The sequence below is a fragment of the Paenibacillus sp. J2TS4 genome, from assembly GCF_018403245.1.
Lineage (GTDB): Bacteria > Bacillota > Bacilli > Paenibacillales > NBRC-103111 > Paenibacillus_L.
Genome location: NZ_BOSH01000001.1, coordinates 57,672 through 173,014 on the forward strand (window position 1 = coordinate 57,672; position 115,343 = coordinate 173,014).

The 115,343-nt window shown below is 44.6% G+C and carries 115 protein-coding genes and 2 pseudogenes (2 of these 117 cut by a window edge); 32 read left to right on the plus strand and 85 right to left on the minus strand.

Going from position 1 to position 115,343, the window contains the following annotated elements:
- Positions 1-84, minus strand: the 5' portion of a protein-coding gene (locus KJS69_RS00215; protein ID WP_213581061.1) for an ATP-binding protein. The gene continues 1,959 nt to the left of window position 1, outside the view; the window shows 84 of its 2,043 coding nt (coding positions 1-84); the start codon lies at positions 82-84; its stop codon lies off the left edge, out of view.
- Positions 85-690: 606 nt separating this feature from the next.
- On the opposite strand from KJS69_RS00215, the gene KJS69_RS00220 reads away from it, so the two are divergent.
- From KJS69_RS00220 to KJS69_RS00250, 7 genes are all read left to right on the plus strand, one after another.
- Positions 691-5,610 carry a leucine-rich repeat protein gene (locus tag KJS69_RS00220; protein ID WP_213581062.1) on the plus strand — a complete coding sequence of 1,640 codons (4,920 nt, stop codon included), beginning with the start codon at positions 691-693 and terminating at the stop codon, positions 5,608-5,610.
- A gap of 942 nt (positions 5,611-6,552) precedes the next feature.
- Positions 6,553-13,074 carry a leucine-rich repeat protein gene (locus tag KJS69_RS00225; RefSeq protein ID WP_213581063.1) on the plus strand — a complete coding sequence of 2,174 codons (6,522 nt, stop codon included), beginning with the start codon at positions 6,553-6,555 and terminating at the stop codon, positions 13,072-13,074.
- 425 nt (positions 13,075-13,499) lie between these two features.
- The gene (locus KJS69_RS00230) at positions 13,500-16,913 is read left to right on the plus strand and encodes an S-layer homology domain-containing protein (protein WP_213581064.1); all 3,414 of its coding nucleotides are present in this window, start codon (positions 13,500-13,502) and stop codon (positions 16,911-16,913) included.
- A 171-nt stretch (positions 16,914-17,084) separates the two neighbouring features.
- Positions 17,085-18,776: a methyl-accepting chemotaxis protein gene (locus tag KJS69_RS00235; protein WP_213581065.1), complete on the plus strand. Its 1,692-nt coding sequence runs from the start codon at positions 17,085-17,087 to the stop codon at positions 18,774-18,776.
- Between the two features lie 470 nt (positions 18,777-19,246).
- Positions 19,247-19,747 (plus strand): hypothetical protein, encoded by a 501-nt coding sequence (locus KJS69_RS00240; RefSeq protein WP_213581066.1) that lies wholly within the window; start codon positions 19,247-19,249, stop codon positions 19,745-19,747.
- A 48-nt stretch (positions 19,748-19,795) separates the two neighbouring features.
- Complete coding sequence (locus KJS69_RS00245) at positions 19,796-20,206, plus strand: helix-turn-helix domain-containing protein (RefSeq protein ID WP_213581067.1); 411 nt, start codon at positions 19,796-19,798, stop codon at positions 20,204-20,206.
- Positions 20,207-20,213: 7 nt separating this feature from the next.
- Positions 20,214-22,100 carry a hypothetical protein gene (locus tag KJS69_RS00250; protein ID WP_213581068.1) on the plus strand — a complete coding sequence of 629 codons (1,887 nt, stop codon included), beginning with the start codon at positions 20,214-20,216 and terminating at the stop codon, positions 22,098-22,100.
- 52 nt (positions 22,101-22,152) lie between these two features.
- Here the strand turns inward: KJS69_RS00250 and KJS69_RS00255 are convergent, their stop codons facing one another.
- The 32 genes from KJS69_RS00255 to KJS69_RS00410 form a co-directional block, all read right to left on the minus strand.
- Complete coding sequence (locus KJS69_RS00255; RefSeq protein ID WP_213581069.1) at positions 22,153-22,464, minus strand: acyl-CoA thioester hydrolase/BAAT C-terminal domain-containing protein; 312 nt, start codon at positions 22,462-22,464, stop codon at positions 22,153-22,155.
- On the minus strand, positions 22,389-22,745 hold the full coding sequence (locus KJS69_RS00260; protein WP_213581904.1) for a hypothetical protein: 357 nt from the start codon (positions 22,743-22,745) through the stop codon (positions 22,389-22,391). Before KJS69_RS00260 ends, KJS69_RS00255 begins: the two co-directional genes overlap by 76 nt.
- A gap of 23 nt (positions 22,746-22,768) precedes the next feature.
- Entirely contained in the window at positions 22,769-23,779 is a 1,011-nt protein-coding gene (locus KJS69_RS29505; RefSeq protein ID WP_249730280.1) for a hypothetical protein, read from the minus strand.
- A 95-nt stretch (positions 23,780-23,874) separates the two neighbouring features.
- Positions 23,875-25,695, minus strand: a complete 1,821-nt coding sequence (locus KJS69_RS00270) for a VirB4 family type IV secretion system protein (protein ID WP_213581070.1) — start codon at positions 25,693-25,695, stop codon at positions 23,875-23,877.
- The gene (locus KJS69_RS00275) at positions 25,696-26,541 is read right to left on the minus strand and encodes a C39 family peptidase (protein ID WP_024982798.1); all 846 of its coding nucleotides are present in this window, start codon (positions 26,539-26,541) and stop codon (positions 25,696-25,698) included. It abuts the gene before it with no gap.
- The gene (locus KJS69_RS00280) at positions 26,531-27,223 is read right to left on the minus strand and encodes a TraC-like domain-containing protein (RefSeq protein ID WP_213581071.1); all 693 of its coding nucleotides are present in this window, start codon (positions 27,221-27,223) and stop codon (positions 26,531-26,533) included. The genes KJS69_RS00275 and KJS69_RS00280 overlap by 11 nt, the downstream gene beginning before the upstream one ends.
- A gap of 26 nt (positions 27,224-27,249) precedes the next feature.
- Positions 27,250-28,983 (minus strand): DUF8193 domain-containing protein, encoded by a 1,734-nt coding sequence (locus KJS69_RS00285; protein WP_244862487.1) that lies wholly within the window; start codon positions 28,981-28,983, stop codon positions 27,250-27,252.
- A 73-nt stretch (positions 28,984-29,056) separates the two neighbouring features.
- The gene (locus KJS69_RS00290) at positions 29,057-29,662 is read right to left on the minus strand and encodes a DUF6550 family protein (RefSeq protein ID WP_213581072.1); all 606 of its coding nucleotides are present in this window, start codon (positions 29,660-29,662) and stop codon (positions 29,057-29,059) included.
- A gap of 113 nt (positions 29,663-29,775) precedes the next feature.
- Positions 29,776-30,312, minus strand: coding sequence for a hypothetical protein (locus tag KJS69_RS00295; RefSeq protein WP_213581073.1), 537 nt, complete (start codon positions 30,310-30,312; stop codon positions 29,776-29,778).
- Complete coding sequence (locus KJS69_RS00300; RefSeq protein WP_213581074.1) at positions 30,309-30,704, minus strand: DUF4320 family protein; 396 nt, start codon at positions 30,702-30,704, stop codon at positions 30,309-30,311. Before KJS69_RS00300 ends, KJS69_RS00295 begins: the two co-directional genes overlap by 4 nt.
- Positions 30,705-30,719: 15 nt before the next feature.
- Positions 30,720-31,592 carry a secretion protein F gene (locus KJS69_RS00305; RefSeq protein ID WP_213581075.1) on the minus strand — a complete coding sequence of 291 codons (873 nt, stop codon included), beginning with the start codon at positions 31,590-31,592 and terminating at the stop codon, positions 30,720-30,722.
- A gap of 13 nt (positions 31,593-31,605) precedes the next feature.
- Positions 31,606-32,370: a JAB domain-containing protein gene (locus KJS69_RS00310; RefSeq protein ID WP_024982805.1), complete on the minus strand. Its 765-nt coding sequence runs from the start codon at positions 32,368-32,370 to the stop codon at positions 31,606-31,608.
- Positions 32,354-32,653, minus strand: coding sequence for a hypothetical protein (locus KJS69_RS00315; protein WP_213581076.1), 300 nt, complete (start codon positions 32,651-32,653; stop codon positions 32,354-32,356). The genes KJS69_RS00310 and KJS69_RS00315 overlap by 17 nt, the downstream gene beginning before the upstream one ends.
- Positions 32,654-32,678: 25 nt before the next feature.
- Positions 32,679-33,611: a hypothetical protein gene (locus tag KJS69_RS00320; protein WP_213581077.1), complete on the minus strand. Its 933-nt coding sequence runs from the start codon at positions 33,609-33,611 to the stop codon at positions 32,679-32,681.
- On the minus strand, positions 33,608-34,954 hold the full coding sequence (locus KJS69_RS00325; protein ID WP_213581078.1) for a CpaF/VirB11 family protein: 1,347 nt from the start codon (positions 34,952-34,954) through the stop codon (positions 33,608-33,610). Before KJS69_RS00325 ends, KJS69_RS00320 begins: the two co-directional genes overlap by 4 nt.
- Complete coding sequence (locus tag KJS69_RS00330) at positions 34,951-35,760, minus strand: hypothetical protein (protein WP_205510428.1); 810 nt, start codon at positions 35,758-35,760, stop codon at positions 34,951-34,953. The genes KJS69_RS00325 and KJS69_RS00330 overlap by 4 nt, the downstream gene beginning before the upstream one ends.
- Positions 35,753-36,508, minus strand: coding sequence for a Flp pilus assembly protein CpaB (cpaB, locus tag KJS69_RS00335; protein WP_213581079.1), 756 nt, complete (start codon positions 36,506-36,508; stop codon positions 35,753-35,755). Before cpaB (KJS69_RS00335) ends, KJS69_RS00330 begins: the two co-directional genes overlap by 8 nt.
- 12 nt (positions 36,509-36,520) lie before the next feature.
- Positions 36,521-36,946, minus strand: coding sequence for a prepilin peptidase (locus tag KJS69_RS00340; protein ID WP_213581080.1), 426 nt, complete (start codon positions 36,944-36,946; stop codon positions 36,521-36,523).
- A 13-nt stretch (positions 36,947-36,959) separates the two neighbouring features.
- Positions 36,960-37,289 (minus strand): hypothetical protein, encoded by a 330-nt coding sequence (locus tag KJS69_RS00345; RefSeq protein ID WP_163859530.1) that lies wholly within the window; start codon positions 37,287-37,289, stop codon positions 36,960-36,962.
- 75 nt (positions 37,290-37,364) lie between these two features.
- On the minus strand, positions 37,365-37,565 hold the full coding sequence (locus tag KJS69_RS00350) for a mercury transporter (protein WP_231504263.1): 201 nt from the start codon (positions 37,563-37,565) through the stop codon (positions 37,365-37,367).
- A gap of 15 nt (positions 37,566-37,580) precedes the next feature.
- Complete coding sequence (locus tag KJS69_RS00355) at positions 37,581-38,429, minus strand: conjugal transfer protein TrbL family protein (RefSeq protein ID WP_249730281.1); 849 nt, start codon at positions 38,427-38,429, stop codon at positions 37,581-37,583.
- Between the two features lie 57 nt (positions 38,430-38,486).
- On the minus strand, positions 38,487-38,717 hold the full coding sequence (locus tag KJS69_RS00360; protein WP_213581081.1) for a DUF6133 family protein: 231 nt from the start codon (positions 38,715-38,717) through the stop codon (positions 38,487-38,489).
- 64 nt (positions 38,718-38,781) lie between these two features.
- Complete coding sequence (locus tag KJS69_RS00365; protein WP_024982816.1) at positions 38,782-39,123, minus strand: Mbov_0395 family pilin-like conjugal transfer protein; 342 nt, start codon at positions 39,121-39,123, stop codon at positions 38,782-38,784.
- A 15-nt stretch (positions 39,124-39,138) separates the two neighbouring features.
- Entirely contained in the window at positions 39,139-40,731 is a 1,593-nt protein-coding gene (locus KJS69_RS00370) for a VirD4-like conjugal transfer protein, CD1115 family (protein WP_213581082.1), read from the minus strand.
- A complete protein-coding gene (locus KJS69_RS00375; RefSeq protein WP_213581083.1) occupies positions 40,700-41,194 on the minus strand; it encodes a hypothetical protein in 495 nt (164 codons plus the stop codon). Before KJS69_RS00375 ends, KJS69_RS00370 begins: the two co-directional genes overlap by 32 nt.
- Positions 41,191-42,033, minus strand: coding sequence for a hypothetical protein (locus KJS69_RS00380; RefSeq protein ID WP_213581084.1), 843 nt, complete (start codon positions 42,031-42,033; stop codon positions 41,191-41,193). The genes KJS69_RS00375 and KJS69_RS00380 overlap by 4 nt, the downstream gene beginning before the upstream one ends.
- A 54-nt stretch (positions 42,034-42,087) precedes the next feature.
- The gene (locus KJS69_RS00385) at positions 42,088-42,786 is read right to left on the minus strand and encodes a hypothetical protein (protein ID WP_213581085.1); all 699 of its coding nucleotides are present in this window, start codon (positions 42,784-42,786) and stop codon (positions 42,088-42,090) included.
- Positions 42,787-42,818: 32 nt separating this feature from the next.
- Positions 42,819-43,469, minus strand: coding sequence for a hypothetical protein (locus KJS69_RS00390; RefSeq protein WP_213581086.1), 651 nt, complete (start codon positions 43,467-43,469; stop codon positions 42,819-42,821).
- Between the two features lie 263 nt (positions 43,470-43,732).
- Positions 43,733-44,968 carry a MobP3 family relaxase gene (gene mobP3 / locus KJS69_RS00395; RefSeq protein WP_213581087.1) on the minus strand — a complete coding sequence of 412 codons (1,236 nt, stop codon included), beginning with the start codon at positions 44,966-44,968 and terminating at the stop codon, positions 43,733-43,735.
- Entirely contained in the window at positions 44,949-45,431 is a 483-nt protein-coding gene (locus KJS69_RS00400) for a hypothetical protein (RefSeq protein WP_213581088.1), read from the minus strand. The genes mobP3 and KJS69_RS00400 overlap by 20 nt, the downstream gene beginning before the upstream one ends.
- A gap of 305 nt (positions 45,432-45,736) precedes the next feature.
- The gene (locus KJS69_RS00405) at positions 45,737-45,904 is read right to left on the minus strand and encodes a ribonuclease HepT family protein (RefSeq protein WP_213581089.1); all 168 of its coding nucleotides are present in this window, start codon (positions 45,902-45,904) and stop codon (positions 45,737-45,739) included.
- Between the two features lie 26 nt (positions 45,905-45,930).
- The gene (locus KJS69_RS00410) at positions 45,931-46,128 is read right to left on the minus strand and encodes a hypothetical protein (protein ID WP_024982824.1); all 198 of its coding nucleotides are present in this window, start codon (positions 46,126-46,128) and stop codon (positions 45,931-45,933) included.
- Positions 46,129-46,290: 162 nt separating this feature from the next.
- Between KJS69_RS00410 and KJS69_RS00415 the strand changes: the two genes are divergently transcribed.
- Both KJS69_RS00415 and KJS69_RS00420 read left to right on the plus strand, forming a co-directional pair.
- A complete protein-coding gene (locus KJS69_RS00415) occupies positions 46,291-48,300 on the plus strand; it encodes an ATP-dependent nuclease (RefSeq protein ID WP_024982825.1) in 2,010 nt (669 codons plus the stop codon).
- Between the two features lie 4 nt (positions 48,301-48,304).
- Positions 48,305-50,236, plus strand: a complete 1,932-nt coding sequence (locus tag KJS69_RS00420) for a UvrD-helicase domain-containing protein (RefSeq protein ID WP_024982826.1) — start codon at positions 48,305-48,307, stop codon at positions 50,234-50,236.
- A 129-nt stretch (positions 50,237-50,365) separates the two neighbouring features.
- Here the strand turns inward: KJS69_RS00420 and KJS69_RS00425 are convergent, their stop codons facing one another.
- The 4 genes from KJS69_RS00425 to KJS69_RS00440 all read right to left on the minus strand — a co-directional run bounded on the left by KJS69_RS00425 (position 50,366) and on the right by KJS69_RS00440 (position 55,446).
- Positions 50,366-52,342, minus strand: coding sequence for a DUF3732 domain-containing protein (locus KJS69_RS00425; protein ID WP_024982827.1), 1,977 nt, complete (start codon positions 52,340-52,342; stop codon positions 50,366-50,368).
- Between the two features lies 1 nt (position 52,343).
- The gene (locus KJS69_RS00430) at positions 52,344-52,841 is read right to left on the minus strand and encodes a three component ABC system middle component (RefSeq protein WP_024982828.1); all 498 of its coding nucleotides are present in this window, start codon (positions 52,839-52,841) and stop codon (positions 52,344-52,346) included.
- Complete coding sequence (locus KJS69_RS00435; protein ID WP_213581090.1) at positions 52,825-54,069, minus strand: ABC-three component system protein; 1,245 nt, start codon at positions 54,067-54,069, stop codon at positions 52,825-52,827. Before KJS69_RS00435 ends, KJS69_RS00430 begins: the two co-directional genes overlap by 17 nt.
- 381 nt (positions 54,070-54,450) lie before the next feature.
- A complete protein-coding gene (locus tag KJS69_RS00440) occupies positions 54,451-55,446 on the minus strand; it encodes a DUF3991 and TOPRIM domain-containing protein (RefSeq protein ID WP_213581091.1) in 996 nt (331 codons plus the stop codon).
- A gap of 63 nt (positions 55,447-55,509) precedes the next feature.
- Here KJS69_RS00440 and KJS69_RS00445 point away from each other — a divergent pair, with 63 nt between their 5' ends.
- A complete protein-coding gene (locus tag KJS69_RS00445) occupies positions 55,510-56,442 on the plus strand; it encodes an Rpn family recombination-promoting nuclease/putative transposase (protein WP_024982831.1) in 933 nt (310 codons plus the stop codon).
- A gap of 220 nt (positions 56,443-56,662) precedes the next feature.
- Here KJS69_RS00445 and KJS69_RS00450 read toward each other — a convergent pair whose 3' ends face one another.
- Complete coding sequence (locus tag KJS69_RS00450) at positions 56,663-57,007, minus strand: helix-turn-helix domain-containing protein (protein ID WP_024982832.1); 345 nt, start codon at positions 57,005-57,007, stop codon at positions 56,663-56,665.
- 94 nt (positions 57,008-57,101) lie between these two features.
- On the opposite strand from KJS69_RS00450, the gene KJS69_RS00455 reads away from it, so the two are divergent.
- Positions 57,102-57,557, plus strand: coding sequence for an aspartyl-phosphate phosphatase Spo0E family protein (locus KJS69_RS00455; protein ID WP_249730282.1), 456 nt, complete (start codon positions 57,102-57,104; stop codon positions 57,555-57,557).
- On the opposite strand, the gene KJS69_RS30080 is transcribed toward KJS69_RS00455, so the two are convergent.
- The 10 genes from KJS69_RS30080 to KJS69_RS00515 all read right to left on the minus strand — a co-directional run bounded on the left by KJS69_RS30080 (position 57,518) and on the right by KJS69_RS00515 (position 71,658).
- The gene (locus KJS69_RS30080) at positions 57,518-64,087 is read right to left on the minus strand and encodes an SNF2-related protein (protein WP_024982834.1); all 6,570 of its coding nucleotides are present in this window, start codon (positions 64,085-64,087) and stop codon (positions 57,518-57,520) included. The genes KJS69_RS00455 and KJS69_RS30080 overlap by 40 nt on opposite strands.
- 38 nt (positions 64,088-64,125) lie before the next feature.
- Positions 64,126-64,566, minus strand: coding sequence for a DUF6075 family protein (locus tag KJS69_RS00470; RefSeq protein ID WP_051567318.1), 441 nt, complete (start codon positions 64,564-64,566; stop codon positions 64,126-64,128).
- The gene (locus KJS69_RS00475; protein ID WP_024982836.1) at positions 64,563-65,597 is read right to left on the minus strand and encodes a ParB N-terminal domain-containing protein; all 1,035 of its coding nucleotides are present in this window, start codon (positions 65,595-65,597) and stop codon (positions 64,563-64,565) included. The genes KJS69_RS00470 and KJS69_RS00475 overlap by 4 nt, the downstream gene beginning before the upstream one ends.
- Positions 65,587-66,378: a ParA family protein gene (locus tag KJS69_RS00480; RefSeq protein WP_213581092.1), complete on the minus strand. Its 792-nt coding sequence runs from the start codon at positions 66,376-66,378 to the stop codon at positions 65,587-65,589. The genes KJS69_RS00475 and KJS69_RS00480 overlap by 11 nt, the downstream gene beginning before the upstream one ends.
- A 356-nt stretch (positions 66,379-66,734) precedes the next feature.
- A complete protein-coding gene (locus KJS69_RS00485) occupies positions 66,735-67,958 on the minus strand; it encodes a site-specific integrase (RefSeq protein ID WP_249730283.1) in 1,224 nt (407 codons plus the stop codon).
- A gap of 605 nt (positions 67,959-68,563) precedes the next feature.
- Positions 68,564-68,701, minus strand: coding sequence for a hypothetical protein (locus KJS69_RS00495; protein ID WP_179014649.1), 138 nt, complete (start codon positions 68,699-68,701; stop codon positions 68,564-68,566).
- Positions 68,702-69,142: 441 nt separating this feature from the next.
- Positions 69,143-69,568 (minus strand): RNA polymerase sigma factor, encoded by a 426-nt coding sequence (locus KJS69_RS00500; RefSeq protein ID WP_179014647.1) that lies wholly within the window; start codon positions 69,566-69,568, stop codon positions 69,143-69,145.
- Between the two features lie 558 nt (positions 69,569-70,126).
- Entirely contained in the window at positions 70,127-70,315 is a 189-nt protein-coding gene (locus KJS69_RS00505) for a cysteine-rich KTR domain-containing protein (protein WP_179014646.1), read from the minus strand.
- A 155-nt stretch (positions 70,316-70,470) separates the two neighbouring features.
- Positions 70,471-71,022, minus strand: coding sequence for a GNAT family N-acetyltransferase (locus KJS69_RS00510; RefSeq protein ID WP_179014696.1), 552 nt, complete (start codon positions 71,020-71,022; stop codon positions 70,471-70,473).
- Positions 71,023-71,034: 12 nt separating this feature from the next.
- On the minus strand, positions 71,035-71,658 hold the full coding sequence (locus tag KJS69_RS00515) for a TetR/AcrR family transcriptional regulator (protein ID WP_213581093.1): 624 nt from the start codon (positions 71,656-71,658) through the stop codon (positions 71,035-71,037).
- A 162-nt stretch (positions 71,659-71,820) separates the two neighbouring features.
- Between KJS69_RS00515 and KJS69_RS00520 the strand changes: the two genes are divergently transcribed.
- The 5 genes from KJS69_RS00520 (at position 71,821) to KJS69_RS00540 (ending at position 75,202) form a co-directional block, all read left to right on the plus strand.
- The gene (locus tag KJS69_RS00520; protein WP_179014643.1) at positions 71,821-72,000 is read left to right on the plus strand and encodes a hypothetical protein; all 180 of its coding nucleotides are present in this window, start codon (positions 71,821-71,823) and stop codon (positions 71,998-72,000) included.
- A gap of 290 nt (positions 72,001-72,290) precedes the next feature.
- Positions 72,291-72,533 (plus strand): helix-turn-helix domain-containing protein, encoded by a 243-nt coding sequence (locus KJS69_RS00525; protein WP_179014642.1) that lies wholly within the window; start codon positions 72,291-72,293, stop codon positions 72,531-72,533.
- A 2-nt stretch (positions 72,534-72,535) separates the two neighbouring features.
- Complete coding sequence (def, locus tag KJS69_RS00530) at positions 72,536-73,060, plus strand: peptide deformylase (protein WP_179014640.1); 525 nt, start codon at positions 72,536-72,538, stop codon at positions 73,058-73,060.
- 421 nt (positions 73,061-73,481) lie between these two features.
- Complete coding sequence (locus tag KJS69_RS00535; RefSeq protein WP_179014639.1) at positions 73,482-74,573, plus strand: DUF3626 domain-containing protein; 1,092 nt, start codon at positions 73,482-73,484, stop codon at positions 74,571-74,573.
- 98 nt (positions 74,574-74,671) lie between these two features.
- Positions 74,672-75,202 (plus strand): P-loop nucleotide/nucleoside kinase family protein, encoded by a 531-nt coding sequence (locus tag KJS69_RS00540; RefSeq protein ID WP_306434383.1) that lies wholly within the window; start codon positions 74,672-74,674, stop codon positions 75,200-75,202.
- Positions 75,203-75,513: 311 nt separating this feature from the next.
- Here KJS69_RS00540 and KJS69_RS00545 read toward each other — a convergent pair whose 3' ends face one another.
- From KJS69_RS00545 to KJS69_RS00570, 7 genes are all read right to left on the minus strand, one after another.
- Entirely contained in the window at positions 75,514-76,140 is a 627-nt protein-coding gene (locus tag KJS69_RS00545; RefSeq protein ID WP_179014637.1) for a LysE family translocator, read from the minus strand.
- 803 nt (positions 76,141-76,943) lie between these two features.
- Complete coding sequence (locus tag KJS69_RS00550) at positions 76,944-77,429, minus strand: anthrone oxygenase family protein (protein ID WP_179014636.1); 486 nt, start codon at positions 77,427-77,429, stop codon at positions 76,944-76,946.
- Positions 77,426-77,818, minus strand: a complete 393-nt coding sequence (locus KJS69_RS00555; RefSeq protein WP_179014634.1) for a PH domain-containing protein — start codon at positions 77,816-77,818, stop codon at positions 77,426-77,428. The genes KJS69_RS00550 and KJS69_RS00555 overlap by 4 nt, the downstream gene beginning before the upstream one ends.
- Before the next feature lie 150 nt (positions 77,819-77,968).
- Entirely contained in the window at positions 77,969-79,150 is a 1,182-nt protein-coding gene (locus KJS69_RS00560; RefSeq protein ID WP_249730284.1) for an MFS transporter, read from the minus strand.
- A 257-nt stretch (positions 79,151-79,407) separates the two neighbouring features.
- Positions 79,408-79,536 (minus strand): GNAT family N-acetyltransferase, encoded by a 129-nt coding sequence (locus KJS69_RS29520; protein ID WP_249730343.1) that lies wholly within the window; start codon positions 79,534-79,536, stop codon positions 79,408-79,410.
- Positions 79,537-79,618: 82 nt separating this feature from the next.
- Complete coding sequence (locus tag KJS69_RS29890; RefSeq protein WP_256872314.1) at positions 79,619-79,750, minus strand: hypothetical protein; 132 nt, start codon at positions 79,748-79,750, stop codon at positions 79,619-79,621.
- 407 nt (positions 79,751-80,157) lie between these two features.
- Positions 80,158-80,739: a sensor domain-containing protein gene (locus KJS69_RS00570; RefSeq protein ID WP_179014633.1), complete on the minus strand. Its 582-nt coding sequence runs from the start codon at positions 80,737-80,739 to the stop codon at positions 80,158-80,160.
- A gap of 191 nt (positions 80,740-80,930) precedes the next feature.
- On the opposite strand from KJS69_RS00570, the gene KJS69_RS00575 reads away from it, so the two are divergent.
- From KJS69_RS00575 to KJS69_RS30155, 5 genes are all read left to right on the plus strand, one after another.
- The gene (locus tag KJS69_RS00575) at positions 80,931-82,745 is read left to right on the plus strand and encodes a helix-turn-helix transcriptional regulator (protein WP_213581094.1); all 1,815 of its coding nucleotides are present in this window, start codon (positions 80,931-80,933) and stop codon (positions 82,743-82,745) included.
- Positions 82,746-82,874: 129 nt separating this feature from the next.
- Complete coding sequence (locus KJS69_RS00580; protein WP_306434384.1) at positions 82,875-83,546, plus strand: response regulator transcription factor; 672 nt, start codon at positions 82,875-82,877, stop codon at positions 83,544-83,546.
- A 37-nt stretch (positions 83,547-83,583) separates the two neighbouring features.
- Positions 83,584-83,835: a hypothetical protein gene (locus KJS69_RS30145; protein WP_374706601.1), complete on the plus strand. Its 252-nt coding sequence runs from the start codon at positions 83,584-83,586 to the stop codon at positions 83,833-83,835.
- A gap of 226 nt (positions 83,836-84,061) precedes the next feature.
- Positions 84,062-84,286: a hypothetical protein gene (locus KJS69_RS30150; protein ID WP_374706602.1), complete on the plus strand. Its 225-nt coding sequence runs from the start codon at positions 84,062-84,064 to the stop codon at positions 84,284-84,286.
- A gap of 295 nt (positions 84,287-84,581) precedes the next feature.
- A complete protein-coding gene (locus tag KJS69_RS30155; RefSeq protein WP_372775682.1) occupies positions 84,582-84,791 on the plus strand; it encodes a DUF6431 domain-containing protein in 210 nt (69 codons plus the stop codon).
- A gap of 249 nt (positions 84,792-85,040) precedes the next feature.
- On the opposite strand, the gene KJS69_RS30160 is transcribed toward KJS69_RS30155, so the two are convergent.
- Positions 85,041-85,217 carry a hypothetical protein gene (locus tag KJS69_RS30160; protein ID WP_374706596.1) on the minus strand — a complete coding sequence of 59 codons (177 nt, stop codon included), beginning with the start codon at positions 85,215-85,217 and terminating at the stop codon, positions 85,041-85,043.
- 80 nt (positions 85,218-85,297) lie between these two features.
- Positions 85,298-85,906 carry a nucleotidyltransferase domain-containing protein gene (locus tag KJS69_RS00600; protein WP_179014628.1) on the minus strand — a complete coding sequence of 203 codons (609 nt, stop codon included), beginning with the start codon at positions 85,904-85,906 and terminating at the stop codon, positions 85,298-85,300.
- A 305-nt stretch (positions 85,907-86,211) separates the two neighbouring features.
- On the opposite strand from KJS69_RS00600, the pseudogene KJS69_RS00605 reads away from it, so the two are divergent.
- Positions 86,212-86,364, plus strand: a pseudogene (locus KJS69_RS00605) (S-layer homology domain-containing protein); the annotation flags it as partial.
- A 333-nt stretch (positions 86,365-86,697) separates the two neighbouring features.
- Here KJS69_RS00605 and KJS69_RS00610 read toward each other — a convergent pair.
- From KJS69_RS00610 to KJS69_RS00650, 9 genes are all read right to left on the minus strand, one after another.
- Complete coding sequence (locus tag KJS69_RS00610) at positions 86,698-87,333, minus strand: LysE family translocator (protein WP_179014626.1); 636 nt, start codon at positions 87,331-87,333, stop codon at positions 86,698-86,700.
- 23 nt (positions 87,334-87,356) lie between these two features.
- A complete protein-coding gene (locus KJS69_RS00615) occupies positions 87,357-87,956 on the minus strand; it encodes a hypothetical protein (RefSeq protein WP_213581096.1) in 600 nt (199 codons plus the stop codon).
- A gap of 23 nt (positions 87,957-87,979) precedes the next feature.
- A complete protein-coding gene (locus KJS69_RS00620; protein ID WP_179014623.1) occupies positions 87,980-88,549 on the minus strand; it encodes a hypothetical protein in 570 nt (189 codons plus the stop codon).
- 15 nt (positions 88,550-88,564) lie between these two features.
- Positions 88,565-90,346: a multicopper oxidase family protein gene (locus KJS69_RS00625; RefSeq protein WP_249730344.1), complete on the minus strand. Its 1,782-nt coding sequence runs from the start codon at positions 90,344-90,346 to the stop codon at positions 88,565-88,567.
- A gap of 368 nt (positions 90,347-90,714) precedes the next feature.
- Positions 90,715-91,140, minus strand: coding sequence for an SRPBCC family protein (locus tag KJS69_RS00630; protein ID WP_179014620.1), 426 nt, complete (start codon positions 91,138-91,140; stop codon positions 90,715-90,717).
- A gap of 32 nt (positions 91,141-91,172) precedes the next feature.
- Positions 91,173-91,709, minus strand: coding sequence for an aromatic-ring hydroxylase C-terminal domain-containing protein (locus KJS69_RS00635; RefSeq protein ID WP_213581098.1), 537 nt, complete (start codon positions 91,707-91,709; stop codon positions 91,173-91,175).
- 33 nt (positions 91,710-91,742) lie between these two features.
- A complete protein-coding gene (locus KJS69_RS00640) occupies positions 91,743-92,102 on the minus strand; it encodes an FAD-dependent monooxygenase (protein WP_213581099.1) in 360 nt (119 codons plus the stop codon).
- Positions 91,991-92,806: an FAD-dependent monooxygenase gene (locus tag KJS69_RS00645; RefSeq protein WP_213581100.1), complete on the minus strand. Its 816-nt coding sequence runs from the start codon at positions 92,804-92,806 to the stop codon at positions 91,991-91,993. The genes KJS69_RS00640 and KJS69_RS00645 overlap by 112 nt, the downstream gene beginning before the upstream one ends.
- 33 nt (positions 92,807-92,839) lie before the next feature.
- Positions 92,840-93,460, minus strand: coding sequence for a PadR family transcriptional regulator (locus tag KJS69_RS00650; RefSeq protein WP_249730287.1), 621 nt, complete (start codon positions 93,458-93,460; stop codon positions 92,840-92,842).
- 366 nt (positions 93,461-93,826) lie between these two features.
- On the opposite strand from KJS69_RS00650, the gene KJS69_RS00655 reads away from it, so the two are divergent.
- From KJS69_RS00655 to KJS69_RS00695, 9 genes and pseudogenes are all read left to right on the plus strand, one after another.
- Positions 93,827-94,180 carry a VOC family protein gene (locus tag KJS69_RS00655; RefSeq protein WP_179014614.1) on the plus strand — a complete coding sequence of 118 codons (354 nt, stop codon included), beginning with the start codon at positions 93,827-93,829 and terminating at the stop codon, positions 94,178-94,180.
- A gap of 42 nt (positions 94,181-94,222) precedes the next feature.
- The gene (locus KJS69_RS00660) at positions 94,223-95,617 is read left to right on the plus strand and encodes an MDR family MFS transporter (RefSeq protein WP_179014612.1); all 1,395 of its coding nucleotides are present in this window, start codon (positions 94,223-94,225) and stop codon (positions 95,615-95,617) included.
- A gap of 173 nt (positions 95,618-95,790) precedes the next feature.
- On the plus strand, positions 95,791-96,357 hold the full coding sequence (locus KJS69_RS00665; protein ID WP_179014611.1) for a PadR family transcriptional regulator: 567 nt from the start codon (positions 95,791-95,793) through the stop codon (positions 96,355-96,357).
- Positions 96,358-96,549: 192 nt separating this feature from the next.
- Positions 96,550-97,073 (plus strand): annotated as a pseudogene (locus tag KJS69_RS30165) (transposase).
- A 139-nt stretch (positions 97,074-97,212) separates the two neighbouring features.
- Positions 97,213-97,377 carry a phosphotransferase gene (locus KJS69_RS30170; RefSeq protein ID WP_179014609.1) on the plus strand — a complete coding sequence of 55 codons (165 nt, stop codon included), beginning with the start codon at positions 97,213-97,215 and terminating at the stop codon, positions 97,375-97,377.
- A 308-nt stretch (positions 97,378-97,685) separates the two neighbouring features.
- On the plus strand, positions 97,686-98,117 hold the full coding sequence (locus KJS69_RS00680; protein WP_213581101.1) for a GNAT family N-acetyltransferase: 432 nt from the start codon (positions 97,686-97,688) through the stop codon (positions 98,115-98,117).
- 67 nt (positions 98,118-98,184) lie between these two features.
- A complete protein-coding gene (locus KJS69_RS00685) occupies positions 98,185-98,397 on the plus strand; it encodes a hypothetical protein (RefSeq protein ID WP_213581102.1) in 213 nt (70 codons plus the stop codon).
- 138 nt (positions 98,398-98,535) lie between these two features.
- Positions 98,536-98,769, plus strand: coding sequence for a hypothetical protein (locus tag KJS69_RS00690; RefSeq protein ID WP_213581103.1), 234 nt, complete (start codon positions 98,536-98,538; stop codon positions 98,767-98,769).
- A gap of 9 nt (positions 98,770-98,778) precedes the next feature.
- Positions 98,779-99,213 (plus strand): phosphotransferase, encoded by a 435-nt coding sequence (locus KJS69_RS00695; RefSeq protein ID WP_179014603.1) that lies wholly within the window; start codon positions 98,779-98,781, stop codon positions 99,211-99,213.
- Positions 99,214-99,423: 210 nt separating this feature from the next.
- Here the strand turns inward: KJS69_RS00695 and KJS69_RS29525 are convergent, their stop codons facing one another.
- From KJS69_RS29525 to KJS69_RS00780, 17 genes are all read right to left on the minus strand, one after another.
- Positions 99,424-100,434, minus strand: coding sequence for a hypothetical protein (locus KJS69_RS29525; RefSeq protein WP_249730288.1), 1,011 nt, complete (start codon positions 100,432-100,434; stop codon positions 99,424-99,426).
- Positions 100,435-100,529: 95 nt separating this feature from the next.
- A complete protein-coding gene (locus KJS69_RS00705; protein WP_213581104.1) occupies positions 100,530-102,341 on the minus strand; it encodes a VirB4 family type IV secretion system protein in 1,812 nt (603 codons plus the stop codon).
- Positions 102,342-102,358: 17 nt separating this feature from the next.
- Positions 102,359-103,183: a C39 family peptidase gene (locus KJS69_RS00710; RefSeq protein WP_249730289.1), complete on the minus strand. Its 825-nt coding sequence runs from the start codon at positions 103,181-103,183 to the stop codon at positions 102,359-102,361.
- A 3-nt stretch (positions 103,184-103,186) separates the two neighbouring features.
- On the minus strand, positions 103,187-103,867 hold the full coding sequence (locus KJS69_RS00715) for a hypothetical protein (RefSeq protein WP_213581105.1): 681 nt from the start codon (positions 103,865-103,867) through the stop codon (positions 103,187-103,189).
- A 21-nt stretch (positions 103,868-103,888) separates the two neighbouring features.
- Positions 103,889-105,619: a DUF8193 domain-containing protein gene (locus KJS69_RS00720; RefSeq protein ID WP_213581106.1), complete on the minus strand. Its 1,731-nt coding sequence runs from the start codon at positions 105,617-105,619 to the stop codon at positions 103,889-103,891.
- 63 nt (positions 105,620-105,682) lie between these two features.
- On the minus strand, positions 105,683-106,285 hold the full coding sequence (locus KJS69_RS00725) for a DUF6550 family protein (RefSeq protein ID WP_213581107.1): 603 nt from the start codon (positions 106,283-106,285) through the stop codon (positions 105,683-105,685).
- Positions 106,286-106,408: 123 nt separating this feature from the next.
- Complete coding sequence (locus tag KJS69_RS00730) at positions 106,409-106,945, minus strand: hypothetical protein (RefSeq protein ID WP_213581108.1); 537 nt, start codon at positions 106,943-106,945, stop codon at positions 106,409-106,411.
- Positions 106,942-107,337, minus strand: a complete 396-nt coding sequence (locus KJS69_RS00735) for a DUF4320 family protein (protein ID WP_249730290.1) — start codon at positions 107,335-107,337, stop codon at positions 106,942-106,944. The genes KJS69_RS00730 and KJS69_RS00735 overlap by 4 nt, the downstream gene beginning before the upstream one ends.
- 24 nt (positions 107,338-107,361) lie before the next feature.
- Positions 107,362-108,234 (minus strand): secretion protein F, encoded by an 873-nt coding sequence (locus KJS69_RS00740; protein WP_213581109.1) that lies wholly within the window; start codon positions 108,232-108,234, stop codon positions 107,362-107,364.
- Positions 108,235-108,253: 19 nt separating this feature from the next.
- Positions 108,254-108,988, minus strand: coding sequence for a JAB domain-containing protein (locus KJS69_RS00745; RefSeq protein WP_213581110.1), 735 nt, complete (start codon positions 108,986-108,988; stop codon positions 108,254-108,256).
- The gene (locus tag KJS69_RS00750) at positions 108,966-109,217 is read right to left on the minus strand and encodes a hypothetical protein (protein ID WP_213581111.1); all 252 of its coding nucleotides are present in this window, start codon (positions 109,215-109,217) and stop codon (positions 108,966-108,968) included. The genes KJS69_RS00745 and KJS69_RS00750 overlap by 23 nt, the downstream gene beginning before the upstream one ends.
- Positions 109,218-109,228: 11 nt before the next feature.
- The gene (locus KJS69_RS00755; protein WP_213581112.1) at positions 109,229-110,167 is read right to left on the minus strand and encodes a hypothetical protein; all 939 of its coding nucleotides are present in this window, start codon (positions 110,165-110,167) and stop codon (positions 109,229-109,231) included.
- The gene (locus KJS69_RS00760) at positions 110,164-111,504 is read right to left on the minus strand and encodes a CpaF/VirB11 family protein (RefSeq protein ID WP_213581113.1); all 1,341 of its coding nucleotides are present in this window, start codon (positions 111,502-111,504) and stop codon (positions 110,164-110,166) included. The genes KJS69_RS00755 and KJS69_RS00760 overlap by 4 nt, the downstream gene beginning before the upstream one ends.
- Positions 111,501-112,349 carry a hypothetical protein gene (locus KJS69_RS00765; protein ID WP_213581114.1) on the minus strand — a complete coding sequence of 283 codons (849 nt, stop codon included), beginning with the start codon at positions 112,347-112,349 and terminating at the stop codon, positions 111,501-111,503. Before KJS69_RS00765 ends, KJS69_RS00760 begins: the two co-directional genes overlap by 4 nt.
- On the minus strand, positions 112,342-113,082 hold the full coding sequence (gene cpaB, locus KJS69_RS00770) for a Flp pilus assembly protein CpaB (RefSeq protein WP_213581115.1): 741 nt from the start codon (positions 113,080-113,082) through the stop codon (positions 112,342-112,344). The genes KJS69_RS00765 and cpaB (KJS69_RS00770) overlap by 8 nt, the downstream gene beginning before the upstream one ends.
- A 25-nt stretch (positions 113,083-113,107) precedes the next feature.
- Positions 113,108-113,548: a prepilin peptidase gene (locus KJS69_RS00775; RefSeq protein WP_213581116.1), complete on the minus strand. Its 441-nt coding sequence runs from the start codon at positions 113,546-113,548 to the stop codon at positions 113,108-113,110.
- Entirely contained in the window at positions 113,545-113,880 is a 336-nt protein-coding gene (locus tag KJS69_RS00780; protein ID WP_213581117.1) for a hypothetical protein, read from the minus strand. The genes KJS69_RS00775 and KJS69_RS00780 overlap by 4 nt, the downstream gene beginning before the upstream one ends.
- A 188-nt stretch (positions 113,881-114,068) precedes the next feature.
- Between KJS69_RS00780 and KJS69_RS00785 the strand changes: the two genes are divergently transcribed.
- The gene (locus KJS69_RS00785; RefSeq protein WP_213581779.1) at positions 114,069-114,641 is read left to right on the plus strand and encodes a GrpB family protein; all 573 of its coding nucleotides are present in this window, start codon (positions 114,069-114,071) and stop codon (positions 114,639-114,641) included.
- A gap of 62 nt (positions 114,642-114,703) precedes the next feature.
- On the opposite strand, the gene KJS69_RS00790 is transcribed toward KJS69_RS00785, so the two are convergent.
- Positions 114,704-114,913 (minus strand): mercury transporter, encoded by a 210-nt coding sequence (locus tag KJS69_RS00790; protein WP_213581118.1) that lies wholly within the window; start codon positions 114,911-114,913, stop codon positions 114,704-114,706.
- Between the two features lie 4 nt (positions 114,914-114,917).
- Positions 114,918-115,343, minus strand: the 3' portion of a protein-coding gene (locus KJS69_RS00795; protein ID WP_179014572.1) for a conjugal transfer protein TrbL family protein. It continues 411 nt past the right edge of the window; only the last 426 of its 837 coding nucleotides appear in the window; its start codon lies off the right edge, out of view; the stop codon is at positions 114,918-114,920.

The window sequence follows — 115,343 nt, forward strand, 5'->3', positions numbered from 1 at the left end:
GTTGGTAAGATCACTCAATTCTTTTTGCCGTCCAATGAAAGGTTTTGTACGATCAAACCTTTGTGCATGTAGTATGTGATTCATTTTTACTCCTGGGTTATGCAACAATTTATTGATTGAACATTCTATAAGTAATACTACCACAAAATGAGACAAACTTGGGACTCGTATTCCATTATTATTGATATATTTAGATTTTAGGATAGATTTTATTAAAGATTAGGGTCCAATGACCAGTGATGTAATATCAAACCCCTGATTTGTAGGAATTGAAGATTTTTTCGGCATGAACACCTTAAGTGAGGTAAACCTTTGGGAAGTCGGCAGCCTCCATGTTTGTGATCTCATCGGTTTAAACTTCTCCGAGAGCATTTCCATAGTTTTTATTGTACTGGAAGTAGGTCATAATGGTCGTGCTTTTGCTGTGGGGTGCAGGGTGGCCGGGGGCAACGAAGCAAAGGCGAGCAGCGGAAGTATCATTTATGTAAAACAAAATCCACTGGTAATGTATTGAGCTGCGGCAATGCGCTCGCAGATTTCACACAGCACACTTTATACACAGTTAGGTGACCAGGTGTGGGCTGCAGCAGAAACGTATAGCTAACAGGCAATGGAATCGGAACTTTCTGGGTCAGGAATTATTAACACACGCATTTATGAAAAATAAAATGTAATAAGGAGATTTTTTAAATGAAAAAGAGAAATTTAAGTTTACTACTAACCATTATTTTATTGATCAGTACATTTCCCCCTGGAATATTTGCAGAGGAAATACAGCCAGAGGCTATTGTAGCTATAGAGGAGGATTTTTCAGAAGATGAATTTAATATTATGCAAACGAATGAAGATTTATTCCAATTCAATGAAAGCACAGGTACTGTCGAATATTATTTTGGCACTTATCATAACATAGCGATTCCCGAAACCATCCGAGGAGTAAAAGTGGTAAAAGTAAAAAATTACGGTTTTTCAGATCTAAACCTGAAAAACGTTATTATGCCAGATAGTATAACCGATATTGGTGAAGGTGCATTTTCTAGAAATCAACTTAAAAATGTTGTTATATCTGATAATGTTGTAAATATTGGAACAGCTGCTTTTAAAGATAACCAACTAACAAGTATTAACATTCCAAAGGGTGTAACTGAGATCAGTGAGAGTGCATTTTTTAATAATCAACTAAAAAATGTGACTATATCCGGGAATGTTACAAGCATTGGTAGATCCGCTTTTACAGCTAATCAACTAACCAGTATTGATATTCCAGAAAGTGTGACTAGAATTGAACATTTTGCTTTCGAGAGTAATAAACTAACAAATGTGGTTATTCCCGATGGTGTTACTATTATTGAGAATTATGTTTTTGCTGATAATCAGCTTACAGATGTTTTTATACCTAATGGCGTTACTAGTATTGGAAGTGGAGCATTTCAGGGAAATCAACTAACAGATGTCATTATACCGGATAGCGTTACTGAGATTGGTTATAGAGCTTTTTATAATAATCCTTTGAGATATATTTCAATACCTGGGAATACGACTGAGATTTTTAATTCGGACGATACGATTCCATCCTCAGCCGTCATAATAACAGAAGAAGGCAGTGCAGCACATACATGGGCAGCAGGTAAAGGCAGATCCGTACAATTAGTTGGTAAAACCATAACTTTCGACTTAAAAGGCGGACAAGGTTACTTTCCTTCCCATACAGTTGAGCTGGGAGAATCTTTGGTTGAGCCTAAAACTACTCCTACTAAAGAAGGTGCTATTTTCAAGTATTGGCGAACCAATAAAGGCGATGTTTTTGATTTTAGAACGATAACAGAAGATATAACCATTTTCGCTGAGTGGGAAGAGACAATCCCGGAGGATAGTCCATTCGTGTTTGATAAAAGCACAGGCACGATAACAGGATATACGGGCACAGAAGTAAACGTAGTCATTCCCTCAAAAATACAGGGAGTGAGTGTGCTAAAAATTGGAGATAACGCTTTTAAGGAGAAACAATTGCAAAGTGTTGTTATCCCAAATAGTGTTACTAGTATCGGAAATTTTGCATTTTTAGGTAATCAGCTGCTAAGTATTGATATCCCTGATAGTGTAAATAGTATTGGCGGTCATGCTTTTCAAGCTAATCAACTTGCCAAAGTAATTCTACCTAATAACATGAATAGAATTAATCAATATACCTTTGCCGGCAATCAGCTGAAAAGAATTAATATTCCGGATAGTGTTATTAAGATTGACGAGATGGCTTTTTATATGAACCCTTTGGAATATATTTCGATATCTAGCAATACCGATATGATTGGTGGAGAAGCTATTCCATCCTCATCTATCATAATAACAGAAGAAAACAGCACAGCTCATACATGGGCTATAAATAATAGTAGATCCGTACAATTAGCAGGCAGGACTGCATCCTTTGACTTAAAAGGGGGAGAAGGAAATTTCTCACCTCATACCGTTAAGCTTGGGGAGCCTTTAGTCAAACCTAATGCTATTCCTAAAAAAGAAGGTGCGACGTTTAAAAATTGGCGAACAAATATTGAGCCTGTTTACGATTTTAGGACGATAACAGAGGATATAGTAATTTATCCGGAGTGGGAAGAAACAATACCTGATCCATCAACAATCATAGTAAATCATATAGACATAGACACTAAGAAAGTATTAGATACAGAAATCCTAACCGATGGAGAAGAAACCTATGCGATAAACTTTGGGAAGATAGCAGGTTATACATTAGTAGATAGCTCATTGAATCTAACAGCAAAAGATAAAACAATCATATTAGAGTTTAAGTATAGGAAAGAACCGATGGCGCCAGCTACAGCAACAATTCAAATCCATCACATAGACGTTAATACGAATGATGTACTAGAAACAGAAACACTAACCAAGGAGTTAGGAACTTACAAAGTGAATTCTAAAGAAATACCAGGCTATACATTGGCGGATGATGCCAGTAAGGAAATCACTTTAACTATAAAGGATGAAGTAGTAACAGTAGAATTTAATTACGTGAAGGACCCAACGATAGAAAGCGTGGAGTCACTTGCTGATATCGAGGTAGCTTATGGTACGGAACGTTCATCGTTGGCACTTCCATCGACTGTTCAAGTGAGGCTAAGCGACCAAACAAACCGAAGTCTTGGTGTCACGTGGGATAATGGAAACCCGGCTTATAACGGCAATACAGCCAGCGTGTATACGTTCACTGGAACGCTGGCACAGGACGTGTCGAATCCGCAGGGCTTGACGGCGGAAGTGAAAGTGATCGTGAAACCGAGACCAGCAGAGCCTCCAGTGGTATCAAGCGTTGAGTCTCTCGACGATATTGAGGTAGCTTATGGTACGGAACGTTCGGCGCTGCCTTTGCCACCTACGGTTCAAGTGAGGCTAAGCGATCAAACTAACCGAAGCCTTGGTGTCACGTGGGATGATGGAAGCCCGGCATATAACGGCAATACAGCTGGCGAGTATAGGTTCACTGGAACACTGGCACAGGACGTGTCGAATCCGCAGGGCTTGACGGCGGAAGTGAAAGTGGTCGTGCACCCGAAACCAGCAGAGCCTCCAGTAGTATCAAGCGTTGAGTCTCTCGACGATATCGAGGTTGCCTATGGTACGGAACGTTCGGCTCTGCCTTTGCAACCTACGGTTCAAGTCAGGCTGAGCGATCAAACTAGCCAAAGCCTTGGTGTAACTTGGGACGGTGGAAGTCCTGTATATAACGGCAATACAGCCGGAGAATATACGTTCACTGGAACCTTGGCGCAGGACGTGTCGAATCCGCAGGGCTTGACGGCAGAAGTGAAAGTGATCGTGAAACCGAGACCAGCAGAGCCTCCAGTAGTATTAAGCGTTGGGTCTCTCGACGATATTGAGGTAGCCTATGGTACGGAACGTTCGGCTCTGCCTTTGCCACCTACGGTTCAGGTTATGCTAAGCGATCAAACTAACCGAAGTCTTGGTTTAACATGGGATAATGGAAGCCCTGTATATAACGGCAATACAGCCGGAGAATATACGTTCACTGGGTCCTTGGCGCAGGACGTGTCGAATCCGCAGGGCTTGACGGCGGAAGTGAAAGTGATCGTGAAACCGAGACCAGCAGAGCCTCCAGTGGTATCAAGCGTTGAGTCTCTCGACGATATTGAGGTAGCTTATGGTACGGAACGTTCGGCGCTGCCTTTGCCACCTACGGTTCAAGTCAGGCTAAGCGATCAAACTAGCCAAAGCCTTGGTGTCACGTGGGATGATGGAAGCCCGGCATATAACGGCAATACAGCTGAAGAGTATAGGTTCACTGGAACACTGGCACAGGACGTGCCGAATCCACAGGGCTTGACGGCAGAAGTAAAAGTGGTCGTCAGGCCATCTGAGCCGGACCCCAAATCACCGATCTGGCCGAATGGCAGTGAACTGACGGTTTCAGATATCACCAAAACAAGCGTAAAATTATCCTGGCCAGAAGCGCAGGATACCAACGGGGTGATCGGTTACCGCATCTATGTCGACAGCAGGGAAGCTCAGACCGTTACCGGCAGCGTGTACGAACAAACTGTCACAGGTCTAATAGAAGGTACGACCTATACGTTTACCGTCATGGCGTTCAACGCGGCGGGGAACGAGAGCGAGCCGCTCAGCGCCAAAGCGATGATTGACCGGTCTTCGAGTGGTGGAGGTGGAGGCGGCGGAAACTCTGGCGGCGAAGGCCCAGGCAGTGGTTCCGGAGGGGGCCGTGCGTTATCCAGTAACGCCGATTTGGAAGAGTTGCATGTGTGGGCAAAGGAGATGAAGTTGGGGCTAAGCCCCTACTTTACTTCCGCTACAACGAGCTATACAACCCGAACGGAAGCTGAGCAAGTTGAAATTACTGTAAAACCGGCCCATTCCGCGGCCAAAGTGATGTTGAAAGATCAAGTGATCACGGACAAAACGAAAGTACATCTGGAGGAAGGCGGCAATAAGTTGGTGTTGGTCATCCAGGCGGAGAATGGAAACAAGAAGGAGTATACGCTGAACATTCACCGTGAAACGCCAAAGCCATCCGAACCGGAAATTCATTTTTCCGACATTGTTGGCCACTGGGCAGAGAGCTACGTCAAGCGCTCCGCGGCGAAGGGTATTGTCAGCGGATATCCAGATGGAACGTTCAAGCCTAGTCGTTCCGTTACCCGAGCGGAGTTTACGGTAATGCTGTTTAGCGCCTTGCAGTTGGAGGAAGATGACACAACGCTCACGTTCATCGATCAAGATCAAATCGGAACATGGGCGAAGCAAACAGTCGCCAAAGCAGTAAAAGCCGGCATTGTCAGCGGATATGGGGATGGCAGCTTCCGGCCGAATGGGCTGATCACCCGAGCAGAAATGGCAGTAATGATCGCCCGAGCGCTGAAACTGCCGCGCAAAGCAAATATTGTAACTGGCTTTGCCGATGATGAAGAGATTCCGGAGTGGGCAAAGGGCTCTGTGGAAGTGATTCGTGAACTGGGCATCACCAGCGGTCGTGAAGGAAATCGTTTCGTGCCGAACGATAAGGCAACTCGTGCAGAAGCGACAGCCATGCTCATCCGAATGCTGGAACGAAAAGAAAATCAATAAGGATTTATAGAAAAAAATTATGTTACGGCTGAAGACACTTCTCTCCGACCGTAACTGCTTATACAACTTTTGCAAATTGAATAATATTTAAAAGTCTGCACGCTCGCTTGTATGGTAAAGGAGTAGATAGAAGACATTAAAGCCTCTACCTGAGATGGTGAGGCTTTAATGTTAGAACAACAATGATCTTGAAGGCTAAAGGAACTATCGATTTAATCATTGATAAAATAACGATTGACGGAAAACCCAAGCATTGTTGAAATCGACGCACCTACATCTAGAGATGGGTGCTTTTTGTTGTGTAGCAATCCTTTTGATCTAAGAAGAGGCACGATAAAAAATGAGACATAATTGGGACTAGCAACAAAGGATTTTATATTACCATTATTATTAGATATGTTTCGCATCATTTATAGGAATTGGAAAAGGGAAGTATGATGAAAGATTTATTGTACAGCAAGCAATTGCGAGTCTTGATGGCCGCACATCTACGTAAGGGAATTTTCGGGCCCAAAATAGCTACCAATAGGACAACAGCAAAAAGCGGTAAGATCATTTATTTGTCAAACAAAATGCTACTGGGGATGGAACGAGCTGGGAGAAATCCGCCCGGAGATTTGCACACTGCACTCGTGCAAGAAGCAGTTTAGCGATCAAGTGTGGGTCTATGCCGGGATATGTATCAAATCATTGAGGATGATACGAAAACTCGTACATTCAAATGAAAAAAGCGTTCGGACCTTTGGCAGCTTTCGTGCGGATGCTTCTGGTGAAACAGGTATGCTCGATCGCGATTGGGAAGTGTATCCGATAGTGTCAGATGATCGTGGTTAAGATCATCTCTATTATGTATTTTATCATAATTAACTATATTGGTTCTGAGATGAGAATTATTAACACATCCATTTATGGAAAATAAGTTGTAATAGGGGGATTTTTTAAATGGTAAAGAGAGTTTTAAGCTTGCTACTAATCATTATTTTAGTAATTAGTGCATTTCCTCTTGGAGTATTTGCAGAGGAAATGCAATTAGAAGAGCCTATTGCGCCAATTGTCCAAAACTCTGCAGACAAAGGAATAATTATTGTAAAACATTTAGTTCAAGGTAGTGATTATCCACTTAGACACGAACAAATTACAAGGAGCCTAGGAACTCATACAGTATATGCCAACGATATACCAGACTGGGTCTTGGCAGAGCCTGATAGAGCAAAGGAAGTAACTTTAAGTTATAAAGACGAAATTGTAACAGTAGTGTTTTATTACAAAAAGGACATCTATGGAGGGGACTTTGAATTTGATGAAAGTACTGGGACTATAATTAATTATAGAGATAATATGGGTACTAAACCAGATGTGGTAATTCCTGAAACGATAAGGGGAGTTCCGGTAAAGAAAATTGGAGGAGAGGCTTTTAGGGGGAAAAATTTAACGAGTGTTGTCATACCTAATGGTGTGATTGAAATTGGGGAAAGTGCATTTTTTGGAAATAAACTGGTAAGTGTTACGATACCTGATACTGTTGTTTCTATTGGTAATCAGGCTTTTATGGCTAATCAATTAACGAGTATTACCATACCAAATAGTGTTACGACTATTGGCAATAAGGCTTTTCAGGGTAATCAACTAGAAAATGTAACTATTAATCATGCTGTTACGATTGGAAACTGGGCCTTTTATAAAAACAAATTGGAGAACATCACTATCCCCGATGGAGTCACAACCATAGGTGAGGGAGCCTTTAACCAAAACCAATTAAAAAATGTCAATTTACCAAATACTCTCGTTAGTATTGAAAATCAAGCCTTTATGAGTAATCAACTAAAGGAGATTACGATACCTGATAGTGTTACAAGCATTGGCGAATGGGCATTTTATGGGAATCAACTAGAAAGCGCTACTTTATCCAATAATCTTACTAGAATAGGGAATAATGCCTTTTCCACGAATAAATTAGAAAATGTTACGATACCCGAAGGTGTTACTAGTATTGGAGGTTATGCATTTTTAAACAATCAACTGACAAGCATTGATATTCCAGAAAGTGTGACTGAAATTTCAAAAGGTGCTTTTGCCAATAATCAGATTAAAAATATTACTGTTCGTAGTAGTATTCCTAACTTTGATACCAGTGCTTTTAGTGGTAATCCTGTACAGTATCTTTCCCTACCAGGGGATATTGATAATCCTAATTTTTCAGATGGTATTATTAATCTTTTGCCCTCTGAAATCATCATAGTAACTGATGAAAATAGCCCTGTTCACACATTTGCTGTAAATAAAGGAAGAGCCGTACAACTAATAGGTAAAACTATAACCTTCGACTTAAAAGGTGGGCAAGGAGGTTTCCCTTCCCATACGGTTAGTTTAGGAGAGCCTTTAGTTAAACCTGAAGTTATTCCTACTAAAAAGAATGCTGTGTTTAAGAATTGGCAAGTAAGCTGGGGCTCTGTTTATGATTTTAGAAATGTAACTGAGAATATAACCATTTTTGCAGAGTGGGAAGAAACCATCCCTGACACTGGGACAATTAAAGTCAATTACATAGATATGGACACAACTAACATTATAGAAACGGAAACATTAGAGGAAGAACTAGGAACCCACACAGTAAATGCTAAAGAAATAGCAGGCTATACCTTAGCAGATGAGACTAGTAAACAAGTAACTTTAACTACTAAAGACGAAGAAGTAACAGTAGAATTTAAGTACAAGAAGGATCAATTCGAATTTGATGAAAGTACGGGTACGATAACTAAATATATAGGTACTGAACAAAACGTAGTCATCCCTGAAATGATTAAGGGGGTAGGTGTGGTAAAAATAGGGGATGCTGCTTTTAAGGAAAAGAAACTACAAAGTGTTGTTATCCCAAATACCGTAACTATTATTGGAAATGAAGCCTTTTCTGGTAACCAGTTAAAAGAAGTTTATATCCCAAATAGCGTGACAAGTATTGGCGATAAAGCATTTGAGTATAATCACCTAGAGAATGTTACCATAGCGGATAGTGTAGCTAGTATTGGAAATTATGCATTTATGGCAAATGTGCTAACAGATATTACTATTCCTACTAGTTTAACTAAGCTTAATGTAGGTGTTTTTGCTAGAAATCAGCTTAAAAATGTCATTATACCAAGCAATGTAACCAGTATTGAGGATATTGCATTTTTCAGTAATCCTTTAGAATATATTTCAATACCTAAGAATACTACCTATATTCACAAGTCCTATGATGCTATCCCTAACCCGGCTATCATCATTGCGGAAGAAAATAGCCCTGCTCATACATGGGCTACAGAGATCGGTAAACCAATCCAATTAGTAGGGAAAACAGCCACCTATAATCTAAATGGTGGAGAAGGAGATTTCCCTTCCCATACAGTCGGATTTGGGGATCCTTTAGTTAAACCTGAAGCCACCCCTACTAAAGAAAATGCATATTTCTGGTACTGGCGAATAAACTTAGATTCTGATTCTAATTATGATTTTAGATCTGTAACAGAGGATATCACCATTTATGCAGAATGGGAAGAAATATTGCCGGATACAGCTACCATTTATGTAAGCCATAAAGCTGTGGATACCAATGAAGAATTAGAAGTAGAAACACTAACGAAGGAACTAGGAACTCACACAGTACATTCGAAAGAATTTGCAGGCTATATTTTAGCAGATGATGCTAGTAAGGACGTAACTTTGTCTACTAAAGATGAAGAAGTATTAGTAGAGTTTAAGTACAAGAAAGATCCATTTGAATTTGATGAAAGTACAGGAACGATAACAGGCTATACAGGTACCGAACTAAACGTAGTAATCCCAGAAACTATTAGGGGAGTAAGTGTAATAAATATAGGAGATCATGCTTTTAAGGGGAAACAACTGCAAAGTGTTGTTCTACCCGATAGTGTTACTAGTATTAGGGAACATGCATTTTCACAAAATCAACTAAAAAATATTATTATACCTGATGGTGTTATTGACATTGGAATGTATGCATTTTCCCAGAATGAACTTACAGCCGTCAGCATCCCAAATGGTATTACCAGCGTTGCAAGTGGTTCATTCTCACAGAATCAACTTAAAAATGTTGTTATTCCCGATAGTGTAACTAGTATAGGGGAATATGCATTTTCACAGAATCAACTAAAAAATATTGTTATACCAGATAGTGTTACTGACATTGGAATTTATGCATTTTATGATAATCATCTAACAGATATAAATATTCCATATGGTATGACAAAGATTTCTAATGGAACTTTTAAGAAAAATCAGCTTACAAATGTTATTGTTCCTAATAACATCATAAAAATAAATAATGATGCTTTTTATGAAAATCCTTTAGAGTATATTTCAATATCTAGTAGTACTACCGATATTTATTATAAGGAGAATGCTTATCCTGACGTAATTCCAAGCTCAACCATCATAATAGCAGAAGAAAACAGCGCAGCCCATACTTGGGGTACAAAAAAAGGGATGGCAATACAATTAGTAGGCAAAACGGCAACCTTTGATTTAAAGGGTGGGCAAGGCAATTTCCCTTCCCATACAGTTAAATTAGGAGAACCTTTAACCAAACCTGAAACGATTCCTACTAAAAAGGATGCTGTTTTTAAAAATTGGCTAGTAGACTCTGACATTGTTTACGATTTTAGAAATATAACCGAGGATATAACCATTTTCGCAGAGTGGGAAGAAGCAATCTCAGCTACAGCAACAATCATAGTCAAGCATGTAGATGTAGACACCAAGGCAGGACTAGAAACGGAAACATTAACGAAGGAACTAGGAACTTACACAATAAATGCCAAAACAATTGCGGGCTATACTTTGGCAGATGATGCTAGTAAGGAAGTAACTCTAACAACTAAAGACGAAGTTGCAACACTAGAGTTTAATTATAAGAAGAACCCATCGGTGCAAAGCGTCGAGTCGCTTGCTGACATCGAGGTTTCCTATGGTACGGAACGTTCGGCTCTGCCATTACCGTCCAGCGTTCAAGTCACGTTAAGCGATCAAACTAACCGAAGTCTTGGTGTATCGTGGGACGATGGAAACCCGGCCTATAACGGCAATACAACTGGAGAGTATACGTTCACTGGGACACTGGCACAGGACGTAGCTAATCCGCAGAATTTGACCGCGCAAGTGAAAGTGGTCGTGAACCCGAAACCAGCAGAGCCTCCAGTTGTATCAAGTGTTGAGTCTCTCGACGATATCGAGGTAGCCTATGGTACGGAACGTTCAGCTCTGCCATTGCCATTTACGGTTCAGGTTACACTAAGCGATCAAACTAGCCAAAGCCTCGGTGTCACGTGGGACGACGGAACCCCAGTATATAACGGCAATACAGCCGGAGAGTATACGTTCACTGGAACACTGGCGCAGGACGTGTCGAATCCGCAGGGCTTGACGGCGGAAGTGAAAGTGGTCGTGAACCCGAAACCAGCAGAGCCTCCAGTTGTATCAAGCGTTGAGTCTCTCGACGATATCGAGGTAGCCTATGGTACGGAACGTTCAGCTCTGCCATTGCCATCCACGGTTCAGGTTACACTAAGCGATCAAACTAACCGAAGCCTTGGTGTAACGTGGGATGATGGAAGCCCTGCATATAACGGTAACACAGCTAGAGAGTATACTTTTACTGGCACGCTGTCACAGGACGTGTCGAATCCGCAGGGATTGACGGCGAAAGTGAAAGTGGTCGTGAACCCGAAACCAGCAGAGCCTCCAGTTGTATCAAGCATTGAGTCGCTCAACGATATCGAGGTTTCCTATGGTACGGGACATTCAGCTTTGCCATTGCCATCTACGGTTCAGGTTACACTAAGCGATCAAACTAACCGAAGCCTTGGTGTATCATGGGATGATGGAATCCCGGCATATAACGGTAACACAGCTAGAGAGTATACTTTTACTGGCACGCTGGCACAGGACGTGTCAAATCCGCAGGGCTTGACGGCGAAAGTGAAAGTGGTCGTGCACCCGAAACCAGCAGAGCCTCCAGTTGTATCAAGTGTCGAGTCTCTCGACGATATTGAGGTTTCCTACGGTACGGAACGTTCAGCTTTGCCATTGCCATCTACGGTTCAGGTTACACTAAGCGATCATAGTATTCGAAACCTTGGTGTCACGTGGGATGATGGAAGCCCGGCATATAACGGCAATACAGCCGAAGAGTATATGTTCACTGGAACACTGGCACAGGACGTGCCTAATCCGCAGGGCTTGACAGCGAAAGTAAAAGTGGTCGTCAGGCCATCTGAGCCGGACCCCAAATCACCGATCTGGCCGAATGGCAGTGAACTGACGGTTTCGGATATCACCAAAACAAGCGTAAAACTATCCTGGCCAGAAGCGCAGGATACCAACGGGGTGATCGGTTACCGCATCTATGTCGACAGCAGGGAAGCTCAGACCGTTACCGGCAGCGTGTACGAACAAACTGTCACAGGTCTGACAGCAGGCACCGCCTATACGTTTACCGTCAAAGCGTTCAACGCAGTCGGGAGCGAAAGTGAGCCGCTCAGCGCCAAAGCAACGACTGCCCGATCATCGAGTGGCGGAGGAGGCGGTTCAGGTGGTGGTTTCGGAGGCGGCCGCACGTTATCGGGCAATGCTGATCTTGTTGATCTGCAAGTATGGGTGGGCGGCAAGAAGCTGAAGCTCAGCCCATCATTTGATTCGGGAACGACAGGTTATACAGCTCGTACAGAAGCCGAGCAGATCGAGATTGTGGCGAAAGAGGCGTACTCTGCAGCTAAAGTGATATTGAAGGATAAAGTCATTACGGATAGAATTAAGGTAAATCTGGATGAAGGCGACAATACGTTTGTGTTGACGGTACAGGCGGAGAATGGTACGAAGAAGAAATACAGGCTGACCATTTACCGTGAAACACTTAAGGGCTCCGAGCTAGTTATCGAATTTACCGACATCGCTGGTCACTGGGCAGAGAGCAATATCAAGCGTGCCGCGGCGAAAAGCATCGTAAGTGGTTACCCGGATGGAACGTACAATCCGAACCATCCCGTCACCCGGGCAGAGTTTACGGTAATGCTGTTTGGTGCCTTGCAGTTGGAGGAAGATGGCGCAACGCTCACGTTCACCGATCAAGATCAAATCGGAACATGGGCGAAGCAAACAGTCGCCAAAGCAGTAAAAGCTGGTATTGTCAGCGGATATGGAGATGGCAGCTTTCGACCAAATGCGCAGATCACCCGTGCAGAAATGGTAGTCATGATCGCTCGAGCGCTGAAACTGCCGCCCAAAGAAAATATTGCAACTGGCTTTGCCGATGATGAAGCGATTCCGGAATGGGCAAAGGGCGCTGTAGAAGCGATTCGTGAACTGGGCATCACCAGCGGTCGTGAAGGAAATAAGTTCGTTCCGGATGACAAGGCGACGAGAGCGGAAGCGGCGACTATTTTGATCAGGATGTTAGATATCCAAAAATAAGCTGGAACAACGCGGAGTTTCCAGAAAGGGATTCTTCGCGTTGTTTTTTCTAGTTGGACAAAACGATTAGAGGACTGTGTGGCAACTTTTCATGATACTACATATCACCGGGCCAAGAATTTCCTCTGTCGCAGTAAGCGGCCAATTCGCAGAACTTGACTGTGGAAATAAAAGTGATCGTCAACCGAAGCAAACAGAGACCAAAACGTCGACATGGCCAAAAAAAATACGTTTACCATTAAGGCATAAACGATACTGCGAAAGTGAGTGAGCCGCTCAGCACCAAAGCAATGACCGCCAAATCTTAGGGTGGTAAAGGAGGTAGTTCAGGTGTCGATCGTTCAGGCCGGGAATCGTGAAACTTTATTACAGACTGATCGGAAAATCAATTTCACCAGACGAATTAAACAGGAGTTGACAATAGGATGAACAAGAAGGGACTTTTCATCACCCTTATTGTTGCTGTATCTATGGCCGTTTTCTTATTAGGTAAATTCGAAAAGGTAGATGCTGCATCAAATTTGCTAGAAAATAAGGAAAGTGGCGATGTTGTTAAATTTGCTGGCGTTGAATGGGTACTTTTAAATCCAAGTGAACGTTATATTGTAATGAAAGACTATTGGTTGAAGGATGGTAAACAAGTTACAGCTCCTTTTAACACCAAGAAAACGAATAAATTTGATCCAAGTCAAAAGGAAAACATTGGGTACATATTAAATACAGAATATTACAACACGCTTAGTAATATAGAGAAAGGGATGGTGGTCGAATCGGTATGGGATATTAGTCCTTTTTTGGGAGTAGGTATTCAAACAGTAAGAGCGAAAATTGGTTTACTCTCATTAAGAGAATGGCTGGAATACAAAAGTGTTTTAGGGAACCCTTCATGGGTTTTTTGGACGCTCACTCCGCATCCTCAAAACAACGAGCAAGTATTTGCAATAGGAGCGGATGGTAATTCATATGCTTGGTCAACCTGGAAACCAGAATGGCCTACAGTTACTCACCCCGCTTTAAAACTTAAACCAGGAGTCTTTGTAAATCCGCTTACTAGCGAGCTTCAACCGCTTGAAGATGATAATAATCCTCCTACGATTTCATTTGAGCCAAATGGCAATACGACAAAGCAAAAAGTACATTCTACAAAAGTCTGGGTATATGATTGGTTTGGTTCAGGTGTAGAAGAAGCCACATACAGATGGAAGAAAGGTAATCAGTATGTAACTGGAAATATTCGAATGAATGAATATCCGATGATAATTAACACGCCAGATAATGGAGACGGGGAATATTATTTAGAAGTAACCGCCGTTGATGCGGCAGGGAATCGAAGTTCCCAAGTATCAAAACCATTTGTAGTAGGGAGCTTAGAGGTAACAAGTGTAAATCCGCTCGCTGATATCTCAGTTGACTATGGAACGACTCGTTCTGCACTGCCACTGCCGTCCACCGTACAAGTTACGCTAAGCGATCAAAGTATCCGAAGCCTTGGTGTCACTTGGGATGATGGAACTCCGGTGTATGATGGCAATACAGCCGGAGAGTATACGTTCACTGGCACGCTGTCACAGGACGTGTCGAATCCGCAGGGCTTGACGGCGGAAGTGAAAGTGGTCGTGCACCCGAAACCAGCAGAGCCTCCAGTTGTATCAAGCGTTGAGTCTCTCAACGATATCGAGGTTTCCTATGGTACGGAACGTTCGGCGTTGCCTTTGCCACCTACGGTTCTGGTCATACTAAGCGATCAAACCAGCCAAAGCCTTGGTGTAACGTGGGATGATGGAACTCCGGTGTATGATGGCAATGCGGCTGGAGAGTATACGTTCACCGGAACCCTTGGTACGGAACGTTCGGCGTTGCCTTTGCCACCTACGGTTCTGGTCATACTAAGCGATCAAACTAGCCAAAGCCTTGGTGTCACATGGGACGATGGAAGCCCGGCATATAACGGCAATACAGTTGGCGAGTATACGTTCACTGGAACGCTGGCACAGGATGTGTCGAATCCGCAGGGCTTGACAGCGAAAGTAAAAATGGTCGTCAGGCCATTTGAGCCGGACACCGAAGCGCCGCAATGGCCTGATGACAGTGAACTGACGGTTTCGGATGTCACGCAGACGAGCGTGAAACTTTCGTGGCCAAGCGCAACGGATAACGTAGGAGTGACCGGTTACCGGATTTATGTGGATGACTTTGAGTACAAAACGGCAGGCGGGAACGAAAATGCACTCATCGTTAATGATCTGACGGCGGAGACGAGCTATACGTTCAAAGTAACGGCTTACGATGAAGCAGGGAATGAAAGCGCGGGACTGACCGCATCGGCCAAGACGCTGCCGCAGCCGACGGAGCCGGACACCGAAGCGCCGCAATGGCCGGATGGCAGTGAACTGATGGTTTCGGATGTGACGCAAACGAGTGTGAAGCTGTCCTGGCCGAGCGCGACGGATAACGTAGGAGTGACCGGCTACCGGATTTATGTAGATGACTTCGAGTACAAAACGGCAGGCGGCAGCGAAAATGCAATCATCGTCACTGGCTTGACGGCAAAAACGAGTTATATGTTCAAAGTTACGGCTCACGACGAGGCAGGGAACGAAAGCGCGACACTGAGTGCATCGGCCAAGACGCTGCCGCAGCCGATGGAGCCGGACACCGAAGCTCCGAGATGGCCGGATGGTAGCGAACTGACCGTGTCGGATATTACGCAGACGAGCGTGAAACTCACATGGCCAAGTGCAATAGATAACGTAGGAGTGACGGGCTACCGGATTTATGTGGATGAAGTAGAGTACAAAGCGGTAGGCGGTAATGTAAAAGGAACCATGATCAACGGTTTGGCTACTAATACATCCTACACGTTCAAAGTTACTGCTTATGACGCTGTGGGTAACGAGAGTACGTCGCTCAGCAAGCAAGCAACAACAGCCCAATCTTCGAGTGGAGGCGGCGGTACCGGGGGTAGCGGTTCCGGAGGAGGCAGGGTGTTATCCAGTAACGCCGATTTGCAAGAACTGCAGGTATGGGATAAGGATAAAAAATTGGAGCTAAGCCCATCGTTTGCTGCCGGTACGACAAGTTTTACAGCCCGAACACAAGCCGAGCAAGTCGAAATTATGGTAAAACCGGTGCACTTTGCGGCGAAGGTGATGCTGAAAGAAAAAGAGATCACGGACAGAACGAAAGAACATCTGGAGGAAGGCGACAATACGTTTGTGTTAACGGTGCAGGCGGAGAATGGTACGAAGAAGAAATACACGTTGACTATTTACAGAGAAACACCCAAGCCATACGAACCAGTTATTGAATTTACCGACATTGCCGGACACTGGGCAGAAAATCACATTAAGCGTGCCGCGGCCAAAGGAATCGTCAGCGGTTATCCAGATGGGACGTTCCAACCGAACCATCCTGTTACTCGCGCGGAATTTACTGTGATGCTGACAGGTGCCTTGCGGTTGGAAGAGAAGGGCGCTGCTCTTACATTTAACGATAACGATCAAATCGGGGCATGGGCGAAGCAAGCGGTTGCCCAGGCGGTACAGGCGGGAATTATCGACGGATATGAAGACGGCAGCTTCCGTCCGAATGCGTCGGTTACCCGCGCGGAAATGGCGGTCATGGTCGCACAAGCGATCAAACGACCGCTCAAAGCCCATACCACAACTGGTTTTGTTGATGATGAAGCGATCCCCCAGTGGGCGAAAGGCTCTGTAGAAGCGATTCGTGGGCTTAGCATCGTCAGCGGCCGCGCAGGTAACAAGTTCGTGCCAAATGATACGATGACAAGAGCGGAAGCGGCTACTATTTTGCTCCGGATGGTAGACATTCTAAAATAAATCTTTAAACAACGCGAAGCGTCCTGAAAAAGGGATTCTTCGCGTGATTTTTTTGCAAGGGAACTATAAAAAATTGATTGCACATCGGTGCCCGTGTTCATTGTTTAATTTCATCTTTTTAAATATAATTATTCTAAATAGATAAAAAACAAGGGGGAGAACCAATAGATTATGAGTATTAAAATGAAAAGTTTCATTTCGTTCGCAGTTCTTTTTATCGCTTTTATAGCGATGCAGTTGTTTCAGTACTTCATATCCGAAGCACAGTGGAAGGAATTGAAAAAAATTGAGGATCATACCTTGAAAGCTGCCCTTTTGGCGGATGATTTAAAGTTATCTGTCGTGCAAGTGCAGCAATGGCTCACTGATATAAGCGCGACGAGAGGCAAGGATGGACTTGACGACGGTTTCGACCAAGCCGCAAAATACGCGGCTCTTTTTCATGAAAACCTGAAAAAAATGAAAGATATGTATCCGCATGAAGCGCAAAAGTTGGATGAAACCAAAACTTCTTTTGACCGATACTATGAAATGGGGAAAAAGATGGCAAACGAGTACATCGCCGGCGGATACGAACGTGGTAATCGGATCATGGGCGAATTTGACAAAAGCGCCGAGGACATCAATAAACGTATTGATGAACTCCGTAACAGCAAATTAATCGAGATCACAAACGCAGTCTTACAGGCCGAACAAACGAACAAGGCTAATAACCAATTGTCCGTCATCTACCTTGTGATCGTACTTGCAGTCGGTCTTGTGGTTGTTTATTTGCATAGTCGTTCAGTCATCCGGCCGCTGAAAAAACTCATTCAAGGCACGAAACGGATTGCCGAGGGAGATTTAGGCCAGCCAATAGCGGCAATATCCAAGGATGAAATTGGACAGCTTGCCCTTTCCTTCGAAGCGATGCGGCAGAATTTGGCCACGTTAATAGAACGGATTAAAGCAACAAGCGAACAGGTGGCAGATTCGTCAAAGCAATTGGCAAGCAGCGTCGAAGAAACTGTACTGGCTGTTAATCAGGTTGCCGTGGTGACCGAGGAAATTGCAAGTGGCTCCGATATGCAGGTAAGTGTGACGGAAGAAAGCAGCAAGGCAACGGAAGAAATGGCGATTGGTGTGCAGCGCATTGCCGAAATTTCCGGTGAAGTGGCGGAACTCTCCAACGAAACGGCAAAAGCAGCCGGCGCAGGTAATGAATCGATTCAAGAAGCGATTAGGAAAATGGAGATGGTTAGCAAAACGGTTCATGAATCGGCTTCCCTGGTCAGACAGCTTGGGGAACGATCGAACGAAATTAATCGCATAACCGAGGTTCTTGCGGGAATTACCAGTCAGACGGAATTGTTGTCCTTAAACGCCGCCATCGAAGCCTCGAGAGCCGGAGAACAAGGAAAAGGATTCGCAGTTGTCGCAGGCGAAGTCAAAAAACTTGCGGAACAATCCAAACAGTCGGCGGATATGATCGCGGATATGATCGAAAAAGTTCAGGATGATATTATCAAAGTGATCCGATCTATCGAAATCGGTACAAAAGAGGCGGATGAAGGGAATCAAATCATACAATGGGCAGGAGGGATTTTCCAAAATATTGTTGTAGATTCAGAAAAGATTGCTGCGCAGGCCGAAGAAGTTTCTGCGGCGACGGAACAAATGTCAGCCGGTTCTGAACAAATTAGCGCTTCCATCGGTGAACTGAACAACATTGCCACCGCGTCTTACAAAAGGAGTAGAGATGCTGCTTCATTCGCACAGGAACAGTTGGCCTCGATAGAAGGGATTTCTGCTTCCGTGCAAACATTAAGCCGCATGGCCAAAGAATTGAATAACTCTATTCACAAGTTCAAAGTTGAGCATTAAACTATTCTAGTTCCGGTCATTTTTCTTCTCTACCGAAGCGAAGTAGATAACCGTTTTTACGAACGATTTGACAGCTTTTCTACTCGAAGCGGGTTCGGGGCCATGTCATCCGAACCAGCTTGTGCTAACAGATCTTCAATTTGTTTTCGTTGGAGACAACTCCGGCTAATATTGCAAAAGTAGTTTCATATTCATTGTTTATCCGCTATGGATCAAATAGGTCTTTTTGCTTTCGCGGCTCTTACGACAATGGGCGGTATATCCTCTTGCTGCATACGCCATCCATTGTCCCTCACTTGTGTTTGCGTCATGCTTGGCAATAAAAAGCCGCTCGTTTCCCGACAGGGAATCTAAGCGGCAATTGTTTTATCTCCAAAAACCTTTAAGGAATTGATTATATTCGAATCGAAGACGGCATTTACTTTTCACCCACTCTAAAATATCGCGATGTCGAATTGGATAATCCAGAGATGCTTATCCAAGCATTCAGAGATAGAATAAATGGTTTCTACCTAGGGCCAATAAAGAAACTGAATGAAGACAATGACGCATTTGCGGCAGGCTTGCTCTGTGTAACAACAATGGATGTGCTATCAAGACTGAAATCAAATAGCGAAGAAGTGCGCAAAAGGTATGTTCATTGGTTGGCCACGGAAATCCCGGAGTTCGCCCAGCGTCTACCAGGTAAAAAGCAGATATTGGCCGATATATTTTACAAACATTTCAGAAACGGTTTGGTACATGAAGGACGTATTAAAGATGGGGGGCAGTTCTCCTATATTTTTGGTGGGATGATTACCGTTGAAAATCGATTTATGATTGTTAATCCTCGGCAACTGGCCGACAATATTGAAACGGTTTTTAATCGGTACATGGCAGAGGTTTTGACCAGTCCGGAAGAATTTCAGAGCTTCTCCAAAATGATAATTCGTGATTTTGGCGCAGAGATAGCACGTGCAAAAAGGCCTTGATAACAGGACAGTGGAAATATGCATACAGAAAGACAGGAGCTAGAAAATTTGATTTATCTAATCGAGTCTTACCAGAAAGTAATCGATCTTCTTCTGGAGCATCGAGACAAGGAAGGAATAAGTCGGATACCACAAACAAAAATGGCCGAAGTTCTACAAGTATCTCAAAGTAATGTATCAAGAAAGTTGAGAACATTAATCAGATTCGGTGCAGTTGAGAGAAAAGGTCATGCAGGAGCTTACTGTGTCAAAGATACCAATGTCATCGAAAAAACACCGATTGGATTCGCACTAAAATTGATCCTAATATTGCAGAAACATCCTGAAGTGATCATGGATTATGCCAAACAAGCGGAGATCATGGGTGTTTCTTATCATGACATCCAGGTTGCTTGGGGGCACTTGATTTATATCGGAGGTTCACCCTATCAAAAACGAGTGGAAACGATAAAGGAATGATAGAAGCATGTCTCATCCTAAATCTTCAGATTTAAGCATGAACTGGGCGATTGACCGGAAGACAAATGAAATAAGATCGGCAAGAGAGGTACATAATCACCAGCATTTGAAAGAGCCAAATCGTTATGTCTGTTTAGGATGTAAAGAACTTCCCAAACATCTCCTATCAGCGAACGAAAAGGACAAAGAACCAACGGTTCTTGAACATGTTGCCGATGATGAATATCCTTTTTTTCGAAAAGGCAAGTTGCAGCAGCATTACGAAAGGTGCCGTTTTCGGAGTCCGGATTCAAAAGTCATTTCGCTGGCAGAAACAAACGGAATGTCCGTCGATGAACGAGCAAAGGTAATCAGAATATTAACAAGCGCCAAACTGGTCAGAAAAATTGGGGATCCATTGGGGTATTCAAGACGAGCGTATGCCAAATTCTTTACCCAGCCGGCTCACCAGAAGTTTTATTTTTTCTTATCCAGTCTGCTGAAAGATTATGAGATTAATACCTTCAAGAATAACGTTTCTGTATTCGGTGTCCTTACAGAAAGCGGGGAAAAAGTTAAATTTGCTGATATATTCGGAATGCAGGACGATATCATCAACAGAATCGACAAACTCGGTTCGAGTTGCTTGGCTGTAGTTGTAGGTACCGTAAGAAAAGCTTCTCATAAAGGTCATATTATAATTGATTTTTCCACCAGTAGAGAGGAAAAAAGACGAAATTCAAAACCATTTCGACTCTATGTGCATCATGATTACGCAGCTAAAGTTGGCGACGTTACGCTTCTAGAAAATCAGAAGATCGCTTGCTATGGTTTTGCGGAAAAGAAAATGCTGGCACATGGCACGGTTTATCAAATGGAGTTGTATTCCATAGAGCATCAAATCTATTTTTTCGAAAACCCTCCGGATCGGAAAAGAATCGGCTCAATTGAAGAGCCTGACGACCCGATTGATTACGCGCTGCAAGAATGCTCAGGTTTCACATCAAGATTTTGGGGAACGGAGCGGCTCGCCGATCAAATGATCAAAGATTTATTAACCATACATGGACAAGCAATAGCGGCACAACACAAGGCAAATTTGGCGAAAGAAGAAGCGAAGCAACCCGGCTTCGAGGCGTTTATGACGAGTTGGAACAAGTTGCGTTCGCAAATAGCAAACGATAAAAAACAGGTTGAACAATTGCAATTGGAGCTGCAGCAAGTTGCCGCGGCGCTTCGGAGTGAAGGTGCGAAGCTATCATCCAGATTCGGTTTTAACCGAAAAACTTTGGGGGCTCTTGAAGATAATCGAAATCGCATCCAACAACAAATTCAAGAAATCAATCAGGGACTAAAAGCAAAAGAAGAAACACTTCAACTAAATAACGAGAAGAAACTTCAGTGGGATAAATGGAAGCAGTCATTGGAAAAGCGAAAGCAAGACATCGAGAGAGCAGATCGAGGCGCTGTTACAGAAACAAAACTCAAGAGAACATTAGCTGCATTTGATCCATTTCTTTTTCGTATTCCGCTAAGGCACCCTCGATGGGATTTGTTTCTCGGATTCCATTGCAGCGTAGAAGATGAATCTAAGGGTATCATCAGAGCAATTATGCAACTTTACACGGCACATGATCAGGCTTGGCTTCCGGCAGATCATTCCCTTAAAGAGAGAGTTATTGACCATCACTTTAGTGTCAATCAGCTGAATTTGTCACCAAGAGAGGCAATGAAAGGACTTTATTCCAAACTGGGGCAGGCCATTTTCGAATACCTTCAGCTTATGGGATGGCCTGCTTCGAAGTGTAAGTGTCCGAAATGCAAAGGCTCGTTGAGGTTGCAATATCGAAATGAGCAATTTTCCCTCCTATGCTGGGATTCGAAATGCAGAAACGGTTATGAGTTAAAATGGTAGGAAATTCCTAAAAAATTCAACTGGAATTTCCTTTAAACGATATTATCGAGCTTTATCCATCCAAGTTTTGTTTCAAAAAGTCAAGCATCTTGGGCCAGGCGTCGAGAGCGGTGCGGGTATTGGCCTTGTCGCTGCCGCCAAATGTAACCGTCATACCTCCGCCGGGAGACAGCATTACATTGGGCGGCATATAGGGCAAGGTGTACGGAAAACAGAGGAAGTGACCTGCATCCTTATAATGAAGATGGATGTTTTTATAGGGATGGTGATGACAGGTTAACCATTCCATCACGATCTCAGCAAACTTTGATGAAGGCCATAGCTGGTCGTCGCCACCCGAGACGAGCATGATTGGTCCTTGCATTCGCTCAACAGGAATACGGGCAGCTCGGTTTTGGCTGAGTCTTTCAACGTCTTGATAAAGCCGGCCTTATTGCCGCTTGGGCGCCGTGTGATCCCGTTCCAGAAGAATCGAAATGTACCGCTTGCGTCAAATTTTGGTTTCAAATAAGGTAAAGCCTCATTGTTCAGCGTCCATGCAGGATGTGGGAGGGGCATATTATTGCGGGTGCCCGCGTAACGGTATGCGCTCGGGGAGGCGGTAATGACGGCCGATATTTCCGGATAGGTTGCTCCTAATTGCAAGGCCAATTCTCCTCAAGTATGAATCATATGAGGATATACTCAGAGAGCAATCGTTTGTACACTGCTGCATTGACATTAGGATCAAACAAATCATGGGAGCTTTCACCGAACCGGATGTTATTGCTGATTAAACGTTGCACATGAGGCTGCAAATCCCCGGGGACAAAAAGCCCCAATGCCTGTACAGCGTACTCTTTGCACCGCCTGATTGCCTTATAGAAAACCGGCAACTCATAAGGCATAGCGGAACCGCAGAGTACTCGAACATTTGCATGGACAAACTCCTCCTGAAGCTGCTTTTCCCCAAGTACGCCACAATCTATAACAATAAAGTTATAATCTTTGTTTAACTCCTTTGTGAAATAGAAATCCATTTGTTCAAGTATATAGGCGTTCCGGTCCTGCCCAGGTTGAAATAGCTGGACAATATGGGCCAGATGTTTGCTGGTATTAGCCTCTACATAGCAAGCCGTTCCACCATGGCTGTTAATCCAGCAGACCAGATTGAACGCCGTTGTTGTTACTCCTGTCCGGCGGTCACTTCCTGCAATAGCGATTGTAATATTGGTACAGTCAAAGCGATATTGCTCTTGTTGGGGCAGAGGTAATTCATCATTGGTTTGAGTAGGAGCGGGGGAGATCTTATATCTTTGCATGCCATTAGCGGAAAGGCATTCCAAAATTTCAGCTTGAATGTCTTCTATGTCTTGTGCGGTCACAAGATCAGATACACCGGATTGGATCAATTCTTTCGCAAACGAGCTTTCGGCTTGCAAACCCTCGGCTATTACAATTATTCTGGCTTCGTACATGATGAGAAAGGACGCAATGGCTTTTACAAATTCTACATCGTCCTCGACCACGGCATTTCGATCTATCACAAAGTACTTGAAGTGGCTAAAGTTACGCATGTCTTTTACGACAAACTGCAAAAGAGAAAAACGGCCAGTGAGCTTTTTGGCAATGAGATTGGTTTCCTGTTCAGCAAAATCTAGCAGATTCACTCTGTCCTTGCTGGTCAAATATAAAATCATCGCTTACACTCCCCTAAGCAAGAGCAATACCGTACCTACAAGAACCAATGCGATGTAGAGGAACAATTCAATGAGTTTCTTCTTTCGTTCCATCGTTATCGTCCGCCTGCCTTTCCCATGTAAGCAAACTTGTACTCAGGGATATCAAAATAAATGTGCAGCCGCTTGGAACCGATCATAAACAGGGCATGTCCTCGTTTCTTGCTGGCCAGTAGTTCTTCTTCGGCATCCGTAAGATTGTAAAGCTCTCGCGTCTCTTGCAAGTTCTTTCCGTCCGTACCCATGATAATCTTCATGCAGGGGATATCCAGAAGCGCCTGCCCGTACATCTTGACTTCCGGGGCGAGAAAGTCCACGACGCTGTGTGAAATAATCGCTAACCCGGATTCATATTTCCGAGCGCGTTTTTCCACATTTCGCAGGAAAACCAGGCTTTGGGGAACATTCGGGTCGATCATCAAGTAACATTCGTCGCAGATGAGCAACACCCGTTCCGTACGGTCTTTCGACATTTGCTCCCAACACCAGGAGAGCAGGTTGAAATACTGGGTTCGCTTAATATTGTCGGATGTATTTTGCAGTGTATGAGTATCCAAGCAGATACAGCGGGAATGGGTTTCAATGGTGCTATGTCCGTTCCATAAAAAAGAATCCCCGCCGTTTGCAATATCATAGAGCAGCAGGGATAGTTCTTTATAGACTTCGTCTTCGAGTGTCGATTCCTTATGGCGGATTAATTGGAACAGATCGGAGAAGGTGGGGAAGTCGGTATTTTTTAGTGCTGTAATATCTGTGGTCCAGGTAATGTGAAACTGGTTGTATAACTCAATCAGGCATTGCTTGAGTACCGCTTTTTGCATCATGGTCAAGTCAGGAATGTAAAGATTAAAGAAGATTTCAAGATTTTTCAGGTGTAGGGCCATATCTGACATTCCATTGCCTTCATCCTTATAAAGCGGGCTTTCTTCCCCCTCTTCATCACGGGGAGCGGGGCGAATTTGCAATGGGTTGATCATCCCGTTCGAGCCGCCACCAGCATTGATCCAATCGCCGTTTAAACTTTGGCATAGTTCTTTGTACTCCGACTCCGGATCAATGAAGATCAACTTGGTTCCCATAAAATACTCGCTGAGCGCGATATGTTTCACTGCTGTCGATTTTCCTACGCCCGCCACACCCATAATGACGAAATTGGAGTTGGTACGGTCATTGCCGCGAAGCCAGGTATCGACAATAACAAGTCCGCCGTGGCTGTCTTTGGCAAAATAGTAGCCATTCTCGTCGCTAAAACCGCTGCTGGCAAAGGGGAAGCCACCTACAAATGTACTCATCGGTACGATCCGATTGAGGATATTTGCAACCTGTTCGTTTCCCGGAAATGTGGGGGAGAGATGCTGAAATCCTTCTTTTTGCAAATTGGCCAACGTACGAACTTTACACTTTAACATACTCAGCTTATTTTCCATTCTGCGGCAAACACGGCTAAACCCTTTCTCGTCGTCAGCCAGCGGCATGACGGTAACATTCATCAAGCCTACGGTTTCTCCGTGCTGGTCGATCTGGAGCATAATTCGCTCGCCGTCATTAGCCGCTTTTTCCGCCCGCTGACGGGTGAGCGGATCCTTCGCGCTTTCAGCAGTGCCTCGATTCTGAATGATCGATTTGGAAATGGCCGAGATCAGAGCGCTGTTGTCGGTAGGTTGATAACCAATAGTGACGATGGTACTGGGAATGTTGGTCATTTTCGAGAGCCAACCGACATCGACCTTTTGCGGATACTGAATCACTCCATATACTTTTGCACTGTTTTCTCCGAGAACAAACCGATTGCGTTCAAACCCCAATCCGAGTGGAGTAATGACATTAAGCAACGAGGGATTCACTGATATTTCGCAATGCTCTTTTCGTTTTGCCATCTATGGGTTCACTCCTTGTTTGGAAAATATCCAGAAGGGACCGCCCGCGGCGGCATGCTGTCGAGCTTCTTTTAAGAAAATGTCGAGGTCCCATTCTTGTTCGCTGCGTTTTTTGCTGGCAGGATCGGCAACCAAGATTTTCCCTTCTTCCGTGACGCCGCGCAGTACGATAAAATGCCCGGATGAAGTGAAGTGCCCTTTGCCCATAATGGCAATCACCAATTTGCCGCTTGCCAAGGCATCCACAATTTTTTGTGCTTCCTTGGCGTTGCTGCCTTCCACTTGCAGACCAAAATGCTTGCCGCCTTCCGGGATCAGGCTGTGGTAACTGCCGTTGCCTTCTGCATAGTAACCGTTTTGATACGCCCAGTTTGCCATGGTGACCGGGTCGACCGTTTGGCCGGAAAGGGTGGATACCACCATGGCCAATGAGGTTGGGCCGCAACCGGCTACGCCAATCGTATCGCTGGTGCCGTACAATGTATTAGCCCATCGGGAATCCATTTGGTTGTAGTACACGACTTCGGTTTCACCCGATTTCAGGATGACACCCTCGTATTGCTGACCAAGACTTTCCCGGTACCCATCATCTGCTTCTTGCAGCAGCTGGGTGAAACCGTAGTCGGCTCTCATTTCCGTGACATAAGGCAATTCATTCGGTTTAAATAGGCTACCGAGAAATTGAAAGGGGGCGGTCAGAATTTGCAGAATCATGGCGATGAGGAGGAGGAAAGTGATGACAGGCGCAAGCACAAGCAGGAGGATTCGTTTACGGGCTTGTTCATCGGTGGCTATTTTTGCAGCAATTTGTGCAATGATTTTGGCTGTACCCGGATCAACGGCCATGTAATAGGCCCCCTTCCGTTAATAAGGGAATGACCGCATCTTGATCTGTCGTTTCCAGATGGGTATACCCCGGATTGTGAACCAGATTGCACAGCCGAACAATATCCTGTTGCTTCAGGATTTGGGTTTGTACTTGACAGTCTTCAAAATGTTGAGCCAGACTTTTAATACTTTGGAGCGATTCTCGTTCACCATCCGGTTCAAGGCGATTCCAGACAGATAGATAGAATTGGCGTTCAACCACTTCTCCAGAGAGCGCGAATGTGTTCATCTCCAATATTTCGTGTTTGAGCAATTCCTTTTGTTTGGGGTCGTCGGTATTCAATAATGAGGTCAATTGTGAGATGACGGGAGAGATATCAACTGGACGGCTAACCGCAATAAACTTGAACGGATACTGAACGGTGGAAAGCTCGGCGGTTAGCATATTGATGAAATGCTGTTTTTCATTCTTGCTGAGCAGGTCAATGCTAACGGGAAAAACTTTCAAAAAGCACAGCACCAAACCATCCAAGGTATACAAATAGTGTCCGCGAATATCTTTCACGTTGATAAATTCGTGGGCTGTTTGTTGTTTTGTATCAAATGTAGCTTTCTTTTTTCGGTTGCTCATGTTGAGATAAAAAAAGACTGCACCTCCGCCAACAAGGCAGAGGAGCAGCATGATAATCGGTAGCAGCATGGTTGTACCGCCTTTCCGGTTTCTGTTTATTTTTTGGGAGCAATATGCCAATCTGAATATAGATTTTCTTTGATTTGAATTTGGTCTGACACATTGACTTGCAACATTCCGTCAGGCGTCCAGGCATCGATAATTTCCGTATAGGGCTCATAGATTCCATCAGGAAACCAGATCGGCGTAAAATGGACCCTCCGGTTATAGGTCGAGTATTTATTGGGCTTTAGTTCAAAGGCCGCCTGATATCCGCCAGTGATTCGGTCGTACAATCGCCAGTAGGTGGAAAATTGGAATTCAGGAAAATAAGCTACAGCATGCTGGGCTCCGGTGATGTGTGAGGCGGGAGCATTGGAGGCAAGGGAAGTGTTGACATTCATTTGAATACCGTACCCGGATTTCATCGTTTTACCCGAAGCGGTGGGCACTTTATCGTCCGGCTTGACGGTATGGGTGGCCGATAAGGAAGCGATGTAGCTTGTCCAGTGATAATCCCACCAGCCTTGATCTTCCCAATGACCATGATCCACCCAGTAACCGCCGCCATCTCCGGTTCCGTGCCATACCCAATTCGATATCCAAACCCAGTTGGCATGCCAACTTGCTGACCAAACTCCCCATGAAGCCGTTGTTTTCTGAGGATGGGAAGGAAGAGTGGGGAGTTTGAAGGAATCGTTACGATCTGTGGCGGTGGGATTTGGCGGCGGGTTCTGATCAAGATCTACAATATTGGCCTGAATGGTGTGTTGACTTAACCTTCCTTGGCTCGTGCTTACATGAATCGTGACCATTTGTGGTGTACGAGGAGTTCGCCATTTAAACCAGACAACCTGGCTATCGCCTTCCGGAATGACGATGTCTGTTACGGTGTAGGAGCTGCCCATCACGGAGAAGGTGACTTGTGCAGGATCTTCAGGCGTAATCTGCTCTCCAGTTGATAGGAATACCGAGGTAATCACTTCGGTATCGGTCCGATATTCATATTCCGCATCGCTTTCAACAGGAGGCGGTGGAGGCAATTCTTTGAACCGTACAATGCCAAGACCGAGTGATGATATAATCTGGGCATTGCTTACACGGTCACTACTGGAGCCAGACCATGCAGGGAAACCCAGATCCGGCTTTTCCAGAAACATTGCCAGCGGCAAATTTTGATGAGTAAGACTGACCATTTTCGAACGTAATCCGCCGCTCAGGACTTGATCATATAGCGCCGCTTCGTGAGCGGTCATACCTACTTTGGAGCCTTGGAAAGTGAAGTAGGCAATAGGTTCGAGTAATAGACGGTAGTTCCCGTTGGTGAGGGTGTCAAAGTCGATTCCAGAAGATGAAGCGATACTGCGTATCACTTGCTCATCTGTGAAATAACTCTTGATGACTTCAATATTGGAAGGGGAACTGCCGGAACTAATGATTTTGGGAATGGGTTGCTTTGCTTTTATATAGATGTAGCCACCATTTTTCGGTGCTAAATTTGCTCCATTGCGATAGTGAATTTTACTGACTTTACCAAAGTGAAGAAGATTTTCAGGTATCGTTTTATTGGTATAGTCCATTGGGGTAGAAACTGGCATTTCATCGCTTGCACGGATGACAGTTATTCGAACCCCATCATCACCAGGGCTCCACTTGTTTTGCGAGTTACCTTGCCCCATGTCTCCTCCGCCATTATCGATATTGCCGTCACCCGTAGCGAATGCGGGTGTAGTAGTAGAGAGCATGCAAGCGATAATGAAGAAGCCAAGAATGTTGAATAGCCTTCGCAAGCCGAACACCTCCCATAAAAAAAGAGCACGCTATATTAGCCGCACTCTTTAACAAGATTTAATAGATTTTATTTTAATCCATACTGCCAATTTTATTGCCATTCTCGTACATATCTTTTGCCACGGTTTCCTGATTTGGTCCTTCCTGATCTACCCAACCAAAACCGGGAAACCATACCTGGCCTTTGCTATTTTTATCTCCGGATTTAGGTTCGCTATCTTTTTTTGCTGGCTGCGTCTCCTTCTCGTCATAAACAGGAGGAGTGGATTTATCCTGTGTAGCAGTTTTTGGTTTGGGTTTTGGCGGCTCCGTTGGTTTAGGTGCTTCCTTTGGAGTTGCAATAGGAACTTTCACATCTTCTTTTTTCGTTTCAGGTTGCAGCACTGGTGAATCGGTTACAGTTGGTTGATCTTTTATTTCAGGTACGATAACGGGAGAGGGTGACGGAGCCGTAGAAGATTCAAGTTGAGGATCTTTTATATCCACAATGTTATTGGATTGTTTCTCTTCCGTGTTAATTGCAACGGAAGCTGGCGTTGAATTCTCCGGGACATTGGCTACCGGCTCCTGCTCTTCTTTATTTGGTGAACCGATTATAAAAACTGCCAATAGAAGGCAGATAACGGATACTCCCGAGATTAGAATCAGCCATTTCGATTTGGATTTCGGATTAAACATCGCTACTCATCTCCTTTTTCTCAGAGTACAGTACAATAAACCAGTCATTCTCCTAAAATTATTGTACTGTATATATTTGTAAATCTCAACAAAACAGTGGTTGACACATGATTTCAAAACTTTGGCGTATATCCCGCTTTCACGGTCAAGGTGGATTTCATCGGGGGAAGGGCATGCCAGCCGAAGGAGAAGGGCACCTCAAGCGTAATCGTTCCTTCTGCTTCGAATTTTGAAACGGTACTGGGGGAAGCGGGAGCAAAGGGAGCGTTTTGAACAGAAATGTTAAGACCTGACACCGCAAATTCTTCTTCGGTACCGGCATACTTGATATGTTTGTTGCCTTGTACGGTAAGCCCAAGCGTTTGATCCAGGCGAGCATACACATCGCCGGTACTGAATTGTTCACTCCACGTATCCGCGGCGGTTAAGGTATAGCCGCCGGAATAGCCTTCCCGCAGCCCGTTATACACTTGCGCATAGTTTTCCGTAGCGACCGCAATGATGGAGCTTTGCACTGCATCCCGTACGCCGGAAGCGATAATGACAAGTCGCATATACTCAAATATGGCGCAGGAAATGATCAGGATCGCCAACACCGCAGCTATGACAAGCGGGTATCCGTTCCCGAATGTATTGCGAATGAACTTCATTTCCAATAGACCTCCGATCTTCCTGATGCCTTAGCTGTCAAGTCGATGGGGAAAGAACCAAAACTGCCGAACAACCCAATGTTCACCGTTACTTGCAAGGTGACAGTAACTTCTTCGTTGATTTGTACATTTCCCGTTTTGGACCAGGAAATGGTCGGATCAAGCCCGGTCTGGTTCTTTAACTGTATCGCGCGACTGCTTGTTTCCTGACCGACTCTGCCGGTGATTTCGGCTTCTCTGACCAATTCGTCGGCAAAACGGTCAAGCTGGTTTTTGGCGATAAACACAGGAAACACTTTCACCGCTAACGCGATACCGAGCATGACAACCAGAACAAGTACGACAACATCGATATAACCCTCGCCGCGTTTGCACCATAAACAATGCTGCATGCGCAACTCCTCCCTTCAAAACAGTTTGCCGAGGGCTTTCATAATTTCCATACCGATGATCACCAGATACATGAGCAAAAAGCACCCAAGCATATAAAAGGAATATTTGCGAATTTTGCCGGGACGCTTCATCGCGATCAGTTTCAATCGCTGAATTTCCAGCAGCTTAAAATCATGAGCCAGCATTTCAAAATAGACGACACCTTGGTCGCCCCGTTGTACAGCCAAAAGGCCGCGGACAATATCGGACAGCATCGTGCTGCCCATACGAGTCTCCAGTCGGGTTAATGCCGTCTCGTGATTGCCGCTTTTCATATCGGCTATCGTGATTTCCAGTTCGCTTGCCAAACTTTCTCCGGCGTTTTTTCGATACGTTTCCAGGATCAGCAAAACGTCTCGGGTCGCCTTCAACTCTTGTGCAATGGTAGCGGCAAAGCGGGGCAGTTCATACTCGATCTGCTCCCGCTTTTTGCGAATGACCCAGTCCGCGGATTGGATATCCTTGAAGTAGACACCAATTGCTAAAAACAGAAGCAAGGGAGAAAGCAAGGGGAAAATGAGCAAGCAGGGAATAATCGACAGGGCGACCAAGCCGGATTTGACGATGGCCTTGGCATAAAACGCGGCAGGCGTCATGCGGATCCCTGCCGATTTCAGTATGGCTTCGGTCTTTCTTCGTTTATAATCGCTTAGCGGAATGAGGGGAGTCAGGCGAGTTGAAAGTTCGGAAACAATCGCTTCAAGAAGTTGGCTTTTTCGCTTGAACGGCTTGGTTGCTTGCATGATGACACGCGTATCCGCCCATGTAGGCAACTTTAGCCATTCTGAGGCCAAAAAATAAGCTCCGGTTGCAAATAGCAGACCGAAGCTCACAATAATGCCGATCACAGGCTCACCTCCTTCATCGTTCAAATTCATCGTCTTCCCATGTGGTGTCGTGAGAACTAAAGTCATCCCAAGCAGCCGAATGGTTCTCATAAATGGCTTCGTTCACGCTTGTGTTCTCGGAACGAAGTATGATGCTCTCGTAATTTACTTTATCGTCGGAAGGCTGCGGCAATTGCCCCATCGCGGCCATGGAAGCATAGGTTCCGTTCGCGATAATCAAATGGTCCAACACGGAAATGTGCAATGGAGAGAAAATCGAAACAAGGCGCTCAGTCAGGATTTGGTCTTCCATACTGGGGCGAAGGGAACCGCCGGGGTGATTATGTGCCAAAATGATGGCGGCGCAGTCACAGTTTAATGCCGCTTTTAAAATCTCGCGGGGATAAACTTGGGCGAACCCGACGCTGCCTTCCGACATCACGCGTGACTCGATCAAATGGTTCCCATTGTCCAAAAACGCAACCATCAGTTTCTCTTTGTCTTTGACATGCCCCAATTGCGCGGCAAAAAACTTTCCGGCATCGTCGGGAGAACGGAACGGGCTCTTCCCCTGACTTTCTTCGAATCGGAGCAATTTGTAGGAAACGAGAAATTCGTTTAATAGATGGAGCTTTTCAAGCTGGCGCGGCGTGGATTCAATGACATAAGGGTGATCGAGAATATTGAACAGATTATGATCCCTGGCGTATTTTTGCAGTTTGTGGGTCGAAATTCCAGTCAGTGCAGATATCCCTTCAATAAAGTTGGAGGCATGAAGCGAGTTATAAGATGGTGTCATAGGGGTACCCCCAATCCTGCGGAACATCCCTGTTTTCCTGATCGGATTCATCCTTCAATTCTCCGGTTCCATAAAGGACAAGGCGCACGGCATGTAGCTTGTAACGCGTTTCTTCGGGCAGGTCCAGCTCATCCAATCGTTGAAAAAAGCCCCGCGTTCCGTATTTTTTCAATCCCCTTTGAATTTGGGCAGTAACTGAGGAAGGAGGGGAAAGGAGTCTTTCCAGAATTGCAGCGGTTCGTTGTAAGGTCGTTTCCATATCGCGAGAGTGTGATGTTGACATGTCAGTTCCTCCTTGCGAGTAGGTTTTATCTTTTATACTCGATCGGGCGTGTTAATCGAATGACCGCGGCCAGGGAGATGAACAGGGTTAGCGCACAAAGAGCAAAGACGAATTTGCCCGCCGCTGTATCGACCAACGTGTGAAACCAATCTTTGTTAAGAAAATACAGGAGCGGAATATTCCCGATCAAAAGCAGCGCCATCGTAATAAATTCTTTTAACGGTTCGTAAAGCAGATAGTCCAATTCAGCAGAGACGACACGCATATCGGAAAGTTTGGAAATGATCGGGGTAAGCGTCGTTTTGAGCGTGACGTCTTCCTGACAAGCCATGATTGCGTCGCACCATTCCTGAAAGACGCTATTGTTGATTTTGCTTTTTAGCTCTGTTAACGCTTGTTGCAGATTCGAGTTAATCAGCTTGGACTGGGCCAGAAAGGACAAAAACACATCCGAAACAGGTGGATTCAAATAACCGACGTTTTCCTCTACAGCGGACAGTATACTTTCACTGCGCAAGTAAGAGGTGGTGATGACCGAGAGAGCGGTTTCCAATTCGGCATTCAGACGTTTTTTGTAAAAGCTTGCGCTGAACAGTACGATCCAAAAAGGCAGAAGGGCAAAACCTATTGCGAGAACCGGCACCATAAACAAATTGCCAAAAGCCAGGGCCAATAGCGCACCAACCAAAAAGAGGGCAAGGGAAGCAATACAGACCTTTCCAAAGGATTCTTTCCTTCCCGTTTGTTCCAGCATCGTTTTGCCTTCATGAATCGTCAGCCGAATGCCTTTTATCTTTTTCGGATTCTGTACGGCTTTGATTTTTTTCCGCAAGGAAGGGTTCTTTTGAAAAGGAATGTGTCCGGCTACTTCACGCATCCATTCTGCGGGATTCCAGTTCAGAACAAGGAAAGAACCGGCAACGAGACCCATAAAGGCCATGATGAGCAATACGGTCATGTGGATTCGCCTCCCATCATTTGCTCAAGCAGATGGAGAGGCATCCCGTTTTCGAGCAGCCTTTTTTGCAAACTTGGCGATATATTTTGGACTTTTTCATAGGATCCGATAATCCGAATTTTCCCTTTTTCTATCGTATTGGAGGCCACGGCAAAGCGGAAAAGTGTGCGGATATTTCGGCTTCCATCCGGCAGAATTTCGCATTCGGTGATTTCCATCACCTTGCGGGAGTTATCCTCCAATTTCTTGGCAAACATGACAATCGGGAACGCCTCCGTCACAAGGTTATACAAGGTTTGGTCGCTCATATCGTATTTTTGTTTGCAGAGCGTAACCATTCGGTAATAGGTGGCAATGCAGGAATTGGCGTGTGTCGTTGTAATCACGGCATGGCCGGTACGGGCTGCTTCTTGCGCGGCGAAGGCCTCTGCCGATTTCATCTCCCCGACGCAGATGACATCAGGGTTGGCGGTAAGGGCATATTCGAGCAACTTCTCCTGGTCAATATTTTGCCTGCTATCTTCGCTGTACCGGGTAACGGTATGAACGACGTTATTTTGCACTTGCCCATTTTCATCTTCCACCACAAGATCGAACTCACGGGTGCCATTCTCAATGGTGAAAATTCGCTTGTCGTAAGGAATGGTCGATAACATCCAGCTCATCAAGGTCGTTTTCCCGCTGCCGGTGGCTCCGGTAACACAAATGGACAAGCCGTAGCGCAAACAAAGACTTACAAAATCCAGCATTTCCGCCGTAGCCGTTCCATTGTGAATGAAATCTTGTTTTCCCAATTTTTGTGGGTTAATAATCCGTATGGATGCGGCTACGCCTTTGTCCGAATCGGTGATCGGTGCGCCGAAAACCGTAATCCGAATATTGTTGGCCAGATGTCCACGGACGATCGGTTGTGAATGATCCAGGATCATCCCTGATTTGTGCAGCAGGCGTCTGACCACGTCGACGGCATGTTCCGGTGAGGTAAACCGTTCGGAAGCTGGGAGAATGTGCCCATCCGTATAGGTGATTTTGACATCTTTGTACCCGTTGATATTGATCTCCTCTACATCATGGGAAAACAAATACGGGGTAAGAAAAGAAAACTCCGCCATTTCCGCATATAACCGTTCCACCAGTTCGTCGAAAGAAAGTCCGTCTACACTCAAGCGATAATCCATGACATATTTGGTGGTATACGAAATGATCTGTTGTTTTTGTTCCTCGGCATTTCGGGAAATAAGCGTAGCGTATTTGCCGGAGAGATATTCTTGCACCTCTTTCAGTACTTCGGAAAATGGCTTTTTATTGCTACTTGCCGGATAAAATAACGTTGCCCCTTTCATGACCGCACTCCTTTGAACCTTTGTATCAAGCGCTGGATGAATGGTTGCTTATCTGCTTTCGAAGGATAGTCCATAAAACGTCCGGCTAATTTTTGAATGGCACTCAGGTAGGAACGGGCGTCTTTTCCTTCGCAAGCGTCCAATAACCGAGCCGAAACCGCTTGTTGTTCCACGATAGAGACAAAAGGCAGCAGGTGATGAATCCCCCCAAAGACATTGCTGTATTGAACACTGTCTTGTTTTGCTTTCACGTTGGAAAGAAGATGCAGATGACGATCTGTATGAAATCGGGAGTCACTCAGCAGTGGTAAATGGGAGGCAAAATAACTCAGGCTTTTCAGCGTGCATTCATGCACTCGCAAAACCTGATCAGCGACTTCAAGCGCGGCAACGGATAACGGATCGGCAGACAACACACTGGAGCAATCCACGATGACGACATCTGCAAGGTGTCGGCTCAAGGTGAAAAAATCCAGTGCTCTCTCTTTGGTATAGCTGGCATAGGTAAAGGCGTTATCGCCGTGAACATAGCCGATGAACGCCAGATGGGAAAAAGCTTTGCATGGAACGAGATGCTGGAAAATCTGTTCTTGCGATATCGACGGCAAACTGAGTAATCGGCCCAATGATTGTTCTTTTGCATGGACACCTGGCAGAAGGGTTGGAATCGAAGGGCATACCGAATCACAGAGGACAACCAGTACATTGATTTGCCTGGAGGCAAATTCCCGAGCCAGTTTTATGGAAGTTATCGTCTTTCCGCTGCCCGGACTGCCCCATACGGCAATGATTTGGTGATTATTCATGGACAGCCTCCTTATCTGGTGTAGACTTTTCGGAGAGAAAAGCATCCTGTTTGGCAATAAATGCTTGACCAGTGGTTTGATCTCCCCGATATACGAGAGCAGCGTGGAGTTGGCCTTTGACCTCTATGTCAGCAAGAAGTCGCGCTTGTATCGGCTGTACCAGCAGCGTGAGCGTAGAAGGCAACTGCTGCTTGTCATCGTCGGATTTATTTTGTGTGGATGCCTTTTCTTTGTCCACCCCGCTGCTTGTCGTTACGGCAAGCACTTCGACATATTGCAGTTCCGGCGGCATGGTCGTCGTTCTCATTTCCCCGTAATCGGAAGCGATCAGGGTAATAATGTCCCCGGATTGCAGTTTGCCCGATAGACCCGCTGCAAAACTTTTGATACTGATCGATATCGCTTGCTTACTTCCGTTCAAACGGTCCAAAAATTCTGCGAGCGGAACAGCGGATAGTTTCGTCGAGAGAATATAGTCTCCTTTTTGTAACACAGCAGCGGCATACTGTCCTATGACTGCATCCATCGATGTCAGCACATTGGACGGCAAGTTGTATGCCCCAACCTGGACGATTTCCAACTTTTCTTTGGTGATTTGTTCGCCTGTTGCGATGTCCTGCGTGACTCTGACGATTTCCGTCTGTGCCTGCAAGGATTGTTGAAACAGGGGCGTTAACCCAAAACAAATCAGGAGAGAAAGGACGATACAGCCAATCCCCAGCACGGTACGATTCTTAACCCATTGCAATTTGCATTCCTCCTAAGCTCTATGAATGATCCAAAACGCGATGATGCCGCCTACAGCCAAAAACGGCGCAAGCGGCATCGCTATATTTCGACTATTTTTGAAACAGGAAGTGGCAGATTGGAACAACCACCCGATCAAAGCCATTGAAAGTCCAATGATCGTTTGCAGAAATCCCCCGGAAACGCCTAAAACAAAGCCGCAAGCAGCCATCAGTTTTATATCTCCGCCGCCGATCCTCCCATGGGATAAAATCGCTGCTGCAAAAAAGGGAAGAGCGGTAACAAACAAACCTAATAGGGCAGGGAGCAGGGAGACTTGAATCAAACCGATAAATAAGATGCATGCCGGAAGCATATCCGGGATTTCCCGTTTTCGGATATCGGAAATACTTGCCCACAGCAGCAGACTGGCAAAGAGTATACCTTTTACTACCCACATTTTTTGAAACTCCTTAGGGCTTGTCAGGCCATTCGTTCATCGCGATATATGGATATTTTTTCTGACCTTTGGCGAAACGGATCATTTGTTTCATTTGGTCCAGCACCGACAGATTCATGCGATCTTTCGTGGTCATCATGACGGAAGCTGAAACGCCGATTAGAAAGGTGACCATGGTTAAGGAAACGCTTCTCCCGAAAATCCAAAGCAGCAAAGCGACAAAGCCAGCTCCTAGCGAACCGATTACCGATTGAAAGAGTTGTTTTCGACCGAATCCGGGAAACAACTCCGTTTCCGATTTTACGCCCATGGGGATATAAAGGGTTTGAGGATTGTCTTCCATGAAAAACCTCCTGATTTTGTGGAATGAAGAAAACGACTGTCATTTCAGGCGCTTGAGTGATCAAACATCATCGCCCTATTGATAGTAAAACAATACGATATCTTTGATCTGCCAGATGCTTTCGGCCAATACATAAAACAGAATCACGTTTCGGGTTCTCTTTTTATACTGCGAGCTCTCCTCATCCGCACCCGACAGGCGAACCATGCAATAGATAAACCGGGCGACGCAGCCCAGACGAATCAGCAGAATGACCGCTTGGGCCAGTTCGTCCACCGTAACCAATGGACATCACCCCGTTTTCATCAACATTTTGCGCGCCATACCGACCAGTCTGACGGAATGATATACATTGTTGACGACTCCCCCATTGCCGCCAGTCGTAATAAGGAAGTCGGACAAGAAGCGCGGCGTGCGAATGGCCAGCACCATGCAGGCAAGACCCCAAAAGATGTGCATATTCAACATTAACCCGACGCCCAGCTTGGCCAGCGTAATTTGTACGACAACGGCCAATGTCGATTGGGCGAACTTTTGGGAGTAGGCTTTGAACACGCCCTTATCGTTGTCCAACAGTCCAACGCAAGCGAGGGGCATCCCAATGCGCAAAATGAGAATTTCCAACCCGCGCATGAGAAATTGAAAGTAAAGAATGAAATAGCAGATGATGAAGATCAGCCCGAAAATGGCTGTCACCAACCCCAACGAGCTAATTCCGCTTACCCAGGCATTCCAGTCATAATTGGTCGATTGCCCGAGGGCAACGAGCAACTTGTCCGTTAACTCTTCCACGATCTGGCCCAGCCATAGATAAATCGTCGGGAAACAAATCGCTACGGCCATCGCTTTGAAAAAATTGGTGAGCAGGGATAGCGGTTCTTCATCAGGATCGCCCTCGGACCACATCACATAAATTTCAAATCCCTTTTTCAAAAACTTCAAAATGATGAGGGAAACCCCGAAGCCGAACAAAATATCGAACAGGGAATCCGCAATATTCCCGCCCGAGAGAGCGGTCATAGAACGTTCAGCGTACAGGGTCATCGGAATAATATCTTTCAGCAATGTATCGATGTATATCAAGGCTCCATTCAGGATGGCTACGATCAGCACCAATAAAATGGCTTCCAGTTTCCTCAACCTCCTTTCTACAGGAACGGCCTATACTTGTCAGCCGTTCCCGCCAAAGGGTATCCGTTATCCCCTGTAATTGAACATGTTCCGAATCCGTTCTGTCAGAGTAGGCAGGATCGTATCGCTGAAGAGCAGATACAAGCCCGCAAGCACCAAAGCGCCGATGACGACAGCCATCAAAATTTTCACGGCAGTATCTACAAACCCTTCGCCGCGGCGGTCGGTGATGACCGTTTTTGCCAGCAAAATACGTTGCATTGAGTTTTTCTTTACGGTTTTCAGCCACTTTTTCATATGTGTTACCCTCCAAAAATGTAGTGAATTTCATCAAAAAAGCCCCAATCAGGGCAGATTCGGTTTACTTGTAGTAGCCAATAATGACGTTCAGTGTGGCGGAACCAAGTACGGCTCCGATACAGGAAACAACGGCAACGATGATGCGGTTGTTCCATTTCTTCTGATCCATTTCATCCGCTGCAGAACGCCGAATACAGAAGTAAATGATCAGTAGACCGGAAACAACAGGAGCGAGGATCATCAGCCAGGTTGTGACATCCCCAATCAGCTTTTCCGTTCCCTTTACAATCTTGCTGTTTTGGATATCCGCTGCATTAGCAGGTTGGGTCAGCCATAAGCTTGTGCCCAACACAAAAAGAGCCATTCTGCTGTAGCGAATGACTCTGCGTATCCATCTCTTCATTTCAAGGCAGACCTCCTATTCTATGTCCGAATTGGGTCCGAAAAAAACGTTACCCCCTGCTGCCTCCTGGAGTCTTTTCTCTTCCAGTTGTCTGGCGATGTCTTTCTGATAATAAATCCAGATATTCCACAGTTTCACCTCCTTTCGCGTATCGGTCCGAACTGGCCGCTTTCGTTCCCGTTCTTCCCGAACTTGACGATTATGCTCTTTATCGCCCAACCCCAGCATGGCGTTAAAAGCCCATTCGCTTAAATCGGGCGAAAACATCATCGCGGGGTGGCTTCGAGAAATGACAATTTGATACGGCCGGGCGACGCGGCGCACCTCGTCTACGGTCAAAAGCTTGCGTTCCATCAGGTTCATGCTGTGAGATGTGCTTGGCGTAGAATATTTGCTGTTAGAAGCAGAGAGCTGGTAACTGGAAGTGGTGTACGTGCCCAGTTTTTCGCTGACTTCCCGCAGCGTCTCCAGGTCATCCGCCTGCAAATAAATCCAGGTTTGACAATTTGATTTGATTGTGCTGGCGGCGTGAGCATCATACTTTTCCTTGAGTTGCTCAAAGCTTTGCAAGAACAAATTGAACCGCATGCCGCGCCCGCCGCCTACCGTCAGTTTGTTCGTGAAATCGGCAATCGGTGTAAAGTTGCCGAATTCATCCAGGATGAAGTTTACGCGCCGTTTCAGTCTGCCGCCGCGTTTATCTGCCTCTGCTGTTAGTAACTCATACAACTGCGATACCATGAGGGAAGCAACAGGGTAGAAGGTCGTCTTTTCGTCCGGTAAAATGATAAACAGCGCCTGTTTCTTCTCCCCCAATTCGGTTAACGAAAAGTCGCTTTTGTGAGTAATGGCATAGATGGATTTGGACGTGAAAAGACGCAGTGTCGTCAGAGCTGAAGTATAGAAGCTTCCCTTGGTGCGCGAAGGCGCGATGTCGGAAATACTGAGCAGGGCTCTAGCAGGATGGGTGGGCGGGAGACGCTTCATATAGTCCTGCATTGGCGTTTTATTTCCGATTTGACGGTTCATCTCGGCCAAAAACCAGTAAACGTTGGTCAAGTTCTGGTATTCCGGCCGTTTGGCATTGTCCCACACCACACTTAAAATCGTGGCGGCGATGACGGACATTTCCCCGTTTGTCCAGATTTTTTCTCCCTGTGATTTGCCGACAAGAACGTTGGTCATATCCCAAGCCAGCATTTCCGCCTGTTCCTGGTCACCGCGAAGGGCGGCATCAATGATCGGTTGGAGCAGATTGTAATGATGGCTTTTTTCAGGCGTACGGAAATCCAGTGCATACACGTCATAATTCAACTTTTGCAAAAATTCGTGGGTATAGTGGTACAATTCGGCTTTGGGATCAGAAATGACCAGCGATTCCCCGGCAAGGCCAAGCGTACAGATGGATTGCAGCACGACCGTTCTCGATTTTCCACTGCGGGTTGCGCCCAGGCAAAGCGTGTGCACATCGTCTTGGATGCAATAGATGCGTTCTTTCCCGCGCAGTTTGTTCATGCCTACCACGATTCCGCCTTGCGAGAAGGGCAGAGGCTGTTCCTTTGCAGCGGCCCCGTCTTCATTCTTTGAAATGTTCTCCGGATACTTCATGAGAATGCTCCTCCTCCCCGCGTTGGTAAAATTCCAGATGATCGTAGCCGGTCGCGATGAGTTCCCGGAGCAGCGGATGCTTGAGATCCAGTACGAGCGTATCAAAAGCTGACTGCTTCTCCTGTTCCGTCAACCATCTGGAAGAGCCGTGCTGATGCTGACCAACTGGAACCGGCGTTTCGATTTGCGGCGTGATGTGGGCCAGTTCACTTTGGTAAGGGCGATGATTCGTAAAAAAGAACATCGTGGACACGACTCCGACCAATCCTTGCAAGCATAAAAAAAGCAGCAAATGTTGTTTGCTGGCAATGAGACTTGCGATACATCTCGCAAAAGGAGTGAAGGCAAGCGTATGGGATTTTCCGGATAAGATGCCGTGCAAGGCGGTGGTAAAGAACAGATTGAAGAACGCTCCAACAACGAAGAGGAACAAACAGATGATCACCTTGAACTTGGTTTTCACAACTCATACTCTCCGTTTGGCTCAAAAAAGTCGTTGGTCTCCGGTTCACTTCCATACGATAAGGAAGATTCGGCAACTTGTTCGCTGGTACGATGCGGATGACCGATTTCCTGGTCTACCTGAGCTTGTAAAAATAACCCTTTGGGGGCAGGAAAGTCTTGAATCCATCCCCACTCGTCGACATGACGGTTATGAAAATCGACGTAATCGGGGAAATCCTCGCATAGCGTATGCACCAGACTGTCCTCGTCGATAATCAATTCCAGCACTTGCGGATGCGAAGAGGACAATTCATAGATGGGGATGGCACAGTTCGCATCTAGGGTATAAAACAAATAGCCTCCATCGGTGACAGCGTGCTGCCGTGCCATGTCAGATAGGAAAAGATCGCCAATGGTTTGATGGACGGCTAACGCGGCTTTGCCTTCGCTTTCAATCAAGCCGATCCCATGGTGGATCGTTGTTGCCTTGGCAATATCGCCCCAAGGCGAAGTCTGCGGTTCTTCCAGTGTTCCGAAATATTCGGGTACAAAAAAGGGGCCTTCCTTTTCTAATTGTTCCGGCGTTCCGTACTGCTCTTTAATATCAGGGTCTGTGATGAGGTCTTTTTGCAGCAATTCGTAGGCCGGAATCATGCTCTTTTCATCCTCGTAATGCAAATACCCATCTTTTTCGTTGCCGAGCGCAATGGCTTTCGGACTAAGCAACTCTTCTGCTTGTTCAGTAGGAATGACGATTCCACTTTTATACTCGGCCACGATTTCATAAACATGAAGGGCGATTTCAGTGCAGGTTATGATGTTCCCCCAGAGGGAGCTTTCCGGTCTTGCGCTTGCCAAGGCAAATCCCTCCTCGTAAATACTGCTTTAGCAAAATGGTTAGGAACACGAGGACTAATCTCCGATTTCCATCTCTTCGGCCAGTAGTTCATCCTCATGTTGAAACTCCAGTTCGAACTCCAGATGAATTTCCCGATCCTTTAATGCCGGCAGAAGTTCCTCAATCCTTTCGATGATGATTCCGGCTCGTTCGAACTGTTCGACCGTTTTATCGTTGGGTGTAATCATGAATTTGATCAGTTCGGAATGGATCAGGACCAGTTCTTCTTCGCTAAACAGCTTTTTTTCGTCGATGAGTCCACTCCGTACTGCGAAGTTTTCCAACGCTTCTTCTTTATTGTAAAAATACTGCCGCTGCACTGGCGTTCCGTTTTCCGGGGAAAGGCGATACGTGGAAAACACATACTCAAACATGGGATGATGCTTGCAAGCCAAGATCACATCGTTGTATTCGCTTAACTTATACACACCATTAGCGATTTTTGGGTCTTTGTCCGTATAAGGTTTTTCCACGCAGATACCAGCTTGCAACGCCGTTTGTCTGGCCAAATCGTGAATCGCGTCCATGAGCCGGTCCGGTACGGTGACGAATGGGTTTTTCTCGATCGTGTCCATCCGGGTGTAGAAGGCAACAAGCTGGTCTTTATAATACAAATCGGCCAAATAATCGGCAGAGGTGGAGCGTTTTACTTCAAAGCCTTGTTTGGTCAAGGCTTCAAAAAACTTCTTGTAAAACTCCGTTTTGCTTTTCAAATTGCCATCTCCTTTCGACAAACGGAACTGTTTTATCGTTCGTTATCCAATTCGGGGTCACGTTCAGGTTGCTGAACCGCTTGGGAAACTGGGGTGATCGTCTCAATTTGTCGTATTAATCGGTCAATTTCTTGCTTTTCCGGGTAGTCCAGACTGACATCATGGAACCTGGAATAGAGCAACGCGGAATAGAGAAGGGAAAGCTGTTCCTTGCTGAATAATTTTCGTTCGTCCACCAGTCCGCTGCGTTGGATAAAATCTTCTTTCGCCTGCTCGTATTCATTCCGATAAAAATAGTGGCCCAGCGTTACACCCGTTTGATCGAAATTGACTTGCCAGGTCACAAAACGAAAATGGCCGTTTCCGTCGTACCGGGCAGCCAATAGATGTTGGTTGTATTGAAGAATTTTTTTGTAACTGTTCACGCCGGATAGTTCCAGATGTGGAGCCTGACGGTAAGCCTGCTCCATCTCCCAAACTTTTGCGATGACACCGTGAATTCGGCGGGCAGGCGTGGTGTCTCGATCAACAGGGTAATGGACTGCACCGTCCTCTTGGATGTATGCAACCGGGCGATGATCATGGAGCACAGTCAGGGGAAAGCGATTCTCCGGTTTCAATTCCAGGCCCAAATGAGAAAGCTGGACTTGTAATACTTCTTTCATGCGTTCATTGATTTCCATAAGAACAACGCTCCTTGGGATGGATCGGGGTGGTTTGTTGAGTTGTACGTTTTGCTGTGTCCGTTTTCTTTTTTTCTTTCCTTGAACGAGGATGATTTCGCGGAGTTTGCCGCATCATTCGTTCATATTTTTGATGTTTGCCTTCGGTAAATAGCATGAGATCGCTCCTTTCTTGAATGAAGAGGAAAAACTATTGATAAACAAACGGCACAATTATCCACAAGAAGGTTATCCACAATGTGGAGTAGAGGTCATCATGGATGTTATCTTTCCACCCCCTTGTCTCGGTGCTTTAAAAACCATTCCTTTTTGGCTTGTTTGGATAACTCCGTGCCCATGGCTTTTGCTTTGTCATCGTAGTCTATATTGCCGTTCATGATCAGACTCTCCAGCATATCAAGGATGCCAACCAGAAGCTGCTCGGCCAGGTACTGTCGCCGTATCCTATGGTTTTGTTCCATGGATACTTCCCGTTCCATTTTGATCAGCGTACGGACCGTTCCCAAAATACGGTTCGCGATTCGCTTTTTCGCCTCGGTCAGATACTTCTCACGGTAGTTAGCGATACGTTCCGGATCGGTGTCATACAGCATCGCGATTTGGACTTTGACTTGGACATAATCCTCAACCATTTGTGCCAGATAGGGATTGGTTTTCATCAATTCCTGTACAAGTTCATCCAACATGGATTTCACAGCAGGGGGGAGGAGTTGATAAGCGAGTCTTCCGGTTTTCGGCATGTTTGCGCGGAGTTGAACCAGTTTTTCGGCTAGCGCAGCGGCATGGCTTTGCTGAAAAAGATGGTGTTTCGGCAGACGGTGTAGGGAATCTTCATCCTCGTTCATAAAGCGCTTGTAGAAAACCTTGAACGATTTCGGGTTCAGATTCTTGATATACAACTCGAATTCACTTACCATGCGGTCGGTGATTTCCGTAATACCGGATTTAAACTGATCCCGCAAAGCGCAAAATTGTTTGATCTTGTAAGCAAAGGTGTCTTTGATCAATTGCCTGCGTATGCGATTGGGAATCTCGGGGTGGGTATAGTTTTTCAGGATGTCCTGTTGTCGATCCCAAAAGACGACATGAAGATGCGGATGCTCCTTCTCATTATGGACAGCGGCGGCCCAACAGAGGTTCTTTCCTTTAATGTGATTTTGGGCGGCGATGGTGGAGATATGTTGTTCAATATACTGTTGCCAAGCCTTCTGATTGGTTAGGCCCAGTTCCAGCGCCGTATCTCGTTTGAATGAAATGACGCTACGATACATGTTCTTTTTTTGTCGGGATAAGTCGCGGGCCAGTCGGGCCACTTCTTGCCAAGAGGAAAACTCCTGCAAGTCTCCGGGGCGCAGCTTCCCGAACAACCCATGATTCATGCCTTCATTCTTCACCGCACCAGGACGGGTGGCAATATATCCTATATGGCAGTAGTTGCTTTTCGCCGTTTTCGGGTGGTTGGGATGGAAGAAGCGCTGTTTATAGATCAGGATCGACATCGGAGTCACCCCCGCGTAGATGCTCAATGCTCTGATCCAACGCATTCCCCGACAAAAACAGTTTTTCAGCATCGGTGAGCTTCATTTTGACATAGTCCACCGCAAGCCGCCGCGCTTTCTTCTCGATCTCCCGAAAGGTCGTGTACCGATTCGTATCAATCAGATCGGCGATAATCGCGATGGTGGAGTAGTAGGAGGCAGCCGACATGATTAAGTCCTTGCTGGCGAGTCCGGCTAGCCGGTTGCTTAATCCGTCAATGGCAATTTTGATCTCCTGGCGGATGATGGCAGTGATGAAATCGATCTCCTCGGTATAAGCCTCCACAGACATGCCTTTTTGGATAAAGGCCCTTACGATATCCGCCATGCTTAAATGCTTGGAAGCGGCGTATTTCTTTAATGCTTCGTATTGTTTCTTGGGCAGCTTGACGGTGATCTGCACCGTTTTATCTGCGCGTACCAAGGGAATCACCTCACTCTTGGGAGCTATTTGCAAGCGACATTCGATTGTCGGAGGAAACCCCATAAAAATGTCGGTGAAAGCTCTGCTTTCACGCTGTTTTTTCGCAAAATGACATTTTGCTATTCCTGCCTTTAACCCCCAACCAGAGGGCGGTCCCCTCTGGTTGGGGGAAGGCAGAACTTCGATCCAATGAGAAAAAAGGGAAAAAGGGGGCATGGTTTCATCGCTCCTTAGCCAGAGTGGAACAGATAAAAGCCACACCCCTCATTTGGAATGTGGCTGGTTCTGCTGCTAAGCTTATTCATTTATCGCTCGTATTCTTCTTCGTCTTCAAACGGTGATAAAATATCCGTTTCCTGAGATTGCCGGATCAGAATCTCTTCGATTTGTTTTTGGAGCTCAGGCAGACTGGTGGTAATAGTGTCCCAAAGCACGACCAAATCAATGTTCGCATGCCGCGTATGCTTCTCCAAGCGATATGGGCCTTCCGCCTGTACCTTTACGTTTCGCAAATGGGCGAGCTGGCTAAACACATCCAGTCCCGAGATCGGAAAAAGTAAAGACCGCCACTTTGCTTCGCGTGAAGCGCGCGGCGGCCGCCATTTTCGAGAATGTAGCCTTGAGATTTGGCAAATTCGATTAGGTTGATATTATTGGCTAAGTAGATTTGTGAGTTTGAAACAGGTGGATTTTTCATACAATTCTCCTTTTCAGGGTTCGCTCTAAAAAGGGATTACTAGGAAAATGTCGAAATCAGTCAATAGCTTAGAAATTATTCATTAAGTAAGCGTTAATTAAGGGCTTACTCAGATGATTATTTAATCTCGTCCAAACTAGTTATTTACGAGGAGGGGTTGTTGTGCAAATTACAAAGTTGCATTTAAAAAATTTTAGAAGTTTTGGCGACGAGGGAACAACAATTACTTTAAATAAGCTTTCGGGTTTTGTCGGAGAAAACTCCGCAGGTAAAACTGCTCTTATACATGCTTTACTCAAATTGTTTGGAGTGACTTCGCATGAACGTACATTGGAAAAGTCAGATTTTCACATTCCCAAACAAATCAACGTAGAAACAATAAAAGAACTTCAATTGTCAATTGAGGCACGGATTGACTTTCCCGAATTAATGGAAAGCACTCATGATGAGTTGAGCCGAAACAGTATTCCTCCATTTATTAATCAACTTGTAGTTCGTGCTACTGCTGAAGCTCCTTATTTACGTGTCAGGTTAGAAGCAAAATGGGTAGCGGATAATACTCCTGAAGGAGAAATTGAACAAAAAATATACTTTATTACTGTAGCTGAAGGTATTGATGAATCAGACGAGGATAAGGTTCCAATCACCCCTCACCAACGTTCAACAATACAAGTCATATATGTTCCTGCTGTAAGAGAACCATCTGCACAGCTACGCAATGCTTCGGGCACAATACTATGGAGGATTTTAAATAATATTTCTTGGCCAGATGACATTAATGATTCCATTAAAGTAAGAATGGAACCTATAAATAAGTTGTTCGACGGCATTAATGGGGTTTCGCAGATAAGAAGTATCATTGGAGAGGAATGGAAAAAATACCACAAGGATGCTCGTTACCAGGATGCAAAATTACAATTTAGCAGTTCAACACTCACCTCAATTCTTAAGAAAATAGAAGTATCTTTTTCTCCAACACATGACTTAGGTGAATATAGTGTTGATAAGTTGGGTGATGGACTTCGATCTTTATTTTATATCTCATTGGTGTCGTCCTTACTTGAAGCTGAAATGAAAATTACTGGGAAATCAAATGCTTCTTTAACTATACTCGCGGTAGAAGAGCCAGAAAATCATATATCTCCACATCTTCTTGGACGAGTGATGGAGAACTTGAAAAATATTTCTGTTAAATCAAATGCCCAAGTTGTTTTAACTTCACACAGTGCTTCAATTATTAAGCGGTTAGATCCAGAAGATCTTACCCACTTGAGAATTGACCAGACGAGCTTTACAACAATAGTAAAGAAAATAATATTGCCAAGTAAGACTGCTGATTCTTATACATACATAAAGGAAGCTGTAAGAGCCTATCCGGAAATCTATTTTTCGAGATTAGTGATTTTGGGTGAGGGTGATTCCGAAGAGATTGTAATTCCCAGAATACTTGCAGCTAACGGAATACACCCTGATGATTATGGTATATCAATAGTTCCTCTTGGAGGAAGACATGTAAACCATATGTGGAAATTACTCAATGAATTGAATATTCCGCATATTACTTTATTGGATTTGGATCGTGAACGTGGGGGCGGTGGTTGGAGTAGGATTAAGTATGCCATTAAACAGTTATTACTTAATGGCTGTAATCGTGATGAGTTACTGAGAGTTTGGTACGGACAAAGGGAAGAAATTCTTACTGATGCACAAATAGAAGAAATGGATACATATCCAATGACCCCTGAATGGATAGAATCTATGAATAATTTATGGCTTCAAAGATTAATGGAAGATAAATATAATGTTTTCTATTCTTCGCCTTTGGATTTAGATTTTCTTATGCTCGAATCATTTCCTGAAGAATATAAAAAAACTGTACCTAGAGGTCCTAGTATTCCTGATCGTAAAAAGTATCCTGACGAATATGACAAAAAAATAAAAGGCGGTATTATTGCGGCTTTAAAGAACGAGAAGGCAACAGGTCAAACGTATACAGATGCTCAACATGAACTTATGGTTTGGTATAATACTCTATTTCTTGGGCGAAGCAAGCCAAGCACACACATTGAAGCTCTTTTAAAATTGGATGACGATGATCTGAAAATGTTCATACCTGAACTTTTTTGTAAGTTAGTAACGCGGGTAAAAGAAATATTGCAAAAGGAAGATTAAGTCTATGCCATATATTAAACCAGAAAATTGGAATCCGTCGGAAGGAATTACGCTGGAACCGGCAGCAGAGATAGCAGTTAAATCGGAATTCAATACTCTAATTTTGGCAGGGCCAGGTGCGGGGAAAACAGAGTTGTTAGCGCAACGTGCTTGCTTTTTATTACAAACCAATTTATGTCCAAATCCGCAGAAAATTTTGGCCATTAGTTTTAAGAAAGATGCTGCGGAAAACTTGAAAAAAAGGGTAGAATTACGGTGTGGAAAAGAACTAGCTGCAAGATTCGAGTCAAGAACATTTGATTCGTTTTCTAAACAATTATTAGATCGCTTTAGATTAGGCCTACCAGATGCTTATCGTCCATCAAAAAACTATAATATCGTTACCTCTAATAGGGATATTCGAGATATAGCTACTGGTTATATTATTGAGCGCCATCCGAATCAGCCTAATTGGCAACACGAGATTAACTTTAATGTTTTATATAGGCGATTAGCTGAGGATTCTATTCCAATTTATGATGACGGAGTAGATATCTATTCTTGGATTTTGGTTAGGCTGTGGAATGTGATGATTCATGAAAAAAATGAAGTTCAGAGTTCATTAACATTCCCTATGATTTCAAAACTTGCTGATTTTTTACTTAAACAGAATCCATTAATCAAAAAGGCGCTGCAGGTCACATATAGTCATGTTTTTTTGGATGAATTTCAAGATACGACTTTTCTACAGTATGAATTAGTCAAAACAATTTTTTTAAATTCTTCAGCAATATTGACAAGTGTAGGAGATGGTAAACAGAAAATTATGGGTTGGGCTGGTGCACTTTCTGATTCATTTGAACAGTTTAAACATGACTTTAACGCCAGTCAAATAGAGTTAACACATAATCATAGGTCCGCTCCCAGATTAATAGAAATTCAAAATATTTTGGCGAAAATTATTAATGAAAGCGCCACAGATGCCACAGTTTCTAGTAAACATCGTAATGTGGAGGGTGTGTGCGAGGTTTGGAATTTTCAAAATCATTTAGACGAAGCTGTTTTTGTAGCGTCAAGTATAGCAAAAAGGATACGGCAAGAAAATGTAACCCCACGAGATATTTGTATACTTGTAAAACAACATGAACATATCTATGCCAAAAATGTACTTGAGGAGTTAGGAAAGCAAGGCATTCAGGCACGAATTGAAAAAGAATATCAAGATTTACTTGCAGAAGAATGTGTACAGCTAATTATTGATTTTCTAACACTAGCTGCAACAGAAAAAAAACATGATGCATGGGTGCGAGTTTCAGAAGTTTTATCTTTTATTCAAGGTTTTGATCCTGACCATGACCATGCAAAAATATTAAAAATGGAATCGGAACTTGATGAATATATCCTTCAGATAAGACGTGAACTTCAGGTAGAAAATGACGAAAATAGCTGTAACCAAATGATTGAGAAAATTGTTAAAGGGATTTTTTCCTTTATTGAGATGGAAAAGTATTTTCGTTTATATCCAAAGTATACTAGTGGTTTCTTCTTCAATCAATTACTTGATGATACAATTGGGAAATTATCGAAGGCATATTCGAAACATTTAAACTGGAGCGACGCTATCTCTGATTTTTTAGGATTGTCTAGTGTACCTATAATGACAATCCATAAGAGCAAGGGATTAGAATATGACACTGTCATATTTCTAGGATTAGAAGACGATGCATTTTGGAGTTTCCAAACACAAAGAGCTGCTGATATGTGTGCTTTCTTTGTCGCATTGTCCAGAGCAAAGCATCAATGTTTTTTTACTTTCAGTGCTTCAAGAGAAATCCTGCGTTTTGGGGATGTTCAACTGCGACCTCAGTTTAATCAAAACATTTCATCTTTATATCAAATATTACAGAATGCGAATGTTCACATGAAAGATATCGTAGAAATTAACGAGTGCGTGTAATGTAAAGGGCATCTCAAAGTGTGGTAGTGATAGTTTCATAAGCGAGTTAAATGTAAGCCGCTTGGTTGCCGCGGATAGATTTATAATATCTATCCGCGGCAAACTTTATATACTTGGAAATATTGACTATTAATCAATCCATTCTTCTGGAATAAGTTTGTTATTCTCGCCGCGCCACTCACAAACCTCATGAACGTTATGAATATCTCCCCAAATACTGCTGTCCGCATGTTCTAAGACTATAATTTGAAATTTGGACTGAGATATTTTTATTGCCTCAGACATTGTACTAAAGATTTTTTTCACAGCTATTCTGTCCTCGTCATTTTCAAGTCTTGGGTCAATTTCCTGTTCATCTTTTCTAGCAGCCAATTTTTTTGGAAAATAGACTTGGCTAGGTTGATCGTAGACAATAAAGCTCGGCACAGGTGAATGACTTTGCTGATTGAAGAACAACTGAAATGCTAATGTTACTGAGATGTGATAAGCAAGCCAGTTTGAGCCGCTACCTATTTCCCAAAGATAATCATCACGTCCGTCTTGACCACTGACAATAACAGTAAGATTTTGATAATCAATACGAATCGGATCATTTGGACGTTCTGAATCAAGTAAAGGTAGAAGTCTTATTGCATAAGCACCAATTTTACTTAATGCTGCATTGACTCTATTTACTATTGCACTTTCATTTACTTCAGCCCGCAAACTCGTTAGACGTTCGTTGATAGCATTAATTTCAGCAATTAATTGGCTATCTGAGCCTAACGATTTAAAAGTTTCGCTTGCGTATTGAACCTGACCGATGAATCTGGAGATATTCTCTATAGTATATTTTTCATTTGCTGCGGAATTTCTTATTTGGCTTTGTAATTTTATTCTTTTTTGAACAGCCATAATTTGTTCAGTCAACACTTTAATCTCTGTTTTTACATTTTGATATTCGCGTTCAAATGCCGCAGGAATTTTGCTGGTGAACCCTGTTTCATCTTCGAGCTTAATCAAATTTGTATAAAATTTCTCTATTTGCTCTTTGGGATGCTCTACATTTTTCCCGAATATAGGGCAAGTTTCATTATCATCTGTTAAGCTTTTCAGCCATTTGGAAATATTTAATCGTTCAACCTGTATAGTCAAAGATTCGCGGTAATCATTTAAACTATTCATCAGCTGATTCATTTCAGTATAACGGTTTTTCAAGGAAGAGAGTTTAAGTGAGAGGTCATTTTCTTCCTTCCTTAATGCCACAATTTCTTGTGAAGAAGCTTCAATATTGCTATTTAGAATACTAGAATCAGATGCTCTTTTTTGGGATATTAATGAGAGAATTTCAATTTGTTCCTCAAAGGAACGATCAATTGATGTATCCAGTTTTATAAGTCCGAATTCTTGTGCTGCTGCGAGCCAACCATTTATTTCAGTCTTCCATTTATCCGACACTTCTTTAAGCTTTAGTAATTCTTTTTCTTTACGCTTTAATTCTTTAGAAAGATTATTAATTTCTTGTCGTTTTGCTAGAATTTCCGGAGTTACTGCACCAAGAATATACGGAAAAATGTTTATTAATTTTGTTCGGTGATCAGTAGTATCAGCCTTATAAAATAAAGTATTTGCATTTGCTACGATGTTTTGGGGCTGAAAACAAAATGCCATTAAATCTCTGAAGGAAGGTCTTCCTAAGTAATTATTTGAATTATCGGCATCAATGTCTAAAAAAGACAATGAAGATAACTCATCCAAAAATTTTTTAACGGAATCCTTAGTGGTATTTTTAATAGGAATATCAGGTGTACTAACTACTGTTTCTGATGCTATGTACATATTATCAGTTGATTTTTGTAGGCCCGGTTCTTGTCGAGCTAGGAGTACTTGTCTTTGATTGACTTGAATGACGATACCAAACCAACTACAAGCATTTCTTATTGTTTTGACTGGTATGTGACAAGAATCCGAAGCTAAGCAATAGTCAATTATTGGAATGATAGCGGATTTTCCTGTACGCGATGCTCCGGTTATAATATTTACAGAGTTTGTTTTAAATTCAATTTCCTTTGGCTTGAACTGAGGATCTTTTGGCCAAAGGATTAATCTCTTTATTTGAAGATTCATTTTAAAACCTCACTTTCAGTATTTGAGAGATTTCATGAAGTGTGAGTTGAGAACACCAATAGCCCAACTTTTCGGATGCCTTTCCAAGTTTAATAATGGACTTAGGCTCCTGCTTACGTTCAGTTGTTGTAAATGGAAAAACAAGGGCCTCCTCATAGTCCAAAGAAATGAGGGAAGAATAGAGTCCTATCCGAATGGACTGAAGGGATAATTCCTTCATATTTAAAGCATTTGCATGAATGTTCGATACAAGATCATTTTTAAGTACTTTTGTTGAAAGGAATTTGTTCGCGAAGTACCTTAGGCCAGATGGCCTATTAGTGGAAGCCAACAAATCAGAAAAATCTTCACGAAATATGATAGGTAATACAATAAACAATAAAGGGAAAGGAACCAGTTTGCTATTATTGCTGTAATATCCCCTTACAAAGTTCCATATAATAAAAGCTCCAAAGGCAGGGTTTTGTACATTCTGAATTTCCCTATTTAAGTTGGACATTAAATCCGCTCCCTGGCATAAAAATATCTTTATAATGTGGATGCCAACCAATTATTACATCATCAGATAAAGCATGATAACATCCTGCAGTAAAAAAATCGGGAACATAAAGATGATCTATATTTACTGGCTCATCTTTACACTCAAGGTACAAAAGCTTTCCCAATTCCTCGGGTGAAAGATTAAGACTTTTATTTTTAAGTGACAATATTTTTCGCTTAGTATCCCATTTTTTAATCAATGTTTCTTGATAACTTGTTAAGCTACCGTCACTAATATCTCCACGCTTTGCCCAGATAGTTCGGTTAGTAGAAGCTCTGAGATAATCATTTATTGCTTCTATTTTTTCTGTATAATCACACTCAACAATGTCCAGTTGCTCTAAGTATCTCCTCAATGCATTCATCTCATTTTGAACTTCTTGTTCAGTTGGCCTCGGGGCTAATTCTTTTAGACTTAATTTTTGATTGTACTCGCGTCTAATTGCCATAAGTTCAGTTTTATATTCCTGGTAGGCAATACACATTGGTTTTTTGTTTTCGACCAACTCGGATACCTTTTTTTCTATCCATCCCAGCATATACTTAAATAAAACATCCCCGAGTTCTTCCTCAACCATAGCTCTCTCACAGAATGCTTCAAAAAGAAGAGCAGTGTAATTTACATTTATCGTACTTAGACTAAAGTTTCCAATAATTTTGCTTGCCAACAGTTTATTTGCTGGGTTAAAAAAATGTCTTATATAAAAAACGTAATCCTCAGGTGTTTCTTTTTCTTCCCCGGATTCATGATAAAATTCTTTTCTAGCTTCATCCCAAACCTTTTGTGACTCTTCAAATGTTGTTGCTTTATTAAACGAATCAACTATTGATCCGCTCCTGTCAGCAGTAACAAAGAGAATGAATTTTGTGCTATTAACATCGAGTTCTTTACTATTGACGGCTAACAACCAGTTAGATAACGTTTTCCAAAGGTCTTTAGCACGATTGGAAATTGGATTATGCTTAGATGAAACATTTTTTAATTGTATAGCTTTTACGGTTCCATCTGATTTCTGGATAGCGACATCTTCAAGAACCTCAACACTTACCATGTCATCGCCCGAACATTTTTGTAGTTCATATAAAGCATGTTTTACCTGTAAAGAATATGCGTATACTTTATCAGGAACGTGCGTATTTGCTAAATTAATCTCTTTTTTGGGGATTTTGTTTTGCTTTTTAACCACTGACTTCAACTCCTGTTACGAGGATAAGAGAGCTATCAGTAGCAAGGTTAGTTAATTTAGTCTAATGAAAATGATTATATAGCACCTTGCGAAGTTTTCTTTAATATATGGTAACATTAAACATTGGTATCCTCAACCAATGCTCATATCCTCAACTAGGACCAATGCCTTGTATGATGACCGATGTACCCCGGTGTATAGCAATTGTAATTTCTATTTTAGATTCGTCCTTTTGTATATGATCAGTATGATTAGAATCGTATGGTTATCAAATTTGTTTATATTATGGAAAAAGTAGAGACTACTTTGTTTTGCTTCGCAAAGCGAGCACTACCTCACTTGAGCGGACAAGCAGTTCTCTTAATCCAATGATAAAAATGCTTAACGTTCATACTCAAACTCTTCCTCTCTTACAATCAGTGTCGCTTCGTATCGTGCTAAACGGATCGCTTTTAGGTCTTCGTTAAAGTCTTTACACTGTGGCGTCTGAATGGAAGTTTGATAACCCAATCCTTTATACTTATGGGCAAATTTTAAGGCAGCCTCTTGTCCCCAATTGGGAGCAAGGCTGCCGTCACGAAACGTTGCATTATGGTCGTTATCTAGGCAAAAGATGATTTCATGAATACGGTGATGTTGGAGAAATCGTTCCAAGGCAAGGTCGGACAGACAGCCTAGGGAAATGCGATGGTCTGCTTTCCAATCCAGTCCTTTCAATTTTGCAAGCGTAGCATGGCTCATGGCGTCAATGGGACTTTCACAGACATAAACCTTTTTCCTTTTTCCGATGATGTGAAAGGGATAGCTCTTGTCGGAATGTTCCCGATCCAGTTTAAAAGGACGTTCCGGCCTAGTGCCGCGCAGGGAGCAATATTTCGGTGTTCCGTCTGTATCGTAAGCGACAAATACACAATTTCCGGTTTTGTCCTGCTGATATAGCTTTTTCTCGTGCATCAGACGGGAAACGATTTCCGGCTCAATGCCCCGAACATGGGTGAGATACCAAGCCACGCGCCGATAATTGGGCGCTTTCGCCGGTAAAAGGAGTTGCCCTCGTTCTTTGGGAGCGGAAGAAGGGATATGCTGTGGCAGCGAGGTTTCTAATAGAAGAGCAACGGCTTCTTTAAAGTCCATGCGCCAGAATTGCATGACGAAGTCGATAGGACCGCCATGGGTGTCGGTGGAGAAGTGATAGTACTTGTTGCTATCCCGGAAAAAGTAAAGGCCGCCGCTTTGCTTTGCATGAAGCGCGCGGCGGCCGCCGTTTTCAAGAACATAGCCGTTGGATTTTGCAAATTCGATTAGGTCGATGCTATTGGCTTGGGCAATTTGATCTTTGGTAAAGGGTAAGCCTTGCCCCATTTTCAACGCCTCCATTTCGTTGTTATCCTTTGGCGTAAGCGATATAATAAAGGAAAGAACAGATTGGGGTGGATACGATTGAATTCCGATGAACGCCAGGAGACTATACACCAGCGTCACGATACTTCGTATCGCTTCCTGCTTTCCAGCAAGAAACTGTTTGTGGAATTGCTTCGTTCTTTTGTTCATAAAGGATGGGTACAAAGCATAGACGAAACCAGTGTCCAGGAAATTCCGCATTCGTTCGTACTCCAAGACTTCAAACGCAAGGAAGCGGATTTGGTTTATCGCGTACAGTTGAACGGGCAGGAAGTCGTGTTTTATTTGCTGCTGGAAATGCAGTCGAAAGTGGACTTCCAAATGCCTTATCGTTTGTTGTTATACCAGGTGGAAATATGGCGATACTTGTTGAATGACGAGAAAAAAGCCCAGGCCAATAGAAAATCTTTCCGGCTCCCACCCATTGTGCCGATCGTATTGTATAATGGGAAACAACGATGGACAGCCCATCGCCAGTTTCGAAAGCTGCTGGACAATGAAGAGATGTTTGGCCGAGAATTGCTGGATTTTGAATATTTACTAATTGATGTTGCCCGCTATACGGAAGATGAATTGCTCTCTTTATCGAATACCATTGGTTCCGTCTTTTTGCTCGATCAAACGGAAAATCAGGGGCAGTTGTTGGAACGACTCGGCAAGCTGATGCATACGATTCAACAATTGCCGGAAGACAGCCAGCAGAAATTTGTGGCATGGATGGCTAACATCCTCCTACAGAAACTTCCGGAGAATGAATCGCATTTGCAAGAGTTTATTCAAAGCGTGAAAGGAGACGTGTCGGTTATGGGCTTGGAAAAGGTACTCGATGATATAGAACGTAGGGGCGAACAAAAAGGCAAAGAAGAAGTCGCCAAACGAATGCTTGATTTGGGAGTGGAAATCTCGGTCATTGCTGCTGCCACTGGTTTCTCGCCTGATAAGATAGACCAGCTGCGAGAAAAATCAATATGATTTCATTTTGGTGGGCCGTTCGCAAAGGACGGCTCTTTATTGTATATTAAATGAGCAACTCTTGTCCGAACGAAGGAGGCGAGTCGTTATGGGGCTGGAAAGTGATCATTTAGACAAAGTGCGCCTTAAATCTCCCGTCAAGTCATACGATTAGTTTGCTGGATAATGGACGATAAAACAAAAACCAACAAGCCATAATAGGGAAGCTTGTTGGTTTTTGCTACTTATTTTCGTCATGAGCGACGATTTCTTTTAAAATACGATACAAACGATGTTGCCGAGCCTCGCTTTGCTGCAACAATAATGTCATGCTCTCCCAAACCCATTTCTTGGATCTTAAAAAACCTTCCTCTTCGTCTTCAAAAAATAGGTTTATGTTTACTTCTAATGCTTTAGCGATCTTTTCAATTGTTTGCAGTTTTACATTCTGCTCGCCGCGCTCCAGCCTTCCAATATAGGATGGGGTGGAACCAATCTCTTCGGCTAAACGTTCCTGTGTCCAATTTTTCGCCTGACGATATAGTTTGATTTTAGCACCGACAAGGATGACAATAGAAGCTTCCATAGAATCATCAACACCTCTCATATAGAAGTGTAGACGATTATTAGAAAAGGCATGAGGTACTTCTAAGGACATTTTGTATTTTAAATTGTCCTTAATGAAAGAATGGGCTATACTAAATTTGGCAGGATATGGTGGGTGGTTTTTAGATTTCGCGAAATTCAAAAAAGAAGCAAATGGTATAGCTGAAAAGGGGAAGCCATCAGATATACAAAAGAGAAACGACACCAGTATGCATGAACCCTGGAGAAATATAAAAACAGGGGGATCTGGTTTGGTTGAAAATAAGCTACTCGGAAAAATAGAATTTCTTCGTAACGAATTGAATTTGCTGGCAAAGGAATTGGGTATACGATCACCGGAGGTGGTTAAAAAGTCGGCAGAGCTCGATAAAGCCCTTAATGAATATGAACATTGGAAACGCACCAAACGAATAATCCGGCAAAGTAGAGTACGAGGAAAATTTGAAGGGTTTTCGGGGCAAGTTGGAGACTCGAGTTGTAGACGGATTGTCTATTCTTCTCTTTCCAACTCAAAGGACTCTTCTTTATGATCGGATCGCTCTTCCTCGGCGTGCTCATCCATCACGATTTCTTGCCCTTGTAGTTCCTCAAACTCCAGTGCCGAATTAATCTCGGATTGCCGGGCTGCCATCTCCTGCAATTTTTGTTCAAATTCAAAAGGCTTGTCTATTTCGTTCAGAGCAGCCGTTAGCTGATCGTGCGTATCTTTTTGCTTTTGTTCAGCATCATGCAGCAAAGAAGGGATTTTTTCAATGGCATTCTCGATTCGGGAAATGTTGCCCAATTCTGATTCTCCTAAATCAATGGCGTAGTTTTTCGCTCCTTTGATTTCCAGATGCATATTGTACATCGATTGGCGGGCAAGCAAAAGTTCAAATCCGCGATAAGATCCGATTCGTACCGATTCATCAGGTTGCAATTCCGTCATGTTGAAAAGGAGGAGAAGCATTTCGCCTGCCTTTGGGCGTTCCGTAAAGGTTTTTCCATCCAATTCCATGACAAAAGATTGGTTCATGGACTGGCGGGATAAGTGAATGTCTGCTTGTAAATCCTTGATTTCATGTTGTATCTTTTCGATTAATTGCGGATATTGCTTGATTTTGCCCTCCAGCATCATACGTTCGTTATGCCAATTGGATTGCAGCAGTTTCAGGCGAATGACCTCGTTGTCTATCTGCATTTTCTCCGCAAGCAATGGATTCGCGGTTGCAATAGCTTTTACCTCGGCGGCAGAAAGAACCGTTTCATCGGCATCTTCACAGGAGCGGGAAATGCTTTTTCCTGTCATGACCTGGGAGATATAGCGAAGTTTTTGTTCCTGGATTTGCCACAGGTAAGAGTCGAAAGTCCCTTTCGTGACATAACGGAAAATCTGGACGACTTCATTCCGATTGCCTTGCCGAAGGATACGGCCATCACGCTGCGTAATGTCTGCCGGTCGCCAGGGGCAATCCAAGTGGTGAGCAGCAATGAGACGATCTTGCACATTGGTACCAGTTCCCATTTTTTGAGTCGATCCAAGCAATATCCGGACTTCGCCGCGGCGAACTTTTTCAAAAAGTTCCTCCCGCTGCACATCGGTCTTCGCATCATGAATAAAAGCGATTTCTTGTTCAGGTACACCGAAATGAGACAGTTGGGCTTTTACCTCATCGTACACGTTAAATTGTCCCGGTTTCGGAGTGCCGCTGTCGCAAAAAATTACTTGAGTAAGCTGGTCATCCTGGGTTTTCTTCCAAATGTCAAAAACGTTGGAAATACAGCGATTCAGTTTAGAGTCCGGATCGGAGGGGGCTTCTTCGTCCACGAGTCGGGGATCAATGGACATGAGTTTTGCTTCGTGTGTCAGCTTCAGCATATTGTCTTCCGTAGCATCCACTTCGTTGTTCCGTATTTTCTCTGCTCGCTCGACAAATTCGTTCATCATCATTTTTTGATAAGGAGTGCACTCGCTGACAACGATGGTTGCTTTACCGCCTTCCAACTGTGGGGTAGGAAGTTTCAGCATGTCGGCAGTCTGAATATCGGCAACCAGACGAAATAGGCTCATCAGTTCCGGCAAGTTATGAAATTTGGCAAAGCGGGATTTCATTCGGTAGCCGCTGCCTTCCGGGGTAATCTCCAACGAGGTGACGACCTCACCGAACGTTGCGGCCCAGTTGTCGAAAAAGTGTAATCCCAATTTTTGCAGCAAATGTGGTTGAAGGTAGCGCTGCATGACATACATCTCGGACATGCTGTTACTGATCGGAGTGCCAGTAGCAAAAACGACGCCGCGGCCGTTGTTGATTTCCTGCAAATATTGGCATTTCAGCAGCATGTCCGTCGCTCGTTGGCTGCTGGATTTACCGATGCCGGCAACGTTACGCATTTTAGTGAATGTGAAGCAATTTTTATACGCATGCGCCTCGTCGACAAATAACATATCCACACCAAGCTGCTCGAAGGTAATCAAATCGTCTTTTTTGCCTTCATTGACTAAACGCTCCAGACGGGATTTCAGGTTGTTCTCGAAAACGACCATCTGCTTAATGCTCCAGTTGTCTCCCTTTTCTTTTTTCATCTGGTCAATCATCTGGGAGACGTTGCGGATTTCATCTTGCAGGAGCTGTTCCTGGCGTTTCTTGGAGATGGGGATTTTCTCAAATTGGCTGTGGCCGATGATGATGGCATCGTAATCTCCCATCGCAATCCGTGAGACAAAGCGCTGGCGATTGGCCAGAGCAAAATCCTTTCTTGTCGTTACCAAAATATTTGCAGCAGGGAAGAAACGTAGAAATTCATTGGCCCATTGTTCGGTTAAGTGGTTTGGGACGCAGTACATCGGTTTTTGGATCGCGCCGATACGCTTCAAGTACATGCCTGCGGCAATCATAGCGGCGGTTTTGCCCGCGCCGACTTCATGAGCCATAAGGGCAGTGCCGGAATAGATAATTCGGGCCGCGACATCCTTTTGGTGCTTCCGCAACGCCATTTCCTCATTCATGCCTTGGAACACCAGATGATCGCCATCATAAGTACGAGGACGGATCGTGTTAAACTTATCGTTGTAAATAGCAAGCAACGTATCCGCCCGTTCCTTGTCTCGGAACAACCAGGCTCCAAAGGCTTCTTTCATTTGCTGTTGTTTGGCACGGGCAATCATCGTTTCTTTGGCGTTAACCACGTATTTGACCTGCTCCTTGCCATTGCTGTCCAAGTAGGTGACCGGATCTCGAATCGTAATACTTTGCAAATTCAAACTGCTTTCAAAAATCTCGTAGGCGTTCGCTCGATGGGTACCGTAGGTCTGGTTTGCCTTGATGGAGTTTCGCTCCAACGTTTTACCGGATACGCGCCACGTATTGGTATATTCCAAATATTCCACGTCGATGGTACGGGCTCTTTGAAACGCTTGGGTCGTCCCAAAGGTTTCATACATAAAATCGCGGTAATAGCGTACGGGAATCCACGGGCTGCCAATGCGAAAATCGATATCGCCCGGCAACAGCGGGGCAGGTTGAACGCGGGATAACGCCGCTACATTACGCTCGAACAAGTCAGGAAATTCTTGCGCCTTTAACGTGGCGTAAGCTAACTTATCTTTCACATTGCCGGACAAATATTCCTCGTCCAGCTCCCATCCTTCCTCTTCGTCACCGGTATATTTTTGTGGATTCAGGAAGATGCGATCCCCTAGTTCTTCCCGTATTTCGGCGACCGATTTGCCGCATAAGTGGGCAATATACGGCAAGTCAACTCGTAACCGTTGATTTAAACAAATTTGCAAGGCTTCCAGGGCGCTATCCGCTTGGTCCGGCAGGCGGTTCATTCTAATGGTTGGGCGAGAAAAGATAGCAGCCTTCGCCCATGTTTTATCCGAAGTCTGATCTTCGATGGAGCGCAAGAGCGGCAGTTGATCATCATCGGTAAAAGCGGCCGTATTCGCTCGATCGTTGATAAAACCGTGTTGCTGGACAAAGCGGTCGTATACCTGATTGAGTTGCTGCTGGGCTTTCTTTAGCTCCGTTTCATCGTATCCGGATTCGTGGGATTGGATATAAATAACATCCAAGAGAGCCGACTTGATTTCGCACAATCCCTTGATGCGATCGGCTTTTTTGCCTTTGATGTCCTGCGGTAACAAATAGCCATTCTCGCAGTAAAAAATTTGACCTTCTTGAATGATATAGGTAAAGTTTTTGGTTCCAGGAGGAGCCTTGATTGGTTTGACTTCTTCCTCATCCAACACATCCGGCAAGTTTGTTTCCCATGTTTTTTCCGATGCGCCGGGTAAGGAGGCTTGTAGCGTACTGAGTGCTTGCTCCAGCAGGGGAGATAGTTCCTGGTTGTCATGCGGCACACAAGCTGTAGTCTGCTCCGGCCCATACATGCCGTGATCCCAAACCATTCGTCCCAGCACCATTTCAGGATGAGAGAGATAGTAACGGTTGATCGGCACGCCATCTTCGGTAAAACCGGTAAACACCCATTCTGGCATGTCTTCCTTTTTCAACGACTTCAGCGGCTGCTCCCGTTTTTGCAGAAAGACGATGTCTGTCGTGACTTCGGCTCCGGCCAGCGATTGAAAGGTTGTATTAGGCAGGCGTACAGCTCCGATCAGGTTCGCTTTTCGCGCCAGCACTTCCCGAACGGAGGAATCCTGTTTGTCCAGTGTCCCTCTGCTGGCGATAAAGGCCAAGATCCCGCCAGGTTTGAGCAGGTCCAAAGATTTGACGAAAAAATAATCATGGATCAGGTAATTGCTGGTGTAGCGCCGGTCAAATACACGAATATTGTGAAACGGAATATTGCTGAAAATAGCGTCAAAATGATTGTCCTGAAAATCGACCGTTTCAAAGCCCTGTAGATGTATAGTTGCTTGAGGATATAGCTGTCGTGAGATTCTACCGGTGATGCTGTCCAGTTCCACGCCATGAAGCTCGGCCTGTTGCCAATCCAGAGGCAAAACTGAAAAGAAATTTCCGGTTCCCATGGAGGGCTCAAGCAATTTGCGGCCTGCTCCATCCGTAAGGCCAAAACGATGCAACGCGGCATGGATGTGTTCAATAAGGAATGGCTCGGTATAAAAAGCCGTGATCGTGGAGTTTCGCGCTGCTGCATATTCCGTTTCATCCAGCAATTGTTTCAGTTCCTGATACTCGGTCTCCCAACCGGACGCGGATGGATGAAAGGCATTGGCCAAACCACCCCATCCAACATAACCGGCCAGAATCTGTTGGTCTTCCGGGCTTGCCTGGCGATTTTCTTGTTCCAGTTGTTTGAGCAGCCGAATGGCTTCTATATTCCGTTTGAATTTACTTTTTGGGCCTGAAACGTAAGGGGAAGCCTCCGGGTTAAAGCGATAATTGACAGCATTGCTGGAAACGGGGGAAGCGGGTATATTCGATACGTTAATGACTGTTGCGTGATTTTCGTATTCCGTTTCGAGATCTGGAACATCTTGATTCGTGACTTCTTCAAGCGTTACGGTTGTCTGGTCGCCTGCATCCTGTTGTTCCAGTTCCAAAGCATAATCGAACAATGTCCACCCCGGTTCAACGGGAGGGAAGGGAGCAAAGTTCTCATCATAACGACCATCCCGGATCAGTTCTAAAATCTTGGTGGCGACTTTATTCCAAGTGAAAGTACTTTGATGTTCGTCATCCGTATCTACCCAATACAACTCGATCCCTTTGCCGTTGTAGTCGAATCCGCGTAACCCGTTGCCGAACTCTCCTCTAGCGCCGCCGATTCCGTAAAGGGACTTGAGCAATGCGGCCAGTTTAGCCGTTTTTACGGGTTGGGGTTCCTCTGTAACAAATTGATACACACGCGGTTTGATCACCAATCCGCCTCGGTCGCTGCGCAGCAGGTGTTCCAGCATATCTTCGGCGTCATGCCTGATGCTGTCGGTCTCCTGTTTAGGTGCAAAAAAAGAACCGCTGACAGGCGGTTCAGGATTCGGCTTTGATTTGGTTATCTCGGTTTCAGTACGATGTCGTTCAGTACCAGTTCCTCGGCTGTGGACTTGATCTGATTCAGGTGGCGTGTCCGCTCCAAAATGTCTTCGGTCTGCGGAATCGGACGAAGTCGGAGAAGCTGTTCGGTGAGCTGGTTCATCTTCTCGTTGGCTTCCTGATCCGCCTGATGCATTTTTTTCATCAGGTTCCCTTGCATTTTTAAGCTCATGAACCTCTGTGGATGATGATTGCGTAAATAGTTCAGCGCCATTCGCCCGTATTTGCCCAGGGGCTGTTGGTCGGCCTCCGCTTGATTGGAGATTTGCAGTTGGGGATAAAGCAGACCGTCCGTCTGTTCGGAATAATTCAGATTCGCCTTGATTTCGGTCATGTGTCATACTCCTTTCCAGTTCCAAGATTTTGACATGTCTCCCGATGTCCAGCAAGATTTCTTTGGATAACTCGGTGACGATTCCGCCGAGCCGGGACATGAGAGGCACGGTATTCCAATGAGGGATCGTATCAAAGGCTGGAGAGATGATGGATTCCGGTATGCCACAGCGCTGATGAATGAAAAAACGACTGCTCGCTTCAATTAACTCCAACATTTGATCTTCAATGCCCCCGGTAGGAAGCGAACCAAACAGATGATCAGCCATGTCCAGTTCCATATCCTGCATAGAATCATCCAAAGAATCCATGCTTTGTCTGACCATCATGCCAATACATTCGCTAAGATTATCGGTATCGTAGGAGGAAAGTCTTCCTGCCAATTCGGCCATATCCAGATGCTCCAAACGCCATGTTTTTGGCGCGGCCTTACCGTAAGTTTGGGTTACGTCAAATAAATAATCAAGCGTTAAACGAGTCTCCCGATAATCACAGACAGCGATCGCTTTTTCTCCTTTGGTAACAAAACGCCCCAATTTGTTCCAAAGAGGTAAGGAAGCCAGCATGGTCGCATTGGGGTTTTGCATATAGATCAACAGGGCATTGTCGAAGGAATATTTATAAATCCCGGAAGCAAAGGTCAGATAGTCCGTCCAGGCTTCAGGTGTATTGGAAATGTAAGCTACTCCGGATTCGTATAACGATTTCAATTGTTTAGCGCGTGCCATATGGTTGTCCTCCTTCCTCCATGGTTCGAATTGCGGTTTTAGTGCTCCAGTTCATCCCATACATCTCTGCCGTGGTTAGTGAAAGGTTGAAACGATGTCCAACTCTGCGATAAATCAGAGGCGTAGGAAGAGTAGCGAAGTTTAACCGCTTCAAAAAAGTAGGGCAGTAAGCCGTTGTCGAATAGATAGTAGGGGCTGTAATGACGGGCGTCCTCTTCGCTTTCTCCCGTATAGCCGGTGTATAAATTAAATGCTAATCGCGTGAGACGAGAAGTGGTTCCTGTTTGCCAACTTTCGTTCAATCCCTCTAGTCGGATGCTATCTTCCTTGAAATCGTAAAGATCGTTGATATTTTTGCGGGTGTCTTCTGTCAGGCCCAGGAGATAAAAGAGGGCCTTACGATAAGGATCATGCTGACGATGAGCGCGGATCACGTTTCCTTCATAAAACTGTTCATGGGCAAGGTCTTTAAACATCATTGAAATTCCTCCTTGTCTGGATCGTGGTTTTCTTTGGGGTGTTGCGAGAAATATAAGGCCAGCGCTTTGTCGATGATTTCTTCGACTTCCGCCACTTTGCTATCCGGCGTAAAGTATTTGGTGTAAATTTTATGTTTCAACTTAAAAGGGGCGGGGGTTTTGCTTTTCGGTCTCCGGGTGGCTTCTCCGGAAAGAATGGCCTTAATGACCTGTTCATTACAATTGCGGTTTTCGGACTTTCCTCTTAGTAACTCAGATTTTTTCATGTCCACCTTGTAGCCTTGTTCCTGAATCAAGACTTCTACTGTTTGCTGTTCTTCCGGTTTTAAATAAGACAAATCTACAGCAGGGCGTAGTCTGATTTCTCCCTGATCGACTCGTTCTAACAACTCAGGGACTAAATGATTGAGACGTAAATAACGCTTGATGTTGGTAGGACTCATATCGTTTTTATGAGAAACCTCATAGACACTTTTGCCGCGGTGTCCCACTGGGACACCTTCGCTGTTTTCCCCGTCATCACCGGGAATTTCGGCATTTTCAATTTCGTTTATCCTACCTTGTTTCTGTCTAGCTTCCTTACAAGCTTCAAGCTGCATATGCAGGGCACGAGCCAGTTCGCTGGGCAGCATATCCTGGATAGAACGTTGATGGAAATTAGTGTCCACCACGATGATGACGGCTTCGGCCTCTGTAAGATTGTCCATTATAATAGAAGGAACAGAGATTAAACCGGCAGCTTTCGCGGCATTCACACGGTTATGTCCGGACAGGATTTCATAACCATTGGGTTCTTTTGGTCGGACGATGATCGGAATCAACACTCCGTTTTCCATGACACTCTCAACTAGTTCATCCAGCTTATTCCCTTCATATAACTTGAAGGGGTGATTATGAAACGGAACCAGGTCAGATAGAAGTAGCTGGGTTACACCTGTTCCGGTCACGGTTTCGGGTACTTTTGATTCCTCAGACAACAGCAGCAGTTCATCAATACTGGAGAGCTTGGGCGTAGGGCGTTTACTTGCCATTTTGGATCAACTCCTTCGCCAAGCTTTGATAAGCCAAGGCTACTTTGGATTTTGGATGAAACTCGATAATGCTTTGACTGTAAAAGTTGGCTTCCCCGACTTTAACAGAAAGCGGGATTTGCACATCGAAGATACGGAAAGTTTCCCGGTAGTAAACTTTCACAAGACGAAAGGCTTCCTTGTATAAGTTCGTTCGGGTATCGCACATGGTCATTAAGATGCCCTCGATACCAATCCTTGGATTAATGCGTTTTTTCACTTTGACGATAATTTTAAGCAATTGGGTCAAACCCGTGGCGGACCATAGTTGCGGATTGACTGGAATAAGTACTCGGTCGCTGGCCGCGAGTGCGTTGATTGTCAGCAAGCCAAGGGAAGGATTCGTATCGATAATGATGTAATCGTATTTATGTTTCATCGGTTCCAGTAGGGAAGCCAACGTTCTCTCCCCACCCATTTCATCCCGTAGATTGATTTCGGCAACGGACAATTCGATGTTGCTCGGAATCAGGTCGATGTTACCGTGAGAATGAATGTACTCGTCGGGAGTCGGAAGCGGCTCATCGCTCATGATGGCATTCATGATATTAAACATCGAGAGCTTGAGTTGATCCGGATTTTCAATGCCAAAGCACATCGTCAAATTGGCCTGCGGGTCAAAATCGACTAGCAATACTTTTTTTCCTTCATTGGATAAGGCATAAGCTAAGTTGTAGGCGGTCGTAGTTTTACCGGTTCCGCCTTTTTGGTTTGCAATAGTAATGACCGTTGTTTTGGACATATACAACACCCTCCCAGGAGCATGCGCTCCGAATAATGTGTCAATGGTAGGGAGCGGGCTTGATCTTCTTTAGTTCTCTCCGAGTTCTCTCGAACGTTCTAAAATCTCATCTTTTTTGAGGAAATCCCCAAAGCCTTTTGAATCCTGAAAAAAACAGAAAAACCCGCGAAGAACCTTGATTTTACAAGGCTTTTCGCGGGTTCTAAATTCTTCTTCCTTGACTTAACTTCCGCATGTGTTATAATAACACTCGCGACTCAAAATCGTTTGGGGAGACCCGTGGAGGTTCGAGTCCTCTCACCGGTACCACATTAATAACAAGTGGTTCATTAGAGAATTTCTCTAATGAGCTTTTTTTATATTTTTATTACTTCATTCATTGTATTTGCGGATGATACTTTGGAACTGTAATCCAAATGCGAATAAATATTTGCTGTGGTGGAATAATCACTATGTCCCAACCACTCTTGCACTTCTTTCATGCTGACGCCATTACTCAAGAGCAGAGTGGCGCAACTATGGCGTAGATCATGAAAGCGGATATGGCGCATGCTATTTTTCTTCAGTACCAGGGCAAAATGTTGAGTGATATAGTTAGGCTTGATTCGCTCCCCCATAGCATCCACATAAATGTAACCATTGTAATCCTTACAGTACGAATCCTTGAAAAGATACTGGTTTGTATCCTGCTGCTCCTTCATTTGCAGCAAAAGGTCGTAGAAGGCATCTACAAGAGGCAGAGTACGGAGACTTGCCTTGTTCTTTGTTCGATCCTTCTCAATCGTGATCAACTTTCCATTCAGTGAACCAGAAGTGACCGTATGTCTGATCGTGATCGTTTTATTGAACAGATCAATGGCAGACCATTTTAGACCTACCACCTCACTTCGTCTTAGTCCATAAAAAGCTCCCAGGATTACAGCCAGTTCAATCTTGGTGCCCTTTACAATTCCTAAAAGTTGATTGACTTCTGAAGCGCTGTATGAACTGCCCACAAACGCTTCTTTCTTTGGACGAATGATTTTGTCGGCAGGATTAGCAGTAATTCGATCCGTAATAAACGCCTGCTGAAGTGCCGAACGTATATTGGCATGATAATGAATGACCGTGTTGGCACTAACTCCCCATTCATTTAAGGCATGACTATAAAAATCCTGAATGTGATGAGGTTTCAATTCCAGGAGAGTAATGCTTTTTTCTCGGAAGTATGGAACGATGCGTCCCTTCACTGCGTTTGCATACGAGATATACGTGATGAGCTCGATCCTATGCTTCACCGTTTCCAGCCAATCCAACATGTAATCCGCAAATAAGGTCTGGTCAACATCTGAGTTTTCTTTGTTGTTTTGTTTGTCTTGTGCTTTTTCGGTTTCTTCATTAGGCTTAAATTCAAAATTTTTGCGGGCATCCATTAGGAGGGATTCCGCTCTTTTCTTGTTTCCTTTGACGGGCAAGCCCGTAGCGATCCATTTACTCTTCCGTTTTCCCTCCTCATCCTTATAATTTAGAACAATGTAAAAAAGACCTTTTTTCTCCTGAAGGTGGCCTGCAACCATGTTTTTCAATACCTCCTTGGTCACAGCACCGATCCCTCTCCATTGACACTTTAAATATATCATAGTAAAATTGATGATTCAATGCACTAAAGCGTCGCAGTGAGAGGACGGTTGATGAGTCATAATACTGTGAAGATAAGCAATAACATGGATTTTGGGGATTTTATACGCTCTACCTATTTTGAAGTGGTTGATTTTATTGGCTTGTAACAGCTTATATCCTGTCTTGGTGCTAATCCCCCCGAGCATTTCACACATTTGAACGACAGTGACTACGTCCGAATATTCTTGAAACATGTGCGAATAAACGTTTAAAGTATTCGATGGAATACCAGAGTCGATTTGCATAATCGTGACACACCTCCTTTCAAATATAAGGATTAGGGATATGTATAATAAAAGAATGCGTTCCAAGCTGCGGGTGGTTAGTCCGCACATAGCTTCTTGCGAAGCTCCCCCCATCCGAGCGGGCTGCCCCCAATGCAGTGACGCTGGCCAGGCAGAAGTATCATGATATTCTCTTGCGAGTCTTGGCGATCGGCCCACCACAGGCTGATTGAAAGCGGATAAAATCGCTCGAATATGTCATAGATTGTCTTGGCGCATCCGCTATCGTCGCTTTCTGGTGATTAACAGGCACAAAAGGAACGTACTTTGTTCGGCTCATAATCGAGATTATTCATTGCTTGAATAACATAACCAAGGTAGGCTCCAATGTTCCAATGATTAACCATCAGATTCTGTAAGGCCCCTTCGTTTCCATTCATTATTAGAAACCTCCTTTTCAAGGGGGAAGTAGCCGCGCGGTATGGTTGGGCTGTCATTGGACAGTAATTTCAGCGCGGCGTCCTCCCTAGTTATATTAAAACGATGACCTGAACGGGCGGCGGTTCCGCCCACATGGGAATTCCACCCCGCCCCATGCTGATGGCGCGACGGTCAATGCTGTGAAGCGTTCAAACCGTAAGTATCATTATTCTATGTGTGGGATCGTCGCCTGGCAGACCTACCACAGTTCTGCTTGCCGTAGATGGTGTTTGTCGCTCGTTTTCAAGCAATAAATCGCTGAAAAGTTATGGCGCACCCTGCGGCTTGGCTCCTCCACACCTGAAAAGTATCCGGGTCATCGGTATGCAGTTATCATAGAACACTGGTGGAAGAAAAATCTTCTTCCAATAACCGTGACATTTCTAGGGCAAAACCGACCCTCATTCAGAAATATTTCTCAAGAAAATTTCCATGTTCCGTAGCCCTTGGTTGATGGACTTGCGGATGTTTTTTTCCGAAACTCCCTCGGCCCGAGCAATCTCGGATTTACTAATGCCAAGTACGTAATGCGTGTAAATTCGTTTGCCTTGCTTGTCTGGCAAAGCGCTGATAGCATTATGCAACTGTTGGGCTGTTATTTTACGTTCGTAGATTTCGGAAGGGGACAGAGATACGAAGCAAATATCATGCTCGATCCCATCTCCCCGGTCAAGAGAATAGTGCGCCTTGTGACGGTACATGCGCCGCCGATACGCTTCTTCCTGCCGTTCAGCTTCCAGCAGGACTGTTGCCACTTCATCAGGAATATCGAGAAAAATATCATTATTGCAAAACGGATAAAAATTCCGAAGATTAATTTTAACCATAGAACGTTCCTCCATTTCGATTTTTTTGGGACATGGCGAATCGAAATGGAGGGGAGCGGCAGCGGGGCTGGACTTCGGGCCAACTTGACCCGAAGTGAGCAGGCTTGTCCAAAAGAACATGTTGAAAAAGCTCGAAAATAATCAAAAAAGGGTATAAAAAAACACCTTCTAGGGAAAATCCTTGAAAGGTGTCGAATAAAAAATGGGCGCACTGATCGTCCGAATATTTACTTGATTTTTTAAGGTTGTGTAAGATAATAACTTTTGCTACATCCAGCCGTCACAGTAACGTGACGGCTTCTCACGGACAACAAAAAGCAACTTCGGGTACATAATAACCCCCCTATCTCAAAGCCGCCGGAGTTAAAATAAAGAAGTTATTATGCTCAATATTGTCTTTTGCTAAAACGCGGTGGCTATGAATGTTAGATTTCAAAACAGATGTTAAGTTAATCTTTCGCCAGAACAAATGTCTAATTCATTCTCTGTAATTGTCAGAAACCATATTGCATAGGTGGTTTAAAAAGAGAGAGCCGATAATTGTGACGTTCTCACAAATTATCGGCTCTGCGTCTTAGCGTCTGGCTCTTTAATAACTGACATATTTAGTTGTTGTACATTGATTAGGGTTTCCTGTTTGCATTTTGGACAGAACAACGGGAAGTTTTCAAGTATTGTATCCTCTCGAACTTTCAACCGTGTTTTATTTTTGCAAATAGGGCATAACATCCAACTTATTTTTTCCATAACATTGCCCCTGTCATATTATTAGGATCATACTTTTTTTGTGATCAATTCTCAACTTTTATACGTTTGATAAAGAATGCTAAAACTAATCCAATAGCAAACACCACCATTGCGAAAATAAAAGCATTTCGCACTCAAGGATAAATATAATCCATTTATGAATTTCCTACTTGCTTCTCATAGTATTCATTTTGCAGAAGACCCATATGAATGATGTCATGCCATTCTCCATCTCTAAATAGACTTTGTCTACTGCTTCCTTCCTGTTGAAAACCAATCTTAGTGTACAAACGAATAGCTCTATCATTAAATGAAAATACTTTAAGGGAAACTCGATGAAGATTCATTTCGTAAAAAACGTAATCCAACAGTAATTTAAGCCCTTCTGAACCATAGCCTTTTCCCCAATATTCCTTTACTCCGATGTCAATAATACATTCAGTATTTCTATTTTTATAATCAATGTTGATTAATGATACAATGCCAATTGGTATTTCATTTCCCTTTTCAACCATAATGTAGCTTTTGGCTGTATGAGATCCCAAAATAACATTATCAACAAATTCTTTAGTTGCTTCCATTGTATAAACATCTAAAAATGGGTTGGTGGAATGCATAACTTCTATATCATTTCTCCACTTATGGTAAAGTTCTGTATCTTCCATTGTCATCTTTCTTAGTCTCACTCTTGATGATTCAAACAATATTACAATCACTCCTTATTTTGCAGACTTTGGATTAATTAATTTTTCTAAAGAGAAAAGTAAGATGGATAATTGATCCTTTACTTCTGTTTGTTTATGTCCCAGTTGAAACGTGTCCAACATTAAACCGTTTATAAATGATAGGAGATATCTCGCAATAGAGCGAGTAGATTGTTGAGGTCTAAATTCTCCTTTACGCATACCGTCATTTAATACTTCTTCAATAACTTCAGTAGTTCGATTGTAGCGTTCAGAAATGTAAGGGAAATTATCTTTATCATTTGCGTAATTAGATGATAAAAAGAATTCCGCCTTTGCAAAGAGCAATGTTTGGTCAATGGCCTCAATATAAATTTGCTGTTCTTCAACCCATTTTTTTAATTGCGGCCATAGTGGACCTTCATCAGATGGCACAAAATATTGTATGTCTTTTTGGTCATCATACTTTAAGACTTCGATAAAAATGTGTTCAATATTATCGAAATAACTATACAATGCACCTCTGGAGATTCTAGCTTTGTCCATAATATCTTGCATAGAAGTACGAACAAATCCTTTCTCGATAAACACTTTCTTGGCCGCCTCTATCAATTCTCTTTCTCTCTCTTTTTTATATTCTTCGCTAACTATTGGTGCCATTAAGCCACCTCCATAATGATTGATAATATGCATATAATAAAATATACACTACTGTCGCTTATATAATAGATTATACCGACACTAGTGTATAATTTCAATTTTTATATTTTTGTATATTCTTCAATAGTACCTCCTGGACTAAATGCAAAGAGAATATCACAGATGCCCAAAACGGCAATCAGAGCAAGTGTATTGATACTTGCCCATTGCCGACGCTTGCTGGCCGGGGCGAAGCCTTCGCCGGCGCTGCATACGATTGACGCACCCGGTGGAATGATTCAAAAAATACGTGACATTGCTAAGGTGTCGTCCCCCTCTGGCAACTTGGTTGGATTTGCGTGATATTCTAACGTTCGGCACAAAGAATGATACAGTGAACGAGGGTAAAGAGATGACCGAGTTGAGGCTGTGAAAATTCAAATTTAAGCGCCAAAATGAACCTGACGATGGGCGATTAGAGGGATACCCTGAGACTAATATCCGGGCTTTACTAACCTTTCGTCGACAACACATTTTTCGCATCAGTCAAGTCATTTGCTCCAAATGGGCATCGTTTGAGTAAACCCAAAGAATGTGATATATTAGGTGTTACCTAATAAAATTAGGTACTACTTTAATATCGGGGTGTTAGTATGCTTGTTTGGATGTTACGTAAAGTGATGACGGAAAAGGGCATTTGGACAGGTGCAGCATTAGCAAGATTATTGATGGAGAAAGCCAATTATAGTTTAACTCCTGCTTCCATAAGTGCTTTGCTTAACAATCAACCGCGGCAAATGAAAGGTGAGACACTTGATGCCCTTTGTATTGCACTTGATTGTACGCCTAATGACTTGTGGGTTTATACACCACCTCAAAAAGTGAGGGGCGCATAAACATGTCAGTGAAGCAAATTTTACCTTTTGGGGACTCCATTTTACGAAAAAAAGCCAAGCCAGTTACTGAGTTGAACGAGAAAACAATAAAGCTACTCGATGATATGGGTGAAACGTTGTATGCCGCCAAAGGTCGTGCTGGTCTTGCAGCACCACAAGTCGGAATCCTACGAAGAATAATTGTCATTGACTGTGGAGAAGGTCTAATTGAGCTGATCAACCCAATAATATTAGAGATAAATGGTGAGCAGATGGGGGCTGAAGCTTGCTTATCTTTTCCTGGATATTTTGGCTTTGTTAAGAGAGCTAACCAGGTAAAGGTTAAGAGTTTAAGCAGGAATGGCGAATCCATCATCCTTGAGGGTGAAGGATACCTTGCCCGTTGTATTCAGCACGAAATCGATCATTTAAACGGGGTATTGTTCGTCGATCATGTCAAAGATCGATGGCTATATCATGAAGAAACAAAAGAAAAAATTGAGCTTTGGGATGTTATCACATTAACCAATCGAGATCTTAAACCATAACCTTTGTGCTCCCTCGATTTAATTTATTTTCTCATGCAAGCTCGTGTATACTTCAGGATTTCATCCCTTTAGATTGGGGTGTTGAACGAAGAGAGCTCGGATTCACTAGGTTGGGTTGTTAGAAGTTAGAAGGCGTGCATGAACAGAGAAGGAGGTAGCCCCACCTAATTTGTTCCATTTGATGCACGTATTCTCCAGAGCAACCTTAGCGATTTTCACTCCCATGTCTCATTTGAACTGTCTTCAACAATCGGGTCATATTGTTGGGGAAACAGAAGGAAACAGGAACAGTAGACTTATTGTTAAAGATTGATTGTGAAAATTTACATTTAAACAAACGCGGCAGGTTGAAAGAGAAGGAAAAAACTTTAATTTGGAAATTATTGGAAATGGTTTTCATGAAAGGAGGGATCAACATTTTATGAAATTATCAAGGTCGCAACTATTGGCTTTAGAGTATATTACAAAGTATGCAAGGAATCATAAACATGAAGCTAAAGCCACAATTAATCACATACTTAAAATGTCTAATATTTCGGATAATATATTTCGAAATGCTGTTGTTAATTTAAAGTCTCACGCAAAGATTGGCCTACATTTTCATCCAGATAGACCAGACTCGACTATGAAAAGCGTTGCTGAAACCCTGCTTGAGCAGGGAATATATAAGAGTCAGTTTGAAACATCTTTATCTAATGGCAGCGTGTCAGCTTACCCTGGTGGTGAACGTGACCTTTGGGAGAAGAAGATCTTTGGAGGAGCATATCACCAGGAGGGGACCACCAATAAACAAAGACCTAAATATGGAGCATTAGATTTGATGTTGCATCCAGATGGGCCTGCTCCACGTTTTGGATCATGCTATTTTCTACTATCCCCTGAAGTCTCATATCGTTCCACATTCACGTATTTGGATTCGCATCAAGATCCAAAAGAAAAGGGTACTTATGAAGAGTTTGATATCATTTTAGCTGCACTCTTGGAAGAGGCGTTCTTAAGAGATTTTGCAATCGGCGAAAGAAATCTGACGCCAACAAGATTAATCCATCATTTCCTGGATGGTTTGGAAAAACCGTTTACGGACCCAGCAAACAAAGAGCCAACCCGCAATCTTAACCACTATATTGAAGCTCAGGTTCATGGGGAAATTTCTCTTAAAGATGACGTGGAGGTGCTTGTTGCGGATCCTTCATTCAAGGACACTAATGTAGGGAGAATTTTGGAACAAATATGCCTTAAGTATTCCATTGATCTTTATTGGCACATGGGTTTTGAACTTATGGTAGAAGAGGTTCCTGCGGATTATAGAGGTCCATCAATGCCTTTCTTGGCCAAACGCATTGCACAAAGTAATTTTATCGATGCTAATATAATTGGATCTGCTGTAATGGACTTGAAACGCAATCCCGTATCATGGAGCGATTACGGAACTTATAAAGAGGTACTTCAGGAATTAAAACTATTGTGGCACGTTTTAGTGAGATTTGGAAAGCCAAAACGAAGATCGAACTAAACCAGCTAATATATAAGCTGAGTATTACTTCACTAAAGGGCCTTATTGTAGAAGATCAAAAACCAAATTCCTCGCTGGAAATAAGGAGATGAAGTATTGTGGTGCGTGAAAAGTTTGTTATCGAAAAATTGGTGGAGCAAAAGCGTACGAGCGCAGCTCCCATCATTGTGATGATGTGCGGCGTGGCAGGGTCGGGTAAAACGACCTTTGCGCAAAAGCTGGAGAAAGAGGGATTCGCTCGGCTCTCGATAGATGAGGATATTTGGTCCACACACGGACGTTTTGGAGTTGACTATCCAGAGGAAAATTATGAGTCCTATCAAAAAGAATCGGAAAAAAAGTTGAGGATGGAATTGGTGAATCTGATCCAGGCTAGATACCATGTCGTTGTCGATTTTAGCTTTTGGCAGCGTCAAAGACGCAATGAATACAAGCAACTGATCGAGCGGCATGGCGGCGTGTGGGAGCTGATTTACTTAAAGGTTCCGCCAGATGAGTTACGACAGAGGCTACTCATCCGAAGTGAACGTTTTGACGCCAATGCGGCATTTCCGATCACCGAGGACATTCTAGCCCAGTATTTAACCGGTTTTGAAACTCCTTCTGGAGAAGGGGAAACGGTAATCTAAGGCCAGAAATATAAAAACAGTCCAGTTTAACACTTTATTTTCCGGATTTATCCTTATATCAATTCCATCTAACTGTTTAGTCGACAACTTATTTTTCTGAGGTAGTTGATCAGTCTGAGACTTTAGAACAATATAATTTTGGCAATCGTATGATTTATTAAAATACTTTCGGCAAATTTATGATTTAATTTCTAAAAAAGCAACCTGCTTTGTTGTCCATTTTCTTATTTTTTCGGTAATCATATGGTTTAATAAACGGCAAAGTTTTGGTTTAAATCATAAATGCAGTTTGCATTTTCACATACGGATTTTTATCGCTGTTGAAAAGCTACTTTTACTCCAAGCCAAATATAAATCAAACCTGCAAATTTTCCGCTCCATTGTCCAAGTTTAGCAGCTCGCTTCATCAAACGGCCAATGGGGCGAACACTAATAGCAATCAAGGTAGTGTAAAGACAGCTCATAATCACAAATATCAAGCCCAGCAATAAAAATTGAACTATCGCAGGACCCTTTTCAGGATGGACGAACTGAGGCAGAAAAGCTAAAAAGAAAATAGCCGTTTTTGGATTCAATACCTCTGCTAATACGGCTTGGCTGTACGTTTGAAGGCTTGATGCCTTTGAGACGGAAGGAAGGTCTTGCTTATTGGGCTTTTCTGCAATAGCTTTAAGCCCCATATAAATCAAATAAACTGCCCCAGCATATTTGACAAGGTTAAATGCAGCAGCTGAAGTCAACAAAATGGCAGACAGCCCCAAAACGGCAAACATTGTATGTATGAAATCACCTGTTGCAATGCCTAGCCCTGTCAGAACCCCTGTTATTCTGCCTCCTCGTATCGTGCTGGATATAGTTAAAAGCACCGCAGGGCCAGGTACTAAAAACAAACCTAAAACTATCACAAAAAATGTTCCTAAAGTTGAAAACTCTATCATTTAAACATCACTCCTTTTACCAGAATATTCATCACTATTATTAATTCCCTAATATTTTTTCTGGGTAGAGTTAGCAGGAAGCAACTTCAAACCTGTCCAATCATTAACTTCTATGAGCTAGTCTTACTACCTGCGGTCATATAAACACCAGGTATTAACTTCAGCCATTAAGACATTCAATTCTTAGTAAATGGGTAGACGCAGTAGACCTCACTGCTGCAAACGATGAAGCATAATTATGACTGACATCACTATCAATAAGATATGATGAACCGTTTCGTCAATCAGTGGTGGTCAAAGATTGTTTCAAGCATACGAAATCTTCTCTGTTGTGGTATTTGCCAAGAAGGGAATGCTGTAACGAAGAGAGATGATACTTTACCACGCATATTGACTGCCGTCAATTTGAAGGGCGAGCATAAGTGACACAATGGCTCCAACCAAAGTAACCCAACCAATCAATCAATCTATTTCTTGTCACTCAGACCTGATTCATTATAAATAATGCGACTAAAAATAAGCGCGATCAATCCAAACGGCAAGCCAATAAATCCCCTGTACTAAACCAATCAAACCATATCCTACTCAACTGCCCTTTACCATAATTAAACTTACTCATTTCAATCAACGTTTGATAACTGAACTTTCAATTTGTATACACACGTTCTGTTTGGCATTTGTTTAAGAATGCCATCGCAAATTGTTTTGTCTGTATGGGTTTGCTAAATTCATCAGAACTGGCGATAACTATTTGTAATCTCTTCGGAAGATTAACTTTCGTCTCATCCCCTATTCTTATTGGCCTAAATTCCCCAAAGAACGAAGACGAATAGTGCTAATGAGATTAAACTTGAAATGGTACGAACGTGGTTCCAAGCTGTCCATTTTGAATAGTAATCTTTCCATTGCCCAAAACTTTCTGGGTCTGTGGCTATTACATTGGCTAATGTATCATTTAGTGGAACATTGCATACCGCCGTGACCAGCAAGCTTCCCAGAAGATATAACAAACTGCCAGTAAATATATAAATGGCATTCGGATCTTGCCAATTTAATATTGAAATAATCACAAGTATTATACAAACAAGAGATGTTCCCATAAATAAAGTAAAGAATAGCCGATTTAGCACAGCGTTATTTATGGACTGCATTGCTGAAATCCCTTGTTGTGGAGAAAGCCGGTAGAGACCCTTCATGACAAATGCCGAAAATGCAAAGAACAATCCAGCAATCAACCCGGAACCCAGTACTGCAATAAATATTAGAATGGGTGTGAGTTTTTCGATCATATTTCATCCTCTTTATGCGCGTTATCTTTAAGGTTGATTGAAGGACAATTTCTCATCATTTCGTGAACCACTTGTTTAGGATTTTCACTTTCAAATACAACATGATCAAACTCACAGCCCTTTAATTGAAGCATGACTACTTCATCTGCATGATGATAGACTAAAAAGTATTTCTTATCTTCAATTATGAAAATTCCAGCTTTATAGCCAGTTGTTGTGATACCTGTTCTCTTTATAGCCGCTGCCCATGGAAAATGAAATTTCCCCACCCGAATTTCTTCAATTGAGCTATAAGGTATTTTGATCTCTTTCCTCAAGGTCAAAGCCGCTGTCCACCCTGAAATATTCAGTCGTACCTCTTGATCTCCAGTCATAACTTGAAAACTCATCTTGTATCTCCTCCAATTTATATAGCCAATCATCCATGTATTATTTAACCAGTGACCTGATGAATGAATTCACGTGGAAGGCCATTCCTTTCAGGTTATTGTATTCCTTTTGTTTAAGGTACACCCGTTCTTCCTATAAAAGATTACTTTTTATATAAGAGATCTATGTTTCCATGTTAAAAGCACTGTACCTGCCAAAAAGGCTAATACTCCTACTATATAAGGGAAATAAGTGTTAATATCAAACAAAATTCCCCCTAATATAGGACCGACTACACTCCCTAGGCTTACATACGCATTGTTCATACCGGCAATAAATCCTTGCTCATTATTAGCTAATTTGGATAGCACTGTATTGATAACTGGACGCAGAATGGAAGTAGTTGTATAAAGCAAACAAGTCAGCAATAAGATACTCCAAAAGCATGTGGTGAACAAGAGAAATAAAAAACTAATCCCACCAGCTATCATTGTTCCGTTCATAACCTTCAATTCACCAAAGAGGGAAACAAATTTATTCGTCAATGTCAGTTGAAGCATAACACTTACAAATGCAGAAATAGTGATTACCATCGCAATATCTTTTGCCGTATAGCCGAATTGTTTGTCAACAAACAGTCCAAAAATTGCTTCAAAAATGTATAAAGCTACACTATAGAGAAATACCAAAAGCAATGGAACAATGTAAGGTGCCCGAATCGAACGTAATAATTGCTGTACCATTGGTTGGGGTAAATCGGTGTCCGCTTTCGTCATCTGTGTCTTTTTTTCTAAGGTTTCAGGTAGCAAAAAAAATGACAGTAAAAAGGAAACAAAGGATATAACAGCCGCAAAATAAAAAGGTACAGATAATCCATACGTAGTTAGAAAACCCCCAATTCCAGGTCCTATAACAAAACCAAAAGAGATGGAAGCATTAAGGAAACTTAGACCCTTAGCACGTTCTTCCTCTGTCGTTTTATCAATAATACATGCCATAGCACCGGGAATTAAAAGTGATACTGCGATACCTGTTAACAACCTCCCTAAAAAAAGCAACCAAAAATGAACTGAAAAAGCAAAAACTAATTGAGATAAAGTAAGACAAATTAAACCAATCTCTATAATTCTTTTTCGACCATAGCGATCAGCAAAACGTCCAGCAATTGGAGACAAAAAAAGCTGAATAATACCGTATGTGGCTACTAGTAACCCCATCATTTGTCCGTTTGTATTGAATTTATCCATAAAGTCGGGTAATATCGGGATAATTAACCCAAATGCAACCGTGGCGATAAATACACAAACCATTAAAAGAAAAAGTGTTTTTACTTTACTCGGTTTAGATATCAAATCATCATTCACCTTTTTTTAGATTTTGTTAAACTTTAATGTTAATAATTAAAAAAGTATAAAATTTCGAAGAAAGCCTTCATAATATGGGCTTCCATTATTCTTGTCAAAATAGCAATCTCCGCTATATATAGATTAAAATTAAGTTTTACAGTATTCTTTTCCAATCCGTAAATGTGGAATCCAATGGATCGATATAGATTCTTTGCTGGCTCATTATTAGATATCACAGTTAAATTAATTTGTTCCAAACCAATTTAATTTTTTTCCTTTTTTACCTGTTTAAGCAGGAGCAATTTCCCTAATCCTTGTCCTCGCAATTCTGGCCTCACAAATATTCCGAAAACATTCCCTTTGTGAGCAATTTTAAGACTACATTCACGCATAAAAGTCACAATTCCCACTAATAAATTTCTATCCTCAAAGCACCCAAGACAAATTTATTATCGTTTGGTTTTAATCGTTCTGTTACAGTTTTAAGAGTGAATTTAGCCTTTCTCTCATAAGTTGAGCCAAATCTTCAGGGTTGATTTTTAATGCACTTAAACGTAATTCTTGGTATAACTGAGCATCAGACTCATTTAAAATTCGTATAGTCATTAGCTTCTCCTCAGTTCCTTTTCTCCACTTAATAATCATATTACTTCTTAAACTTCAGGCAAGTTGAATTGAATAAGACTACATACTTAACTTTGACAGTCTTAAACTGGCATATATGCTCTTCATTTCAAATACAAATGCGAGATTTACGTTTAATAATGCAACATGATCTAGTTGCTTCCTCTTACCATTATTACAAAAGTCTTCAACAGTACCACACCTTGGACAGTGTATGGAATGTGAAATAGTTGTTTTAACAAGAAATCGGTCATCATCCCTCTTTCCATTTTATCTTGAATAGTACGTTCATCAGTTTGATGAAGGGTTAGAAGCGTTGGGCTATCAATTTGGTAGTCAAAACCCTCTACATCCCGTCTATTTAGCCTATGATACAATTAAGTGTAGCTTCATCGTGAACGTCGAATCGTTTCAATCATTATTTTTGTGCAACTACCTGCTCCTTTCGCAATTATTGCTGCAAAATGGGGCAAGATCAATAATAAAATGATTCCTGCGATGCAAGCAAAAATTGCACGCGGCAGCGTATCAATCGAAATCATCATGATCGTCATCTCAAATGACCTGTACAAGAAGGGGGATAAGATCATGGCTATCGGTAACAAATAACATATGAAAGCAGTAATAAAGCTTAAAAAGCCCAGAAGAAACCGTGGGAACATCATGAAACCTACCGAGAACCAATTTCTCTGGTCTGATACTTCCTTAGTCACTTTCTCATGTGTATTCCAATGTAAAGATGGAATGTGAATATTAGCATATGTTTTAGCTGCCTTTCGATCCAGCTCTAGTAAGGAAGGTATGGTACGAAACACTCCCGCTAAAATAGGGATGCCAACAACAGTAAAACTTGTCCCAACAGAAAATGTAATGCTTATTAAGTAAAACGAAAAATACAAAAAACCGATTAAAAACCAAAGCATTAGATACACAAAATTTTTAAGGCTTGAAACAATCATAATTTCTTTCACCTGAGAACCACCTTTTCTTTTAGGTTAGTGAACTGATCAAATTGAGATCAGCTTCATTGCATCTGCTAGCCATTATCCACGTTTGATGTCATAACGCATAGTGACATTTTGTCATGGGTTTGTAGTGACTGATTTTAAGTCTGTATTGTAGTAAAATGACGATGGAATGACATGGAATTTAGGTGGGGTTCATGATGTATGACTTGATAAAAAAATGGTACTGGTACGACTGGATCGTATTTGCTGCTCGCTCCATTTGGTTGCTTTCTGTTCTTATAGGTTTGTGGGAGTTTCATGATACTTTATCATTCCCGCTTTGGCTTTTATTCGGATTGCCTTTTATCGTCTTTTCTTTTCCGTTCTTAATTCAGCAGTTTTTCAGAAAATTTTTCGTGCTTGCCGAGATCGTATTTTCCGGATGCTACTGTATATTGTTGGCTTTCTATCTTCATGATGCCTTATGGCAGTTTATCCCGATTGCCTTTGTAATTGGTTTTTACAGCAAACAAAGAACCTATATTTGGTCTGGATCGCTAACCATTGTGCTCATTCCTTTCTTCATAGGGATCGTGACCGCTCAGCCTTTGGCCGACACTGTCCTTCGTTTAATGTCGAATCACGGTGTGGCGTTTGGACTCGGCTATGCTTTTCAATTGCTTGTAACCAACCACAAACAAGGCCTAATCATGCGTGAGCAGAACAAAGTGCTTGAACAATATATTCATCAGGTGGAGCAGCTCACCTTGCTGGAGGAACGCAATCGTGTGTCGCGCGAATTGCATGACACGGTCGGCCATGCTTTTACTGCTATGATTATGGGGATGGAATCGATCCGTTCTTCATTGGCGGATGAAAAGGTTGAACGTAAACTGAACGCTTTGCTGAACTCGGCACGTGACGGTTTAAAGGAAATGCGAAAGCTTGTGCATCATTTGGAGCCATCGGCAATGGATTTATCCCTAATTCAATATGCGAGACAGCTCATTGACGGCTTTATGGAGAGTACGGATACTGTTGTGAAATTCCGGTGTTTTGGAGAGGAGTACCACTTACCGAAGGAAGTCAAGCTAACTATAATTCGCTGCATGCAGGAAGCATTAACTAACGCTGTAAGGCACGGTCGGGCAAGTGAGATCAGAGTATATCTTTATTTCGACAGCCTGGAACTGCGCTTGCAAGTTGAAGACAATGGAGGAAAAGAGCGGGGGAAAAACATTGAACTGGGCTTCGGCTTACGCGCTATGAAAGAAAGATTGCAGGCATTACAAGGAAATCTCTCCATCCATACAGACAGCATGGAAGAAACCGTAATGATCTGCACCATTCCAAGAAACGCCGAAGATCATCATACCGAGACGATCAAGGTGATCCTGGTGGATGATCAGCGTATCATTTTGGATAGTTTGAGAACGGCATTGGAGAGCCAAAGCCGGTTGCAAATTGTCGGCATGGCTGAATCAGGAGAGGAAGCCCTGACGGTATGCAGTCAAACCCGTCCAGATATCGTACTCATGGATGTGAACATGCCGAATATGAACGGAATAGAAGCCATGGAGGTGATCAAGGAAAGGGACGCTACGATTAAAGTTGTCATTCTTTCAGCGATCGAGAATGTCAATCAAGCCGTAGAGGCTCTGCAAAAAGGGGCAAATGGGTATTTACTCAAGTCCGTTCAACCGAAAGAGCTCATGGATACCCTTCGTTTCATTCATAGCGGGGATACCATTATCCATCATGAAATTGCCAATCAGGTGTTTGAACAAATGAAACAGCAAAATGTCTCCTATGAAAAACATGACCAAAATGAGTATGGACTGACGCCGCGGGAACTTGAAATCATCAACTGTCTAGCTAAAGGAATGCGTTATAAGACCATTGCCGCCAGGCTTTTTTTGTCGGAGGGCACTGTAAGGAACTATGCTTCCGAATTGTATGCGAAACTGGATGTAAGCAATCGTGACCAAGCAATAAAAAAATGTCTGGAAAAAGGGTTGATATCGAAATAATATCAGACCATCGAGAGTTGAGGCGGCTAGCCCGTCTCAAATTTTTCCAAACGGTTTTTATTATTTTTTTTCGAAGAATCTAAAGTATTTGATTGTGTGTTGAAATGTAAACGTTCAGGACAGGAGGAGGTGGATGATTTGACTTCAGTATTGGTCATAGAAGATGAAAAGGAGATCCGTGAGATGATTGTGAAGCATTTAAAAGCGGATCACTTTAATGTTGTCGAAGCAGCCGATGGCGAAGAAGCCTTGGCTATCTTTAGCAAGAATGATTTTGATCTCATTTTATTGGATATGATGCTGCCCAAGATAAGCGGCAAGAAGGTGATGGCCCATATCAGAGAACGTTGCTTGGCGCCGTTGCTTATTATATCGGCAAAAGATTCAGAAACGGATAAAATCCTCGGTCTTGAATTGGGGGCGGACGATTACATCACAAAGCCATTCTCGATGGGCGAATTGAACGCACGAATACATGCCCTGCTTCGAAGGGCCGGTTACTCCTATGCACCGTCAAAGGAAACTGCCGTACGACTGGGGAGGCTGGAATTAAATATGGAGGACTATTCGCTGATCAAGCCAGATCGGAAAGTCAGTCTTACAGCCAAAGAATTCGAGATCCTTAAGCTATTTTTCACCTATCCCAAAAAGGTTTTTACGAAAGCGCAAATTTATTCGAGTGTATGGATGTATGATTATGTGGGGGACGATAACGCCGTTTTTGTACATATAAGCCGTCTGCGCGACAAAATAGAAGACGACTCTTCCGACCCGACCATCATTAAAACCGCACTACGATAATATTCTTTGGGATGAGTGTACCAGTCGAGTCGGAATCATAGATTTTGGTGAAGCAGGAAAAGAAGATCCAGCATTAGATTTTATGTATATGTGTTATTACCCTGAAGAATTCAGGCATGCAGTGTTTGAGGAGTATGGTTCAGAAGCTGCAATATTATATGAGAGAAGCCAAATGTATGATAGGATCTATGGTTTGTATGATATGATTGAAAATATCCAGGGCAATCCGAGAAAACCAAACTTTGAAAAGGGATACACAAGGTTTTTTCATAGATTTCAGGCCAATTAAACGATGTGTTAATGCTTAACGTTGGAGAAATTGCTCCACTAAAAGTTCATCGGAGACAATTTTTGATGAGCTTTTTTAGTGTGCCGCGCATGGCGACTAACTATATACGGCAGTAGATATTTATAATCGAACACAAAACCTATCGACAGTCAGTGTTTTACTGATTTCGAAGGCGTATTATGATCTTATTCAGGAAAAGGGATATGAAGCGATAACGATCCAGGATATTGCCGATCGGCCTATGATTAATCGAAACACTTTTTATCTTCACTACCAAAACAAACCTGTTTTATTAGATACATGTATGAATGAACTGTTGAGCGAATTAAAGGATGCAGTCGTTCTTTGTCCCATCAGCATGTACCCTTTCAATATTTCTCTTATCGAGACTGTCATGCAAACTGTACTGGATCATATTTCTCTAAATATGACCTTTACCATTCCATGTTAATTGAAGAGATTAGAATCTATCCGTTTCAAGCGAAGATGGAGAATACCACTAATAAATCAATTGAGGGGTGAAAACCTGCTCAGGGAAACTCCCCGATAGCGATATCCAAGGAATTGCTGATCGAATACCTCGGATCCTCTTTCATGGGGATTGTAATTTGGTGGATTAAAACGATAAACCCCTTCCTGCAGATGAAGTTTCATCTCAGTTTAGTATAATCATTGTCTATAGGCATTAGTATGTTCGAAGTAAATCTCCTGACGTCAAGAGCTGCTGTGAAGATTGCGGGCGGCTTCTGCATAAACACTGTCGTTATTGGAGAGAAGTTGCGACGAAGAAGGAAGTCGCCCGGATCCCGGTCTACCGCTGGTATTGTCCAGACTGTAAAATAACGTTCTCGCTACTGCCTGATTTCCTGGTGCCTTGGGCCCGCCATACGACTTGGGTCCGGGAATCGGCAATAACTGCAAACACAAGAGGCTCTCCTGGCGGCAGACCGCGGTAAGCACGACTGCTCCTACCGCTCATTATAGCAGCCGTACTTTGTAACGTTGGTGGACAAGACATTTGCACCGAGTAGCGAGTGCAGCGCTCTGGAATGCTGGGCAACTCATTGCCGAGGGGATAGACAGGGACCTGCTCCATCTTTACCCCACCATGATGAATCCAACGCCAGTGGACACGCTGGATTGGCTGAACAAACTACTATCTCGTTACTGTTGTATACAATACACTTAAGCTCACAAAAACGACATCAAGTATCAAAAACTGCGTGGCGGCATGGCCTGTTCGAGATGAACGAATTGAGGGAAAACGCCAGAAAAAATAGAGCCGTCTTTGGATTAAGAACTTCTGCAACTGTTGCCGTAACGAATAACTTTAAAGCTCCCGCCGATTTAACCTTTGAAAGTAGCGATGGCTTACTCATCATTTCGCCAACTTCTAAATATAGTAAGTATACCGCTCCTGTATATTTAACAATTTAGTTATATTATGATAAGTGATTAAGTTTCAGTGTTTAATAAAGTCAATCCAGTCATGACCTTGTGGAAACTGGCGATTTAAAGATAATTTCAGCCACTCTTTTTCTTGTTGTAGAAGAGATGGAAGCATTGTTTTGAAATCAATATAATCCTTTTCTCGCACTTGCGAACCACCTGCTTTATGGAGAAGTTGGATTTCAGGTCTCAAATAGGGTATGCCTTCTTTAGTTTTCAAAATAATTTCATCAATCGGTCTTTTAATTGATTTATCTCTCTTATATATCCAAGAATTTTCTTCAGTATCAATTATCATAATCTGAAATGCCCAAGGCATCTCACTACTCTTACTAACCCAAATGTCCTCTGTCGAGTCCAAGTACTCTCCATCTTCCCAAAGATCTAGCATACCATCCTGAGCCTTGTATAACATCCAATCACGACTTAAATACCTATAAGCGATTAGTTGTTCATCGCGAGTGATAATAACATCGATATCACTATGTTGCCTTGTTTGCCTGCATAGATGTAAATCTAAGGCCCAACCCCCAGCGACACACCACCAAATCGGAATGTCGGAAAATACCCGAGTTATTTCCGATACAGTTAGTGGTGTCCAATTACTTAAATCCGTTCTCAAATTTATCTCTCCTTTTTCTATTTCTGGGTCAGCTAATCTTATACTATTCTGCCGGTTAGCTTAATGCCAGCGGCCAGTCTTTATTTTCTCAGTCTACAACTATATTTTCCTAGTCTAACACTTTATTTAGTCTAAGACTTTTTTTATTTGGACAGAAAGCCGTTGCAATGCGGTACAAGCAGGCATCGTGGATGGATGCGATGATGGCAGCTTCCGATCAAACGCGCAGACTGTGCGGAGATAGCGGCAATGATCGCTCGTGCGCTTAAACTTCAGATTCACGCCAAGGTTTAAAATTCGCAGATGACGTCGAAATCCCACAATGGGAGAAAGGTGCGGTGAAAGCGATTCGTAAGCTCGGCATCGTCAGTGGCCGCGGAGGGAACCAATTCGCTCCGAACGACATGGCGACGAGAGCGGTCATTCTGCTCAAAATGTTGGAATACCCAAATAATTAATATACAGATTTGGCGGATATAACGCGGAGAAAAACTTGTTCTCCATGTGGTGTCTGCCATACCTGTAATGAAGGAAAACACAAACAAACAAAGAATCAGACACTCGAGCGAACATGCAACTGGAGTATGATGTGATGATTCTTGATATGGCTTTGCATTCATCGCAACAGTATGGACTGGATATCATTGCCGAAGTAGTGAAGATCAAACTGCTACCAATAACTTCTCTCTACGAGCCTGAGCTCGTTTGGAGCCAATGAGCTTAAACTTCATGCTTAAATGACTGCGTTATGTTAGCTGGCCCCGTAACCAAAGTCATACCACAATCTATCATTACTGTCTTTGGAAGGCAACCTTTAGGCCTAATCCGATATAGATTGCTCCGACGAACTTGCCGCTTAGGCGGCTTAAACGGCTTATCCATGTCGTCCGTTTAACCATTTTTCCAAACGCAGAGATACCTAATACAATCGATGTTGTATACAATACACTTAAGCTCACAAAAACGAAACCTAGTATCAAAAACTGCGTGGCGGCGTGGCCTCGTTCAAGATGAACAAATTGAGGCAAAAACGACAGAAAAAATAGAGCCGTCTTTGGATTAAGAGCTTCTGCAACTGTTGCCGTAACGAATGACTTTAAGGCTCCCGCCGATTTAACCTTTGGAAGTCGCGGTTCTGATGGCTTACTCATCATTTCGCGAACTCCTAAATATAGTAAGTATACCGCTCCTGCATATTTAACAAAATTGAAGGCGAGAGCCGAGGTCATTAGTATAGTAGAAAGCCCGACAGTAGCAAATAAGGTGTGAAGAAAATCCCCAGTTGCGATGCCAAGCCCTGCCATAATGCCTCCTTTGCGTCCATTTTGAACTGTGCGAGTAATGGTAAGAAGAACAGCGGGGCCTGGAATTAAAAAAAGCAAAACAACAACGATAACATAAGCCAATAAAGTTGAAAAATCCGGCATCTGACTTCCCCACCTCCAAAGATTCAAGATGATATATTGTTGCGGTTTTGCAGCCATTGCTCGAATTCGACGGGAGTGCTCACTTTATGGTCTAATACAGCCGTATAGATATCAAAGCTTTTTACCTGTTTTCCATACTCGGTTCGTGATACCCAGACGGTTTTAATGCTTAAGATAGAAACAACCGTCTCCGGAGTTAGACGATCGGGCATCGTGCGAATATGTTGCAGATCGGGTTGTTTTTCTGGCTCGTCTACAAACCAAATATCCAATTCCCACTGGTTTCCGTTGTTGGACTTATATGTTATACCGAGAAAAAATCCATCTGGGTAGGCTGGGTTGGTGTTCCAGCTTCCAGTATCGTTAATGAATTGCATATCCCGAATCCCGGGATTGAACATCAATTGCGAAGCAATTCCAGAGATTGTAGCGATGTCCAGCTTGGAACAAATGACTGTCATATCGAAATCTCTCCAAGTCATTAATCCTAGGGCCGCACTCCCTACTGTTACGGGCATACCGGCTGCTTTCAACAACGGAATGAGGTTCATTTCTTCCGCAACGGCAGCTGCTTCAACCTGCAATTGCTGTTGACGGGTAAGCAGTTCTACCTTTTCGATCATGGTTTGCTCCTTTCCTAATGCGCTCATACGGACTTACCTTTGTTACAGAAGGCTTTGCCATAGTGGTCGACAGCAAAGCCAAATAATACTTTCATCATAAATAATAGGCAAGTAATCAACATGTAAGGCTGGATATTAGGCAGTAAAGGAATACAACCTAGGCCAATGGACAGAAGCAAGCCTGAGACAAACAGTTGTAACTCCCTTCCAATTAGTGAGTTGACGATATATGCACCTGTTATTGTATACGCCCATACAGCTATTGAATATCCGACCGCTGTGTTTAATAAAACCGAAATGATCACGATATGAATATGAATGGAAATGAACACAATTCGATTCTTTTTCCTTGCCGCATAAAAGTTGCTAGTTGAAGGCGTAAAATTAGCTATACAGCCTGCGAAAATATCGAAAATGAAAAATAAAGCCAGGGCTCTGCGCCAGATCGGTAAATGGACAGTCATCTCAGGGTATCTCCAATACAACAGAGCCGTCAGCAGTCCGCCAAAAAGCAGAATCGCAACTATAAAAAGAATAGGTTGTTTTTCGCCAAAGACTTCATGCAAAACCGATGGAATCCGTACTTGTTTCATAATCACTCTCCAATTTTATTCCGGATGATTGCCCGTTTCGCTGCCGATCGTGAAAGGGGTATATACATTTTCGTAGGCTACATGCATCGTCATCCCTTTTTGTGCATGATCTAGATTGTGACAGTGGTCCATCCATAATCCGGGGTTGTTTGCCAAGAAAGCAACCTCTAACGTCTCGCCTGGTTCGATATTGACCGTATCCAAGACAAGAGGGCTTCCACTAACTGGAAGTCCATTTTTACTGAGGACTTGAACATGATGTCCATGAAGGTGCATCGGATGGTCGGCAAAACTCCGGTTTACGAATGTAGTCTTCACGAGATCCCCTTCCCTGACCATCAGCGTCGGAGTATCGGGAAATGTTTTGCCGTTAATGACCCATTGCTGTCCTGCCTCCCCATTATAGACACCAAAGTAGGTTTGATCCAAAATCAGCGTGAATGCCCTATCGAACACTGTGGAGGTATCAAATGGGGCACGTGTCGGCGCTCCATACTGGGTGATGTCCAAAATCTCGCCTTCCTCCATCACCTCGGGGTCGCTATCACCGTTTCTGCTGTACACTCTACCGACCGGCTCTTCGTCCGTGAGCATGGCTAGCGTCACGGGAGTGTCCGGCATGATGAATTCGACATCGTAACGCCCCCCGCCTCCAATTCGCAATAAACGATCCGTCACAGTACCAGGTTCGTTCACCTCATATCCATCGATGGCCGTGACTTTGAAAGAGGCGCCATTCAAGGAAAACGTGCGGGTCAAATTGCCTGCATTCACGAGACGCAACCGCACCGGCAAACCCGGATCAACCAGATTTTGCAGGAATGAGTCATCCTTATCGAGCGCCGGAATACTTCTGCCGTCCGGCGTCATCCAATCATGCGCCACAATCGTCGTATCGATCATTTTTGTTTCATGCTGATTGGATGGACGTATAATAAAGGCTCCAAACAGCCCTTTTTGCACTTGGATCGAGGATTGTTGATGGGAGTGATACCAATGTGTCCCAGTTTCTTCTACGACAAAACGATAAGTATACGACTCGCCGGGCATCACCGCATCCTGCGTCATTCCGGCAACACCATCCTCGCCATTCGGGACATCTACACCGTGCCAATGGAGGGTAACGCCACTCGTAATGTTCTTGTTCACCAGTTGAACTTCCACCAAATCCCCTTCATCGGCAACAAGCTTGGGACCCGGAGCCTGCCCGTTAAAAGTCCATGCTTCGATCGTTTCGCCGGAAGCAAGTTGAATCTTCTTCGTTTCGGCGTAGAGGACATACGTCTTGTCAGGAATTCCAGACTGGGGCCCTTTCAAGTCCACAACACTAATCAACTTGTCGGATGCACCGGAATCGTGACCTCTATGGTGGGCATGCATATTGTCAAGTGGGATGGGATCGCCTCCTCCATAATCAGCGGTTTGATGGTGGACCATCTCCATCCTCCCGGGAAATTCACTCATCTTCTGAGCGATTACCAATACAATCAACGCTGTGCCGAGTGCCAGAACAGGGTACACGGCGCTTCTCGCGATTGTTATGCTTAACCGAGGAGTTCGATGTTCCAGAAGCCTCAGCCTCCTGCCGTGATAAAACCATAGCAGCACAACCGCAATGATCAGAGTCCCGCCATACATCACAATATCTTCTGTATTAGGAATCGCCGGTATGTCTATCGTTACAAGAAAAAAGGCAAGTACCGCTCCAACTAACATGACATGTACGGGAACAATGAGAGACCGCAAAGAACTCCCGGCCGTAATTACTCTCGAAAGGTTGGGCAGTGCAAAGATCATCACCGCAAGCGCCGGCAACCCTAACAGAGGGAAAATAATTGCAACCCGATCGATCCATCACGAATAGCCAGCCGAAATTTATCCCAATTAGAAGGATATCAAGTACCCAAAGCAGAAAAAGAACCATTCCGGCACCGACGCCGATTTTTGTTACTTGCAACCATCCCCTGAATCTTGTTTCGCGTCCTCTCAAATATTTGAGATGATTCCCAACATATCCGGTAATTCCCCAGACGCCCACGAGTAATAACAATAACAAAAACTCTAATGCCATTAGCGATTCGAACACGGCTAACCCTCTTTCCCTGAATTTATTCTGGCCGGTGTCAAGAATCGCCCTCTTGCATCCAGTTGCGCACGGATGTTAGTTATGGAGCGGCCTTCAGGCTGGCAGCTGTTTTCGGCTGCTCTTTTTTCATCGATTGACGCATGAAAAATTCGGCCACCTTTGGCACGTCCCCGATTTGAATCGTAAAATGAACCCGGCATGATGTTTCGGAAACCGGCTCAACCAGATAACTTTCACGAAAGTATTGTTTTTGATCGGGGGGTGTTTCCATCGTCAACAATTGATTCTGAACCAGCTCCGTTACGATCATCGTTTTTTCGCTTTTGAAGCCTGAATATTTGCCGCTTTCGAAATATTGGGTTCCTAATCGAACAGGGCCTTCAGTGGCGACGCGATTCTCTATAATCCCCTTCATCCAGGAAGCCCGCCCCTTCAAATCAATAAGACGCGAATAAATGATGGATGCGGGATATTCATAAACTTCGGAATATTCAAAGGTAAGCATGATCGTGTTCCTCTCCCTTGTAATGTGTTCTGTTAACGAAAGAGAATGGTTGACAGTGCATCCGTAAGCACTTGTTCCAAATGTTCCTTGTTTTCCCCGGAGACTGTTTTTCGCCATCCGATGTACCCGTCTGGCCGCACGATGATTGCCCCTGTGGAAGTGATTCCGTATGCGTTAAGAAAATCGTTCCCAGGATCGATAAAGTCGTTAGGTTGACCGCCAATCTGATACACATCCATGGGAAGACCTAGCTTCTTTTCAACCTTTTGCGCAGCCTGCAGCCAGCTTTGTCCTTCTGGACCGACGAGCAAGACAAATCGAGTGCCAAATAGATCGATGGTGGAGACGGATTGACCATCCCGTTCGAGAACGACGTGCGCCGCGCGGGTTCCCGGCTGACCCGTCCATAACTCGGGCGGCTGTACAAGCGGGAGGCTGTTCGAACCTGCTTCCGGGACGATTGCGCCGCCCTGGTAATGATATCCCATATTGACATGCAGGGTATTGACGGTAATCCCCTCCGACCCATCATGTTCGCGCTGCTGCGAGAGCATGACTACCTGTTCCACTGTGTAATCCGCGACAGGTCGCCGCTCCTCATCTTAAGTGGCAAGCAAATCCGGACCTGCTTCACCGCGTAAGACAGCGGCAAGCTTCCAAGCGAGGTTCTGTGCCTCGGCGATGCCGGTATTGCCGCCTAAACCGCCGCTTGGAGGTTGAACCCGCGCGGAATCGCCGACTAATAATACTCTTCCTTGTTGAAATCGGTCCGCTACGCGGGCGGCCATTTCCCAAGTCAAAACCTTTTTAATCGTAACCGAAATGTCTGGAATTCCGATCGCCGCCCGAATTAACCGGATACAGCGTTCCTCTGGATAATCCTCCATGGTTTCCTCTTCGGGATCATATACAACGTCCAATCGGTATAAATGGGGTCTCCTGTGAGTTCCGGGGTACAGCACCAGACTTCCGCTTGTTGTATCATTGGCAAAAAACACATATGCGCGTTTTGACTATTAAACAGCTCATGAATGTCTGCATCGAAAACCATGCTGATCAGATGACAGATCGTGCCTTCCCCATGCTGCCCAATGCCTAATTGTGTGCGGGTTACACTCTTGCTCCCATCCGCTGCAACCAAATACTCGGACCGAACACGCCGAGTTTCGCCGCTGATTCGGTCACGAATAACGACCGAGATGCCGTCCGCATCGGGTTCAAACTCGATCAGTTCTACATTGTAGCGCAAATCAACGCTGGCTTGCTCAACCTGTGCCCGAAGGACCGGTTCAAGCAGATCTTGTGCAATGCCGTTTCCCGCAACAGGACTAAGATCCGTGAAGTAAGCACTCATATCTTCCATCAAATTATCAAACATTTGCCCAGCCAAGCTCTCCACAAACATGACGCCAAATTCTCGAGGAAAAGGAGGTTCCTCACGGCGAATATCCTCCTCGATACCGGCCATACGGTAAATTTCCATCGTTCGGGCAGTTAAACTCGAGACGCGCGGGTGAATGGCTGTTCCCGGATGGCGCTCAACGACCAATGGCTTAATTCCTTGGCGAGCCAGAAATAGGGAGAAGGATAAGCCTACCAGGCTTCCTCCCACAACGAGAACCGGAACGGTTTCATCGGATAAAGAGTTATTTAGGGGGTTATTCATCAACAGCACGACCTTCCGTTATCCGTTAGATTTTCAATCAGAGCGGTTATCAATATGCTGGGCTATCTCACGCAATTCTTCCATACTCCATTTCAGCTTTTCATTTTGGATATCCGCGATAATGGAATGGATCCATTCCAATTCGGCTGCAAGCACCGTTCGTTGGTATTCTGTCTCAAGCGAAAATAAGCGGGGCAGACCCATTGATGCGACGGTTTGCAGCTCATTTTCGAGTCGAGTGAGCATGTTTTCAAGGGCGTGGACTCTTTTTTTGAAGAGCATTGCTACATCTTCGGGCGTCAACAGTGCCAGAAAAGAAACAGCAGCAGGGAACTCTAAAAATTCCTGAGCAGGTGTAGAGATCATTTCCCGCATCCAAGAATAGACAGCATCTCGCCCCAGATCCGTAATTTCGTAAATAATTAAATCCGGTTTCCCTTCATTTTTTTTCTTTCCTTGGATAGCAATGGCCTTGTCTCGATGCAACCGATCAATCGTTTGGTAAATACTCGTTCGATGGCGAACGTTAATAACTTCTTCTTTCCCCCTCTCTTTGATAAGCTGCTGCATACGATAAGCATGCATCGGCTCCTCGATCAGAAAACAAAGTACGGCTAAAGCGACAGGTGATTTTTTAATGAAGTTGCTTTTCATAGTCATAATAATACTATTAATAATATAACTAAGTCAAGAGACACCAAGTGGGGTAGTACCAGCGTAGCTGACACCAAGGGCAATGTAGATAGAATCAATTGGAGAATTTATTAATAACCTGGTTATATTCCTGCTGGGCATCGGTAATTGCAAGCTTTGAATAGATTTCAAATGACTTTCGACTTTCATGTCCGGGATACGGTTGTATGAGTGGGTCATAAGCCTTCGAAGCGTCACCGTCCCGAATCCCTGGGAAAAGTTCACCCAAAGCACCAACTGAGTTTATTATATCACAAAATTATATTTACACATTATATCTTTTTGATATAATAAGAACGATCAAACATAAAAAGGAGGAAATATACCATGTTTAAGAGTGGCAATGTGACTGTCATGGTAGCGGATTTAAAAAACGCAGTAAAATTTTATGTCGAAACCCTTGGACTAAAGCTTCAACACGAAATGGACGGGCATTTTGCGCAGGTCGAAGCACCGGGATTGACGATCGGTCTCCTACATCTTTCAGGTGACCAAGGTGTTAAACCGGGAACATCGGGTAGAATGTCTATTGGATTTGAGGTAGAGGAACTGGAATCTGTCATCGAGACACTAAAATCCCGGGATATTCATTTCCATGATTATGTAGAAGGCAATGCAGCCCAAGTCGTACACTTCAGCGATCCTGAAGGCAATACCCTTTACTTGGTTTGTAATCGTTAAGCCAAGGTGAGAATAAGGGACAATGAAAAAAGGAGTCTTCTCTTGACACCGAAAACCAACGTCAACATGGTTATCATCGGACTGCTGGCGGCGATGTTCATCGGCGCGTTGGACGTGACCATCGTCGCCACCGCTACGCCGCATATTATCGCTGATTTGCATGGTGTGAGCCTATTCAGTTGGGTCTTCGCGGTTTACACGTTGACCACCTGTGTGGCGGTGCCTATTTTCGGCAAGCTCGCCGATTTGTTTGGGCGCAAAGCCGTGTTCACTGTCGGCATCGGTTTATTCGTACTCGGTTCCATTTTATGCGGGGCCGCACAGTCAATGGCGGAACTCATTTGGTTCCGGGCCTTGCAAGGAATCGGGGCCGGGGCACTGGCGCCCGTGTGCTTTACGATTATCGGCGATTTGTTCTCAGGCAAGCAACGCGGCAAAATGATGGGCGTCTTCTCGTCCGTTTGGTCCGTGGCAGGCTTGCTCGGCCCGCTTATCGGCGGTTATTTCGTCGATCAGGTGTCGTGGCGCTGGATTTTCTACATCAACGTGCCGATCGGTGCCGCCGCCTTGCTGCTGGTCACCGTATTTTTGCACCAACCGATTGAGCGCCGGGTGAAAAAAATCGATTACCTCGGCACGCTCACCTTTACCGTTTCCTTTTCCGCGCTCCTGTATGCGCTGCTGAGTGGCGGGTCCGACCATCCGTGGGGTTCCCCGTTGATTATAGGGCTGTTCGCGGTAGCGGCCGTGTTTTTGCTGTTGTTCCTCTGGATCGAAAAACGGGCGGAGGAGCCGATGATACCGTTGTCGATTTTCCGCATCCGCGTATTGAACGTGACAAATGTCAGCGGTTTTCTGACGTTCAGCATCACGACGGGCTTGACGATTTACTCGCCAATCTGGATTCAGTCCGTGCTTGGCCATTCCGCGACAAGCTCGGGCCTGATCGTCATGCCGATGTCACTGGCATGGCCGCTCGCTTCCAACATAGCCGGCAGGCTCATGTACCGGATGGGGGTGAAGGCGTCGATCGTGTTCGGTTCTGGTCTGGTGGTGGCCGGCTTCATTTGGCTTGCCGCGCTTCAGATGAACTCTCCTTACGTTTACTGGATTGGTATCCTCGTTGTAATCGGGCTCGGGATGGGCTTTGTCGCGACGCCCTCAACCGTTGTCGTGCAATCCGCCGTCGGCTGGGAAAATCGTGGAGTCGCCAACGCTTCCAGCATGCTATTGCGCGCAATGGGCCAAACGATCGGCATCGCGGTGTTCGGCACGATTTACAACCATCATGTGACAACGCTCGACTCCAAATCGGAGCTGGCTGCCGGAATGCATGCCGTTTTTCTGCTCATGTGCGCCATTGCGATTGCGAACCTGCTCGCCGTGCAGCTCCTGCCGAAACACCGCGAGCTGATGGCGCACCAGCAGTCGGCTTGACGAGGGCACGAAAGAAAGAAACCGGAATTGGCCACAAACGGATTCGGCCTGGAAAAAGTCGCGACGACCGCGGCTTTTTCTTTTTTCGGGCAAGCGTAAGCTATACTGTTGTTTACTTATTATATCTCTTCGATATAATAAGAGCAGTTAAACTTATAGGGGAGGCCATATACTTGAACGAATTATTCGTACTCGGCGAATTGATGATTAACCCGATGCATGGCTATTTGTTGCATCAGATCTTGAACGGGGCTATTGGACCTACGCGAAAAATTAGCTGGGGGGTGCTTTATCCGCTCATTCACGGCCTGCTAGCAGACGGGCTGATCGAGCAGGTCCCCGATGAGGGCGCTCGACAGGGAAGAGGAAAGAAGAAAATAATGTATAACATTACCGAAGAAGGCAAAATGCGCTTTTCTCGGTTGATGGAAGAGCCGATTCCATACACGCCGGATTACGAGCTGCACTTTTATATTAAACTGAAAAATTTTGATCTGATCAGTAGAGAGCTGCGCTTTTTAATTTTGCACCAGTACAAGGATTACCTGCGCTATGAAATCCGCCATGAGGAAGAACGGATTGAGTATGTGGACAAGGATGAGCGGATACCAGACGGGGAACAGCAGTATATTCTGATCTTTTTCCGGCACCGTTTGGAAAAACTCCGCATTGACGAAGAGTGGGTTTTACAGTTAATCAATAGTCATCGAGCGAATGGGGAAGGACTTGAACGGGAGTAAACCCGGAAATGTTCTAAGCGGATCGGTGAGGGTCTTGAGCGGGCCGCCCTACTAGCATGATGCTCCGCGATGAGTCTCGGTGGTTAAGACGCATTGGACCGGCTCGCCCGGGGCTACGATGGAATGGCCGTCGTCACAATCGACCATTCCGCAGCGCCCAGAAACGTGGCGACGAAAATCGAGATCATCACCATGGATCAAGTCAAGCCGCGCAACAGAAGAGTGACCATTGGCAAAATTGATCTCCACGGGCCAATCTGTTTACAAACCCGAATACCTGGCTCGTATGGCGGTAACCGGTGCTCGAGCTGGCCGCGCCACTCAAACTTTTACTCTTTCGGTAAGTTCCATGTCATTCAGGCAGCCAATGAGGCCGTAGATGAAGTACGCCGCACCGAACGGAAAAGCTGCGCCGAGTTAAAGACGCGCGATACATGTGGCTAAAGAACCCGGAAAACCTGACGGCTGCTCAGATAGAAAACATGGCAAAACTGAAAGACTGTGATCTGGATACCGCAAAAGCCTACCGGATGCGTCTGACCTGCAAGAGATCTACCGTTACCCGGCTGAGATCGCAACGATGGTGCTGCAAGACTGGATTCAGTGGGGCCTGCGCTGTCGATTCTCTCCCATGGTTGATTTTGCAAAAATGCTGCAAATCCACTACGATGGGTTGTTCGGTGGTTTTCATCCAAACTAACGAACGGTCTGCTTGAAGGCGTGAATATTTCAAGCAGGCAAGCGGAAAGCTCGTGGCTATCGCTCGGAGAAGAATATCATCGCTATGGTATATATCTTGGCAGGATAGCTCAACTTCGCATGAAATAGGAAAAGAATTGGCAACAGTATGGAGCCATGCATCGCTCGCACCTGAACCAAATCCCTTGTCCGGTTTCAGCATCCGTTCAGGCATGGGTTGTGCATGGGGATTTCCATTACGATAATATTCTTTGGGATGATTGTACCCATCGGCTCCGAATCATAGATTTTGACCGATTTTACCGTGCGGTTCCTTCATGAACCGGTGAAGACAGCGGCTATAGGCTTGGATTATCGATTTTCTGGCAACCGGTTTTGGGCTTCTTTTGGAGTGCTAGATCTGGTGAAAAGCCCTAACACAGTATTCTCCTGTTGACAAATGTCCCAATTAACGAGGTGACTCCCCCGAAATTAGGCTGTTCCTGAGAAAGGACTGAAAGGAAACCAGAGGGTCAATCTCGTTAGAATACTATTGCACCGTAGCGAGAAAATTATGCAACAATCCAATCGCATTCCGTTTTGACTTTGGATATTCGTTCAAGGATGAAATAAGAATAATAGGTGATAAAGTGCGGATAAAGACAAGACCGGCTATAGAAGATGACGCAGAACAACTTGCCATTCTGAATCAACAGTTTAATGGAGGGAATCGAAGACTGGCTGCGGAAATTGTGGACAGTATGCGTACGTGCAACGAAATCATTGCTGTAGCGGAAATCGATGGACAGGTGATTGGGTTTGGCTGCGCTCAAAGCTTTCGGTCTTTCTGTTACGAAGAACTTCTGGGAGAAATAACGGAACTGTATGTCGAACCCTCGGTGCGAAGAAAAGGTGTCGCGACAGCATTAATTACTAGTCTGGAGGAGAAGCTGAAAATCCGCGGAGTGACGGAGATCAAAGTATTAACTGGCAGCCGCAATGACCGTGCGATTCGCATGTATGAGCGTTGCAACTATGTACGGGATGATGAATTGCTGCTTGCGAAAAAAATGGACAACTAAGGGGCCACTAACAAGTGCAGTGTACGAATTCCAGCTTCGGAGTTCCTCGTGAGGAGGTTTTTTAATCATGATTTCGGACCAACTGAGGAAAGAAATTGAGGAAAGTTACGAAATCGGCGAGATTCGCCGAGTGACCGCGTTAACCGGCGGGTATTGGAACACGGTAATGCGACTTGAATCGGGTCTGGTGATTACGTGCTTCGAGTTAGTCACGCTTCCACAAGCCTGGATCGATTGTTGTATGAACATAGGCTGGTTGCGCTCGTACATACCCATGTGAAAGAAGTTCCGATGCCGATTTGTACCTGCAAAGGTGTCACATATACGGGCTATGAACGAAAATGGATGACGCTTTTCCCCTATTGAAGGGGAGATTGCCGACCCCGGGAACGATTTCGTCCGGGAAAATGCGGCCGCCATGTTGGCTAATTTGCATCTTGTGTCTGCGCGAACCCCCGATATCCCTCAGAAACCAGCTCACCAGTCTATCGTCAATTTGAATTGGGACCTGAATTTGATGTGGAACTGGGCCACGTTGGAACAACGGTTTTTCGGGAATCGAGAGGGGCTGCGATTAAGTGTTGCCCGCACGGAACAGAAAGAGCTCTGCATCAAGGAGATCAATCAGGCACGACGATTCATTCAAGCTTAAAAGGAACGGATGGAGCGGTGGGTAGGCCGTCTCCGTCAGGACGGGACGCGCTTCATGAGCGGGTTTATTCACGGAGATTATTATGGAGGCAACCTGTTAACCGATCGCCGCGGACAAATTACAGCCGTCATCGATTGGGATGAATGCGGGAAAGAGTGGCTCATTTATGAGCTTGCCCGTTCGATCTGGGAGTTCTGTCACGATGACGAGGAAAATCGGATGGACTCTCGCAATGCCCATGCCTTCCTGCAAGACTACCGAAATGCGGGCGGACCTGTTCCGGAAACGGATTTCGCTTTCATCCTTCCGTTTATCCGCTACGTTCGTCTCGTAGAGATATTATTCAATCTTGATCAAGGCTTAAAGGGACAACCTTGGTCCCCGGAATATACAGTACACAATCTTAAAGCTTTGATGAACCTAAATGATCAGACAAGCTTGTAGGGGTACAAGTCAAGCTGCAGTAGGCCTACATTATTTGGAATCTCAGTTCATTCTATTTCATAAACAGGACAGTTTGTTACAGTTCCAAACCGTATTGGACCAAGTATTCCCTGAGTATAACAGCGTCTTTGGCAACTTCGAGGGAATGTTTGTCGAATCAACATGTGAAGCTTTCCCCTGTTACTCCCTGCTTTTTATTTAGCAGAGCCATTAAATAAAATCATTAAGGAGTTTGCGATATAATTGCCTGTTAGCTTTAGTATCAAAAAGATCGTGGGAGCTATCCATAAAAAGGATATCTCTTCTTATCACTTGAAGCAAGAGTGGCTTTAAATTTTCAGTTACGGATAATCCGACTGCAAATACTGGCAGGTCTTTACAGCGTTCCAACGCCCGATAAAACACAGGCAGTTCATAAGGCATAGCCGAGCCACAGAGTACTCGAACATCTGCTTTCGTAAAGGAGTCCTGTATTCTGGGCTCACCCAGAACTCCACAATCCGTCACAATAAAGTTATAATCGCGATCAAACTCCGAGGTTAAATAAAAATCCGCCCCCTCCATTACGTAAGCGTTACCCACTTTTTCCGGATCGAACAGATGGATAATGTGAGCCAAATGCTTGCTCGTGTTGGCTTCTAAATAACAGGCACTCCCTCCATGGGCTTGAATCCAAAAAATCAAATTCATTGCCGTTGTCGTAACGCCTACCCGTCGATCGCTACCAGCTACGGCAATCCGTATGTTTTTACAGTCAAATTCGTATTGTTCTTCATCGGGTATTATAGCTGCCAGTGGTTTATTGACTGGTTCAGGGGAAGCAGAAGTAATATATCGCTGCATCCCTTGCTCTGAAAAGCAATCCTGTATTTCTTCCAACATTGACTTGATATGCTCTGAAGTCACCACATTCGTGATTCCAATTTGAATTAGTTGCTGTAGAAAGTGACTGCTGTCCGGCAGTCCTTCGGCAATGACAATGACACGAATCTCGTACATCGTTTGAAACGATAAAAGGGCCTGTATCATTTCATCATCGGATTCCAATATGGCCTTTCGATCAATCGCAATGTATCGAACATGGTTAAAGTGTCGCATGTCCTTGACCACAAAGGAGAGGAGCGAGAATTGTCCGATCAGTTTCTTTACCGGCATGTCCTGCTCCATCTCGAATTGATCTAGTAAATTCACGTTTGAATGGCTGGTCAAATATAGAATCATGGTCATCCTTCTTTCATTATCAATAGGATTGCCCCCACAATCACGATGATGATATAAATGAAGAGCTCGATGAGTTGCTTCTTTTTATTCATCCTTCATCGTCCTCCTGCAGATCCCATATATGAAAACTTGTATTCGGGAATCTCGAAGTGGACGTGCATGCGTTTGGAGCCGATCATGAGTAAGGCGTGTTCGCGTTTTTTACTGGCGAGCAACTCCTCTTCCGCTTCGGTTAAATTGTAAAGTTCTCGTGTTTCTTGGAGATTTTGTCCATCGGTTCCCATTAGGATTTTGATGCTTGGAATATCGAGCAGAGCTTGACCGTACATTTTTACCTCGGGGGCAAGAAAATCAACTACGCTATGAGAGACGATCGCTAGACTCGCCTCATACTTCCGGGCTCTCTTCTCGACATTCCGCAAAAAGACAAGGCTTTGTGGGACGTTCGGGTCAATCATAAGGTAAGATTCATCACAGATCAGTAGTACCCGTTCATTCCGATCTTGCGACATTTGTTCCCAGCACCAGGACAGCAAATTAAAGTATTGCGTTCGCTTAATATTGTCGGACGTATTTTGCAGTGAATGCGTGTCCAGGCAAATGCAGCGGCTTCGGGTTTGAATGGTGCTGTGACCGTTCCATAAAAAAGAATCCCCGCCGTGTGCAATATCGTGCAACAGCAGGGCTAATTCTTTATAGACTTCATCGTTTGTATTCTGATCTTTAGCTTGAAGAAGGCCATGGAGATTGGAAAAGGTAGGGAAGTCCGTACTCGTCAGTTTAGAGATGTCCGTTGTCCAAGTGATTTGAAACTGGTGATACAGCTCGATTAAACATTGCTTGAGAACGGCTTTTTGCATCATTGTAAGATCAGGGATGTAAAGATTAAAAAATATCTCCAAATTTTTGAGATGCAAGGCCATATCTGACATGCCGTTTCCTTCATCCTTATAAAGCGGATGCTCCTCGTCTTCTTCGTCACGAGGAGCTGGGCGAATTTGCAGCGGATTGATTTTCCCTCCTACACCGCCACCGGCATTAATCCAATCGCCGTTTAACTTCTGAGTCAGTTCCTTATATTCAGATTCCGGGTCCACAAAAATGATTTTGGTTCCTTTCATATACTCGCTAAGCGCGATATGCTTGACCGCCGTCGATTTACCCACACCGGCTACACCCATCACAACGATGTTGGAATTTGTTCGATCGCCGCCGCGACGCCATAGATCAACAATAATGAGCCCGCCGCTGGCGTCTTTAGCTAAATAATACCCGGTACCGTCATTGAAACCACTGCTGGCAAAGGGAAACCCGCCGACGAAGGTGCTCATCGGCATAATTTTGTTCAGCACATGTTCAATTTGCTCATGCGCTGGATATAAGGGAGATAAATGAGTGTAGCTTTCTTTTTGTAGGTGAGCGAGCGTACGAAGTTTACAGCGCATCATGCTGAATGTATTTTCAACGCGGCGGCAAGCACGGGTAAAATGTTTTTCTTCCTGGGCAAACGGCATGACGACCATATTCATCAAACCAACTGTCTCGCCGTTCTGGTCGATTTGCAACATAATTTGTTCGCCGTCTGCCGCTGCCTTTTCTGCCCGCTGTCGTGTAAGCGGGTCTTTTGCGCTGTCGGCTAGACTGCGGTTTTGGGTGATGGACCTGGAGATGGCGTTAATCAACGCGCTGTTGTCAATCGGCCGAAAACCGATGGCAGCCATTGTAGCAGGCAGATTGGTAAGAGGGGAGAGCCAACCAATGTCCACTTTTTGAGGGTATTGGATTACGCCATACATTTTTGCTGATTCTTCACCGATGGTGAGGCCTGTGCGTGAGAATTCAAGGCCCATTGGTGTGATCGCATTCAACAAAGAGGGATTAGAGGACACGGAAGTATCACGTGACATATGAAGTGCCACTCCTTTCATGAATGAATAATCCAAAATGGTCCGCCTGCACCGGCGTTTTTTCTGGCTTCAGCCAAGATGATATTGAAATCCCAAGTTTGCTCGCTCCTTTTTTTACTTGCAGGATCAGCGACTAAAATATGTCCATCTTCTGTGACGCCGCGCAGAACAATAAAATGGCCGGTTGAAGTGAAATGGCCTTTGCCCATAATGGCGACAACGAGCTTACCGGCAGCTAAAGCATCGATGATGGTCTGCTTTTCCTTAGCGGTTGCGCCTGTTACCTGTAAGCCAAAATGTTTGGCCCCGTCTGGAATCAGGCTATGGTAGCTGCCGGTGCCTTCCGCTAAATAACCATTGTCGTAAGCCCACTTCGACATGGCGACTGGATCAACGGTTTGATCAGTAAGCGTGGAGACAACGATGGAAAGAGAAGTAGGGCCGCAACCGGCAACACCGATCGTATCGTTAGGGCCATAAGGCTTGTCTGCCCATCGAGCATCCATTTGGTTGAAGTACACGACCTCACGGCTACCGTCTTGAAATACGACACCCTCGTATTGCTGGCCGTTACTTTCCAAGTAACCGTCATCTTCTTTCTGTAACAACTGTGTGTATCCGTAATCAGTACGCAATTCCTCTACAATCGGCGTTTCATTGGGAGTGAGCAATATCTTGAGAGATTCGATTGGTGAAGTTAACAGTTGCAAAATCATAGCAATCAAAAGTAATAGCGCGGCGGCAGTAATTGCGATGAGAAGGAGGAGACGTTTACGTGCTTCTTCATCGGCTGCCACTTTCACGGCAAGTTGTGCCAACAGCTTGGCAGTAGCTGGGTCCATGTGTTATCCCTCCCTGTAAAATAAAAATGGTATTGCTTCCTCTGGGTCAGCTTGGTCCAGATGACTGTATGCTGGGTTGTTTACCAGATTGCATAGCCGAACAATCTCCTGTTGTTTGAGGAGTTGAGCTTGAACCCCAGCATCCTCAAAGTGCTGGACAAGTCGCTTTGCCTTGTCTAGTAGTTCGCGTTCGCCGCCTTGCCCTTGCCGCTGCCAGAGCGACAAATAAAATTGTCGCTCGACCACTTCACCGGATAGCGCTAATGAGTTCATCTCCATCAATTCTTGACGCAGCAGTTCCTTTTGGGCTGAATCTGCAGAGGGGAGAAGAGAGGAAAGATCTGTGATTAAGGGCGAAATATCGACGGGTCGGCTTACAGCCAGAAATTTAAAGGGAAACCGAATGGAAGAAAGCTCAGCGGTTAACTTTCGGATGAGCATCCGTTTCTCTGATAGACTTAACAGGTCAAGGCTGATCGGAAAGATGCGAAGATAAGATAGTACCCATCCGTCCAATGTATACAGGAAATGTCCTTGAATATCTTGAACGTTGACGAATTGTTGCGCTGTTTGCCTAGCTGCGTCACTCGTCGCTTGCGATCGTCGCTTGCTGGTTCGGAGGAAAAATAGAACAGCTCCTCCGCCTATGAGGCAGAGGAGCAGGATGAGGATCGGCAGCAGCATGGAAGCAGCACCATCCTTTCGTTATTTTAGTGGTGCGATATGCCAATCGGAAAACAAATTATCGGATATGGTGATGGAGCTTTGAAGTTGCAGGGTGAGCATCCCGTCTGGGGTCCAGGCATCCAATACATGCGTAATCGGGGTATAGGAACCGTCCGGATACCAGATTGGCGTGAAGTGCACCCGACTTTGATAAGTGGAGAAGTCATTCGTTTTTAGCCAAAAGTCGGCGTTTAATCCACTCGTTTTCAGATCATGCAATCGCCAATATGTTCGATAGTTAAACTCAGGGAAATAGGAAACGGCATTTTGCGCACCGGTTAAGTGGCTGCTGGGCGCATTTGAAGACACGTCAGCCGATACGTCCATTTCAATTCCGTATCCGGATTTGATACGGTCGGAAACTGTAGTGGGAGACTTGGCATCAGGGGAAATGGATTGTGTGGCCGAAAGCGAGGCACGATAACCTGTCCAAGTATATTCCCACCAGCCCTGATCTACCCAATGTCCGTTATCTACCCAATAACCGGAATCGGGTCCCGTGCTGATCCATCGCCACTTGGGAATCCAAACCCAATATTCATGCCAGTGGGCAGACCATATGCCCCATGAAGCGGACGTTTTGGTCGCATAGCAAGGGATGGACGGTTGCTGAAAACTGTTATTTCGGTCTGTGGCCTTTGGATCAGGGGGGATATTCTGATTTAAATCAACAATGGAGGCGGTGATGGAAGATGCGCTTAATGAACCCTTGGATGAACTTACCTGAATGGAGAGTGTCTGAGGCTGGCTTGGCGTGCGCCATTTCACCCAAACCAGTTGACTGTCCCCCTCTGGAATGACAATATTGCTAACCGTATAACGGCTATCCAAAATATGAAATGATACGCTGGCTGGGGATTCGGGAGTAATCGCGGTGGAAGTGGAGAGCCGTACGGAGGTGATGACATCGGTATTGGTACGATACTGCACGCTTGTCTGGACCGGTGGTGGAGGTGTAGTTGGCGCACCGTTAAAACGGACAATACCAAGTCCTAAGGATGAGATAATCTGGTCGTTGCTCACTCTGCCTCTGCGTGAGCCGCTCCATGCTGGAAAATCAAGGTCAGGCGTTTCAAGAAACATGGACAAAGGCAGATTTTGATGCGTGAGGCTCACCATTTTGGAACGTAGACCGCCACTAAGGACTTGATCGTACAAAGCCGCTTCATGAGCAGTCATCGACATGAATACGCCTTGAAAGGTTAGATACGCAATGGGCTCCAGCAACAGCTTATAGTTTCCGTTAGTTAACGAATCGAACTCGATGCCAGTATCGTTGGCTACCATTTTTACTGCGCCTTCAGAAGTGAAATATTTTTTGATGACCTCGATGTCGGTAACGGTGCCGCCAGAGCTGATTATGCGTGGCATTGGCGATGCAGGGATTTTATATCGGTAGATATCGGTAGAGGGCTTCAATGGGCTGTGATTTAGATATTGAATCTTGCTAGTCTTTCCAAAGTGTATGATGTCTCTAGGCAATGTCTTGTTGGTATAGTCAATAGGGGTGGAAACCACTGCTTTGTCACTAGAGTGGATTATGGTAATCCGTACTCCGTCATAACCGGGTGTCCATTTATTTTGAGCTGTTCCTGATCCCATGTCCCCTCCGCCATTGTCAATATTCCCGTCGCCGTTTGCATAAATAGGGGAACAGAAGGAAGAAACCATGACCAATAAAGTTAAAACCGATATGAGGATACGTTTCAATCGAATCTCCTCCCAAAGCAAAGAGGTACAGGTGATTACCTGTACCTCTGCTTCATTAATAGATTAATCCATTGTACCTATTTGTTTATTCCAATCTCCATCTGATTCACTTTTGCTACCTTGACTAGGGCCTCCTTGCTCAACCCAACCGAACCCTGGCACGAGGACTTTTCCATTTTCGTTTTTGTTACCAGCTTTCGGCTCATCCTGCCGCTTATTGGGCTGAGTTTCCTTCTCCTCATAAGTAGGCGGAGTGTCAGGAGACTGTGGTTTATCTGTTTCTTTGGGCCTAGGCTTTGGCGGCTCTGTCGGTTTTGGCGTTGGTGTCGGATCGGTAAGAGGGACTTCGACTTCTGTAACTTCTTTCTCCGGTTGCAGGACAGGTGGTTCTGAAATACTTAGTTCTGTATTTTGCGAAGTTTCGGGAATTGGACTTGAAGCAGAACCGTCTTTTTCTGGGCTCTGCCCAGGTGATTCCGAATTTGTGTTGGTCTTAGAAGATGGTTCGGAATCAATATCGGGTATCGTCACAAGAGCGAGATCAGGAGAGGGAGGCACGATCGTTTCAACCTCGGAAGATTGGCCTCCATCGTTGCTGAACGCCCACAAACCAATGGCACCTAAAAGAATAATGCAACTCGTCCATACCCATATTTTACGTTTCACGACGAATCAACTCCTTTTCAGTGAACGAATCGAAAAAGGAAAGGTTATCCTCATTATACTGTATAAATCTGTAAATTCCAACTTGAATAGCGATCTTGTTGATTACAGCAGAATCTTGCACTTTCAAAATCGTGGTCGATACACAGCCTGAACCTTCAATTTCGCTTTCAAGGGAGGCAGATGGCCCCAGCCGAAAGATAGCGGCACGGCAAGCTGTAACTGTGCCTCGGCGGTAAATTGTTGAATGGAATCGGGTGACGCAGGAGCGAACGGTGTATTCATGATATCGACTTCAAGTTCAGAGATGCTGTACTCGGTGTAGTCAGAGGATTTCCGCACATATCTGCTCCCTTCTTGAACCAGTCCTAAATCCCAGCTAATGCGGTTGTAAATGTCACCTGTTGTCCAAGATTCTTGCCATTGATTGTCGGCTCGAGTATACCCGCCTGAATAGCTTTGCCGCAAGCCGTTGTAGACCAGACTGTAATTTTCTGTTGCCACGGATATAATGGCACTTTGTGTGGCGTTCCTTACCTCTGCTGCGATGATGGACAGCCGGAAATATTCAAATATGCAGCAAGATAGCAGCAGAATTGCCAGCACAATTGTAATCGCAAGCGGATACCCGCTGCCGGAACAATTTTTCCAGAATCGCATCATTTCCAGTACACCTCGGACTTTCCTTTCGCAGTAGCTGAAAGCTCGATGGGAAATGATCCAAAGCTTCCAAAACCGATATCTGCTGTCGTGCGCAGTGTGACTGTTACCTCCTGGTTGATTTGAATTGGGCCGGTTTTGCTCCATGCGATGGTGGGCGACAGTCCGGTTTGCAGTTGCAACTCATTGGCTCGCTGTGTGGTTTCGGGGCCGACTCTGCCAGAAATCTCTGCTTCCCGGACCAATTCACTCGCGAACGTATCCAGCTTTTGCTGGGCCATAAATACCGGAAAAACTTGAATGGCAAGTCCGATGCAAAGCATGGCTGCGAGCACAATGACGGTAACATCGATATACCCTTCGCCGCGGCGGGAGCGGAGCGCTCGATACAGCATAGAAAGCCTCCTTTCATAAACAGATTAAAACAACTCACCGATAGCCTTCATAAGCTCCATACCGATAATGACCATGTAGGTAAGCATGAAGCAGGCTAACATTAGGAAGGAATATTTGCGAATTTTGCCGGGGCGCTTCATCGCGATCCGTTTGAGTCGTTGGATCTCGGCCAGCTTGAAATCATGCGCTAGCATTTCAAAATAGACCACACCCTGATCACCGCGTAATACGGCCAATAAGCCACGTACCATATCAGACAGCATCGTGCTGCCGATCCGGGTTTCCAGTCGGAGTAGCGCGGTTTCCAGACTACCGCTTTTCATATCAGCGATCGTCATTTGCAGTTCATGCTGTAAACTCTCTCCAGCATGGCTCGCATACGTCTCAAGTATCCGCAGGACATCGCGTGAGGCCTTTAATTCTTGCGATACGGTTGCGACGAATCGGGGAAGTTCGGATTCGATTTGCTCACGCTTTTTTCGTACTGCTTCATCGGCGGAGCGGTAGTCTTTAAAAAAGAAGGCGATAGCCAGAAAGATCAAGAGCGGGGATAGCAGCGGCAGAAAGGGAAGAAGGGCCATTCCGGCACCAAAGATTAGACTTGCTTTCACAATTGCTTGCGACAGGAACACTTCGGGTGTGAGGGAGATGCCGGCTGAATGAAGCGTAGCCGCTGTTTTTCGTTTGTAGTAGTCACTGAGCTTCAAGTGTTCGGCTAGCCTAGCGGAGAGGCGAAAGAGAGGGACATGCAGGGAGGATGGTTTTCCTTTTCCAATTTTGGCGACCTGCAGAATCGCTTTTGTGCTGGCACGGGTGGAGACTTGCAATAGATCGGCTAATAAAAAATAGGCTCCGGCTGCAAAAAACAGACTGAAGCCCACAAAAAGTTCTGTCATGAATCAAATGACACCTCCTTTACCGTTCCCATTCATCTTCAATTTCATCTGGCGAATGCAATGTTTCGTATGGAAAGCCGCTTTGTTCCATCACCGGAAGCGAGATGGAATCGTAGTTGGCGGCCCTTTCTGCAACGCTTGGCAGTTTGCCCATTTCAGCCATGGACAGGTAGCCATTGCCCGCGATGATGATGTGATCGAGTACTTGGATGTTTAAGGGCTCGAAAATATCGACCATCCGTCGCGTTAACTGTACGTCTTCGGGAGAAGGGGAGAGGGTGCCGCCCGGATGATTATGCGCAAAGATCACAGCAGAGCAGTCGCAATTCAAGGCGGCTTTTAGAACATCACGGGGGTAGACAGGCGCTTGGTCGATGCCGCCTTCCGAAATCGTTCGGGTCTCGATGATGCGATTGCTGTTGTTCAAGAAGGCAACCATAAACCGTTCCCGGTCCCGAACGCCATCGAGAAGCGTGGAAAAATAGTCGCCGGCTTGCTGTGGTGAGCGAATACACAGTCTGGCGTTTTCCTCCTCCCACTTAACCACGCGGTAGGCCCGAAGGAACGCATTGAGTTGCTCGATTTTTTGAAATTGTGCAGTGGTCGGCTCCAATACACGAGGATGTTCCAGTACGTTGATGAGGTTGTTTACCTTGCCGTATTCCTCCAGCTTGTGCAATGGGATGCGGGTTAATTTGTGAATGGAATGGACAAAATCAGCCACATACTTCTCATTGGTGTGGAGCTGGCTCATATCCGTTTCCCTTCCCAAGTTCCACATACCTTTGTGACAGGATGTCCATCAAGGATTGAAGCGCTTGAAGTTTTTCCAAGCTTTCCGTTGACAAGGGCATTCTCTCATCTAACTTTTGGAAAAAGCCGACCACGCCGTACCGATCAAGCAGCTTTTCCAAACTGACACATTCACCCTTATCCGACTCTATCAACTCTCCCAGCAAGGAAGCGACGTCTTTGTTGTTCATAAAGGGTCCTCCTATCTTCGATAATCAAGCGGCCGCGTCAGCCGGATGACGGCAGCCAAAGATACCAAGATTGCTAGCGCGCACAATGCCAAAACCATATGCCCTGGCGTCGTTTGCGTCAGGGCGCGATACCAATCCCGATTTAAGAAATAGAGCAGCGGAATGTTGCCGATCAGCAGCAGACCCATCGTAATAAACTCTTTGAGTGGTTCATAGAGGGCTGCGTCCAGTTCAGCGGACACGATGCGCATATCTGACAGCTTGGTGACAATAGGCATCAGTGTTGTTTTCAACGTCCGATCCTCCTGACATGCCATCAGGGCGTCGCACCATTCCTGAAACACGCTGTGATGAATTCGGCCGCGCAGCTCTGTGAGCGCCAGATGCAAATTGGTATGAATCAATTTGGATTCCGCTAAAAATGCTTGAAACACATCGGATATGGGCGGATTCAGATACGGCAAATTCTCCTCGACCGCCGCTAGAATATTCTCGCTGCGCAAATAAGATGTTGTAATAACGGATAATGCGGTTTCCAATTCGTCATGCAGCCGCTTTTTGTAGAACGTTGCACGAAACAGCACGATCCAAAAAGGCGACATGGCAAACCCGCCTGCAAGGACGGGCAAAAGCCAAATGTTATCCAGTATCAGGGCGAGTAGAGCGCCGCCTATCGCCAGCATCAAGGAAAGGGCGAAAAGGAAACCTGTACGCTGTTCGTGTCCGATTTGATGTAAGATCGTGGTCGCCTCGACAATGGTGGCGCGCCAGCCCTTCAATTTCTTCGGTCGCTGAACACGCCGAATTTGCTCGGCGATCGGCTGCCTGTGCATCTGCCTCCGTTGCAAGAACTCCGATAAAGCTTCCATTAACGAACGGGGAGTCAGGCTCAGTAATATCAGGCTTCCAGCGGATAAGCCAACAAAGGAAAGCAGGAGCAACACCATCATGTGCTATCGCCCCCTCTTAATTGTTGCAACATGGATAGCGGCAAGCCATTTTCCAATAGACGTTTCTGCAAACCTGGCGAGATGTCATTTACTTTTTCGAAGTCACCTTCGATACGAATTTGCCCGCAGACTTCCCGTGTAGAGTGGACGGCGAATCGGTATAAAGGAACCACCTCACGCGTACCGTCAGAATGAATGCGGCATTCGGTGATTTCCATGATGCGACGGACATTATCCTCCAGTTTTTTGACAAACAGAACAATCGGAAATGCTTCAGTAACCAGATTGTACAGTGTTTTATCGTTCATTTCGTATTTTTGTGTGCAAAGTGTCACCATTCGGTAATAGGTGGCGAGACAGGAATTGGCGTGGGTTGTCGTAATGACCGTATGTCCGGTACGGGCTGCTTCCTGTGCAGCAAATGCTTCGGCAGATTTCATCTCACCTACACAAATTACATCGGGGTTGGCAGTCAAGGCATACTCTAACAATTTTTCTTGGTCGATGTTTTGACGAGGGTCTTCACTGGATCGTGTCACTGTATGCACCACGTTGTTCAGGACGTGCCCTTCCCCGTCCGTCATCACCAGGTCAAACTCGCGAGTGCCGTTTTCAATCGTAAAGATTCGCTTGTCATAAGGAATCGTTGACAATAGCCAGCTCATAAGGGTCGTCTTGCCGCTGCCGGTTGCTCCGGTTACGCAGATCGAAAGACCGTATCGCAGGCATAGGCTGAGAAAGTCCAGCATTTCACCGGTGGCTGTACCGCTGTGGATAAAATCCTCCCGCGCCAGTTTTTGTGGGTTGACGATTCGAATGGAAGCGGCGATGCCCTTGTCCTTATCCGTGATCGGCATGCCGAAAACGGTAATGCGAATATTGTTGGCCAAGTGTCCGCGAACGATGGGCTGCGAGTAGTCGATAATCATACCGGATTGGTGCAGCAAACGCCTAATGACATTGATCGCGTGTTCGGGGGAAGCAAATTGTTCATCAGCAGGCAGGATAGCACCATTCGTGTAACTGATTTTCACGTCGTTATAGCCGTTAATGTTGATCTCTTCCACATCACTCGCGAATAAATAGCGTGTCAAAAACGAATACTCGACCATTTCCGCATACAAACGGTCGATCAGCTCATCAAAAGCTAGGCCAGGCACGTGCAGCCGGTGATCGGTCAAGTATTGACTGATATAGGCGATAATCTGCTGTTTCTGTTCTACCTGATGACTGCTGAGCAAAGTCGCGTATTTGCTGGAGAGGTAAGCTTGCACCTCTATCAACACTTCACTAAAAGGCTTGGACTGGCTAGAGAAATAGAGTGCGGATTGATTCATTTTCGATCACCTCGCCAATGTTCAAGCTGCTTTTTGAACCATGGAGCGACAGATGCTTTGCCCGTAGCTGCTGCGGGACTCTTATGTGGCTTCTGTACGTCCTCGGGGATGATCAACCTCATCATGTGGGAGATACCTTCCTGATAAAGAGTCGCGTCCTTACCAGACGGAAGCGGGTCCATGAGTCGTGCTTCGAGGGCTTGTTGTTCCAACGCTGCGACGTGCGGCAGAAGGAACCGGATACCTCCGACAACTTGGCTATACGCCCGGTTATCTTGTCCAGGCTTGACATTGGACAAAATCGGAATCGTCTCCGCATGCTGAAATCGGGCATCGGACAATAACGGCAAATAGGAGGCGTAAAACATCAGGCTTTTGAGATCGCAGTTGTGAAATCGGAATATTACGTCGGCTAACTCCAGCGCCACGGTCGAAAGCAAATAAGAAGACACATAGCTGGCGCAGTCTACCAGCACAACATCGGCAGTATGTCTGGCCAGAGTCAGCAAGTCGACGGCTCGCTCGCGGCTATAGTCGGCATAAGAAAAGATATGATCGCCTTTTTTATAACCGAGAAAGGCGAGATGGGGCGAGCCTTTTAACGCAAGCGAATAGTGGAGCAGATCTTCCTGGGCAAGCGAAGGCAGACTGAGCAGCTCACCAAGCGATTTCTGCTCATTAGCTTGCCCAGGTACGATAGCGGCAACGGAAGGGCAGAGGGCGTCGCTGAATATGACGAGTACATTTTTACGGTGAGCGGCCAGAGCTTGCGCTAATTTGACGGTAGCGATGGTTTTACCGCTATTCGGACTGCCCCATAAGACGATAAGCGGTTTATTACTCATGAGCAACATCCTCCGGTTGTGATTTGGACGAGAAATAGGCTTCTTGTTTATCGAGGAATAACTGTGTTGTTGCCGCATCTCCCCGATAAACCAATGCCGCATGTAGTTTTCCTTTGCTTTCAATGTCGGTCAGCAATACGGCTTGCTCAGGCCGGACGAGCAAGGTAAGTGTGGAAGGCAGTTCTCTTTCGTTTTGATCGTTTGCTGTGGTTTGGGCATCCAGACCACTGCTGGTCGTAACCGACAGCACTTCTACGTATTGCAGTTCCGGGGGCAACGTGGTTGTGCGAAAGTCGCCGTAGTCGGTGGCGAATAAGCTGACAATATCACCAGGTTGAAGCTTGCCGGAAAGGCCCGCTGCGAGGCTTTTGATTGTAACCGACAAGGCTTGTTTCTGTCCGTCCAGACGGGTTAAATAGGCATCGAGGGGAGAGGCTGACAATTTGGAAGGGAGCAAATAATCTCCAACTTTCAGATCCGCCGCGGCATACTGTCCGACAACTTGGTCTTCGGATTTTAGCACGTCAGTGGGCAGATTGTAGGCTCCTACATACACGGTCTCTACATGAGCGGCAGTGATGGCCTCGCCCTCGGCTACCTCTTGAACGATGCGGGCAATCGCGACTTTTTCACTGGCGCTTCGATTCAACAGCGGCGCAATGCCGAGACAAAGGATAAGGGATAAGATTATGCAGCTTATCCCCAGAACGGTACGGTTTTTTAGCCAATTCATGAATTGGAATATCCTCCTTCGTCAATCACAAATAAAGTAATGTAAACGTGAGCAAACCGCCAGCCGCAAGAAAAGGAACGAGCGGGAAGGCGGTTTGCTTGGTTTTTTTAAGCCCATGACGATAAACGAATCCTATCGCGAAGAGCAAAACGAATGTTAACCCGATAATGCTTTGCAGAAGGCCGCCGACTGGACCCAAAACAAAACCACAGGCTGCCATCAGCTTAATATCGCCGCCGCCGATTTTTCCGTTTGTGGTAACAGCGGCAAGCAGATAAGGCAAGCTGGTAGATACGAGGCCGATAAGAGCCGGAACAAGCTGGAACTGGAGCAAGCCTGAGCCGATTAAGGCGAGTGGCACCCAATTGGGAACCTCGCGTGTGCGAATGTCGTGAAAACTAGCAATAAGAAGAAGCGTAGAAAATAACATCACCTGTATCAGTAAGGCGGTTTCTGCGTGCATCATAGCTTGTATTCCGTCGTAGTCCAAGTGTTTAAACTGCGATAAGGGTAGAACTTCTGCGACTTGGCATAACGAATCATAAACATGATCTGATCCAGTACAGACAAATTATGACGGTCCTTGGTTGTCATCATCACAGAGGCGGACACGCCGATCAGGAAAGTAACCACTGCGAGCGGAACACTGCCGCCCATCAGCCAAAGACATAGGGCGACTACAACAGCAGCAAGTGAGCCAATAGCTGATTGACCAAGCTGACGTTGACCGAAGCCGGGAAACCACTCGGCTTCCGGCTTGACGCCTAAGGGAATGTATAGAGATTGATTTTGATCCATGGTAGAGTAGGCATCTCCTTTTTCCGATTGAAATGAATTAAGAACAAGGAATAGAGGGTGAGGAAAGGGGAATGCACAGGCATTTGCTTCGATATATATTTGTGGTATATTGAAGAGCTCAGCATTTTCATATCAAATATGAAAGAAAGCGGGTGGAGTATTTGACATCGAATCATGATCATTCAAATATGGCATCTACCAGTGAGGAAAGGCTTCAGAAAGCAACGGTTGGTGAATTGAAGCCTCACAACACATCCATTACTCTCCAGGATTATGATCCGCACTGGCCTAAACTTTTCGAGCAAGAGGCCGAACGAATTCGTTCAATACTTGGAAACAAGGTTCTGCAATTGGAGCATGTTGGATCTACTTCGGTGCCAGGATTATGTGCCAAGCCAATCATCGATATGTTGCTGGTAGTAGAGAATTCTGCTGACGAAACGGCCTACGTTCCTGACTTGGAGGAAGAGGGATACACGTTACACATACGGGAACCCGATTGGTTTGAACACCGTCTATTCCAAGGTCCCGATACGGCTATTAATCTTCATGTGTTTAGCCAGGGGACGTCCGAAATCGACCGAATGTTGCTTTTCCGCAATTGGCTCAAAGCGAACGAATCCGACCGGGACGTGTATGCACAAGTGAAGCGTAGCTTGGCACAACATCAATGGCGTCACGTACAAGATTATGCAGATGCAAAAGATTCAATTGTAAAGGAAATTATGGAGAGAGCGAATGCGGTTAAGCGAAATGATTAAGATTTGCAGGAGCTCGTGGATGCAGGTTCCGCTTTCCCCTGTGATGGGGAGGGAAACCTCTGTTACTGGTAGTAATACTGAATAATGTCTTTCACTTGCCAGATGCTTTCTGCGAGCACATAAAACAATACGACATTGCGCGTGCGCTTTTTGTATTTGCTTGCTTCGTCGTCGGCTCCTGAAAGGCGCACCATGCAATAGATGAAACGGAAAACGCAGCCCAGGCGAATGAGTACGATAATCGCCTGGGCCAGTTCCTCTAGCGTAATCATTTCTTCACCCGGCCTTTATGAGCTTTCGGGCCATGCCGACTAGCCTTACGCTCTGGTAGACGTTGTTCACGACACCGCCGCCCCCACCGGTTGTAATCAGGAAGTCAGACAGGAATCGAGGCGTCCGAATCGCTACCACCATGCAAGCCATACCCCAAAAAATATGGTCTTGTAACATCAGGCCAACGCCCAATTTGGCTAGTGCGATTTGAATGACGACCGCCAGCATCGATTGCATGAATTTCTGCGCATAGGCGCGAAAGATGCCTCGATCATTATCCAGCAGGCCTGCGCAAGCAAGTGGAATACCGACCCGCAAAATAAACATCTCCAGCCCGCGCATCAGAAATTGGAAATAAAGAATGAAGAAGCAGACAACAAAGATTAGACCGAAAATGGCCGTCACGAGTCCCAGTGAACTGATGCTGTC

Coding starts and splice junctions, on each gene's coding strand:
- KJS69_RS00505 (WP_179014646.1), bottom strand. CDS start 70,315: ATGGAAAAAATAAGTTGGATGTTATGCCCTATTTGCAAAAATAAAACA.
- KJS69_RS00275 (WP_024982798.1), bottom strand. CDS start 26,541: ATGGCCGTTGATCCGGGTACAGCCAAAATCATTGCACAAATTGCTGCA.
- KJS69_RS30160 (WP_374706596.1), bottom strand. CDS start 85,217: ATGATGAGTAAGCCATCGCTACTTTCAAAGGTTAAATCGGCGGGAGCT.
- KJS69_RS00420 (WP_024982826.1), top strand. CDS start 48,305: ATGCCATATATTAAACCAGAAAATTGGAATCCGTCGGAAGGAATTACG.
- KJS69_RS00480 (WP_213581092.1), bottom strand. CDS start 66,378: ATGTCCAAAACAACGGTCATTACTATTGCAAACCAAAAAGGCGGAACC.
- KJS69_RS00270 (WP_213581070.1), bottom strand. CDS start 25,695: ATGGCAAAACGAAAAGAGCATTGCGAAATATCAGTGAATCCCTCGTTG.
- KJS69_RS00695 (WP_179014603.1), top strand. CDS start 98,779: ATGGAGCGGTGGGTAGGCCGTCTCCGTCAGGACGGGACGCGCTTCATG.
- KJS69_RS00520 (WP_179014643.1), top strand. CDS start 71,821: ATGCCCAAAACGGCAATCAGAGCAAGTGTATTGATACTTGCCCATTGC.
- KJS69_RS00500 (WP_179014647.1), bottom strand. CDS start 69,568: ATGGTTAAAATTAATCTTCGGAATTTTTATCCGTTTTGCAATAATGAT.
- KJS69_RS00630 (WP_179014620.1), bottom strand. CDS start 91,140: ATGCTTACCTTTGAATATTCCGAAGTTTATGAATATCCCGCATCCATC.
- KJS69_RS00360 (WP_213581081.1), bottom strand. CDS start 38,717: ATGAAAAAGTGGCTGAAAACCGTAAAGAAAAACTCAATGCAACGTATT.
- KJS69_RS00440 (WP_213581091.1), bottom strand. CDS start 55,446: ATGGAGGCGTTGAAAATGGGGCAAGGCTTACCCTTTACCAAAGATCAA.
- KJS69_RS00690 (WP_213581103.1), top strand. CDS start 98,536: ATGTTGGCTAATTTGCATCTTGTGTCTGCGCGAACCCCCGATATCCCT.
- KJS69_RS00745 (WP_213581110.1), bottom strand. CDS start 108,988: ATGAGCCAGCTCCACACCAATGAGAAGTATGTGGCTGATTTTGTCCAT.
- KJS69_RS30080 (WP_024982834.1), bottom strand. CDS start 64,087: ATGGCACGCGCTAAACAATTGAAATCGTTATACGAATCCGGAGTAGCT.
- KJS69_RS29505 (WP_249730280.1), bottom strand. CDS start 23,779: ATGATTTTATATTTGACCAGCAAGGACAGAGTGAATCTGCTAGATTTT.
- KJS69_RS00655 (WP_179014614.1), top strand. CDS start 93,827: ATGTTTAAGAGTGGCAATGTGACTGTCATGGTAGCGGATTTAAAAAAC.
- KJS69_RS00300 (WP_213581074.1), bottom strand. CDS start 30,704: ATGCAGCATTGTTTATGGTGCAAACGCGGCGAGGGTTATATCGATGTT.
- KJS69_RS00235 (WP_213581065.1), top strand. CDS start 17,085: ATGAGTATTAAAATGAAAAGTTTCATTTCGTTCGCAGTTCTTTTTATC.
- KJS69_RS00390 (WP_213581086.1), bottom strand. CDS start 43,469: ATGGAAATCAATGAACGCATGAAAGAAGTATTACAAGTCCAGCTTTCT.
- KJS69_RS00715 (WP_213581105.1), bottom strand. CDS start 103,867: ATGCTGCTGCCGATCCTCATCCTGCTCCTCTGCCTCATAGGCGGAGGA.
- KJS69_RS00330 (WP_205510428.1), bottom strand. CDS start 35,760: ATGAATAATCACCAAATCATTGCCGTATGGGGCAGTCCGGGCAGCGGA.
- KJS69_RS00535 (WP_179014639.1), top strand. CDS start 73,482: ATGAAATTATCAAGGTCGCAACTATTGGCTTTAGAGTATATTACAAAG.
- KJS69_RS00430 (WP_024982828.1), bottom strand. CDS start 52,841: ATGTCCAACTTAAATAGGGAAATTCAGAATGTACAAAACCCTGCCTTT.
- KJS69_RS00240 (WP_213581066.1), top strand. CDS start 19,247: ATGCTTATCCAAGCATTCAGAGATAGAATAAATGGTTTCTACCTAGGG.
- KJS69_RS00450 (WP_024982832.1), bottom strand. CDS start 57,007: ATGGAAGCTTCTATTGTCATCCTTGTCGGTGCTAAAATCAAACTATAT.
- KJS69_RS00765 (WP_213581114.1), bottom strand. CDS start 112,349: ATGAGTAATAAACCGCTTATCGTCTTATGGGGCAGTCCGAATAGCGGT.
- KJS69_RS00475 (WP_024982836.1), bottom strand. CDS start 65,597: ATGGCAAGTAAACGCCCTACGCCCAAGCTCTCCAGTATTGATGAACTG.
- KJS69_RS00525 (WP_179014642.1), top strand. CDS start 72,291: ATGCTTGTTTGGATGTTACGTAAAGTGATGACGGAAAAGGGCATTTGG.
- KJS69_RS00625 (WP_249730344.1), bottom strand. CDS start 90,346: ATGATCTTTGCACTGCCCAACCTTTCGAGAGTAATTACGGCCGGGAGT.
- KJS69_RS00760 (WP_213581113.1), bottom strand. CDS start 111,504: ATGAATCAATCCGCACTCTATTTCTCTAGCCAGTCCAAGCCTTTTAGT.
- KJS69_RS00710 (WP_249730289.1), bottom strand. CDS start 103,183: ATGGACCCAGCTACTGCCAAGCTGTTGGCACAACTTGCCGTGAAAGTG.
- KJS69_RS00555 (WP_179014634.1), bottom strand. CDS start 77,818: ATGAGTTTTCAAGTTATGACTGGAGATCAAGAGGTACGACTGAATATT.
- KJS69_RS00575 (WP_213581094.1), top strand. CDS start 80,931: ATGATGTATGACTTGATAAAAAAATGGTACTGGTACGACTGGATCGTA.
- KJS69_RS00645 (WP_213581100.1), bottom strand. CDS start 92,806: ATGAATAACCCCCTAAATAACTCTTTATCCGATGAAACCGTTCCGGTT.
- def (WP_179014640.1), top strand. CDS start 72,536: ATGTCAGTGAAGCAAATTTTACCTTTTGGGGACTCCATTTTACGAAAA.
- KJS69_RS00685 (WP_213581102.1), top strand. CDS start 98,185: ATGATTTCGGACCAACTGAGGAAAGAAATTGAGGAAAGTTACGAAATC.
- KJS69_RS00455 (WP_249730282.1), top strand. CDS start 57,102: ATGAAAGAATGGGCTATACTAAATTTGGCAGGATATGGTGGGTGGTTT.
- KJS69_RS00735 (WP_249730290.1), bottom strand. CDS start 107,337: ATGCTGTATCGAGCGCTCCGCTCCCGCCGCGGCGAAGGGTATATCGAT.
- KJS69_RS00755 (WP_213581112.1), bottom strand. CDS start 110,167: ATGATGGTGTTGCTCCTGCTTTCCTTTGTTGGCTTATCCGCTGGAAGC.
- KJS69_RS00470 (WP_051567318.1), bottom strand. CDS start 64,566: ATGATGTTTAAAGACCTTGCCCATGAACAGTTTTATGAAGGAAACGTG.
- cpaB (WP_213581115.1), bottom strand. CDS start 113,082: ATGAATTGGCTAAAAAACCGTACCGTTCTGGGGATAAGCTGCATAATC.
- KJS69_RS00550 (WP_179014636.1), bottom strand. CDS start 77,429: ATGATCGAAAAACTCACACCCATTCTAATATTTATTGCAGTACTGGGT.
- KJS69_RS29890 (WP_256872314.1), bottom strand. CDS start 79,750: ATGACTATACGAATTTTAAATGAGTCTGATGCTCAGTTATACCAAGAA.
- KJS69_RS29525 (WP_249730288.1), bottom strand. CDS start 100,434: ATGATTCTATATTTGACCAGCCATTCAAACGTGAATTTACTAGATCAA.
- KJS69_RS00785 (WP_213581779.1), top strand. CDS start 114,069: ATGGCATCTACCAGTGAGGAAAGGCTTCAGAAAGCAACGGTTGGTGAA.
- KJS69_RS00425 (WP_024982827.1), bottom strand. CDS start 52,342: ATGAATCTTCAAATAAAGAGATTAATCCTTTGGCCAAAAGATCCTCAG.
- KJS69_RS00345 (WP_163859530.1), bottom strand. CDS start 37,289: ATGGAAGACAATCCTCAAACCCTTTATATCCCCATGGGCGTAAAATCG.
- KJS69_RS00290 (WP_213581072.1), bottom strand. CDS start 29,662: ATGTTTAATCCGAAATCCAAATCGAAATGGCTGATTCTAATCTCGGGA.
- KJS69_RS00545 (WP_179014637.1), bottom strand. CDS start 76,140: ATGATAGAGTTTTCAACTTTAGGAACATTTTTTGTGATAGTTTTAGGT.
- KJS69_RS30170 (WP_179014609.1), top strand. CDS start 97,213: ATGCATCGCTCGCACCTGAACCAAATCCCTTGTCCGGTTTCAGCATCC.
- KJS69_RS00730 (WP_213581108.1), bottom strand. CDS start 106,945: ATGATGCGATTCTGGAAAAATTGTTCCGGCAGCGGGTATCCGCTTGCG.
- KJS69_RS00280 (WP_213581071.1), bottom strand. CDS start 27,223: ATGCTGCTACCGATTATCATGCTGCTCCTCTGCCTTGTTGGCGGAGGT.
- KJS69_RS00515 (WP_213581093.1), bottom strand. CDS start 71,658: ATGGCACCAATAGTTAGCGAAGAATATAAAAAAGAGAGAGAAAGAGAA.
- KJS69_RS00225 (WP_213581063.1), top strand. CDS start 6,553: ATGGTAAAGAGAGTTTTAAGCTTGCTACTAATCATTATTTTAGTAATT.
- KJS69_RS29520 (WP_249730343.1), bottom strand. CDS start 79,536: ATGCGTGAATGTAGTCTTAAAATTGCTCACAAAGGGAATGTTTTCGGA.
- KJS69_RS00250 (WP_213581068.1), top strand. CDS start 20,214: ATGTCTCATCCTAAATCTTCAGATTTAAGCATGAACTGGGCGATTGAC.
- KJS69_RS00705 (WP_213581104.1), bottom strand. CDS start 102,341: ATGTCACGTGATACTTCCGTGTCCTCTAATCCCTCTTTGTTGAATGCG.
- KJS69_RS00650 (WP_249730287.1), bottom strand. CDS start 93,460: ATGAAAAGCAACTTCATTAAAAAATCACCTGTCGCTTTAGCCGTACTT.
- KJS69_RS00310 (WP_024982805.1), bottom strand. CDS start 32,370: ATGACACCATCTTATAACTCGCTTCATGCCTCCAACTTTATTGAAGGG.
- KJS69_RS00220 (WP_213581062.1), top strand. CDS start 691: ATGAAAAAGAGAAATTTAAGTTTACTACTAACCATTATTTTATTGATC.
- KJS69_RS00370 (WP_213581082.1), bottom strand. CDS start 40,731: ATGAAGTATCCGGAGAACATTTCAAAGAATGAAGACGGGGCCGCTGCA.
- KJS69_RS00230 (WP_213581064.1), top strand. CDS start 13,500: ATGAACAAGAAGGGACTTTTCATCACCCTTATTGTTGCTGTATCTATG.
- KJS69_RS00775 (WP_213581116.1), bottom strand. CDS start 113,548: ATGATGCACGCAGAAACCGCCTTACTGATACAGGTGATGTTATTTTCT.
- KJS69_RS00620 (WP_179014623.1), bottom strand. CDS start 88,549: ATGAAACAAGTACGGATTCCATCGGTTTTGCATGAAGTCTTTGGCGAA.
- KJS69_RS00340 (WP_213581080.1), bottom strand. CDS start 36,946: ATGTGGGTAGTAAAAGGTATACTCTTTGCCAGTCTGCTGCTGTGGGCA.
- KJS69_RS00790 (WP_213581118.1), bottom strand. CDS start 114,913: ATGATTACGCTAGAGGAACTGGCCCAGGCGATTATCGTACTCATTCGC.
- KJS69_RS00750 (WP_213581111.1), bottom strand. CDS start 109,217: ATGAACAACAAAGACGTCGCTTCCTTGCTGGGAGAGTTGATAGAGTCG.
- KJS69_RS00780 (WP_213581117.1), bottom strand. CDS start 113,880: ATGGATCAAAATCAATCTCTATACATTCCCTTAGGCGTCAAGCCGGAA.
- KJS69_RS00615 (WP_213581096.1), bottom strand. CDS start 87,956: ATGATCGAAAAGGTAGAACTGCTTACCCGTCAACAGCAATTGCAGGTT.
- KJS69_RS00315 (WP_213581076.1), bottom strand. CDS start 32,653: ATGTCAACATCACACTCTCGCGATATGGAAACGACCTTACAACGAACC.
- mobP3 (WP_213581087.1), bottom strand. CDS start 44,968: ATGTCGATCCTGATCTATAAACAGCGCTTCTTCCATCCCAACCACCCG.
- KJS69_RS00255 (WP_213581069.1), bottom strand. CDS start 22,464: ATGCAAGGACCAATCATGCTCGTCTCGGGTGGCGACGACCAGCTATGG.
- KJS69_RS00295 (WP_213581073.1), bottom strand. CDS start 30,312: ATGAAGTTCATTCGCAATACATTCGGGAACGGATACCCGCTTGTCATA.
- KJS69_RS00365 (WP_024982816.1), bottom strand. CDS start 39,123: ATGAAGAGATGGATACGCAGAGTCATTCGCTACAGCAGAATGGCTCTT.
- KJS69_RS00325 (WP_213581078.1), bottom strand. CDS start 34,954: ATGAAAGGGGCAACGTTATTTTATCCGGCAAGTAGCAATAAAAAGCCA.
- KJS69_RS00320 (WP_213581077.1), bottom strand. CDS start 33,611: ATGACCGTATTGCTCATCATGGCCTTTATGGGTCTCGTTGCCGGTTCT.
- KJS69_RS00495 (WP_179014649.1), bottom strand. CDS start 68,701: ATGAATGGAAACGAAGGGGCCTTACAGAATCTGATGGTTAATCATTGG.
- KJS69_RS00740 (WP_213581109.1), bottom strand. CDS start 108,234: ATGACAGAACTTTTTGTGGGCTTCAGTCTGTTTTTTGCAGCCGGAGCC.
- KJS69_RS00410 (WP_024982824.1), bottom strand. CDS start 46,128: ATGAAAAATCCACCTGTTTCAAACTCACAAATCTACTTAGCCAATAAT.
- KJS69_RS00610 (WP_179014626.1), bottom strand. CDS start 87,333: ATGCCGGATTTTTCAACTTTATTGGCTTATGTTATCGTTGTTGTTTTG.